The organism is Nostoc linckia z4, from assembly GCF_002608075.1.
In the GTDB taxonomy this organism is placed as follows: Bacteria; Cyanobacteriota; Cyanobacteriia; order Cyanobacteriales; family Nostocaceae; genus Nostoc; species Nostoc linckia.
Genome location: NZ_LAHA01000014.1, coordinates 1 through 115,343 on the forward strand (window position 1 = coordinate 1; position 115,343 = coordinate 115,343).

Genomic DNA, 115,343 nt, shown 5'->3' on the forward strand with positions numbered 1-115,343 from the left:
TTCCCCCTTCCCACCCTGTGTTGCTGAAATTAAAATAAAAATCTTTGTAGAGACGTTGCAATACAACGTCTCTACATCTGGATTCATAACCACCAATGCCCCAAGTCTTATTTATTTTTCCACAGCTTGGCGCAGAGCTAATTGCTGTTGTTTGACATAAGGTACGTAATTACTGCTATTTGATACTCCATTTGCCACAACCCCAATCAAATTTAACTTGCTGAGCATGGCTGTAGCTTGAGTTAATTGGCTGCGCGTAACAATACCGATGCTTGCCACCATAACGACACTACGAGAGGATGATGCAGTGAGCATGGCATCCACCATACCCAAGACGGGCGAAGCATCTATGAGTACTAAATCGTAGTTTTCCTCAAATGCTGCCATTAATTCCATCATCCGAGGAGAACTCAAGAGATTAGCGGGGTCAGCAGGTTTTGGCCCGGCGGTCAAAATATCGATGTAGGCTGAACCTGTGTACTGAATATTAATTTGATTGGGTAGAGTTGCATCGCTAGCCAATAAAGTTGAAAGCCCTTGTTCATTGGGAAGATTTAGCTGTTCGTGCAGGCTAGGATCGCGTAAATTGGCATCAATGAGGAGTACTCTTTTATGCAAACGTGCAGCACTCATAGCCAAACCCAAGGCTAAAGCTGATTTACCCTCATCCGGCAAAGCCGAGGTAACCATTAAAGATTTTAAATTGGAAACAGCATTTAAAAGTTCAATGTTTTTATAAATCAAATCCAGCGATTCCCAACGCGGTGGAGATTGCAATACTTGAATTGTCCAAGGTGCGAGAACTTCTGGCTTGCCAAAAGGCAATTTAATCATTGATTCTCTCGGTTTAGCTGGCGGTAATTTGGGAGTTGTTCCTAACAATGGCAAAGGTATTTGCTTCTCTAATTCAGCAGTAGTATGAACAGAATCATCAATGGATTCCCGAATAAAGACAGCAATTCCCCCTAACATTAACCCGACCACTCCACCTAACAACAAATTCTGTTGTAAATTGGGGCCTAATCGTAAACCTTCTTGGGGTTCTTCTACAACTTCCCAATTAAATCCACCCTTAGCCAATTCTTGCCGTAATTGTTGTTCTGCCCTTAAAAGTTGTTCTAATCTTTCACGGCTAAATTGTAGCTGCGGTAGCATTCGATTGTAATAAGCTAACAAAGGCGGAAAGCGTTTGATTTCAAAACGCAGTTCATTTTCTTTCTTAGCCAAAGTTTGGTCGCGGGCGCTTAAAGCAACTAAATTTGTTTGCGTTTCCACCAACTGACTAGCAAGGTTGAGATCGATTTCACCGAGTTGTCCTTTTTCCAGGAGAGAGTCTCCAGACATGAACGCACTAGCAGATTTTCCGCCTAAAGTTCTTCCTACTTCTTGTTGCAATAACTCCTTTTGACTTTGAAGCTGTTCTTTAAGCTTTTGTACGCTGGGAGTTGCATCTGTAAACCGTAAGCGTTCTTGTGCTAGGGCTAGTTCTGTTTTTTGGATTTCATTGAGTAAGCCTTGATAGCGAGTAGACTGACTTAGACGAGAAGCTACTAAAGCATTTTGTGGAGAACGATTAAGTTGTTCTTCTAAAGATTTTTGTCGTGCTAAAGCTTCGCCATATTGAGCGCGAGTTGTTTGGCGTTCTTGAGCAATATTGTTTAAAGCTGTTTCAATTGCTTTCGCCTGTGATTCTGGGTCAATTAAATTTTGGTTTCTGCGAAATCTTTGGAGATTTGTCTCAGCCGCTTTTACTTCTTCACTGGCTTTTGCTAACTGTTCCCTAATAATTTGCAGACCCTTTTGTAAACGCGAATCCTGTTGTTGTTTATTGTATTCAACATAAACTTGCCGAATTGCACCTAAAACTTTTTGAGTTTTTTGGGGATCTTTATCGGTGTATTCGACTTGAAAAATTTTAGTTGCAACATTATCTTCTTTGCTTCTTAATTGAGTTAAGACCAAAGAACCTTTAATTTCACCTGTACTGATATCTGGATATTCAGACTCCAGTTTATCAACTGCTTTTTGAATCAAGCCCGAACTTTGCATCAAGTTAAGCTGGGTTGCAGTGTCTATCACCACATTGGAGTCTGTAAACTCATTTTCTACTCCTCCTCCTTCTTTCTTACCTTGATAGTTCGGTTCTACTAGCAGCTGCATGGAACTTCTAAAAGTTGGTTTGGTTTTTAAAGTTACCATACCTGCAATGGTAATAGAACCAAACAATACTATTAAAAACCAAGGAAATCTCCGCACCAAGACAGTAAACATTTGTCCATAGCTTGGTTCAGTTTCCGAAACTGTAGTTATATGAGAATTTAGACTCGTTTGAACCACTTTTATTATCCTTCCCAGAATTTACGCTAGAGATAAGAAGAATTCAGAATTCAGAATCCAGAATTCAGAATTCAGAATCCAGAATTCAGAATGTAATCAGTAGATAAGTTAAATCTGTCAAGTTGGTAAAATTAGTAAATTTGGTATTTAGTCAAGAAATTCAAAACAGTATTTAGTGAAGCTGACAGAATTTATTCTGAGTCCTGACTCCTGAATTCTGACTCCTGAATTCTGACTCCTGAATTCTGACTCCTGAATTCTTGTTAAATTTACACCCTACAAGCTTGGTGAATAATTCCCTCGACTTTAGTAAAAAATGCGTTTTCAGAAAAATTTGTAACTGCATGATGGCGAATGCGATCGTAATTCCAAGAAATTCCCTTGGCTTCTTGTAATGCAATTTGCAAAGAATCGGGTGTTTGTCTTTTGAAAAAGACTCCGGTTTCACCAGGTATTTGAGTATCTAATACTCCACCAGCCCCATAAGCAATAACTGGTGTGCCGCTGGCATTGGCTTCTACTGGTACTAATCCGTAGTCTTCTAAAGCTGCCACAATAATAGATTTAGCTTTAGAAAATAAGTCTTTGCGGGTTTTATCGCTGACGTGTCCCAAAAATTGAATATTTTGTAATGCTTTGGATTTTAACCGTTCTAGTTCTGGGCCATCACCTGATATTAATAACCGCCAGCCTAACCAATTAAAAGCTTCTACTATCACATCAAGACGCTTATAGCTAATCATCCGAGCAGAGGCTAGATAATATTCATCTTTAATATCAGAAAAAACAAATTTACTAGTATCAATTGGATAGTTAACCATTATTGCCTGTTTGCCGTAAATATTTTCAATTCGGCGGGCAACAACACTAGAATTAGCAATATAAATGTCAGGTTCTTGTGCATATTTCAAGTCTACCTTTCTCATGGCTTGGAAGACTTGCTCGATTAAAGGAGCAAAATATTTATAGTCTCCATATTCCTTTAAATAAGTTGCTGTATCCCATAAAAAACGAGTCACATTATGGCAAAAACAAATGTGACGAGCGTTGGGATTTTTTCGCACTGCTTTAGCAAAGCTAGTGCTACTACTAATAATTAAATCGTAGTCTTGTAAATCTAAGGCACGAAAAGCAGGAAAGTATAAAGGAGCCATTGACCGAAAATACTTAGCTGCATAGGGAATCTTTTGTAAAAATGTTGTGTTAACTATGCGATCGCCAAGGTCGATAGTTTTTTGCGGATCGTACAGAGATGTGAAAATGTCTGCTTGTGGATAACGCTGACAAAGCAGTTCAAATACACGCTCTGCCCCACCCCGCTGAGTTAAATAATCGTGGACTAGAGCTATTTTCATGAATTTTACCTAAAAAAATAGGGAATCGGGCATGGGGCATGGGGCATGAGGCATGGGACATGGGGCATGAGGCATGGGGCATTAGTCATTAATTATTCTCCGCGTCCCCGCGTCCCCGCGTCTCCCCATCTCCCCATCTCCCCATCTCCTCATCCCACTGTTGCCAAGATTTTCTCTGGGGCGAAATACTTGTTTTGCTCGGCTCGTAATTGGTCGCAAAGTCTACCTTCGGGTAATTCTACGTCGTCGTATGTGAGGACTCGATCTCTGGAAATGTCTCGTTTGAGGCGACATCCTTCGGCTAAACCGATTGGTAGGAGATTTTGCTGTTGGACGATGTCGGAATTTTCGCATTGTCCGTAGGTCATGTAGTAACCGATGCCATCCAGAATTTCTCCGGCTTTGAGGTCGATTTTGGCAGTGGTGACTACATCTACTAAGGGGCCTGCTAGGGGAGACATGACCGCATCACCGAACAAAACTACACGCGCTACCGATAGGGGAACTTCAAAATGACAGAGGTGATAGGGAGTATAGAAGCTGTAAAGGGGGCCTTCGCCTAATTTGTATAAGTTCAGATAGTGGCGTTGTTTGGGGTCGTCGTGGGTGGCAAATACGTATACGCCAGGGCCGGGTTTGGCTCCAACTACATAATCGACGATACCACCAAGTTCTTTGAGTTGTTCCACATCATAGAGTTTGGTCATTTCATCGACGTAGCCGGTGAAGTCATATCCGAACATACCGCGTTTGGCTACTTTCATGCCTGTGGCGTTGGCGACGATGGCTTGCTCGAAGGAAATTTTGGTTCCATCTGCAAAGCTAGCTACCATGTGGGGCTTTTGACCCCAACGTTTGGCAAATCCTTCCTGGGTGGTGGGATTGCGATAGGGGTCTTGGAGTCCTTTGATGTTACCGCACAACAGGGGAGTTAAACCAATGCTTTTGACAAACCGGTAGAGGTTCATTTGTACCCCTGGCTGGTCGCCATCACAAGCACTGAGAATGACGCCTGCTTTGTCGGCATACACTTTCAGGATGGGGCCAATGGTGCCGTCGAGTTCGGCATTCATCATAATCACATGTTTGCGATGGGCGATCGCTTCCATGACGATTTGAGCGCCAAATTCAATTGCACCTGTAACTTCGATGAGTGCATCGATACTTTCGGCACGACACAGTAACTTAGCGTCTTCTGTGACTGCATATTTCCCGTTGGCGATCGCATCTTCTAATTCGCCGACAGTTGCAACAACTTGAATATCTTCAATTCCTGCTTCTGAATAAGCTTGTTTAGCTGCATCAATATGGCGATTAAAGATAGCAACTAACTCCATTCCTGGGACTGAATTGACAATTTGGTTGGCAATTCCTCTACCCATAAAACCAGCACCAATCATCCCGACTTTAATGGGATTACCTGCTGCTGCTCTGGCTTGTAAGGCGCGATCGATAATAATCATGGACTAAACTCCTTTTGAGAACTGTTTGTTGTGTTACAAATTTCTAATTATTTTGTACTTAATAATTAGTTACCAATAGTTATTAAGTACATTTTCAGATGCGATTTGTATTAGTGATACTTTGGTACTTGATAGCAATTTCCAGTTTAATGAGGTAGGAAAGCGCATTCGCCGTTAGGCGTTCCCGCAGGGTAGGTACGCAAAGGTTTATTAATCACAGTGCAAATAAGTAAAAAATTTAAAGATAAATACTTTTTATTTTTTACTTTGTTGTACGAGTTGTTTGTTAGATTCTATGGGATAACTCTGTTTTTGAGATTTTTGGCGATCGAGCATTTGCTCTACAGCATTTTTATATGCTTGAGCAAACTTTTCTCTGGTATGATTTGTTCTGGCGTATTCCCACGCTTTTTGAGACATAATTTTCAGGTCTGCTACGGGGGAATTGGCAATACTTCTGACTTTCGCTTTAATTTCTTCTAGAGAAAGGTTATCAAAAATCACACCAAAATCGTGGACATCCACACCAGATTCATAACTTAAAATCGGAATTAATCCAGCGTGTAAGCAACTGATGACTGCTCCTGACTGTCCCTCGGAAACGGAAGGATAAACAAGTCCAAGGCAATTATTTGTTACCTGGATAAACTCAGGACTACTAACATCAATCCAGCCATAAGTATGAATGTTTGGTGTTTCGTAGAGTTCTTTATAGAAAGCCTTCTCAAATTCTTTGTCATTACTAATGGGGCCGCAAACCGTTAAATGGTATTCTGGCATTTGAGCAAAGGCATCTAAAACTAAATCTAGTCCTTTGAGAACTAAAGCACTACCACCAAACCACAGAAAATTTTTCCTGACTGCGGCAAAATCTTTCTGTTCGGGATAGGGATAAACAATGGGGGTAGAAATGGGGATACGATACATTGGTTTGTTGGCATATTGGAATGTACCAACTGTAAAATCGTTGCCCAAAACAGTAGCACAATCGGCATATTCAATGCCCAAATTAGGCGTTTCAAATCGCTGTGGAGTTAAGGTAATTCCTCTGCGTTGTTGGAGTTCTAGCAGCCGATTGCATTCAGCTGCATTACGAAATACCATATTCGCAATGTCAACATGAAAAACTTTAATGCAATCTTTATTCAGTTTTGGTGCAAGCGCCTCCATTCGATGACGAATATCAATGAAAAATGCGTAATTTTTTTCGGGAACGAATTTGTCATTGTGGAACTGGATGACATCAACGTTGTAGCGCATGTCTAAAAAGGTTTGCGCTATTTGCCAAACTTCCCAATACCAAGTATGGTCGTTAGGCATTGGTTGACCTGGTTTTAATAAGAATGGTTCAATGCGATAAGAAAGGAGTACGTTTCCTTTAGAAGGTTGTTTGGGTTTGAGGGAAACAACTTGTAAAGTTTTGGCGTAATTGATGCGGGCTTGGATTTTTTTAGAGATTACAGAGGAGGCGTTGGTGAGCAGAGATAGAATATTAATTGGCATTTATTTCTACCTTGATTAATTTTTTGACTCACGCAGAGGCGCAAAGGCGCAGAGAAGCGGAGGAGAGATTATCTAGTAGCTGTACCGCCGACGGTCATCATTCTTAATAAGGGCCAATGTAAATCTTTTTCGGAGATTTCTGTGACATCTAAAGGCCAATCAATATTAAAAAATGGGTCGTCATAGCGTAAACCGCGCTCATATCCAGGAGTGTAAAATTCACCTACTTGATATACAACTTCGGTTTCATCTGTGAGTGTTTGATAACCGTGAGCAAACATTTCTGGAACATACAAAGCACGGCGATTTTCTGGAGTGAGTTCTACGCCGATGTGTGATAAAAAGGTGGGAGATTCGGGACGCATATCAATAATTACGTCATAGATAGCGCCTTTAGTGCAGCGAATTAATTTTGTTTCGGTTGCTGGTTGAATTTGATAGTGCATACCCCGAATTGTGCCTTTTTTGTAATTAAAAGACAAATTACATTGGGCCACTGTCGGCTTTAAATCACGTGCTGCAAATTCTTGAGCGCAGAAAGTCCGAGCGAAAAAACCGCGATGGTCTGGCTTTTCTTCTAAGTCAATAATGAATGCGTCTTTGAGTTCTGTTTCAGTAAAAATCATATTGATTCCTTTAAGATGAATGTTGAATAGAGGAAAGAGACGAACCACAGAGGCACAGAGGACACAGAGATATGAGAGTTTGAGAGGTATTTTGTGTCAGTAAATATGCAATTTTATTTCTTTTATTCTGTGTTCTCTGCGCCTCTGCGGTTAATTAAATTAGATATTCTTCCACCACAAGCAGAGAAATTTACATTTCTAAGTGGAAACTTTAAGTCCATCTGACATTGAACGTAATTCTGCTCTCGGATAAGTATCATCCCAATATTGCGTACAAAGCTCTGGTCTTTCCGGAGGATTAGCGGTATAACAAAAGAATAATGTTGACCGTTCTTCTGTGCGGACTGTACCGTGATGCAAAGCATTTTTTGTATCTACAATAATCACTGTACCTGCTGCACCCGTGCAAGATTTCCAAGCTGATTTAGGGATGATTGGTTTAACATCTTCGTCGTCAATACCCATATAATTTGACTTGAAAAGTTTATAGTAAAGCTGAATATATTTCCAACTGAATATAGGAGTTAAAGAACGAGGAATATATTCAAATGGGCCGGTTTTTTGTTCGACATCATTCAGATAAATAAAGATTTTGATGATGCGGCGGTCTTCAGCATCGCTATGCCATAACAGCGTTCCAAATTGGTGTTTGCTAGGAAAATCTTTGCGTAAATGTACGCCATGAAACGCAATAGGAAGACCAATATAATTTTCAATGATATTGAGCAGCCTTGTGTCGTTTCCCCAGTTAAAAATTTCTGGTATACCTGTGACTGTGTAAATTTGTGGTAGCTTTTCCTCTAAATGGGCATTATTTGGATCTGCCATCTGAGACAATTGTTCGTAAGCAGCTTTCAGGAATTCTGAGCTAGAATTTAATCCTAAATCTGCGAGTGTTGTGACATAAACACCGTCTTTTTTAAGAGCTTTGAGGATTTGGCGATCGCCTGCTGTTAATGCTGGCAATTTTTTGCTATGCTCCCAAAGGGCTAGGTAGTATTTTAAATCAAAATACAGCATAGATGTTTTGTGTTTAATTGCCCGGAAAATTCCATTCAACATAATGTAAAATCCTCCTATTTATTGATATGATTGCAAATTTTACTAGCGGAGAATTTCGCAGAAAAAAGCGTCATTGCAAATTACAAGGTACGAATTATTTAAGGCTCGTAACTCCGCATTTCCTGACTAGATATTTCACTTGATTCTGCTAACTCAAACTCTTTGTAAATCATCACGTCAAAAGCACACAAACTGACTAAAGCTAAGAATGGAACTACTGTCTTGATAGCAGACATCGGCCATCTTCTTAAAGCACCCAAGAAAACTTTCCAGTTGACTTGTTTACCGTTTTGCAATAGCATTCTTCTACAAAAATGCTTAGAATATCCATTTTCTTGCAATTTCAAAATCACTTCTGGTATGTGTTTGTATTGCATTAACAGTGCAGATTTTGGTTCTTTTTGCCAATAACTCACACCAACAACACATTCCAAATAAGTTTCTTTAGTGACAATTACACTACCATTTGCAGCACAATAACCGGCTAAATAAGCTAAAGATATCCAGTTATTTTCAGCGTCAGGCCAAATTTGCAAAGCGCGTTTTACTAAATCAGTACGGTAGATTGTAGCTGTTAAGAAAATAACTGCGCCGACGCTTTTGGAAAAGCAATGTTCAAATATACCTTTACCGTCACCATCACCATGTTCGCTATCTATATCAAACCAGCGATTCCCAACAATTGTGGGGGGATGAACTGGTTCGCCTGTAATTTGATTGCGTCCAGAAAAATTCAAAAACAATAATGATAGATTTTCGTGCAATCTGAGTTTATCGATGACATAAGCAATGGCTCTATCTTGAATTGGATCGTCATCACCAATTGTCCAAACGTATTTTGTTGTTGCAGAATTTAGGCAATACATAATATTCTTGACTACGCCTAAATTCTTGTAGTTTTTATTTGAATTGAATGTGATATTACTGAGTGTATTTTGCCATTTTTTGATGATTTCTTGAGTATTGTCTGTGGAACAATTATCAGAAACTAAAATTTCACATTCATCTTCAAAACCTTTGATAGCTTGAGCCAGCCATGCTAATTGTTTATCCAGTAATACAGCGCGATTATAAGTAGGAATGGCAATGGTCAGTAATTTAGGCATAGTGGAGTATTGAAATTTGCAAATAGCCTATGGTTCGATAGCAAATATTTTCATGGCAAATACGCCTTTTTAAAAAAGGTAATTCAGGAGTCAATCATTAAACATTACAATCATTGATGATGAATTCTAATTGATGACTCCTGAAAGACTTATATCTACTAATTACAATGCTATTAAAACCCTATCAGGAACAGGACATGGGTAAATTTGTACTTCAGGAATTGGCACTACAAATTGTCCGCCCCATTCGCTAATAAATGCCATTTGTTCCATAATTTCTTCCTTGAGATTCCAAGGTAAAATTAGTACGTAATTTGGCTGAGTTTCCCGAATTTTATCTGGATGAAAGATAGGGATATGAGTTCCAGGTAAAAATAAACCTTGCTTGTAGGGATTGCAATCTACAGTGTAATCAATAAAATCTTTACCAATACCACAATAATTGAGCAAGGTATTACCTTTAGCAGGTGCGCCATAACCAACAATTGATTTTCCTTCTGCTTTCGCTGCTAAGATAAAACTTAATAGCTTGTGTTTTGTTGCTTTAACTTTCTCTCCAAATGAAACGTAAGTTTCTATTCGATGTAGTCCAGCAGCAATTTCTTTTTCTTTTAAATACCGTACTCGTTCTCTAATGCTAGGATAATCAACATCATCGTGTTTGGCATATATTCTTAGTGAACCGCCATGAGTTGCTAATTCTTCCACATCAAAAATTCGCAAGTTGTGTGCTGCAAAGATTTTTTCAATGGTCAGGAAGGAGAAATAAGAAAAATGCTCGTGATAAATAGTATCAAATTGATTTTGCTCGATGAGTTGCAAAATATGAGGAAATTCCATCGTCAAGATGCCATTTGGTTTGAGAATGGCTTTCATCCCAGCGATGAAATCGTTTAAATCTGGCACATGAGCTAAAACATTATTACCTATTAAAAGGTCTGCTAACTTTCCTTGCATAACCAGTTCTTTGGCAGTTTCAACACCAAAAAACTTGTTAATAGTGGGAATACCTCTATCTTCTGCAACCTTGGCTATATTTGCGGCTGGTTCTATTCCTAAAACGGGGATGCCTTTCTCTAAAAAATATTGCAGTAAGTAACCGTCATTACTAGCGATTTCAATAACTTGGGTATGATGATTAAAGTGAAACTTTTCCACCATCATATCGGTGTAATTTTTGGCATGTTTGAGCCAACTTGTTGAATAGGAAGAAAAGTAAGCGTAGTCACTAAAAATTTGGTCTGGAGTTTCAAATTGTTCTAATTGAACTAAGAGGGTATCTTCCGAAATATAAGCGTGGAGAGGATAAATCTTTTCGGCTTTATTTAGTTGTTCTGGTCTTAGATAAGCATTGGCTAAGGGTGACATGCCTAAGTCAACAAAGGTTTTATGTAAAGGTTGACCACTAAAACGACATTTTGCGATCGCCATAATTTCCAGCCCTATTAATAGTGAACAAATTGCTGTGTAAATAAGAATATATATTTGTAGTTTGCACTTTAGCGCTAAAGCACAAACTACAAACACTTTCTACTTCTTCCAGAAGAAATCTTTGTCTATTTGCTCAGTACGAATTAAATACTCTAGCTGTTTTAAACGAGTAAATCCTCTAAACAAGAAAGTATCTTCAGCCATATCAATTTGACTGAATAATTTAAGTAACTGCTCGGCACCAAGGCGAGCATTCCAATCACATTTAAATCCAGGTAAAATACTGTTAATTTTCTCAAAGGATACCCGGTAACTGCGGTTATCTGCGCCGTTATTGCCAAACAACAATTTACAATCAGGGAAAACATCAGCAATAATTTCAGCGATTTCTTTCACCCGATAATTATTAGCTGTATCTCCAACATTGAAGATTTGGTTATGTACAATGTCTCGTGGTGCTTCCAAGGCGCAGACTATCGCTTTGCAAATATCCAATGCATGAACTAATGGACGCCAAGGTGTACCATCACTGGTCATTTTGATTTGTTTGCTAGTCCAAGCCAACCCTGCTAAGTTGTTTAAAACAATATCAAAGCGCATCCTGGGAGAAGCACCAAAAGCAGTTGCATTCCGCATAAAGGTAGGTGAGAAGTCATCGTCAGCTAATGGCGCAACATCTCTTTCTACAAGGGTTTTACACTCTGCGTAAGCTGTTTGGGGATTAACCGGAGATTCTTCTGTAACATCAGTGCCGGTAGCAACACCGTAGACACTGCACGAAGACATATACACAAAACGACGCACACCCATAGCCTTAGCCAAGCTAGCCAAACGAACTGAACCTACATGATTAATTTGGTAGGTAATGTTGGGTGCTAATTGTCCTGCGGGGTCGTTGGAAAGTTCCGCCATGTGAACAACTGCTTCCACACCTGACAAATCATCAGGGGTGATATTGCGGATATCTTTGTTAAGGGTTTTGGCTGTGATATCAGTACCGTTGTAGAGCCAACCGACTTTATAGTAACCAGTATCTATACCGATAACTTCATGTCCCCGTTCCATTAACAAAGATGGCAATAGTGAACCCAGATAGCCTTCTGTGCCAGTTACTAATATTTTCATTGTGGTTAATGCCTTTGTATTGAAGAGTTAAAGGAGTCAGAATTCAGGAGTCAGGAGTCAGAATTCAGAATTCAGGAGTCAGGAGTCAGAATTCAGAATGGGCTACGCCCTGCTGCGCTAACAGGAGTCAGAATTCAGATAGTTTCTATGTCTGTTTTTGAAACTTAGATGGTGTACTTCACCCTTGTGGGATGGGCGTCTCGCTCGTCCTTTGATGTTGTGGGCGGGCTTTTTGGCCCAACCCACAAGATTAATCTCTGAATTGGGAAACGTTAATATGTATGCTCAAAGCATAAGCAACTATAACTATCTATGCAGTTACTACGCTATCTAGATGCGAAATTTGGGGAATTTGCGCCACAATTGCTTTGCCAATTTCTAGAGAAGAAGTAGCAGCAGGAGAAGGGGCATTGCAAACATGGATGGAGTTTTCGCCGGAAACAATCAAAAAATCGTCTACAAGCTTGCCATCGTTCATTAAGGCTTGAGCGCGGACTCCTGCATGGGTGGGAACTAAATCTTCTGCTTGGACTTCGGGAATTAGTTTTTGCAAACTTTTTACGAAGGCTGCTTTACTAAAGGAACGAATAATTTCTTGGATGCCTTCAGGTGCATGTTTGGCTGCTAATTTCCAGAAACCGGGATAAGTGATGACTTCTAGAAAATCGCCCAAATCAAAATCGGTTTTTGTGTAACCTTCGCGTTTGAGAGATAGAACCGCGTTTGGCCCTGCATGAACGCTACCATCAATCATCCGGGTAAAGTGAACGCCCAAAAAAGGAAAATCTGGGTTGGGTACTGGATAAATTAAAGTTTTGACTAGATAGCGTTTCTCTGGAGTGAGTTCGTAGTATTCTCCCCGGAATGGAACAATTTTGGCTTGGGGTTCAACTTGATTTAATCTGGCAGTGCGATCGCTATGCAATCCACTACAATTAATTACGAACCGAGTTTCAAAGCTACCTTTGTTGGTTTCTAGTACCTGGCTTTTACCCCTTGGTAAGATTTTCAATACTTTTGTATTTAGGCGTAAATCTCCCCCTTGCTGTTGAATCAGCTCGGCATATTTCAAACAAACTTGCTTGTAGTTAACAATGCCGGTTGAAAATACCCGAATTCCCCCAACACAACTAACATGAGGTTCGATTTCCTTGACTTCTTCGGGGCTAATTCTTTGGACTTTTATGCCATTTTCTAAACCGCGTTGGTAAAGATTTTCGAGGCGTGGTAGCTCTTGTTCTTCAGTGGCAACAATTACTTTACCACAAACTTCATGGTCAATTCCATGTTCTTGACAGAAATCTACCATTGAGCGGGAACCATCGCGACAAAATTTAGCTTTGAAACTCCCTGGTTTATAGTAAATACCAGAATGAATTACCCCGCTATTATTGCCAGTTTGATGAAATGCCCATTGACTCTCTTTTTCTAATACTAAAATACGTGCATTGGCATAGCGTTTACCTAAAGCCAACGCTGTAGAGAGTCCAACTATTCCCCCACCTATAATTGCAAAATCATACATTAGAATTATCGTACTTCTACTTACATTAAATTTATAAAGTCATTTGTCATTTGTTATTCGTTATTTGTTATTTAACTCCTAACTCCTAACTCCTAACTCCTAACTCTTTTTTACCATACCTTCCAAGGAGCCTGATTGCTGTTCCATAGGCCCTCTAGATAATTTTTATCACGTAAGGTATCCATTGGTTGCCAAAAACCATAGTGTTTGAAAGCAGATAGCTGTTCCATATAAGCTAACTTTTCCAATGGCTCTTGTTCCCACACGGTGGAATCATCAGCAATCAAGTTTATCACTTCTGGTTCTAATATGAAATAGCCGCCATTAATCCAAGCACCATCGCCTTCAGGTTTTTCCCGAAAACTGGTGATTTTAGTTTGCTCATATCCTAAGGAAATGGCTCCAAAACGTCCTGCCGGTTGTACTGCTGTGAGGGTTGCTAGGGTATTTTGTTGTTGGTGAAATTGAATTAATTCGGTGATATTAATATCACTGACACCATCACCATAAGTAAAGCAAAAAGTTTCATTTCCCAGATGTTCGCTGATGCGTTTTAAGCGTCCACCAGTCATTGTACGATCGCCCGTATTTACTAAAGTGACACGCCAAGGTTCAGCATATCCAGAATGCACATTCATTTGGTTAAATCTCATGTCAAAGGTGACATCTGACATGTGTAAAAAGTAGTTAGCGAAATACTCTTTAATTATGTAACCTTTGTAACCACAACAAATAATAAAGTCATTAATGCCGTGGGTAGAGTAAGTCTTCATTATGTGCCACAGAATGGGCTTACCACCAATCTCAACCATCGGCTTGGGTCTGATACTAGTTTCTTCACTGAGGCGTGTACCAAGCCCTCCAGCCAAAATTACCGCTTTCATGCAATTACCTCGGAAATTTGCAGAGATATTATTTGTCTTTCCTGATATGAAGAGGATGCACTTATATGGAGAAAAATTGATTTCTGATTTATTTTTCTCAGTCAATAATCTAACTGTATTTTTTGACAAAATTATGAAGTAGATATAAATTAAAATCTTTTATATATAAAGAATATCTATAGAGTAGAATTCAGGAGTCAGGAGTCAGAATTTAGAATTCAGAATTCAGAATTCAGAATTCAGGAGTCAGGAGTCAGAATTAATTAGGCAAGTATAAAAGAATTCTTTAATTATTTTTTAATAAATTATGCATTAGTAATCCACTTGAATTTTTGAACTCCTACAGCATAGGTATTTAAATTATTGTAGGGGCACACAGCTAGCTGTGCGCCCCTAGAAATTGCTATGAAATTAACACTAGCAAATCATAATCAGATTTGATTTATTCAATCAAAACCAATAATATCCAACTAATACAGCATTCAATAATCCTGAAGTACACAATCTAAATCTGATAGCTAAGCACAGAGATGATTCTAATTGTGACTACTGAATTCTGAATTCTGATTCCTGAATTCTGAATTCTGATTCCTGAATTCTGAATTCTGACTCCTGAATTCTGACTCCTGAATTTAGTTGATTTTTTCTGCATTACTTGAGCCTGGGAATAAAGGGTCACATTTATTTTCAACAACTACACACATATTACTGAGTGCTTGCTGATAGTTATCCATATCATCTTGCTCAAGAAAGATTTTGGCAGCTGTCTGTAAATCTGCCATTGCCTTTGTTTGGTTTTGGTTGGATTCACTGCCACCATATTGTGCTAGTTCATAACGCACCATACCTCGTTTGAGGAAGGCTTTTGCTAGTTTGGGGCTGATGGTTAATGCTTGGCTAAAGTCAGCGATCGCTTGTTTATATTCTTGCTCGTAATTGCTGCTATATTGGGCAATTTGATAGTAAACAACACCACGCTGAAAATAAGCTTCTGCTTTGGATAAATTCAGTTTGATTGCTTGAGTAAAATCTGCGATCGCTCTTTTATAAATTTGTTGAGACTCACCGCTATATTTAGCCATTTGGGCGCGGACAATACCGCGTCTAATATAAGCTTCAACTTCTTGAGGATCGAGACCAATGGCGCGATTGTAATCCGTGAGGGCTAAATTATATTCTGTATCCGGATCGTTGCTATATTCAGCAAGCATAAACCGCGCATTTCCCCGATTCACCAAAGCTTTAATTTCTTTGGGTTTGATTTTCAAAGCTTGGGTATAATCTACTACTGCTCCTTCATAATCTTTGAGATTATAACGAGCATTGCCTCGATTAACTAGGGCTTTGGCGTGTTTGGGTTCTTGTTCAATGGCTTGACTATAGCTTGCAACTGCTTTTTCATAGTCTCGCTGTTTGTAAGCACTATGACCTTGCTGATAATAATCGGCAAAGCTAAGTTTATTAATTCCCTGACCAGATTTCAATGTTTGTTGAGTGTAAGCGTTTTGGGAAACTAACGGCTCAGTAAATTTAATCATTAAGTCCGCAGATCCCAATAAAACTAAACCCAATAAGCAAAAACCAATGGGGTACAACTTGGATTTTTTGGAGCGTCTATAATAGGAACCGCTTGGCGTCATGGGTTGCCAATAATTTGCCAGGTGCGATGGCATGGCTCGCTGTGGCAAACGCGGTGTTTGGGTGTGGCGCTTTTTCGGCTTGATGCGCGGTTGGAGATGTTCTCTGGCTTCTATTGCTCGATGTGATGGGAAAGGATCGCGTCCACCCAATCGCACGGTACGTTCGCACCAAGGACAAAGGTCTAGGTGGTTGTTGTAACGATGTTGGGGATTAGTTGTGCAAGTAATTAGGGAATCTTCGGCTTCTGCGATTGCACTGAGCCAAGTTTGGGCGCTAGGACGCAGCTGTGGGTTGTTGTGACCATCTTCAAAACAACGCACAAATAGTTCTTGTAACCCAGGATGAAGAATTTCCCAAGGGGGGGCGATGGGTGTAGGTAGGTAAGGTACGCGTCGCTTTTGGCTGTAAGTGAAATGACCTGCGGCGATGCGAGCTTCGTAAGGTGGAGGCTCGATGGCACCTTGAAAAATCCCAGAAAATGGGTGCGTACCTTCCATTAATAGTTGGAATACTAGTACTGCTAACCCGAATAAGTCGTGAGAAATTTCGCGATCGTGTTCTGCAAAAGTTTTATTTTGAAGTTCTGGTGGCGTAAACTCCGGTTTACCCACTGGACAACGGTAAACCAAGTTACCATCAGGGTTACGTACTTGGAATGAGTCTGTGTCAATTAAGGTCACCAGTGCTGTGTCACTGACGAGGATGTTTGACTCATTCACATCACCAATGCAATATCCGCTAGCGTGTAAAGCCGCAAAAGCCGCCGCCAAGTTACGAGCGGTGCGGAGCAGGTACTGATAATTGAATAAGGGGCAGTGTTGGCGACGAGTTCTGGGGTTATAAAAGTCAATGATTGGACGCATTCCTTGAATGCGTGGCATTAAAAACCCCAGAATGTTGTTGCTACCATCCGCTGCGTGCAAGAAAGCCTCAGGCCAAGCAATGGAAATATGCCCCAAACTAGCTGTGGGGTTTTCTGGCGGGTTAGCCAGCATCGCTTGGAGTTTTTCGGCATGGGCACTGGTTGGCTTATGGTATATCTTGGCCACCAAGTTGCCATCGGATGGCACTGCATAAACACAAGCTTCACCGCCACGCCCCAGACTCATACTCAAATTGAGGATTTCTTTTTTAGGAGAATAACGTAGTACCTGCATAGTCAATTACCGCTAACGGGAGTATTTAAAATCTCAAATTTTTAAAGTTAATGCTTATGAGTTGTTGAATGCAGCTATTATCAGTGTCAAATCATCATCAGTGCGTTGGGCAATCCGCTCTGAACGTAAAAATTTTACTAACTGCTCTTTTGCTGCTGTCTTGTCCTCGGCATTGGCTACAAATTCAAACAGCGGAAAAAAGAACGGTTTATGAGGTTCCCCAACAACCATATTTAAAGCCAGCATTTGTAACCCGTCAGTAATTATACCAACATTTACTATGTCTGTACGCCATAATCTCATCTGTGCTGTGTCTAAGGCAGTGGGCGAAGTTAAAAAAGTGGTTTCGTTGATGTATTCGCCACTATCAGGCATAGTTACTGCTAAAAGGTTGCCCATTCGGTCTTTGGCCACAGCCAGACCATCACCTATTTGGGCTACAGCCACAACCTCTGGTGTGGCAACCATAATAATTAAAGTAGTTGCTAAGTCAGCAAGTTGTTTTTCGCAAGCAACTGCTTCTTGTTCAACAGCTTTTTTGGCAGCTAGTATGGCATCATTTAAGAGCGATCGCACATTAGCATCATTAGTCAAACTGCTCCGGGTTAGTCCTTTACTAGATAGGTTTTCGATGGCTGTTTCCACAGCCAGCATCGCTCCTACTTTTCCCAGACTTGCAGAACCCGCGCCATCTGCTGCTGCTGCCACTAAAATGTTATCCGCCAATATCTGCCAGTGATGAGCATCCTGGCACAATTGCTTGTTTCTTAAGTGACTTGTACCACATACTGACGCAGCCACAATCCGCCATTGAGCAATCTGTTTCGATATGTTCATAAGGTTTTGTTCCAACAGCTAGCTGCCATTTTTGTAATTAAACAGTCCCCCAACCAATTGGCGGTAGTGCTACCTGTTCGTCCACCTGGGAATGCGAAACAGCCGACATACTAGCTGAAAGCCAAACAAACATCTCAATGAAGTTTAGCCCTTTGAGTTTCAGCGGAGTACGTACAGCTATTTGATTTAAGCGCGTCATATTCGCATTTTCTACACCTACTGTGAAAAATGCTACACGCTTACTAGCTTCATCACCTTGTAAGCGTTGGGCTGCTTGCTCTACTACATGATCTAACTCTCCTTGCGGTTCTCCATCGGTAATCATAAATACCCAAGGACGGTAGTAAGCAATTCCATTGGTACGATACTGAGACTTTCTTTCTTGAATAAGATCTAAAGCTTTATGAATTCCTGCACCCATCGTTGTCAATCCCTGAGCTGTTAAAATTGGCGGATTGAATTGATCGGCGGTTACAAAGTCTTGTACTACATTAATATTGCTGTCAAAGGTGACGATGGCCACTTCTACTCTTCTCGCAGCCAAGGGATTTTTGACTAATTCATCCTTTAAACTGAGTAAACCCTGATTCAAAGCCTCAATGGGGTCTCCCTGCATTGAGCCGGATGTATCTAGTAAGAGGACACACGGACAACGCGGTTCTGGGTTTTCTGCAAATTCTACAACTTCATCAAGTCTTAATGTATCATGCATAACTTTTTGTGTTATGTTAAAATCCAAAGTTTTAATTTCCTGTTTTCAATCTATATGTTTGCTAGTCACTAACGCGACTACAGATAATAGTATCTAGTTGTAGATGCTGTGGTTAGCATCAAACAAGTTCTTCTCACCCAGTTCTCTACATATTTCAGCAGAGGTTGAACGGCGTTTAGTTTTGCAAAAAAGAGTTTCTCAAAACTCAGCATTATCTGTTGTAGTGTATCTACCAAAAATTTATATCTATCAAACCTACAGTACAATAAATACGTAGAATTTCCTACATAAGTTTTTAAAGATTTTATGTAGGACAATGATTTCTTAATATAAAAGTAATTAAGCATAATTAAGTTCGTTTACTTTACAAGTGTGCCTGGGTAATTGTGAAAACCGAGAATCAAATTTAGTTCCTTAGGAAACTACTCTAGCGAAAGATGTAGATGATTGCAGTTTCAGATCGAGAGCGATCGGTAGTCAGTCAAGTTAAAAACAATCAAGATAATACTGACATTGTATTGATAATTCTTCTTTACATTTGTTTATTTTCACCTACATCAGTTAAGAGCAACTGGAAACACAACCAAAGACAAGTTTTTTCATAGATACTGTACACAATTAAACAAAAAGACTTATTTTACACACCTCCAAAAAACGTATAAAATACAACCAACAATTTAAAAATTTATGAATTTTAATATATATACATATTTCAAATAAATAATTTGTGCATAAAGAAATATTACAAAGAAGAAAATACTTCATCGCTGATATTTGTAATTTACAAATGTTAGGTTGTTGATTCCGCAAAAAAGTAGAAAAAGTATGAATAATTCAGGTGTGTTTGCCAAACTACGTCCTTTAAGTTTGTTAAGACAATTATCTAATTGCTCGGACACTACTTGTTTACAAGCATCTAGTAACTCAGTTTCGTGGTTGATTTACTTAGAACAAGGCAAAATAACTTACGCTACTCATTCAGTAGAACCCTTTGACCGACTAGAACGTCATTTGCGTCGCTTAAGCCATCAAATTCCATTACTTACCAACGAGGTTCGCGTTCAAGTTCGTTTGATGTTTGAACCTGACTTGCACAGTCAATTAACAGAACAAGATGCTCAATCAACAAGCCAGCCTCCTGAATATCAAGCTATATACTGGCTTGTTAGTCAACAACATCTACATTCTACGCAAGCAGCAGCATTGATTCAAGAATTAGTTAAAGAAGTGATTGAATCATTTTTGCTCATTAAAGAAGGCAGTTATGAATTAAGTGAACCTTTTAGTAGAATGCCAAAAATTTGCAGGTTCGATATAGAAAAAATTTTAGAACGCTGCCAAGCAAGATTAGAGAGTTGGCAGTCCTTTGGGCCACAAATTTCTTCTCCCTATCAGCGTCCATATCTGTTGGCTAACAACCAATTAGAGCAAAAAGATTTACCAAATCTCCAGCCGAATTTAACTAACTGGATGAAAGGTTTTAGCATTTGTCATTTGGCTGCAATTTTGAATCAGGATGAAATTAAACTAGCTCGGCAATTATATCCCTACATCGTTCAAGGGAGAATTATTTTGCACGAACCAGATCCACCATTTGATAAACTACCAAAATTATTTGAGGAAAAATCGTTTTTACCAAAATTGACCACAGATTTATTTGATACTCAAGAAGAAATCAATAGTTCTCTAGATATTCCTCAAGAGAATGATGTCGTTGAACAATTACCACAAAATTCCACTCCTCCAACAGCCAACTTTCAAGAACCAACAATATCAAATAACATAAATTCCCCTTCCGAAAGAGTAGCCGCCGCTACTGTAACTCCACCAAAAATCCACAAAATCGTTTCTGTAGATGATAGCCCCACAATTCTTAAAGAAATTAGTCATTTTTTAGAAAATGAAAATTTTTCTGTAGTCACCATCAACGATCCATTAAAAGCCGTTTTGTCAATTATCAGGCACAAACCAGACTTAATTTTGCTGGATCTAAACATGGCAGGAATTGACGGTTATGAATTGTGTAAGATTATACGTAATAATTCAATGTTTAAACAGACTCCTATTATCTTTGTTACTGGTAACAAAGGAATTGTAGACAAAGTAAAAGCCAGATTAGTCGGGGCATCTGGATATTTAACCAAACCATTTACGCAAGCAGATTTACTGAAAATAGTTTTCATGCATTTAACTTAAATTCATGAATATACCGAATTTTTACTAGTAGAGAGAGGTAACAGGGAACAGGTAAAAAGGAATAAAATTGACTTTTGAATGCCCCATACCCAATCCCCAATCCCCAGTTCCAGCCTATTGTCTGTCGGCTGCTATAAATTGAGATTTTGACATAGAGCGATAAACCAAAGGCGGGGATGAATTCAAGTTTTCCTGATTTGCTTGTTTTGTGAGTGTGGTAATTAGGTGATGGTGTGGTGAGAGATGACACACAGGATCGGTGGTAGCAGCATTGTTTGTCAGAAGTAAAGCTTGGCAACGGCAACCACCAAAATCAACCCCACGGCGATCGCAACTTTGGCAAGGCTCAGGCATCCATTCTGTACCCCGGAACCGATTAAAAGCAGGCGATTCAAACCAAATCCAATCTAGTGAATGGTTGCGGACATTGGCAAATTCTAATTCTGGAATGGAAGTGGCGGCTTGGCAAGGTAGGACATCACCATTGGGAGCAACAACTACAGCTCGATGACCCCAGCCACCCATACAAGCTTTGGGATAATCTTCATAATAGTCTGGAAGCACGTATAAGATACCCATTGGGCAGATGTTACGCTTTCTCGCGGCTGCCACTGCCGCATCTGCCCGTTTTAGCTGCTCGCGGGTAGGTAGTAAAACATCACGGTTGCGATATGCCCAACCATAATACTGAGTGTTCGCTAATTCCACTCTGTCTGCTTTTAAAACCTCACACAGTTCTAAAATCTCCTCAATCCTGTCTAGGTTTTGCCGATGCAGAACAAAATTGAGTGTCAACGGGAAACCCAAAGCCTTGACTAATCTTGCCGCCTCTAATTTTTGCTCAAAACAGTGACTTCCAGCAATATAATCCGACTCAGCAGCACGACTATCTTGGATGCTAATTTGTACGTGATCGAGTCCGGCATCACGCAGCTGTGTAGCTCGTTCTGGAGTTAATAAAGTAGCAGCAGTAATCAAAGTGGTGTATAGTTCAGCTTTAGCTGCCGCTGCCACAAGTAATTCTAGGTCTTTTCGTAGCAGTGGTTCGCCACCAGTCAAGCCAAGCTGTAACACACCCAAGTTCGATGCTTGGTGAATTACTCGCAACCAATCTTCAGTGGAAAGTTCTTGACGATATTGGTTATCGCCATAATTTAGTGGATTGGAGCAGTACGGACAACGCAGTGGGCAGCGATAGGTTAATTCTGCAATTAAGCTTAACGGTCTATAAATTGTCATATTAATTCGTAATTAAATATTGCTGATTTTATGTATAAAAACGATTGTGGGCCATTGCAAAATCGTTGTAGAAAGACGTTGTATTGCAACATCTCTACATTTCTATAATTAATAATCCTCGTTGACTAATTCGAGAGAGCAGATGGCGCACATCCTCTATGAGATTTTCGCCTTGGTAGTGTTTCTCCAACTCTGTTGCGATCGCACTCAGAGTCCGCTCACCATTACAAAGTGCTAGAATTGCCGCCGCTGTGGAATTTAATTGTAGTGCCCCCTCCGGAACTAGGAGCCAATGCTGTTTTCTCACATCATCCCAGCGTAAACGCACACCACGAACTAAACGCGGTCGGGCATGATTGTCTATAGTACTCATTTAATTCCTAATTAATGTTTTGGGCATTGGGGATGGGAAGAGGACAAGGTGGACAAGGTAGACAAGGTAGACAAGGTAGCAATCTTTCTCTCCGAAGTTCTGATGGTCGGAAACCTCCGCTCAGACTTCTCTCCTTGTCTCCCTTGTCTCCCTTGTCTCCCCCATCCCCCCCATCCCCCTACCTCTCTTGAGGCCTACTATCCCCCCGTTCAATGGCCTCTAACTGGCTCCACAATAAATTGCACTTGAATACTAAAGCTTGTATTGCTTTTTCCTGAGATTCACGAGTACGACAGTGTTTGAGGACTAGCTTGAGGGCATATTGGGCATCTCTGGGGGCTTGGTAAAGACGCGCCCGGAAGTAGTCAAATCCAGCAGGATCGATCCAGGGGTAATGCTGTTCTAATGCAGCTAAGCGGACTCGAATTGCATCCGGGCCAAAGAGTTCGGTTAGGGATGCAGCCACCGCCTCAATCCAAGGTCGAGTGCGACAAAAGTTAACGTAGGCATCCACAGCATACTGAACTCCTGGTAGTACGTGCTTGTCTTCTAAGAGTTCTTGACGAGATAAACCTACAGCTTTACCAAGTTTTAACCATGCTTCGATGCCACCTTCGTCTTCGCCTTGACCGTCATGGTCGATGATGCGTTGAATCCATTGCCGCCGCACTTCTAAATCGGGGCAATTTGATAAAATGGCAGCATCTTTTAAGGGAATACTTTTTTGATAGTAAAATCTATTTGCTACCCAGCGTCGGACTTCTGTTGGCGTTAAATCACCGCTGTTCATCCTTGCATGGAATGGATGCAGATGATGATAGCGGTGATGTTGCGATCGCAATACCGCCTCTAGTTCTGTCTGAGTCCAAGGGAGAGGTTCTTTAACTAATTCCAACACGCTTTTTATTGCACCTCAAAATTACAACTCGATGGTCAAGCCATCGTAACCAACTTCTACTCCTGCGGCTTCTACAATTTTGCGTTCTTCTGAATCAGGTAACAGGATTGGGTTTGTGTTGTTGATGTGAAGGAGAATTTTCCGAGGACGGCTCAAATTAGCAAGGCTTTTTAAACTAATGTTCAGGGGTAAGTGTCCCATATCGCGGGCTTGAAGTTTTGATATTCCTAAAGCCAATAACTCGTCATTTTGCCAGCAAGTGCCATCTACTAAAATGCAGTCACTTGATTCAAACCGTTCTAGGATTTTTTCGTCAAGTTCGGCTAAACCAGGAGCATAAGTAGCAACTTTGCCAGTGGTGCGATCGCGAAATGTTAAACCAATAACCCAAACTCCATCTAAATTTGCTTTGTGACGCATATATTTTGGTGGTTTGGCTCCTAGTGGAAATACCTCCACCTCCAAACCATCTGCACCACCCAGGTTGATAGGTACGTGAGGTTCGAGTACAGACCATTCCACACCACAATAGCTTGCTAAGGTAGACAGCAGGGGATAACCCTCTGTCAAAGCCATACGTACTGTTTCAGTACCGTAGACACGCAGTTTTTCCGTAGATTCTCTGAGGATAACCAGCCCAGTGGTATGGTCAATCTCTGCATCAGTTAATAGAACGCCAGCGATGGGACTTGACCGAATTGTAGACGGTTGTCCTTGCCGCAATCTCTCTAACTGCGGACGTATATCCGGAGAGGCATTGACTAAAAACCAAGGCTGATTATTTTTTCTCACTGCAATTGATGACTGGTTGAGCCAATTGACACCTGCACGACTTGTGCGGACTGCTTGGCAATTGGGACAGTTGCAATTCCATTGAGGAAAACCGCCACCTGCGGCAGTACCGAGAATTTTTATAAACATAAAAACAAAAAGCAGGTAGAGGTTTTTATCAAAGAAGGGAATAGGGAATAGTTTTTTGTTGACTGTTCCTTGCTTTGGGGGAGTAACAGACCAATACGGTTTGGGAAAAGGGGAAAGGGGAAAGGGGAAAGGGGAAAGGGGAAAGGGGAAAGGGGAAAGGTTTCAAATACATCCAAATCTCCTTACCCCGGTTGGTGAGCTTGTCGAACCATTAACCTTTTCCCAGACCACAAGGTAAGTTCATACTGCTTATCCGAACCGTATTGACCCCACAACCATCAAGTGGTAGGAAACTTTATGTTAAGAGTTCCCTTTTATTGCCCATTGAGGATATATGTCGTAATTTCCATACACAAGTCCAGTTCGTCAAAATCTGGTTTTTCCCAATCAATTGCTGACTTAATATTTGGAGGAAGAAATGAAGTTCTAGTGGAGACATCCTCACTTAATTGTGAGCCATTGTTGTCTTGCTCTTGCATAGAGCGATCGTTAATTTCGCGAATCATAAGGAACACCTATTGAAATCAACTTTTCATTTGGCCTGCAATTAATTGTAGTAATTTTACTTACTATTTGTCTTAATTTGCTGGCTCAAAATCTGTTTGCTATAGGCTAAACCGTGCTACATGAGAAGCACACAGTATTTTTACTGTTATTTTATTAATTTTTATCCTGGGATTGTTATGTCAGTGCAACATAGTACGATTGTTCAAGAGAAAGGCTATAACTTGCGGAGTGAATAGCGATCGCGAGCGAAAAGACACTCTAAAATGAGAGCAAAAGACGATTCCTAAAACCAGCACACTCCATGCGTATTTCTTTAAACTGGCTGCGCGAACTAGTAGAGATAAAACTTAGTCCAGAAGAATTAGCCGAAACTCTGACAATGGCGGGGTTTGAAGTAGAAGATATTGAAGACCGCCGCACTTGGGCAAATGGCGTAGTTGTGGGGAGAGTGCTTGAGCGTCAACCACACCCCAACGCTGATAAATTAAGTGTTTGTCAAGTGGATATTGGCGCAGATGAGACTTTAAATATTGTCTGTGGCGCTGCTAATGTCAAGGCAGATATCTATGTGCCTGTGGCAACTACGGGAACTTACTTACCCAATATTGATTTAAAAATTAAACCTGCAAAACTGCGTGGTGTCCCTTCTCAGGGCATGATTTGTTCTTTAAAAGAACTCGGTTTGCCCACCGATGTAGACGGAATTCATATTTTTCCCCAAGAAAAATTAACCTTGGGTAGCGATGTGCGTCCGTTGTTGGGTTTAGATGATGTTATTTTAGACCTCACGGCAACCGCTAATCGGGCTGATGCCTTGAGTATGGTGGGTGTAGCCAGAGAAGTAGCAGCTTTGACTGGTGGAAAATTGAGCATTCCCCTACCGAGTGAAGTACCAATTACTAAAAATACAGGAAATTTAGCTTTAAAAATTGCCGATACCCAAGCTTGCCCTGCTTACATTGGTACAGTCATTGAACAAATTAAAATTGCGCCATCTCCTGATTGGTTGCAACAGCGTTTGCGGGCTGCGGGAGTACGCCCGATAAATAATGTGGTGGACATTACTAACTACGTATTGTTGGAATGGGGACAACCACTGCACGCCTTTGATGGCGATCGCTTAAAATCAGTTGCCAGTAGCGAAAGTTTAACCATCGGTGTCCGCTTCGCCACTGCTGGAGAATCCCTGAAAACCCTGGACGGACAAACTCGCACTTTAGCATCCCAAAATTTATTAATTACCGCCAACGACAAACCCGTCGCCCTAGCCGGAGTTATGGGTGGAGAAGAAACCGAAGTCTATGAAGCTACCGAAAGCTTAGTTTTAGAAGCCGCTTTATTTGATTCCGTGGCCATTCGCCGTTCTTCTCGCAGTGTGGGCTTAAGAAGTGAAGCTTCTGGAAGATACGAACGAGGAGTTAACCGCGCTGAATTAGAAGTCGCAAATCGTCGCGCTTTGTCGTTAATTAGCGAATTAGCTAATGGAGTTATTACTCACCAAGAAATTGCCGACACCCGCCCCGACCCATCTACCTGGAGTCGTTCCATTACTCTGCGTTTAGAAAGAGTGAATCAGGTACTAGGGCCAATCGATTTGGGAGAAGAAACAGCAGAACTCCAAGAACAAGACGTTGAAAGGATTTTGACTGCTTTAGGCTGTAAGTTAACTGCTTTGGGTAATGTTTTAGGACAAGATAATACACTGCAACCTACATGGTCTGTTTCAGTTCCACCCTATCGTTACCGCGACTTAGAACGGGAAATTGATTTAATTGAAGAAATCGCCCGTTTGTATGGTTACAACAGATTTTGCGATACCCTACCAGAAAAAGCCGAAGCGGGTTATCTGCCTTTAGACCAAGAATTGATTCGCAAATTACGATCTTTCTTGAGGGCAGAAGGTTTAACAGAATTAATTCATTATTCTTTAGTTAAACCAGGAGAAGACAGACAAATAGTATTAACAAATCCATTGTTTGTTGAATATTCAGCTTTGCGAACCGATTTAATCTCTGGGTTAATTGACGCTTTTCAATATAATATCGAGCAGGGTAACGGGGCCCTCAACGGCTTTGAAATCGGGCAGATTTTCTGGCAAGAAGAAGACGGTTTGCAAGAAACAGAAGTCTTGGCTGGGATTATGGGAGGCGACATTTTCATTGGCAAATGGTCAAAAGGCGGTCGCGAACAACCCTTAACATGGTTTGAAGCCAAAGGAATTTTAGAAAGTGTATTTCGTCAAATCGGCTTGCAAGTAGAATATCAACCAGACTGCCGAGACGAACGCTTGCATCCGGGACGCACCGCTTCTTTATGGATTAGAGGTAATAGGCTGGGAATTTTTGGACAAATTCACCCGCAACTGCGGCGAGAAAAAGGCTTACCAGATTCAGTCTATGTCTTCCAATTAAATTTAGATGCACTTTTAAATTCCCTAGAGGAAGACGAAACCTTCATTCCCAAATTTCGCCCCTATTCCACCTACCCAGCAAGCGATCGCGACATTGCCTTTTTCGCACCCGTAAAAGTCTCAGTGGGGGAACTGCAAAAAGCAATTACCAAAGCTGGCAAAGATTTACTCGAATCAGTGGAATTGTTTGACGAATATCGTGGCGAAAACGTCCCCCAAGGCCAGCGGAGTCTAGCATTCCGCCTAATTTATCGGGCAAGCGATCGCACCCTCACCGAAGCCGAAGTGGAACCAGTACACAATAAAGTCCGCGAAGCCTTAGTGGAAAAATTCGGCGTTAACCTTAGGAGTTAAGAGTTAGGAGTTAGGAGTTAGGAGTTAATATAATTCCTCACTCCCCAAAACACTGACTCCAAAATTCAAAATCCAAAATCCAAAATCCAAAATCCAAAATCCAAAATCTAAAATTCAATATGCCTAAATACGTACTCTGGGGAACTTACTGCGAAGACGTTCTTGAAAAACGCGTTCCTTACCGCCAAGCTCATTTAGACGGATTAGCAAAACAGAAAGAATCCGGCATACTGATTACCATTGGCCCCACCAAAGATGTCACAAAAATTTTTGGAATTTACGAAGCCGAAGACGAAGCCACTGTCCGCGACTTGATTGAAAACGATCCTTATTGGAAAAACGGCATCTGGACAGAATATTCCGTCAAAGAGTGGATTCAGGTTGTTTGAATTGGGCATGGGGCATTGGAAACGAATATTGGAGGTTTGTCGATGAACCTCAGAACTTTGTTGATGAATATTAGAGCTTCGTCAATAAGCCTAAAACTCCAATTTTTTACCTCCTGTTTCCCAATGCCCAATCCCACATGCCCCATGCCCCATATCCCATACCTAAAATATGAAAACCTGGCAGGCTGATTTTTATCGTCGTCCATCACCAGATGCATCTGGAAAAGTTTTATGGGAATTGTTGATTTGTGATGCAACTCGTAGTTTTGAATATGAAGCTACTTGTCTCCAATCAGCAGTCAATTCTAATTGGGTTGCAACTCAATTTCAGCAAGCAGCTGGTGAAGAATTGCCGGATTTAATTGAGGTGTTTCGTCCTCAATCTCTCAATTTAATTGAGACGGCTGGACGCAGTTTAGGTATTAAAGTCGAACCTACTCGCCGCACTTTAGCACTCAAACAATGGTTACAGGAAAAGCAATATCCTTCAGTGTTAGATAAACCACCACCTGCACCACTACCAGAGAATCTCTGGGGAGAACAATGGCGTTTTGCGACACTTCCAGCCGGGGAACTAGTGGATGTGTTTGCACAACGCCCAATTCCGATTTTGCACATTCCAGAATATCTCAAACCAATTAATTTAGGTTTAGCATCAACCATCGCTGTTGCTGGTGTGGTAATTTATGGTGGAAGGCGATCGATACAGTTGGCGCGGTGGCTACAGCAAGCCCGTCCCGTAGCATTAAACTACATTTCTGGCCCACCAGATGGCTTAGTTTTAGAAGCAGGCTTAGTAGATAGATGGATTGTTGCCACTTTTGAAGATTCAGAAGTTACCACAGCAGCTCAAACATACGAACAACGAAAACAACAAAGCCAAGGATTACATTTTTTGTTAGTCCAACCCGATGATTCTGGAATGACTTATAGCGGCTTTTGGTTATTGCGAACAGAAGATTAGTTCTCTACCTTTTTTCTACTAGCTGTATCTAAAATAGATGTTGGTCTTAAAAGAGATAAGGAAGCTTTTTCTGCAATTTCTTGAGATAGGTGAATTTGTTTAATTTGAATCAGCCCTTCTTCAAGAAAAATATCTCTAACGCGAGCGTTTGCCCTACCAACAAAAGGTGTTTCATAATATACTTCTTTAATTCCTGCCGAAATAATCAGTTTCAAGCAAGAAAGACACGGTTCTAAAGTTACGTAAATGCTCGCTCCGTTGGTTGCTATGCCGTGCTTAGCAGCCTGAGCAATTGCGTTAGCTTCAGCATGAACCGCCCTAGATGGTAAATCCTTACTAGCATCACAACTAGCCAGTTCTGAATAACAAAAACCTTGGGATATACAATGGCTGGAGCCTGAAGGCGGGCCATTGTACCCAGTAGCTAAGACTTGCTTACTCTTAACAATAACAGCACCTACGGGAAAGGCTAAGCAAGTCGATCTAGTTGCTGCTAGTTTTGCCAGCATTAAGAAATATTCATCCCAAGATGGCCTGTTATAAGCCTGTTGAACCAAAACCCTTTCCTCCTCTAGTAGTCGTACTCAGTTCTTCGCTGGCCTCAACTTTTACTGTAATTACAGGTTGAATTACCATTTGAGCTATCTTCATTCCAACATCAACTTTAAAGGTAGTACGACCATGATTAATTAAAATTACACCGATCTCTCCTCGATAACCTTCATCAATAGTTCCGGGTGAATTAAGAACCGTTATCTGATGTTTTAGAGCCAAACCACTGCGGGGTCTAATCTGAGCTTCAGTGTTTGGAGGTAGCTGAATGCAAATGCCTGTTGGAACTAACGCACTTTCACCAGGCTGAATCTGAGTTTCAACACTGGAAAATAAATCTAGTCCAGCATCTCCTTCATGAGCATAAGCAGGTGTGTGGGAGTTCTTTGAGAGAAGTTTAACTTTCAATACGTAGTCCATACAAGATTAAATGAGCAAATTTATTAAGTATAAAATTAGTGATTTTTAGAAGGCGTGCCCTATGCTGTTTGCTATCTCAACTTATTCATCAAGGTGCTAACCTTGCTTTGCCTAAACGCTGCTTTTCATACCATTGAGCAATAGCAGGTGCCCAAGAAGCAAAGTGAGGCCACATCAGTTCGCACAATTTTTGAATTTCCAGTTGAGCGTCTTTCTTGTTTCTCAAATCACAAAAATGCAAGAAAGACCTTAAATTGAAACTAACCACAAAATGCTGACGATAGTCAAAAGGTACTTTACCTCTGGCGTGTTCTTCAGACATTCCACCTTCAAAATCAGCTTTATATCGTTTAGCCGCTTCTAAGCACCACTCTAAATCGGCAGCACGTTGTTCTGGTGTATAGTAATATTTCTTACCTTGTCTATCAGTGTAGTAACCAACGGGACGCAGATAAATAACATCTTCTATGTCCTTCTTGCCTTCTACTACGTCAATAAATTGGTTGCCTGTATATCTAAAAGACTGGACATCAAATGAAACTCCTACTCTGTGAGTACGCGCCTGTTGCATGACACTGTGGGGAAAGTAACCACAGTTGAAAATAATCTGGGGATGCTCTAGAGGGCCATAATGTCCTCTTTCTCCCGCCAAAAGTCGCTTGACAATAATTTCGCCGCTTTGTGACTCCGAAGGCCATGAATCGCGCTCGTCAAACACGAACCCATCGGTATAGTCTTGGTGCATCGCGGCATAGATTACCTGCTGCGGGTTTGGGGTTTTGGCAATAACCTCTACTCGAAATCGATGCATTAGTGGATTAGTGATTGAGAGAACATCAGAACAAAGAACAAAGCCTATGACGGTTAAACACACGGCTTTGAACTCAATCCATAATCATATCTCTGCCTTGGACAGATGAATATACTTTACAAATATTAATAAACTTGTTACACTTCTTTACATAAGAAATAACAGGGGATAATCACATGCGTACAAGTACTGCTATAGTTGACGATCAAGGCAAACTAAACAACTTTGCCCTAGAGCCAAAAGTTTATGTAGACGAGCAAGGCGATCGCACTGGCTTCACACCTTATGCAGAACTGCTCAACGGTCGTTTAGCAATGATTGGTTTTGTTTCTCTAATAGCATTAGAAGTATTTACAGGACATGGAATAGTGGGTTTTTTGACCAGCCTGTAATTACTCAGTTACATAAAATAATCTTCAATAAATCTGAGAAGCGGGAAATATCTCGTCTCTCAGATTTGTTCAATATTTAGTGATATCTTGAAAAGATACTGATAGCAAAAGCTTCCATCGGGGTAAAAATATCAGGTGAATTATGGCTTTAACAGCTTCAACAATGTTGCCACTAGGCACCAAAGCACCAGATTTTAATCTACCGGAAGTTGTATCTGGCAAGGCAACTTCACTTTCTACATTTGCAGACAAAAAAGCGCTCTTGGTAATTTTCCTTTGTCGGCATTGCCCATTTGTCAAGCACGTGCAGCAAGAATTAGCGCAGTTAGGCAAAGATTATTTTACGAGTGATTTAGCGATCGTTGCCATCAGCGCTAACGATGCCAAGAATTATCCAGATGATGCACCAGACTCATTAAAAGCATTTGCCACAGAACAAGGATTGACCTTTACCTTATGCTACGATGAGAGCCAAGAAACGGCAAAAGCTTACACAGCAGCTTGTACGCCAGACTTTTTTCTATTTGATGCCTCGCGCCGACTTGTTTATCGGGGACAATTAGATGATAGTCGTCCTAGTAATGGTAAACCCGTAACGGGTGCAGATTTACGTGCAGCCATTGAAGCAGTCTTAGCAGATAAACCTGTTACCACTGACCAAAAACCGAGTGTTGGTTGCAACATTAAATGGAAACCTGGAAATCAACCGAGTTATTTTGGTTGAAATGAGCATCGGCCAAGCAGGAAATTAGGAGTTAGGAGTTAGGAGTAGTGGGGTGAAATTCTATTACAATCTCCCCATCTCCCCATCTCCCGATCTCCCCAGATATCAATGTTTAATTTCCAAATTCAGAATGTAGCGTCCTAGTTGGATTTTGTCTGCCCACAATTCATATTCCAGTCGCAAATGTTCTGGTAAAGGATGTGCATTGAGAGCTAGGCTCGTAGTAAAGTTTCGTAAACGAATTGGATCTTTAGATTGCAAGGACTCAGTTGGCAACCAATAACGACTAATACCATAAACACCCTGTTCCCAAAAGTGACGATAACTCACTTGGGCGTTACCTTGCATAGTCATAATTACCCGATAAGGGGAAATTTCCAACCACAAAATTCTGGGACTGCTAGGAGCATAAGCTTTATTTTTACTTTGAGGAGAAGTGTCTTCTGAACTGAGGACACTTTCTACTTCGCAAGTAATTAGGGGCGGTGCAGTTAGTAGTAAATGAAACCGGTCAGTGTCTTTTTGATACAATGTCCCGGCAGTTTCAACAACAGACCAAATTGGTAGGTCAGTAGAAATAATTGATAAGCACACGGGCTTGCGGTGATGGGTCAGCATGGGAGCGATAAGGGCTAAAAGCTACTAAACAAAATGAAATGAACACTAGGAGTCTAATGGTCGGGGTAAGAAACTAAATAGTAAAACAGGTTTAATATTAACTGAATTCGCTGGTTGGTTAAGCTACACAAATTAGGATAGAAACAAGTACGATGCAAACCCAGACAGCAAAAACAGCAGTTTTTCTAGAAAGAGCTAATTTGTAATTAAAGCTTGTAAATATTCTAAAGCTATAGACCCAAAACAGTGGGAGTCTTTAAATAGATGCAAAAAAACCTTCTTGTGGGGACTGACCGTAAGTAGGTCGGTGTGAATATTTATCATTAAGATAAAGCAGAAGGCAGGAGGCAGGAGGCAGGAGAGAAGAGGGTCTTAGCTTTATAATTTTTCTTGACATAGTTTGGTTTTATTATGCCAACTTACATTAGATGTAAGTTTCATACAAGAAAAATCGTAGGACGCTAGGAAAGAATTCAGCAGCTGCAAATTAACTCGCTGATGAACTTCTGGTGTATTCAAAAGCTAGTTTATCCTAATTAATAGCCAAACGAACACATTGGCTCATCCAAATCCAAATTGATATAGAGCCACAAAGTTATTAATCTTCAAAAATTAGGTGACAAAAAGAAACACCTAATTGTTGATGAAAAATAATTTCATAACTCTATAAATTTATTTAGATATTTTTTGTATACCGTTACTTTCAGTATAAATACTGAATTACAGCGATTTTGGCAAAATCAACGTTTTTTTAGGACATCAACAGCCAGAAATCATCATAGCTTTGGACTATTCAGCATTGAGGATTTTTGGTACTTTGAAAAATTCGCCTTCTTGTTCGGGGGCAGCATTGAGGATGCTTTCACGGTCAGAATAGGGTTGTAACTCATCTTCTCGTGTGATATTACTTACATCTATTGCCCGCGTTGTTGGAGGTACATCACTAACATCAAGTTCGTTGAGTTGTTGAATATAGTCAAGAATATTTGCCAACTGGTTAGTAAATTGTTGTTCTTCTTCTGGTGTCAACTCTAAGCGAGCAAGATTAGCTACTTTGTGGACTTGTTCTTGGTCAATCATATTTTTTTAGTTAGGAGTTAGGAGTTAGGAGTTAGGAGTGAAGAATTAGGAGTTAGGAGTTAGGAGTTAGCCATAATTCGTAACTTTTAACTCTTAATTCCTCACTTTTTCTCAATTCTAGAAGAATACGTCAATTTGCGATCGCCCTGTGGTCTTCAACCAGTTTTGAGCTTCAATGTAGTTATTGGGAGCCATACGAATAGCTCGAATCCAATAGTCTGCGGCTTGGTCAAACAGTGCTTCGCCACCGTCGTTATCCCCAGCTTCTTTGGCTTTTTCGCCTTTGTAATGATAAATCACGGCGATGTTGTTCAAAGCTTGGGGCATACGTGGGTTTAACTCAATTGCTTGGTGGTACAGTTCTAAAGCTTTTTCGTGGTCGCCATTGCTGGCGTAGATTAAACCCATGTTGTAGAGAATGTAGCCGCGATCGTTGGGGTCTTCCTCTAGTGTTAACGCTTCTTCATAGTATTCCAGTGCTTCGGCATATTCTCCTTCTGCTTGGGCTGACATGCCATCTCGGTAATAAACAAAGGCTTCTTTAGCTTTTTTGTTGGCTGGCAGAATCTTGAGAATGATATCCGCCATCACTGTAAAAGATTTGTCAATGAAGTTATCGTTTTTTTGCGTTCTTGGCATATTTGTCTCTCGGTACTGGGTATTGGGGACTGGGCGTCAGGAAAACTCTTCTCTAGTCCATAGTATACAGTCCTAGTCCCCAGTCCCTAGCCTCCACTCATTGGCACGATGCATTCCGGACTGTTATGCCGAGAGTTGTTTACTAAGGTGCTGACTGGATAAGCAGTCATCGCTGCGGCTGGATAAGACCGCAATAACTGTTGTAGGGTTTGGGGCGTTTGTACTTGCGAATCTAGCCATAAATCGTAATCTTGTGGGTCTAGAATCACTGGCATTCGCTCGTGAATAGGTTGGAGTAATTCGTTGGCTGCTGTTGTCAAAATTGTACAAGAAGTTATTTCTTCGTTGCTAGGGGATTGCCATCTCTCCCATAAACCCGCAAAAGCAAAGGGTTGCCCATCTTGGAGACGAAAATAAAATGGCTGCTTCTTACCTTGTTGACGTTGCCATTCATAAAAGCCATCAGCTAGCACTAAACAGCGTCGATGCTTAAAAGCCGAACGAAAAGCCGGTTTTTCAGCAACTGTTTCCGCCCTGGCGTTGATGGTTTTTGCCCCTATTCCCGGATCTTTTGCCCATGAAGGAATTAACCCCCAATGCAACTGCTGAAATTCACGTTTTTTGCTTTCGGGATTTTGTAACAGTGTTGCTACTTTTTGCGTAGGTGCAATGTTATATTCAGCTGGTAAATCTGGAAGTTGCTGAACATCGAAAATTTTAGCTAAGGCTTCTACTGGCTGGTTTAGAGTAAATCTTCCACACATACTTTAATTCTCGATCGCTGCATAAATTAAACTTCTCAATGTAGAAATAAATAATACTTTTTTTATTTTTAAGGATGATTTTATCTCGTACTCAGAAGTTAAATATAAAAGAAATTATCCTGATTTTGTAAAATATTTTGGTAAGATAATGTATTTTGAACTCTTAGTTACCAACAAATTGCTTATTGTATTTTAACATGGAACTACTGCGTTTGTACGATTTTTTACCTTCTGGTAATGCTTACAAGATACGTCTTTTATTGACACAACTAGGTATGCCTTTTGAGAGGGTAGAGGTTAACATCTTAAAAGGCGAGACTCGAACGCCAGAATTTTTGAGCAAAAATCCCAACGGCAAGATTCCAGTGCTGGAAATTGAGCCAGGAAAATACTTGGCAGAGTCAAATGCTATATTGGTTTACCTGAGTGAAGGTACAGAATTTTTACCCTACGATCGCTTCTTGCGAGCGCAGGTCTTCCAATGGTTATTTTTTGAACAATACAGCCTTGAACCTTTTATTGCTACCTCAAGATTTTGGATTTCTATTTTAGGTAAAGCTGAAGAATATAGTGAAGCATTAAAGCAGAAACGCGAACCAGGTTATGCAGCACTTAACTTGATGGAAAAACACTTGAGTTATCATACTTTTTTAGTAGGAGAACGTTATACCATCGCTGATATTGCCTTGTTCGCTTACACTCATGTAGCTGATGAAGGTGGGTTTGATTTAACACAATTTCCTGCTATCCAAGCTTGGATAGAAAGAGTCAAAGCTCAGTCCAGATATATCAGTATCAAGGATGTACACAAAGAAATAGAATTTTAAAAATTCTATTTTCTCAGAAGCCTGTGCCTCTCGATTTTCGATGGCATCCAGTGATATATAACATTACATGAAGTTTTACCAAGCAGCGAACAATTAAAGATAGAATAGTTAATACTAAATAGCCGTGTGAATTTCAATTAGCTTTTGTCGAGAGGACAAGCCGGACTTAATTCTAATATCAGATTTAGCTACACCAAATTTCTCTGCTAGAAGTTTAATTAATTCTTCATTAGCCTTGCCATCAACTGGGGGCGATTTTAGATATACAATCAGGCTTTCATCTGGTTGTTCTAATATTTTTTGTTGTTTGGAGTTAGGTTTAACTTTGACTTTTTTTTGCATAACCGATTTTTTGTAATTGTTGTAGCCACAACCAACCTAAAATACAACCCACTAAGTAATGAGGAAAATCCCACCAAACAAAGGTAGTACCAAGTAACAATTTACCGATGAAGGTGGCGCGAATGTTGTCTAATAGTGGCAGATGCCAAAGTTGCAAAAATTCTATTATACAGGTGATAACAAAAACCCATATTGGAATTTGGATAACTGCGGCTCGACTTCTAAAAAACCAAAATCCAAACAGACACCAAAATATTTCGTAAAGTATATCTCCTCCGTAATCATTAAACCACTTATAGCCAGGGCCAGTGTAATACTTAAACAAAAAACCCATCGGTACAACGATGAGCATAGAAAGAAGAATATATCTTGTTTGGTTTTGGTTGCGATGCATTTTTTGAAACCTTAGAGACTAAGCAAAATTTTAGCCTCTGTGGGAGGGATTGGGGATTGGGAGTGGGGAGTTAGGAGTTAGGAGTTAGGAGTTAGGAGTTATTCTCCTTGTCCCCGTGTCTCCGTGTCCCCTTGTCTCCCCACTCCCCCACTCCCCCAGTCCCCATTTACGGATATCTCCGACTACCCGCACCGACTACACCGATTTTGTGGCGATAGGAAAGTTCAGCGCCGAACCAGCCGGAAGCGCTGGTTAATGTACCAACAATTAAGGATAGAAGCAATCCCCAAGGTAGGATTCGGGCTTCGGCGTCGCCCCAACGCAGGAGGAAGTTCAAGAGTGTCAAAACCAGGATAGAAACGTTAAGTATCAAGTGGGCCCAACCAGCGGTGCGTTTGCGGACTCGTTCGATTTTCAAAAAGTCACTCAGACCGATGGCGGCTGCAATTAAACCTCCAACTAATCCGAGTCCGATTAACCATAACGAAGCCCTGGCCCAGAAGAAATCACGAGTTAACCAGTAGCCAAAATCAGTTCCCAAGGCTAAGGCTAAAAAGGCGATGGGGAAAATTACACTCAAGGGATGTAACGGATGTCCGGCGATGGCCACAGTGCTAGGTACGCCAGTATCACGATATTCACTATCGTTACTTTCAATAACTGGTGGAATATTTGGAAAAGGTGTTGAATTTGTTTCGGTTCTTTCTGTAGTTTCCATTATATTAGTGTCCTCAGTTTATAGTGCTGTTTTGCGAAAATTCAAGAGTCAGGATTCAGAATGGGTTACGCTTTGCTGGATTAACAGAATGATTGGAAAAACAAAAATTTCAAAATTATTCTGAATTTTGAATTCTATTAGCAGTAGCGGGGCGTTTAGCCCATTCTGAATTCTGCTTCTATTTTTCACCAGTAGGAATTTGTTCTACATACGCTTGGGCTTGCAGGGTTAGTTTACCTAGTTGTACTTCTAGTTGGTTGACTTGTAGATTCATTCCTTCCAAATCAAAGTTACTCAAATTCAAAATTTCGCTGGTTTGATTTATCAAAGCTTTTGTCAAATCTGGTGAAATTTCTTTAGTTTCACCATACTCAACATTTTCCAGCGAAACACTTTTTCCATTACCACTAATGGTCGGTACTGCTGAAAAAGCAATTTGTTGATTTTCGCCTGTTTCTGCTAATTTAACCCTGGCATTTAGCGCTACTTTTCCATCTCCAGGTAGTCGAAAGTCTACATGTTGCGGTTCAATAGTCCTTTGTTCACCGTTAACCTGTATTTTTTGATTTTGTAGCTGCGAACGGACATATTCAGAGTTGAAAGCGCGGTTAATGTCAGCTTCAGTTAAAACAACTCGTGTATTAGCTTCAGTAGGTTTTGTGAGTTCGATTTTGCCAAAAGCCACACTTAAAGGATTGATGGCAACGCTATTCATTTGCATTTCTAGTTCCTCCATGCGGAGGTCTTTTTGCATTACTAAACCTTCACCTTCAATGGTGACTGCATCTACCTGTCCTTGAACTACTTTCAGTGGATCGGTTTTGATATTTACATCTAATTTTTCTACTTCATCTAACTGGCTAGATAATCCTATTTCTGCCGCTTTATTCAGCGCCTGTTCTCCTAATCCAGGACTGTCTGGCATTACTAAATTAACTCCTACTGGAAATATCATATCCTTGAGTCAATTTAATAAATTCACATCAGAATTTTATCTATCTGGCGATGTACTAAAGTTCTAAATTACGTCTATCTAAAAGTATAATCGGATAATTTTTTAATTTTTTTTTGTATTGGGAATTTTTGAACTCATATTACATTATTATCATAAATGTCAATAAATTATGACATTTGATTATTTCAGTTAGGAAATCAGCAGTGCTACCAAATAACCGTACTCCCACAAACCAAACTCAGCGCTGGAAGTTTTTACAACTTTTTGGACTGGTAAGACGTAATCCTCTTTTCATTTCTCGGTGGGTTTTACGCTGGGTAGTGGTGGGGACTGTTTGTGGTCTATTTGCTGGTTTGTACTGGAATATTCTGGAATTAATGACTCACCAACTAGAAAAATTTGAGGGTGTGAGTCTGCTAATAGTGATGCCAATAGCGGGATTAATTGTTGGCTTGGTAATTCATTTTTTGGGCAATCCTGGGGAAATTGCCGTCATTGTTGATAATATTCATTTTCGTGGCGGGCGTTTGGATGCACGAAAAAATCCGGCGATGATTCTTGCGTCTTTGATGAGTATTGCTGCTGGGGGTAGTGCAGGGCCGGAAGCCCCATTAGTACAGGTTACAGGATCTTTTGGGACATGGGTGAGCGATCGCCTTGGTCTTGAGGGCGAAGAACTCAGATCCACGAGTTTAGCAGCAATGGCAGCTGGCTTTACCGCCTTGTTTGGCGCACCATTAGGTGGGGCGATGTTTGCCTTAGAAATTCTGCACCATCAACATATCGTAGAATACTACGAAGCTTTAATGCCAGCGATCGTTTCTAGTTGCGCTAGTTATTTAGTATTTGCTTTCATCACCCATTTAGGAATTGCTCCGACTTGGTATTTTCCCCAATACCGTTTAGAGAACATCGATGATTTTGCTTTGGCTATCCTATTTGGAATTATCGGCGCTGTTGCAGGTTGGATTTTTATGGCCATTTTTCGCGGCTGTGGTAGACTTTTAACGATGGTTCCTGGGCCAGTTTATCTACGCACCACATTAGCCGGATTTTGCTTAGGTACTTTAGCAGCCTTCTTACCCCTAACCCGTTATTTCGGACATGAAGAATTAGAATCAGTCCTAAGAGCTAATTTTTCAGTTGTTTTTTTGTTAATTTTAGCTTTGGGTAAAATGGCATCCATCAGCATTACAGTCACTGGCGGGTGGCGTGGTGGTTTTATTATTCCGTTATTTTTTACTGGTGCTTGTATTGGTAAAGCGATCGCAATTTTAATTCCTGGTTTAAATCCTGCACTAGCTATGATTTGTACAATGGCGGCTATCAATGCAGCGGTGACACGCACACCCATAAGTACAACTTTGTTGTTATCAAAATTGACTAATTTTAGTCCTTTTACACCAATCCTATTTGCTAGTTTAATTGGGTTTTTTCTCGCACCAAAGGTTCCCTTAATAGCTTCTCAACTGAAATCACAAGAATCTGTTGAGGAAATACAAAGTTAAAAATTTAAAATACTAAAGATGGATGAGTTGCTCTGAGTGTCAATCGCTTCTACAATAATTTTTTTAAAGGCAACAAAAAACCAGGCACAACATCTTCTCCACTTAATATTGCTGTAGCTGGATATTGAGTAATTGAACCATCCCGACGATAAACTAAAGCTTGCTGACTTCTACTATCAATTAACCATCCTAATTGCACACCATTAGCAATATATTCTTCCATCTTGGCTTTAAGTTTTGTCAAGCTGTCATTTTTAGAACGAATTTCAATCACAAAATCGGGTGCTAAGTTAATAAATTTGTCTTCTTGCTCATCCCAACCTTCTGGTAAACGCCCTTTAGCGACAAAAGCCGCATCAGGAGAACGCACTGCCGTATTTGCTAATCTAAAACCTGTACTTGGGCCAAAAACTTCACCTAAATCTTGACTTTCTACCCAATTCAATAGATAGGCTCCCGCTTTGATTTGTCGATTACCCGAAATTCCACCAATTGGGGGCATAGTTTCTAAGGTTCCATTAGCATTGCGTTCAAACCGTAGTTCTGGGTTTTGAAAGCTCATCAACATTAATTCTTCGTCAGTGACAGTATACAAAGACTCTACTGTTACTTGTTCGCCGGTCATAATAATGTTATTGCAAGCTTAATGGACACTTCAATTTTAAACTCAGATTCCATTATCTTTTAAGAATCTGTAGCTTTACTTGATAAATAAAAAATTAAGCATAAAGAATAAAGTTTTTAGACTTCATTCTTCATGCCTTGAACGTCAATGAAAGTGTTTTATTGACTAGCGAAACATGCTACTTACTGAGGTATCTTCATGAATTCGCCAGATAGTTTCTCCTAAGAGATTAGCCACAGACAGCACCACTAGTTGGGGAAAACGATTGCTTTCTGGTATGGGAATCGTGTTTGTGATGATAACTTCTTCAAACAACCCACTAGATAACCGCTCCACAGCAGGTGGAGAGAACACTGCATGAGTGGCACAGGCGTATACCTGACGCGCTCCTTCTTCACGTAGTAGTCGCGCTCCTTCAGCAATTGTACCGCCGGTGTCGATCATATCATCCACCAAGACTGCGGTTTTGCCTTTAACATCGCCAATCACATTTAAGACTTCTGCAACATTGTGTGTCTGACGACGTTTGTCAATAATTGCTAGTGGGGCATCATTGAGCTTTTTGGCAAATGCTCTGGCTCGTGCAACACCGCCAACATCTGGAGAGACAACTACAAGGTCGGGTAGTTGTTTGCTTGCTAGATAATCTAACAATACTGGCGAACCATAAACATGGTCAAAGGGTATGTCGAAATAGCCCTGAATTTGAGCCGAGTGCAAATCCATTGCTAGAACGCGGTTAGCACCTGCTTCTGCGATCAAGTTAGCAACTAGCTTGGCGGTTATTGATTCTCGTCCTGCGGTTTTGCGATCGGCGCGGGCGTACCCATAGTAGGGAATTACAGCGGTTACTTGTCGTGCAGAAGCTCGACGACAAGCGTCAACCATAATCAATAATTCCATCAAGTGATCGTTTACGGGTTGACAGCATGGCTGGATTAAATAGACATCACAACCCCGAATCGATTCTTGAATTTGAACGTAAAGTTCTCCATCCGCAAATCTTTTGCGGATCATTGGCCCCAAGTCCATGCCCAGGTAACGAGAGACTTCTTGAGACAGTTGGAGATTGGCAGAACCAGAAAACAGCCGCAGGCGATGATTATCAGTCAGTCTTGTTGCGGATGCTTCCACTTTGAAAGTTGCAGAACTGAGCACAGCAGATCCTCGATGTGCATTCATAGCAATATTATCATTAGAGATTTTATAGATTTAACCAAGAAATAGCCTAAAAAAACATCTGTGAGTTTTATTGAAGCTTCAATACAAAATTTAAACATTTTTCCATAAAATTATCATTTGGTAATTCTCTAATTTTCTTGGCTTACAAACTATTGATACCTTTTGTGGTATTAAGTCAAGTCTGTCCACTAGACTAGTGGAATTTTTTTGGTGTTGAGGTAAATAACGCTAATCCCTCAAACATTGGTGTGATAGATAGATTGTTCTAACTACCTCATTTATAACTGAGAGCAAAGTAATTACAACTTAAGTGATATTGAAATTTTTCAAAGACAGAACAAGGCTTGTGACTCAAGATTCAGGTGGTATTGTATTATATCCTACGATTTTAACCGCAAATAAATAAACTGACAGATTTAATTCTACGTTCTAAATAACACAATGAAAACCGAAAATACCCGTATTTAACGAAATTCCGATGTTGATGGTTGACAGTTAACACTCATCAGTCATCAGTCAACATTCAACGTCAAATTCTTTTTCGTAAGGTAAAATATCGCTGCATGTAACTGTCGGTCACCACTGAGACTTAATCTTTGTCGGTGACTTACTCCTCGGTTGCCATTACACTCAATCATTCGATCATGCAATCACCCATTACAGTTGGTACTGTCTTGCAAAACCGTTACCGAATCATTCAAATTCTCGGACAGGGGGGATTTGGTAGAACCTATCTGGCAGAAGACCAGAGGCGTTTTAACGAGCTTTGCGCCATCAAGGAATTGATTTCAACAGCAATGGAGCCTGCGGCTTGGGAAAAGGCGCAAGAGCTTTTTCACCGAGAGGCTGCTATCTTATATCAAATCGAACACCCACAAGTGCCAAAATTTCGAGAAAGATTTGAACAAGACCAACGCTTATTTTTGGTGGAGGACTACGTTGCAGGTCAGACTTACCGGACTCTGTTGGCTGAGAAGCAAGCTGTGGGTCAAACTTTCACACAAGCAGAAGTATTTGGGTTAATTCAGTCTTTGTTGCCTGTTTTAGAGCATATTCATAGCCGAGGAATTATTCATCGGGATATCTCCCCAGAAAATATTATTTTGCGAGATCGCGATGGTAAGCCTGTATTAATTGACTTTGGGGTGGTAAAAGAACTGGCAACGCGTTTACAATCCCCTGAGAGTGTAATGCCAGTAACCAGTGTGGGAAAATTAGGCTACTCTCCGAGCGAACAAGTACAAACAGGAGGAGCGTATCCTAGTAGTGATTTGTATGCATTAGCGGTGAGTGCGATTGTTTTGTTGACTGGTAAAGAACCAAGAGATTTATTTGATGAAAATCAAGTAACTTGGAATTGGCAGCAGTGGGCACAAGTAAATCCAAGATTTGCCCAGGTTTTGAATCGGATGTTAAATCATATTCCCAGCGATCGCTACCAAACTGCTGCTGATGTATCGCAAGCATTACAATCTTTGCAGCAACCAAGCGCCCCTAATGCTGATTTTTCCAATTTGCAAACAATGGCTGTCGGTCGTCGCCCTGATTTAGTGACACCAGCAGCTTCACCAAAAAAACCTGCTCCCGTAATTCCACCAAGTCAGAGTAGCTCAGTGTTGGATAATCCCTTAGCGATCGCTGCAATTGGTGGTGTTGTAGTGATCTTAGCGGGATTTGGTTCTTGGGCATTAGTAAGTTCCATTCGCAGCCAATCAAAATCACAACCAGACCAAACGCTTCCCCAAAATTTTCCTTCACCAGTAATTTCTGGTGGTACTACATTCACCTCCACACCCACACCTACACCTACACCTACTCAAGAACAACCTGTTATATCTACTAAGCGTTTGAATTTGGGAGCATTTAACGCAACCGCAGTTGAAGGTACTATCAAAGCAAATCAAATCAACCGCTATACTTTTGTTGCCCAGGAAGGACTGAAGTTAAGTACATTTTTGGAGCCAGGAACCAGTGTTTTGCTAACAGTATTAAATCCCAATCAACAACCAATTGATAATAATGCAGTGCGAGTTATATCCTATGAAGGTACATTACTACTTCCTGGTGTATATACTGTTGAATTAATTCTGCCTCCAGGAGTTGCCGAAAGTAATTATAATCTGAATATTGGATTACAAAAACTCATTCCATCGACACCCACACTCAGTCCCACACCAACCCCAACTATAACTCCAACTGAAACTCCATTGCCAATTCCTACAGAAACTCCATTGCCAATTCCTACAGAAACTCCGTTACCATTTCCTACACCAACTCCTACGCTAATTCCCACTCCAGAACCAGAAAACAATACTCCATTGATTGATAGCACACCTACACTAACTCCCGATCCAACTATTTCACCCTAAAAGCTAGATAATTGGGGATTAGTTTCCAGAAAAATCTGCTTTTTTTGTAACATCAAAGCATCATTGTAACGATGAATTTAATTGTGCGAATTGTACTAAAATGATTTATTAGTGATGAGGCTTTATTTTCCCATCGCTAATAACTACAGCAGAATTCAGAAGTAAAACAAACTCTGTGTTTGACTTTTACCTAAACTGAAATTTGGTGTAATAATCAAAAAACGTTAATTATTTAGCAATCATTGTTGAACGCATTACTGATTACTGCAACTGATACCGAGGCTGGTAAAACTGTTTTAACCACAGCGTTAGCAGCCTATTGGCAAAAACATTACCCGCAGCGTAGCTGGGGAATCATGAAACCGATTCAATCAGGGATTGGCGATCGCGAATGGTATGAAAATCTATTCACCCTAGAACAATCCCCCGAAGAAATTACACCCTTGTATTTTCAAGCGCCCTTAGCCCCTCCCATCGCCGCAGCACGAGAAAATCGCCGAGTAGATTTAGCAATTGTGTGGCAAGCCTTATCTAAATTGCGATCGCAGCGTGATTTTGTGCTGGTGGAAGCCTTGGGTGGGTTGGGTTCCCCTGTCACAGAAGAATTAACAGTAGCCGATTTAGCCGCAGAATGGCGTTTACCAACAGTATTGGTAGTGCCAGTGAGATTAGGAGCGATCGCTAGTGCAGTGGCGAATGTGGCATTGGCTAGACAATCCCGCGTTCATCTCAAAGGCATTGTATTGAATTGCGTACAGCCCCGTTCAGATGCAGAAATAGCCGATTTGACGCCACCAGAATTGATTCAATCGTTAACTAACGTCCCAGTTTTAGGCTGTTTACCTTATGTAGACAACCCCACTGATTTAGAAAAACTTGCTCAAATAGCATCAGATTTAGATTTAGAAAGACTAGTGTAAATTGCAAAAAACTTTTCTAATCTTATGAGTGTAGAATTCCAAAGCGAAAAAGACAAAGGAAAGACAAGCACTAGCATAGAAATCAATCAACAAACAGAAAACGAAAAAATTCTATGTTCTCATTGTCAGCGCACCGCTACCAACGGTATTAAATGTAAAGGTATTTGTGTCGCTGATAGTGATTATTAGAGGATGTTTGAAAAGTCATGATTTGGGGAAAGGGAAAATACCAAACCTTTCCCCGGTTGGTGAGCTTGTCGAACCATTACCCTTACCCTTTTCCCAACTTCTGCAAAAAGTCTAATTACGAGTTGTCATAATTCCAAAAATTTCTGCGTTGCCAATATTCGGCGAGTCTTTTTTCCCACTCTTGCCAGTAATCTTTTATCGCTGTTGGTTCAAACCAAAATACTTCGGCTGGCATTTCTGGAATTGCTACTACTAACAAAGCATGATTTAGTTCAATGCCATAATCTCGATAATAGTTGTTAATTGCTCCAATGTATGCTGTAACTTGCAGTGGATGTTCGTATAAATGCTCGATTGAACCTTTTGGTTTATCTGCTGTTTTCCACTCGCAAATACAGGGAATGCCTTGATAACTGGCAATGCAATCTACTTTGCCAGAATAACTCAAATCGTAATGAAAAACCGAGCCTTCCACGAGTCTGATTGTGTCAATTTCTGCTAAAACTGGCTGAATACTTTCCCAATAAGGGCGACTGGCTTCGGGACAAACAGGATTTTGTCCAAGCAGGTAACGCTCAATTTGTTTGTGTGTTTGGGTTCCGCGACGACTGGCGTTTGTAGATATGCGGGTGGCTGCTTCTGTTCCTACACGCGCTTTCCAATTTAATAATCTGTCTCTATCTTCTTGGGGTTTGGTGACATTAAGTATTGTGGTGACGCTAGGAAAGCGGTTTCCCTTGGCATCTACATAATATTGTTTGCCATTTTCTCTGAGGGTTTTACTATTAATTCGGGGTAGTAGTTGGGTATTAAATTGCATTTGTAATTCGTAATATTTTGACTGCGCTCAATACAAGTTCGTAATTCGTAATTCGTAATTAAGAAAAATGTAATTTTCAGAACTTTTAAATCCTTGATAAAGTTGAGTATATATTGGGTAATCATTCTTGTTATAGTTGCGCTAATGCTTCATCTATATTCAGAGGTATTTCATGTTTTACTGCCTTCATTGCTAAGATAAATCCTTCATCTTCAATAGCTTCTAGCAATCGTAGATAGTCATCAAAATCTATGACTACTTTGCGGATATTACCTTCCATATCAGTAATCAGTTCTTGGGCAAAAGGGTATTTATCAGTTTGCATTTGGGTTGTGATTTTTGTAGTCATACTATGACTTTAGCGTTATTAGCTGCCCAGAACCCCGACTTCTTGAAGAAATAGGGGTTCTAAATGCAGTTTAAGTAAGTGACATTCCACTCTACATATTACTTTTACTTCAAATCATTCCCCTCTGTCTCCTCTGGTTCCAGCAATTCCCAAATTAAAAAGGCAATTTCAATGAAAATACCCGAACCTGGGATTAACAAGTCTGCAATTAAGGGAATTACAAATAGTAAAACTGTCACCAGCTTTTTAATATTGATAGATTTCGTTGCCTTTTGCATTTGTTTCACCTTGAATACTGAAGCAACGGTAGATTTGGGGTAGTTAGTGAAAGCAAATGCTGTTGTTTGTTGGCTGCAATGGGTGAATACCCGGAGATTTGAGTTTGGGGATGCTAGATTAAGTTTGGGGAATCCCGAAACTTTATCCAAATTTCAGCAAAAGTAACCGATGGCGCGTGTTAGCTATGGCGATGATGTCAAAGCGCGGGTAAGGCAGCTATTAGAAAGGTTGTTGGCTTATGCCAATGATGAGATAGAAAACGGTGAGCGTTTTAAAATTGACTTTAATTGGCAAACATCAAAGCAACTAGTTGTGAGGACACAGCTAAGAATTTTGGCGGAACTTGGTGGTTTAGATAAAGAACAAGTTCGAGAAGCATTAAAAGCACTTGATGAGTTTTTGGGTGTTCTGGAAGATTTGCGCGAACACAAACGAGGTTCGGAAAACTGGCATTTTAAGCTGACGCTTTGGTGTGACAAAGGCGATAAAGATGGAAATTTAAAGCAATTCGATGCAGAATGGCAACGCCTTAGAGAAGAAAAGCCAGGCGTGCAGCGTGGTGAAGCGAGAAAAGCTAAACCCAAGCCGACGTTTTACGAAAATATTCCCTTAAGTGGGGTGGTGGAGTTTGTTGGACGTGAAAAAGACCTCAAAAACCTCCACCAGCTTTTGCAGGAAAATGAACAGGTTGTAATAGCTGCTGTTGCTGGCATGGGTGGAGTTGGTAAAACAGAACTTGCCCTACAATATGCCAGGAATCACCGCAAAACTTACAAGGGTGGAATTTGCTGGTTGCTGGCAAAAGCTGGTGATGTGGGCATTCAAGTTGTGCAGTTTGCCAGAACTGTGCTTGATTTAAACATACCAGAAGGTTTGGATGTCTTCGCCCAAGTGCAATACTGCTGGCGGCATTGGCGTGAGGGCGATGTGCTGCTAGTGTTAGACGATGTTGGGGAATATCAGCAGGTTAAGCCTTATTTACCCTCGTCATCTTCCCGGTTTAAGGTGTTGATTACCACGCGCCAATACTTGGGAGCATCTATTAAGCAATTATCTCTGGATGTATTGCAACCAGAAGCGGCGCTGGAGTTATTAAAGTCATTTTTTAAAGAAACACCACAGCGAATTGAGCAAGAATTAGCTGTGGCAAATCAGTTGTGTGAGTGGTTGGGATATTTGCCTTTGGGTTTGGAATTAGTGGGGCGATATCTCAAGCGCAAAGTAGATGTTTCTTTAACAGAAATGTTGCGACGGTTGGAGAAAAAGCGACTAGAACAATCCGCACTTATTAAACCAGAAGGCGACATGACAGCACAACGAGGTGTGTTAGCAGCCTTTGAGTTGAGTTGGCAGGAATTAAACGACGATGATAAACAATTGGGCTGTTTATTGAGTTTATTTGCACCCGCGCCTATAGCTTGGGATTTGGTGGAACAGTGTTTACCGGAGGAAGATGAGGAAGAGTTAGAGGAAATTCGGGATGAGAAGTTGTTGAATTTGCATTTACTCCAGCGCAAAGATGAGGGAGTTTACCAACTACATCCACTGTTGCGCGAGTTTTTCCAATATAAGCTTACAGGTTTAGAACAGGCAGAGGAATTAAAGCGATCGCTTTGCCGGGTAATGGTAGCAGTTGCTAAAGGTATTTCTCAAACACTCACCCTTGAACAAATCAACAATGTCACCCCCGCCATACCTCATTTAGCTGAAGTAGCTAAGCATCTGATTCAATACCTCAGTAATGAAGATTTAATTTTTCCTTTCATGAGTAATGCGAGATTTTATCGTGGTCAAGGACTTTATGCTAAAGCGACACCTTGGTATGAACAATGTCTACGAATTATCAAAAAACGTTTGGGAGAAGAACATCCAGATTTTGCCCAAAGCCTCAACAATCTAGCATTACTTTATAAATCCCAAGGCAGATACAGCGAAGCCGAACCTCTGTACCTCCAAGCTTTGACACTCAGGCGTAAGCTGCTGGGAGAAGAACATCCAGATGTTGCCCAAAGCCTCAACAATCTAGCATTACTTTATAAATCCCAAGGCAGATACAGCGAAGCCGAACCTCTGTACCTCCAAGCTTTGACACTATGGCGCAAGCTCCTGGGAGAAGAACATCCAGATGTTGCCACTAACCTCAACAATCTAGCATTACTTTATAAATCCCAAGGCAGATACAGCGAAGCCGAACCTTTGTACCTCCAAGCTTTGACGCTCAGGCGCAAGCTACTAGGAGAAAAAAATCCAGATGTTGCCCAAAGCCTCAACAACCTAGCAGCACTCTACTACTTCCAAGCCAGACACAGCGAAGCTGAATCATTGTACATCCAAGCTTTGACATTCAGACGCAAGTTGCTGGGAGAAGAACATCCAGATGTTGCACTTAGCCTCAGTAACTTGGCATTACTTTACAAATCTCAAGGCAAATACAGCGAAGCTGAACCATTGTACATCCAAGCTTTGACACTCAGGCGCAAGCTGCTGGGAGAAGAACATCCAGATGTTGCACTTAGCCTCAACAATCTAGCGGCACTCTACGACTCCCAAGGCAGATACAGCGAAGCCGAACCCCTATACATCCAAGCTTTGACACTATGGCGCAACCTGTTAGGAGAAAAACATCCAGATGTTGCACTTAGTCTTAACAATCTAGCGTCACTCTACGAATCCCAAAGCAGATACAGCGAAGCTGAACCGTTGTACATCCAAGCTTTGACACTCAGGCGCAAGCTGCTGGGAGAAGAACATCCAGATGTTGCCCAAAGCCTCAATAACCTAGCGTATCTCTACAAATCCCAAGGCAGATACAGCGAAGCAGAACCTCTGTACCTTCAATCTTTGGCGCTCAAGCACAAGCTGTTGGGAGAAGAACATCCATCTATTGCCACTAGCCTCAAAAACCTAGCAGTACTCTACGAATCCCAAGGCAGATACAACGAAGCTAAAGCCCTGTACCTACAAGCTTTAAATATTTTCGAGCGACGCTTAGGGGTGGATCATCCTAACACTGTGACTGTGCGTGAAAATTTAACAGATTTGCGCGATCGCCTCTCCTCACAATAGCAAAATTCTTGTTCCCAAGTAAAATAATGGTGTTCTGAGGGCGTAGGCGTAGCCCGTCAGAGATATTACTCTGCTCCAGTTTAATTGGAGAAGGATCTGACCCACAATAAATTAGTACAAAATTACCGATGAATCAAGAACTGACTCAAGCGATCGCCTCTGAAATTCAGTTATTTCAGAATATCGAACAAAAAGAAAACTTTCTGTTTTTACTCGGTGCTTTAATTGCTAAAGTAATTAGCTTAAAAAAAGCTGCGGAAGTCATGCAGCTAGAACCAGCAGAATTACTCAAGATTCTAGACTTGATGGGAATTGAGTTTTCGTATCTCTGTGAAGAAGATGTTGCTTTAGAAAAAAGCTGGTGAATGAATGCAGATTATTCTTAATTCATCACCCCTGATTTTTTTGTCAAAATTAAACTATTTGAATCAGTTTGTTGAATCTCCTGATGATTTCTACATTCCTCAATTCGTTGCAGATGAAATCAAAGCTAAATCAGATCCATCTAGCCAAACTATTCAAGCTCTGATTGACTCTGGTAATCTTCAAATCAGAGCATCCAAGTTAATAACCCTTGTCAATAGTTTAAATCAACGCTTGGGTAAAGGAGAATCAGAAGCTATTGCCTTGGCAATCGAGTTAAACACAGATATTTTGTCTTTGAGGTACAAAATGAAAATTAAAGTAATTAATGAACAAGAAAATTTACAAGAAGTAATACAGGTTTTACTCACCCATTTAGAACCATCGAAAGTAATGAAATTTTGGGCAGCCTGTAAACTAAGTGAAGGCGACTATTTGCAATTTAAAGAAAAACTGTTTGCTGAAGAAACAGTTGCTAGTTTATATGCCAAAATTAAAGATTTTCAAGATAAGGGTAATAAACAATCTCCAGAATCAAACCCATAGCCATAAAATTAGAGATCTATCAGATGGCGTAGGCGTAGCCCGTGGAAGACATCGCTCTACCTAAATTGTAGAATGATATGGGGCTTTTATGTTTTTGTTGATAATGCAGAGCGATCGCTTATTCCAAAATAAGCATTATTCAAGTAAATCATATCCCTGTTCGCTTCTTAACTTTCCGTCAAAACTTACTGTTGAACTACAACCATTATGTTGAGCAATTGCGCCGATTAAATAGTCGGATAAATCTGCCTTTCCCTGCTTAAATCGCTGTAATGCTTGATAAACTAAAGAGCGATTTTCTAACTCAAACACGGAACATTGCAACATTAATTCTATAGTGTTGCTAATTTCTTCCCTGCTAAATTGATATGGCTTTCCCCGTAAAACCCAAACCAGTTCGCAAAGAACTATATTCGCTATAAAACATTGCTCTCCTGCTTCAATGATTTGGGCAGCCTGTTTCCACTGCTTTTCATCATCTTTTGTGAGGTATCGCACTAAAATATTTGTATCAACTCCAATCACTTGCGCCTTCTTGGATTGCTGCTTCCATTTCTTCTAAAGTCGCACTTTTCATTGCCGGACGATGTAAAATGCCAGACAAACTTTGAACAGGAACATTGAGTGGAATTAGTTTAACTGTCCCATTTTCATCAATGACAAAATCAACCTTACTACCTATATCAAGATTAAGATAATCCCGAATTTCTTTAGGAATAATTACTTCTCCTTTGGTGGTGATGGTGACGCTAGCCATTACGTTTCCTTACATAAATTATTTACTTAAATATAACGTTTCTTAACAAATGAACACAGCGATCGCTCGACTTAAATTGTAGAATAATTCAGCATATTTGTATTGCATCCAACTTTTAACGGCTATATTGCAACATTTAAGTATGCGTAGCCCGTCAAAGACATCGCTTTTATTTAGATTGTAAATCATCGCCTTTTAGGTAAAACCCTAACTGCATCAGTGTCATTGTGTAGAGTGCCATTGGTTTGCTTGGATGGAAGCGATCGCTTTAATTCAGTTAAAATAGCCTTAAATTTCCACACTTGAGGCGCTATAGAGATGGCAACCCTTAATCTCAATGTTGAGCAAGTCATAACACTGGTGAAGCAACTAGCAATTCCAGAGCAGCGTATGATATTGCAAGCCATCAAAGCAGAGCAAGATAGTTGGTGGCAAAATAGACTTGATTACGGAGAGCTACAAATCCGCTCTTTGAGTACAACACGCGGTCTTAATTGGGATATTATGACCGAACAAGAGCGAGAAGAATTCATAGACAATATTTTGTACGAGTAGTAATGACCTTTTAATCAGGAGAAGGCTTGATGCAATCAGCATTACGCATTGAAACTAAAGTGTTACCAGGCAACAAAATTGAAATCACCTTGCCTGATGATACACTCTCAACCTCTGTAGGACAAACTATTGAGGTAATTGTCCTGATACCACAAAAAACGACACTGGAAGGACAATCGATTATGCACCTGCTTGAAGAAATCCACAAACAGCGTCCTGTTGGCAGAAGTGTAGAAGAAATCAATCAAGATCTCCAAGCAGAACGAGATGCATGGGACAACTAATTCTGCCAAATGCGGCTCGTGTATACGTTGATACGGTAACAGTTATTTACGCTGTCGAACAGACCCCAACTTATGGGGTGTTGTTGAATCCCTTATGGAATAGTCTTCAGGCGAGAACTCTTGAAGTCTTAAGCAGCGAACTAACTCTGATGGAAACCTTAGTTGTGCCACTGAGAAACTCGGATACATTTCTGGTTGATGTCTATGAGCGATTACTGCGTTCACGAAGTGTCTCGGAACGAGAATCGCCTCAAATGCAGTTGATTTCCATTAGTTAGACCATTTTGCGTGAAGCAGCAAGGCTACGCGCAAGCACACCTTCTTTGAGAACACCTGATGCCATTCATATTGCGACAGCTACAACATCTGGCTGTACTCAGTTTCTCACCAACGATCGGCAACTGAGGACAGTCACAAACTTGCCCGTTGTGATTCTAGATGAGGTGCTGACATCATGAGCGATCGCTTTTATCTTCCAAACTCGACATTTCGAGTTACAAATACGTTGGCACGGGCGTACAGCTGTACGCCCCTACAAGCGATTTATTAGTTGCAAAGTATTGTACAAACGCGATTTATCGCGTCTGTTTTCACGCCATTACCATCCCACCATCAACATTAAAAACTTGTCCGGTGATGTAGGCGGCGGCGGGGTCGGCGGCGAGGAACCGCACCATCCCAGCGACTTCTTCTGGTTGACCAAAGCGACTGAGGGGGATGAATTTGAGAATATCTTCGGTGTTGTTAAGGTCGCTAGTCATGTCGGTGGCTATGAAACCAGGGGCGACGGCGTTAACGGTAATGCCACGAGATGCAAGTTCTTTGGCAACGGTTTTGGTAAAACCAATTACACCTGCTTTGGCGGCGCTGTAGTTTGCCTGACCTGGGTTGCCCATTTGTCCAGCAACGGAGGTAATGCTGACAATCCGCCCCGATCGCTGTTTGAGCATGATTTTACTGACTGCACGAGTACATAAGAACACACCAGTTAAATTGAGGTCGATGACGGCTTGCCAATCTTCTGGCTTCAAGCGCAAAAGCAGCGTATCGCGGGTAATACCTGCGTTGTTGACTAAGATATCCACACGCTTAAACTTTTCCATGACGGCGTTAACTAGCGCGTCTACTTCCTCGACTTTGGAAACGTCTGCTTGGAGAGCGATCGCCTGGCCTCCGGCTGTGGTAATTTCTGTAACAACTGCCTCCGCTGCTGCACTGGAACTGGCATAATTAACAACTACGATGGCTCCTTGTGTGGCTAATTCGATGGCGATCGCTCGTCCAATTCCCCGCGAAGCACCTGTGACAATTGCGACTTTATCTTTTAATAGTGTCATTTAATGTCCCTCAATCTTCAGAATACCGCGCTAATTATCTTATGGCGATTTAGGGAACATCTGAAATATTGTTTGGATAAAATCTTACTATTGGGCGGCGATAATCTTACTAGGATGATGCAATTTGGATAACTAATTAGCTAGATATAACTCGATTAACATGAATTAACTGTCCTTTGAAGCTTTCAAATTGAGTAATAACTTGGTGTATACGATTAGCAAAATTTTCCCAGTTACGATCGTCTCGGCAAATAATAATACCACTATGATCTGGATGATTATAATGTAATTTTAGGAAATCTGTACGATTAAGAGTTAAGATAGCACGTTCTTCCTGAGTAGCAAATTCTAACACTTGCAAATCAGGAATCTTATGATTCGCTTTTCCTGCTTCCTGTACTGTTAAAATATCATGTCCTAATGAGCGCAGAATTTCTACCACCGCACGAGGAAAATGTTCATCTGCGTAGAGACGTGCCATTTATTCTGCTTCCTCATTTTCTTTAATATCCTGTGCAATTTCCTCATTAAATGCCTCTGCATAGGCCCAAGCATTTGCTAAATCTGTTGCTGATAAACTTGGATAATTACTCAGTATATCTGTTTCACTATATCCTAAATTACGAGCATGGACTAATCCCCAAACGGGGATACGAGTGTTAATAATGCAGGCTTTTCCACTACATATTTCTGGTGTTTTCTCGATGCCCTCCCAATGATTAGCAAGGCTTTGGGAAAGAATGTTAATAATTTTAGCTTTTTCGGCTGGTGTTAATTTGAGTAATTTAGCTTCTAATTCTTTGAAGATCATAATTTTCGTAAAAATTAACTATCTATACTTATTTATTTGCTAATGAATTGATAACGTTGAACAATATATTTATTGTTGGTTCAATTATAGCTGCGTAGGTTAGCTTGTTGTAGAGTAGACATCACCAGATTGTATAAACTGCCAACTGTGTAGACATCAATCTCATTAAATTCTGTATAATTATTCAGTTAGTTAAAATCAGTTCAAATAGACATTGAACTGGTATGCACAAAATAATAAAATTCTTCTATTTTATTAGAATTATTTAATATTTTTCCTAACTAACTAGTCCATATTGATTAATGTAATCTTTTCGTGAGAAAAAATCATAAACATATACCGATTTTATATTCTAAGAATTACCATTGAAACAAACAATTGAAAAGCGGTGTGTATCACATGGCAACTAAAAAACAATTTAACAGCTTTGAAGAAATGCTGTCTGATTCTGATGTGCCCGTATTGGTAGATTTTTACGCTGAATGGTGCGGGCCATGCCAGATGATGGTGCCAATTTTAGAACAAGTGAATGCCCAACTCAAGGATCGTCTGCGAATTGTGAAAATTGACACGGAAAAATACACGCAATTGGCTACTCAGTATCAAATTTATGCCCTACCAACCCTAGTCTTATTCAAGAAGGGTCAGCCTGTGGAGCGAATTGAAGGTGTTAGACAAGCAGCGCAGTTAGTGGAACATCTAAAAACATTTGTTTAAATTAAATTGAGAATTTGATGTTAGTTCCCAAAGGCGCGAGATTTCGCGTCTTTTTTAGCTTTTCATCCTATTTTGGATTTGAGATTTTAGATTGTTATCTTATATCAAATAATTAGAGTTGTTAAGCCTCTTCCCGCTTTGGTAAGAGATTTCGAGGAGGTTTTTGGAATCTGTCGAATTCAGGTTATTTTACCGAATTAATAAGCGCTTAGTACCGTCGCCCTACTGGAAGAATCGCCATTTGATTGAACTACTAGCAAGTGAAATCTTAAGCAAACATTAAGCATATCTACTTATATGTCTTGAGAAAGTAGCCTAAACATTAAGAGAACTATATTGTGTAGAAATAATAATTTTTTTTGACAAGTGAGGCAAATTATGGATAACAAGCCACAAATGCCCAATAAATCTTATATTTGGGTGAATATTGATTTTGATAAGGTGAAAAATAGAATAAATATAGTGACTTCCAAGATTGAGCAAGTGATCCAAAAGTACCAATTTTCAACTAAAACTCGTGACTCTGGTAAAAGAAACAATTAGGTTGTTTGCTAATTGGACAATAGTTTCGATTGTTGACAGCAGTTTTGAGTGCTGTAATGTTTGCTGTTGAGTTTCTTTGCTTAAGAACGTCTGACATTCAAACAACACCATTCTTTGCGTTTCCAGAGAGTAGCGACTACCCAGTCATGTTTTTCTAAAGCATCGGCTACAGCTTTGGATTGTTCGAGTAAAATACCGCTGAAGATAGCCCAAGTGTTAGGCTTAGCGATCGCACTCATTTCTGGAACCAACTCAATAATCACATTAGCCAAAATATTGCAAACAATACCGTCTACTGGATTTTCCAGCAATTTTGTCAAAACGTCTATACTTCCCTGTGCAGGTATTAAACGTTCTGGGCTAATTTCATTCAAAGTACGATTGCTGATAGTTGACTGCACCGCCAAGGGGTCAGTATCCACTGCATAAACTTTCTCTGCTCCCAGTAGCAGCGCTCCGATGCCAAGGATACCAGAACCGCAACCAATATCAGCGATTACCGTATGTTCTTGTTTGCTATCAGTGCTGACAAAAGATTGTGGTACTTGACTCAGACGCATTTCTAACGATTCTAAACACAACTGAGTCGTGGCATGATTTCCTGTGCCAAATGCTACACCAGGATCGAGACGAATGACTAAGCGTTCGGTTGTTTCTGGTAATGGTAGCCAAGCGGGGTTAATCAAAAAGCGATCGCCAATTTCTTGGGGTTGCCAATATTGCTTCCAGCTAGTGGCCCAATCTTCTTCATCAATCAATTCCCAGCGCAGGCTGGGAGATGAAAGCCCTACACAAAGTGCATCTTGACGCAGCCGCAATGATAGTGCAGCCAAATCTAGTAATTGTGTTTGAATTGTCGGCAAATAACTCCTAATTAAAGAGGAATTTCCTTTGCTTTCACTAGCCATACCACGACAGCCAAAGTCTTCCAGCCGCCAAAAGATAGAATCTTCTAGGTCTGGTTCGCATAAAATTTGTAGTTCCCACCAAGTGTTTGCCATATAATTTTAGATTTTAGATTTTAGATTTTAGATTAGGGAATTGGTAACAGTTAATGGTCAATGGTAAAAACAATGAGCAATTATCCATTACCAATCCAAAATCCCTCTTGGAAAGTTCTGAGCGGCGGAAGCCGCCGCTCAGACTTTCCGCAAAATCTCAAAATCTAAAATTAAAGTGTTACTGTATAAGCGTCCCGAATGCCAGGGACTTTAATAATCTCATCTAAGATGCCCTCAGGTAAAGGGTCATCTATACTCAGAGCCATGACTGCATCGCCACGGACGATTTTTCGACCGACTTGCATACTGGCAATATTCACATTGAAACTGCCAAGCAGGGAACCGAGTTTACCGATAATCCCTGGCATATCGCGGTGTAGGGTAAACAGCATATATTTACTGGGTGGGACATTAATGGGGAAACCGTCAACATCGGTGAGATGGATTTCTTTCTCGCCCAACAATGCACCAGTGACAGAATGAGTACCCAAAGTACCAGTGGCTTCTAGATGTAGGGTACCGGCATAATCTCTAATGGAAGCATCGCGGGTTTCAATGACGCGAATACCTCGTTCTTTGGCTTCGATGCTGGCATTGACGTAATTTACCCGTTCCCGCAAAGCTTGATAAAGTAGTCCTTTGAGGGCAGCTACTACCAAAGGCTGACTTTTATTGGTTGCAAGTTCGCCTTGGAGGCGCACATTCAATACTTCTACTCGTCCACCGGCTAGCTGTCCCACCAGATTACCTAGAGTTTCTGCTAGTTGCATGTAGGGTTTGAGTTCTTCTAAAACATCGGGGCCGAGTCCGGGGATGTTGACGGCGGAACGTGCGGGTAGTCCTAAGAGTACATCCCGAATTTGTTCGGCGACATCAATGGCTACATTGACTTGGGCTTCTGTGGTGGATGCTCCCAAGTGGGGGGTGAGGATGACTTCCTTGCCTAGCGATCGCAATTCCGATTCACCCAATGGTTCTGACTCGAACACATCCAAGGCTGCACCTGCAATTTTACCAGCTTTGATGGCTGCTGCTAAAGCTGTTTCTTCAATGATTCCACCACGAGCGCAGTTGACGATCCTGACTGTGGGTTTCATCTTTGCCAAGGTTACGGCATTGATTAAGTGGGTAGTTTCTGGGGTTTTTGGGATGTGTAGGGTGATATAATCTGCTTGCTGGAAGAGTAAATCCAGTTCTACCAACTGACAGCCAATTTGTTCGGCTCTTTCTGTGGAGATAAAGGGGTCGTAGGCTAGTAATTTCATCCCCATTGCCTTAGCCACAGCGGCCACATGGGAACCAATTTTACCCAAACCGACAATACCAAGGGTTTTTTTGTAAACTTCTGCGCCGATAAAGCTATTGCGATCCCATGCACCCCGTTTCACCGAAGCATTAGCATCGGGGATATGGCGAGACAAAGCTAAAATCATTGCTACAGCGTGTTCAGCAGCAGCGATGGTGTTTCCTTCTGGAGAATTAACTACCACAATTCCTCGGCGTGTGGCGGCGGGAACATCCACATTATCCACACCCACACCGGCACGACCGATGATTTTTAGTTGCGTACCGGCTTCAATAATTTCTTGGGTGACGCGCGTACCAGAACGAATCATTAGCGCGTCGTACTCTCCAATAATTTCTATTAGTTCTGCTGGTTTTAGACCTGTTTTGACATCAACAGTAGCAACTTGGGAGAGAATGTCAATTCCAGCTGGGTCAATGGAATCAGAGACAAGAACCTTAGACATGATTAGTTTATTTAAAGCTACAGGTTTTGCTGCACAAGACTTTTTAGTTTAGTCTTTATCTGTCGCAATTCAGCAAAAATTATCCGTTTTAATATCAACTTAACCTTGAGTTACACTCTGTGGTGATACGGGAGCGCTAGTTGCTTGTGGTGATGGCTGCTGCCTCCTAGTGTTTGTACATGAGTGGGTGTTTGCACTACCCTGTCGCTAAATATAAAGCATCAATGGCATAGAACTCGATATATTTATCAATAGTTAAGAGTTACCAAAAATTTTGCCTGCTTCAGCAAGTTTGCGGAATGTTCATACTGCTTATCCGAACCATATTGCGATCGCTTCCAATACGGTTCGGGAAAAGGGAAAAGGGGAAAGGGGAAAGGTTTCAAATACATCCAAATCCCCTTACCCCTTAACCTTTTCTCAGACCACAAGGCAAGTTCATACTGCTTATCCTAACCGTATTGCGATCGCTCCTATTGATTTGTGAGAACATGTCTTGCACTGGAAATCGCTATAATTCTGGTGAGGCAAAAAACCAAGTATCATTTGAGTTTTGGGAAAACCAACTATGTTAGAGTACAACTTGCCAAGGTACTTGCCCTCAGCCGAGGAACTACCGGACTCTGATGAAACCCCTGTGGATAATGAACTACAAGAATTGATACCAGGTTTGCTTAAGGCGATACTGCTAATACTTTGGGCAGAACGCATGGACTGGTTCTTTGGCATAGATATGGGTATTTATTATCACCCCGATAAACCTGCGATCGTGCCAGATGGGTTTTTGAGCTTAGGAGTAGAAAGGTTTTATGATGAGGAACTACGCCCTAGTTATGTGCTGTGGGATGAAAACGTTCTACCGATTTTAGTATTAGAAGTTGTTTCCCAAAATTATCGCAAAGAATATAGTACAAAATTGGATGAATATGCAGCATTGGGTGTACTTTACTACGTCATTTATTCTTCTCGCCGCCGCCGCAAACCACGCCTGGAAGTACATAAGTTAGTTAATGGTAAGTATGAATTACAGCAGGGTAACCCTGTTTGGCTACCAGAAATTGGTTTAGGAATTGGTTGTGAAAGGGGCAATTATTCGGGAGTAACGCGGGAATGGATGTATTGGTATGATGAGGCTGGAAAACGCTATCCCACACCAGCAGAACAAATTAAACAAGAAGTAGAACGCGCTCAACAGGAAGCACAACGCGCTCAACAGGAAGCACAACGCGCTCAACAAGAAGCACAACGCGCTCAACAGGAAGCACAACGCGCTGAAATTGCAGAACAACGCGTTCAACAATTGGCAGAACAATTAAGAGTGCTGGGAATAGATCCGGATAATTTAGGTTAGCTAAATATTTGAAAATGTTTTCAACAAATTTACTACTAAAAGCTGCCAGTCAAGAAAAACTATTGCTTTTTAGGAATAACGCTTCTAATTCCACTTTTATGAGAAACAGTATCACCTTTGTAACGAGGGATGATATGAATACTAGCGTGCATAATATTTTGACCTGCTTCTCGATTAATATTCATTCCTACATTAAAGCCATCAGGCTGAAATTCTGTTTTGAGAATTTCTTGGACTTTATTTACCATCAACCAGCAAGCAGATTGTTCTTTAAATGATAGCTCAAAATAATTACTCGTATGACGTTTAGGAATAACTAAAACATGTCCTTTACTTATAGGATAGGCATCAAATATAGCATAAGCGGTGGCTGATTCAGTTAAGAATTTGAGATTTTTACGGGGATTACAAAATATACAACAATTAGATGAATGTTGCTGATGATTATAGTGAATATATTCATAAAGTTCTCGATGTTCATCTAAATAAAGTGAAGAAAAAGGAAGTTTGACAATACATTGATATGTAGGTTTTTGGTGAATATAATGTTCGCGGAAACCTTCTTTTTTGATTTCTCTTCTCACAGCGTAATAAGCTTTACCTCCGGATTGTAATAAGTGTGAAACTTGCATCAGAATATTAGCTTGTTCTTCCACAAACAAAACATTTAAAACATAAAAGCAAATTATGGTATCAAATTTATTCTGAGGATATTCTGGGAAATAATAGGGGTCATAACCTGTAATATCACAACCTTTTTGGCGTAATATTTTCACATCATTACCAAAGCCACAACCAAAGTCTAGTATTTTGCCTTGTAATAGGTTTTGATTTAATAAAAACTGTGCTGGGAATGATAGATAATTTCTTTCCATTGCAGTCAAATGACTGAATTGATTTTTTTGCTGTTTCATAATAATTTTGGTGCAGATGTCCCAAAATTATTATTCCCAGCATTTCTTGAAGTTATGCGATGTCTACGCATCAGGGTCAATACCTAATTCGCGTAACCTTGCTGCTAATATATCAGCACGTTGGCGTTCCTGTTCAGCACGTTGGCGTTCCTGTTCAGCACGTTGGCGTTCCTGTTCAGCACGTTGGCGTTCCTGTTCAGCACGTTGGCGTTCTTGTTCGGCTTGTTCGCTACTCCACAACAGCAAATTTCCTTCTGTATCCCACCAGCGCAGCCAATTTGTAGTTTGGCAAAGTCTTTCGCCATACCAAATTCCCAGGAATAAATCTAACTCAGGAACCCGAAAGCGTCCATTGCTGTCTCCTTGCTGCAAAGTATATCGCCCATTTTGCAAGCAGCGTACTTCTAAACTGGGTTCGTAAGGATCGTAGGTTACGTAAGTTGGAACCTTAAGAATGCGTTCGTAGAAATAAAGTTTACCATAAGGTGGAGTTGAGCGAATCGAAAGTTCTCCGCCTTCTGTGTCTGAGAGAAATTCCATCACCACAGCAACAGCACCACCTTCTAAATTCTGGGTATAGCTACGGCGAATTACATCAGCAGCTACAGGGTGTACTTGAGGTACATAAAACCAGTCTGGGGCTTTAACGACGATTTTTTTATTGACTGTGGCGACAAGTCCAAAATTAGAGCCAATTAACATTTGCGGTTGAATGCGTCCTGCGGTTCCCAAAGCATCGGTAAGCGCCGCAGCAAGAATTGGTTGTTGAATATTTTCCACAGGATCGTCAGGTAAAATAAAATCGGCTGGGAGTGCTTCCCAAGTCACAATTGGTTCTTTTTGGGCGGGCTGAATTTGTAGAACCATAAAACGACTCCTAATATTAATTTAAAAATTATCAGTTATTAGGTTTGTTTAACATACCACATCTAAAATAGTTCTAATATTTGTAGAAATATAAAGTATTAAATTATTTCATTAAACTAAAGTGTAACTATAGGAATCTGATTTGATATCTGAAATTATTTGCGTGGTGCGCGTTCGCGCAGCGCAAGCGCCATAGGGAGGGAACTCTTAACAGAGAATAGGGAATAGGTAAGAAGGAATCAAAGCGGATTCCCATATATTGGTAGGAAATACCTAAATTAGTTATAAATTATCACAGACAACAAAACTTGTCTTCATCATTGCACCGAATCAAACTTTTATTCTTGATGCAATATTGATAGTATTGATTTAAAGACTTGTGGAATCTGCTGTTTGTAAACAGACTGGACTTGCATAAATTACTATTAACAACTTTCCCCTGAGATTATGAGCCGCTTTGTCTCTATTTTTCTCGCAGGCTTGATAGCTTCTGCTTCAGCTTTGGCTATTTCTCCTAAAGCTGATGCCTCTTATATTGTTGAGTTGGATAACCATAGCTATCATCAAAATGATGATGCTAACTATGAGCTTCAGAGTCGTAACTACAGACGTGGTGATGATTACCGCGATCGCGATTTTCGCAACATTCGTGACGATGGCCGTCGTTATGACCGGGATAATCGCCGTTATGACCGGGATAATCGCCGTTACGACCGGGACAATCGCCGTTATGACCGAGATAATCGCCGTTATGACCGGGACAATCGCCGTTATGACCGGGACAATCGCCGTTATGACCGGGACAATCGCCGTTATGACCGAGATGGCGACTTTCGTAACATCCGTAACGATCGCCGTCGCTATGAACGCGATCGCTACTGGAATCGTTATTAATGGCTCAGCGTTGATTTATTAAGCTTGGTTCTACTTGATGGTAGGACAAATACAATCTCTTTTTCCATTCATTCTAAAAGCTGACTTTTCGCTCTTATTGGCAAAACCTCGCTTCTATTTCCTAGTTAGCAAGCTTTTTAGGGGTTAGGCTTAGCATTAGTTTTTGTACAGAGATGAAAAGTCAGATTTCATCTGTTGCAACTTTACATTCCCTGTTCCCTTGGTTGTGTTAATTCTTTTAAAAAAGCTAATGCAATCAGTTTATCAAACAGAATACATGCGTTATATCATGTCTGCCTAATCACTTATCAAAAAAATTCTCCGCGTAAGAGCGTCTCCACGTCTTTATGTCAGTCTTAATGATAAGTCTTCAACCGGACGTGATATCAGTCGTCAGAATACAGGAAAGGTATTTTGTGCGACTCGCTGATGCTACGCTATCAATGCCGGGTCTGAATCCCTCACTGAAAGATTGCTGAATTCTGAATTCTGAATTCTGTATTCTTCTTCAATAATATGCCTTATGCATACAACAAAAATTTTTCATTATACTTCAGAGGAAATTTTAATTTAATCCAAGGCAGTATATTTAGCTAATTTCTTTCTAACTTTAGGATAGTTTAATCTCGAAAAGATATATTTATAAATAAAAACATAGGTATTACAACTTATGTTTTTTAGACATATATTGTAAGACATTTATACCAAGTTGAGGTAAACAATTATGTCAGAGCAAGATCAATCTAATTTACTTGTGGAACTATCTCCTGAAGAGCAGGAAGTTCAAACAGGGGGTTTTTATGGCGGTTTTTACCCCTACGGTGGTTTTTCTGGTGGCTTGTATGGCCCTGGTTTGTATGGCCGTCCCTTGTATGGTCGTCCCTTTTACTTCTAGTAGTTCGCCAAGTCAACTTAGCTCTTTAAAGGGTAAAGGGGAAAGGGGAAAGGTTTTAAATCCCTTACCCTTTTCCCCTTACCCTTTCCCCAGCTCTCACAAATTTTTGGGTTGGCAGACCACTAGAATGGCTCCTCCTACTCCCTATTTTCAAGTTATATCAAGTTCGGATAATTACTGATAATTCAAAACTCTCCGCGTCTCCCCGTCTTTACGTCCCCGCGTCATATCATGTCCGTATAATTAGTTATGATTCTGTGGAACTGGTTCGGGGAGCGCATACTCTACAAAAAGGCGTTTCAGCTACGACGCAAACCGCCAAGACTGCGACCCACGAACCACAAATCTCTGGGAGAAATTAAGCTTTTTTGCCTAAATTTCCACTTCTACCAAGCTGTTCACAGTTTCTTCTACCAAACTGGGAACTTTAGCTTCTTGTTCAACTCCCAGGTCAAAGTCATACCACTCATCACGCCATTGCAGGCGAAACTTCAAACGCGTCCAGTGAGATGGAAGATTTGGACAAGCCACCGGGCCAAACTGAGTCATGCGGATACCGCCAAATCCAAATACCACTGCTTGCCAAACTCCTCCAGCACTGGCGGCGTGAATTCCTTCACCTGCGTTGAGTCGGACATCTTCTAAGTCTACCAAGGCCGATCGCATGAAATGTGTATAAGCTGCGGTTGGTTGATTCAAATCGCAAGCTAAAATGGCGTGAATGGCTGGGCCGAGTGATGAACCGTAGGTGTGGTCTGTACGTTGGTTGTAATAATCCCAATTAGCGGCAAGGGTGTTATAGTCATAACGCTCCCGCAGTAAAAACAAAAGCATTAACACATCTGGTTGTTTGAGAATCTGCTTTTGGCTTGTGGCTTCAATTCCCAATAGGCCTTGCAGAGATTTAGTACGCGGTTCGTAATCAGCAAAGTTAATGTCTTCTAGCTGGAAAAATCCTTCAAACTGCTCAATTAAGCCGGTTTTTACATCTTGATTCACGAATAAATTCTCTGAGATTTCTGCCCAATGGTGCAAACGTTCTGTGGTTAAGTTGAGTTTTTGCACTAATTGGGTTGAGGTTTCGGGGTATGCTTGCTTGAGCCAGTCCCACAGTGCCAAAGCTGATTGTAGATGCCACTGTACCATGAGATTGGTGAAGGCGTTGTTATCGACGCGATCGTGGTTTTCGTCAGGGCCAATTACATCGAGAATGTCATAGCTGTGGCGTTCTTGGTTCCACTGTACGCGACTTTCCCAGAAAACCGCCGTATCCAGGATAATTTCGGCCCCGTAATCCCGTATCCATTCATCATCGTTGGTGGTGTGCCAGTAGTGTAATGCTGCATAGGCGATATCTGCGTTGATATGCACTTCGATGTCACCACACCAAATACGGACTAATTCACCTGTGGGAGTCGGTACCCAGCGCGGGGTGACTTCATCGCCAGTAACAGCACTTTCCCAAGCAAACATCGCTCCTTGATAACCTGCTTCTTGGGCTTTGCGCCTAGCTCCTGGTAAAGTGTGATAGCGGTAGGTGAGCAAGTTCCGGGCTAAGGCGGGCTGAGTGTAGGTGAGGAAGGGAAGCATGAAAATTTCTGTATCCCAAAAGATGTGTCCGCTATAGGCAAAACCGGAAAGGCTTTTGGGAGGAATGCTCACTCGGTCATCGTTACGGGGTGTGACGGCTAGTAACTGGAATAGATTATAACGGACACTTAATTGAGCTTGGCGATCGCCTCCAATAATAATGTCACTGTCTTGCCACACTTGCTCCCATGCAGCAATGTGAGCCGCCAACAAAGTCGCGTACCTTGGTTCGCTACCAAGCCTTTCTATGGCTGCGGCAATGGGGAGTTCTGTCTCCCGTGAAGTAAATACAGTGACAATCTTTTCCACAGCCACCGTTTTTCCTGGGTAAAACTCAAAGGAGGTCGCCAAAGTGGGAGAACTGCAAACATTTTCGACACCCACAGCTGTAGTGTCATCATCTTCGACCACTAACTTAGCCACCATTCCCAATTGAATCGCTGAGTGCAAAGTTTGACTGTTGAGCCAGATAATTCGATCTACACCACCTTGATTTATCGTTCGCCAATGTCTAACACCTTGGGTGTGTGGTTCGCTATCAAACCCCGCTTCCACAGTCACTTCACCCTCGAAGTCTACGGATGTGATTTGAGTACGAATAGCTAAAACATGTCGATCTGCTAAACTAGCGAAGCGCTGAAAGTGAAAATCTAAAGTATGACCGCTAGGACTACGCCAGCGCACATCACGACTAACTAAACCCAAACGCAAATCAAGCCGACGTTCGTAGTTGAGAATTTCACCACTATCCATACTAAAGCGTTCACCTGCCACTTTGAGTGTCAATGGCAGCCAGTTAGGACAGTTCACAAGTTCAGTATGAGCAATTTTTACATCATCATAAACACCATGAATCAGCGTGGCACAAGAATCCTGAGGATACCCTTCCTCGAAACTACCTCGCACTCCTAAATAGCCGTTAGCAAGGGTAAAAACTGTTTCTTTATGATGCAACCGCGTTGGATCGAATTCCGTTTCAATAACGTTCCAATCACTAGTATCAATCAATTGCTGATTTTGTTGAGAATTTTGAGTGGACACGTTGAGCATGAGTAATAAAACCTATATCTTGGGACTGGCTGTGGACGGGATGAAATACACTCAGGACTAATAATCGGAACGGGATTTGATTTGGAGAATCACTTGTAGATAGGAAAATTTGATAAAAAGGATTAAAGGTGTACTTAGCTTGGCAAAAATTAAGTATGAGTCCCATATCAAATGATTCATTCCTTGTCTTTAGCATCTACACTTGCAATATAGGCTAAACACAAAAAAGCCACATTCTTAACAACAGTAACGTTTCATATTTCATCTGTCTACAGTTAGATTTCTTTGATAATAGAAGCTACAACTCATAAATCTTCATCAGAAACAAATTGCTACAGTTTTTCTCTAATTTCTGGTACACAGCAGAACTGAAGTTAAACGTGTATCGAATCTGGCTTGAAAATAGGGAGTAGAGAGTAGGGGTCAGATAAGCCTGTTTTTTCTTACTCCTGTTAATGAGTTACCCCAAATCTGTTGTTTTACCTTTGAACTGCGATGACCGACTTCTAAACTCGAAATGTCAAGCTTTTTTCTTGAAACTTCATAACTTTTTGTTCTTCTGCCAGAAGTGATATATTGGCACTTGAGCAGAAGAGGACAAGGGAAAGGGGAGAATTGACAGCCCACAGCAAGAAAAAACCCTTGTTCCAAATTGTACGATCCCCTGTCCTGTCTACGGCACGCTCCCGAAATATATATGAAATAATTTAAAAGGTTTGTGTCGAGATACCTAGTGGTCTGCCAATCCAAAAATGCGCTTGTGAGGGCTGGGGAAAGGGGTAAAGGGTAAGGGATTTAAAACCTTTCCCCTTTCCCCTTTACCCCGCCAAGTTTACTTGGCGAACTACTAGTGCTAAACATCAAGCGTTGGTATTAGGGACTTCCAAGTAAAAAAATATTCCATAGAAGATTGTTGACTGTTGACCGTTGACGGTTGACAGTTAACAGTCAACAGTCAACGACTTTAAGTGGAATAATTTATTTTTTGGAGTTCTCTTACAAGCCTTGTCTTGAGATATGGGATTGTCCCTTTCAACTCCATGCTGACCATCGCCAAAGCACCGCAAAATGAAGTATACGACTTTTTGAGCGAACAACAGTGCCAGTTTCTAAATAATCTCTAAGAAAGCGCTAAGAACCTCTTGGAATTAATCAACCATATCCTCGACTTAACTAATATTGAATCTAACAAAATGGAACTACAACTTGCTTCGACTTCAATTCAAGAACTATGCGACTCTTGTTTCAACTTTATTAAACCTCTAGCATTGCAAAAAAATATCCAGTTAAGCATACAAGTACCCGAAGAACTCCCACTCATCCAAGTTGATGAAGAACGCATTCGAGAAGCATTTATCAATTTGTTAAGCAACGCCGTTAAGTATACTCCAGAGGGAGGCAAAGTTTGGATTGAAATTCAACCACACCCCACAAACCAACATATCTTTTTCAGCATCGTAGATACTGGTATTGGTATTCCTTCGGATGACTTGTTCCAATTATTTCAACCTTTAGACTCTGATGAAAGTTCATACACTCGTCGTTCTGGAAACACAGGTTCAGGATTACTAACTGTGCAAAAAATTGTCGAGTCCCACGGCGGTAGTGTCCATGCTGAAAGTCAATTAGGCAAAGGTAGTAGATTCACAATCAAGCTTCCTTGGAAAAAGATGGGGGAATGAGGGATATGGCGAGGCGGTGAGACTCAGAAAATTTCGCAACTAAAAAATTTTCATAATCAAGCATAGTTGAGGACATAAGCTGAGGGTAAAACCTTGACACCAAGAGACTTTCAACCCTCTTCGCTATTCGCTACTATCAGTAATTATCCGTATTTCCTTTTAGCGAACAAGCTTTGGTGCAAAGATCCACAGACATTTTAATAAGTGATTATCCGGATTTGATATCAATTCCGTTTTAATACTTACAGTATTCTTAGATATTTACCTATTAATAGCAGGTTACTAAATTCCATATTTAAATATTTTCCAGTAGTGATACTTGGAAATATTCAAATAGAATGCAAAATATTTTTCCGTATTTGCACTGATTTTATTTTTCATAAAAAATTTCATACTTTCTAAGATAAAAAAATAGTAAAGAAATAGGGTTATATCAAGAATTTAGACTAAAACTTCCCTTGAATCAGAACTAAAGAAACACAGAGTATGTCAGACAGAGTTACTGAAGAGTTAGGAAATTTTTTCCAAACAATAGAAAAGCGATCGCACTTTCATGCAGGTTATCCATATAATTTAACTTGCGATTACAGTGAGATAGTTAAATCATTTAATTACATGCTCAATAATGCTGGAGATCCTTATGTAGAACCAGATTTTGGTCTCCATTCTCGTCAATTTGAGCAAGAGGTATTATCTTTTTTTGCCCAATTATATAAGATTCCCGAACATAAATTTTGGGGTTATGTTACCGCCGGGGGAACAGAAGGAAATTTATATGGAATGTTTTTAGCAAGAGAAATTTATCCCAATGGAATTCTTTATTCATCACAAGATTCTCATTACTCAATTCCCAAAGCAGCTAGGTTATTTCGCATCAAATATCAAGTTGTAGATTCTCAGATTAATGGTGAAATGGATTATGACCATTTTGCAGAACTAATTAGTCAAAATCGTGAGTATCCAGCAATAATAAATTTAAATATTGGTACTACTGTTAAGGGTGCCATCGATGATCTAGACAAAGTTCTAGAAATTTTAGAGCGTTATCAAATTAAAAATTATTACATTCATTGTGATGCTGCACTTTCAGGATTAATATTACCCTTTTTAGATGGCGCTCCCCAAATTAACTTTCAAAAAACCATAGATAGCGTGGCTATTTCTGCTAAATTCATGGGTTCTCCATTGCCTTGTGGCGTGGTTTTAACTAAGAAGAAATGGGTAGAAAGAGTGGAAACAATGATTGAATATATTGGTTCCAAAGACACAACTATTCTCGGTTCTAGAAACGGCCACGCTCCTTTAATTCTGTGGTATGCGCTGCAAAGCAGAGGTTATAACGGCTTAGCCAGAGAAGCAAAGACTTGTATTCGGAATGCTCAATATCTTTTTCAACAGCTTCAATTGAGAGAATATCCATGTATGCTCAATAAGTTTTCCACTACAGTCGTGTTTAAAAAACCTTCTCAAAGGTTAATTAAAAAATGGCAGTTAGCAAGTTTTGAAAATTGGGTACACATTGTAGTCATGCAAAACATCGATAGAGAGAAAATCGATACTTTTATTGATGAACTTGTATTAGAACAAAGATTGTTTGAGCAAGTAAAAGATTTACAGCTACAGACAGTAAGCTAAATTATGATGGGGCATGGGGCATGGGGTATGGGGCATGGGGTATGGGGAGATGGGGAGATGGGGAGATAGGGAGAATAATTCTTAATTTTTAATCTCAGTCAACAGTCAACAGTCACCAGCCAACACTCCCAATTACCAATGACAGTTTAGTTACTTAAAAAGTTTTTGTAACAAAAGTTAGCAGCAAGTAATGTTTCGACTTCTGCACCTTCCATAGGTGGTAAGAAGAAATATCCTTGTCCAAAATCACACTCTAATGCTTGAAGTTGTGCTAACTGTTCTACAGTTTCTATACCTTCTGCTGTGACAGACATATTTAAATTATGAGCTAAGGTTACAATTGCTCGCACAATTTCTAAATTCTCTCCTCGACTACCTATGTTATTAACAAAAGAACGGTCAATTTTAATAGTTTTTATTGGTAGCCGATGCAGATAATTCAAAGATGAATAACCAGTACCAAAATCATCCATATGTAACTCGATATTCAGCGCAGTTAATTCGGAAAGTACGGTATTCGCTAATTCAAAATTATCCATTAACAAACTTTCAGTAATTTCCAATTTTAAACTGCATGGTTCTAGTCCAGTTTGCTGTAAAGTCTGTTTAACTTGTTTAAAGATATCAGTTTGGGTAATCTGTTTACCAGAAAAATTGACGCTAATTGTCAAGTTTAATGAACTAGGAAATTGCTCATGCCATGTATGCATTTGTTGGCAGGCTTGATAAAGTACCCATTGCCCGATACTAACAATCATTCCAGTTTCTTCGGCCAAGGGGATAAAATCTTGAGGCGAAACAATTCCTCTTTCTGGATGATGCCAGCGTATCAATGCTTCAAAGCCAATAATTCTGCCAGTTATCAGCGAAACAATTGGCTGATAGTAAAGGCGAAATTCATCTTGCTTCAGCAGCAGTGCGTGTCGCAGAGCAGTTTCTAACTCTAAAAGCAAAGATGCACTCTCGTGCATTTTTTGGTCAAATACTTCATAACGTGCTTTACCAAGTGCTTTAGCAGAGTACATTGCCACATCTGCATCGCGGATTATTTGTGCTGCTTGCTGATAATCTGCTTTGCTGAGAGCGATGCCAATACTAGCATTAGTAAATACCCGATGTTCATTCAATTGAAATGGCAAAGATAATACCTTTTTAATGCGTTCAGCTATTTGTATGGCTGTATTAACATCATCAATTTTTTCAATTAAGATTGTAAATTCATCTCCACCAAAACGGGCAACTATATCTCCTATGCGGACAACTGATTTGAGACGATGGGAAATTGCAATCAAAAGTTGATTTCCTAGTAGATGTCCCAGGCTGTCATTCACTACTTTAAAGCGGTCTAAGTCTAAGAAAAGTACAGCAAATAAATAATTTTTATCCTGTTTGCTATGTTCTATTGACTGCTGCACTCGGTCGATAAATAAACGTTGATTGGGTAATCCAGTTAGCCCATCATGAAGGGTATTGTGTAGTAATTGTTCTTGTGCTTCTTGACGCTTAATAATGTCTTGTTGGAGTTGTTGATTAACTCGAATCAGTTCCACAGTGCGTTCTAAAACTAATTGCTCAAGCTGGCAACGATATTGGACTAATTCTTCCTCTGCTAGTTTACGTTGAGTAATATCGCGTACAATCACAACATACTCTCGTAGTTGGGGATTAAATGATCGTGAAACAGTAGATTCAACAATTCGTAGACCTTGGTTAATTTTTAAGGTTTGCTCGCTCCTAATAGACCATTGGTCGGGTTTGCCGTGATAGCAAATTAATAATTGATTTAAATTTTGTCCAAGCAATTGTTGAATACTCGATTCAAATAATTCCTCAGCCGCTGCATTTGTTTGGCAAATCATCCCGTTTTCATCTAAGACTAAAACAGTATCTGGAACTGTATCGAGAGTTGTGATAAATAAATTTTTTGCTTGTTTGCGTGCCTCATCAATAGCAACAATTTGTGGTAGAGTTGTCCAACAGGCGATCGCCACTCCTCCAAAGGAAAGCGTTACTAGTAAAATCGCTAATAAAGAGTTATGACTATCACCAGTAGTTTTGCCTAATAAATCCCGGATAAACCAACTGCTTGTAGCAGTAATGCAAATTAATGATACTAAGACAATCACCTGTAATACAACAAAGTCTGGACTGTTTTTAGTAGACTTTGTATCATAAAGGTCTGCCCAAAATTTTACAGATAAGGCCGCAAAATTTAGGCGACTTAGCAGTGCGTCTCCTAACATCAAAAAAATCGGTAATAACAATCCCACTACAAAATCTCTCCAATTCCAAGCTAAACCTCCCACTATCAGAACTATCGCTTCTACAAAGAAAAAACCAAGCGAACACCAAGGCCATAACACCTCAGCTTGACCTCGACACAACCATAATCCTAAATGTAGTCCCATAATTGACAACAAAAAACAAGTACCCGCCACCGTCACTAATTGAGATACATTTCCCAAATTTAAACACAGTAAACTCAGCACAAAACCAACTAAAATGGCAGGCCCAAGAACACCTTGACGAGAAACCACTGTAAATATTTGGGAAACCTGTCCGTCTAAACCAAGTTGATACAATATTCGAGGAGAATTAGAAACTGCCGTAGCAGAACTTAAAAGGCATGATACAGTAATTAAAAGTGTTACTAAAAAAGAAGCGTATTTACCCCAAAAAGGTAAAGAAGCTGCTAGCAAATTTAAAAAAACATCGTCGCCTATTGCTTGATTTGGAGCCGAACACATTAAAACCCAAGAACTGCCTAAAAATACTGGGGGAATTAAGCAAGCAGCCACCGTTAAAAACTTCAAAGTTTTATCTGGATTGTGGCTATCAGCAACAAAAGAAGAAGTAGTTTCACAAGCATAAATTGAATAGCTGGCCAGGAAAAACCACTTTGCCCATTCTTGAAAACTCAAGCTATGTATACTAACTGTCGGTAAATTAAAACTAGTACTTGAAAAGGTTAACCATACTACACCTTGAATGCAAAATAAAAACAGTAATAAAATCGCTGGAAACGCAAAAAATAAGTGCAGTAGCGCTAAAGCACGACTACCGCTGAATGCTACGATAAAGGGAATAGCTGTAAATACAAATTTTAAAAAAGTTTCTGGACAAACAATACCTAATGTTTGAAAATTGATTTTAATCAAATTTGTCAAAATAATTGCATACAGCGCTGGTGCTGCTGTCCAACTAAAAAAGTATCCTAAAGCTACGTAAAGACCTAAATAAGGAAAGTTTTTTAATAACCTTGTGGCATAGTTTGGTGTTCCTCCTGCGACTTCTGACCAATGTCTACCTAAACTTTGTACCTGCAAATTAAGTAAAAAAGATACAATAGTGCCAAACAACCAAATGAAGATAGCTTTAGACCCTAATGCTGCATGAATAATCGGGGCAGTACCAATCCATCCAACATGACCCGTTAACCCAAAACCCCAGGTTTCCAGATAACTCAGAGTACGCGGTAAACGCATTCGCAAAGTCTGATTTTTCTCTGCCTGTATAAAATCATTACTAGTCATTGTTTCTTAGCTAGATTTACTGGCCTTTTCACTCAATAACTGAATCTAGCTATTAAAGCTTCAGTATAAGTACTAGATTTAGTAAAAAATTAGCTTAATGATTACCAAGTTTTATAGACTTATAGCCCGTATTTTTCTCAAGACTAGTAGTCTGCCAACCCAAAAATGTTAGGTGGAGGTTGGGTAAAGGTTAAAGGGAAAAGGGTAATATCGTGTCCGCTTGATTACTTATTAAACCCGAAAAACCCCAAAGAGCCAAAGCTGTGCTTTGTCTCCCCTCAGAGCCTGCGGGGAGGGGATTAAGGGGTGGGGTGCAATGGCTGTGGGAATTATAACTAATTATGCGGACATGATATAAGGGATAAAAAATCTTTTCCCTTTCCCCTTTGTCCTCTAAAGAGCCAGGTTGCCTTGGCGTACTACTAGGGATGGAATGAATTGCTACTCGCCGTCTTAGTCATTAGTACTATCAAACACAAAAAATCGCGTATAACTACCAATGTTGCCCAAAAGTTAGGCAATTTTTATGATGCTCGTAAGGCTCAATTTGAGAATAACCCTGAGCTACGGAAACAGAAAGCTTTGTCCAAGCAGCAGTACACAGATTTTGCACTAGCATAAGAGCGATGCACTAAGCTTTTTGTACAGGGTAATATTAGGGGAGATGAGGGAGATGCACAGACACAAGAGCGGGGTGAAAGAGATAATTTTTCATTCTTCCCTATGCCCTATGCTCCATGCTCAATACCCAATTACTAACATATTTGTCAAATTAACTGTTAATTTTTTAGTTGTTGGGGTTTATAACAAGTGCAACAAAAAACCAAAATCTGGTATTCTAGGATTGTTAAACAAATTATTTGACTAAATTTACTAGATTAATACTAGATGTACTCAAAGCAACGTGATAGCAAGGCTTCCAAGAAATTAGCTGATGTAAACATAGGTGTAGACAAGGGTTCTCTACGCTTGCAGTTTAGTACACGTATAAGTCGTAAATTTTACGACAAAAAGCAATTCTATAAAGGGCTGGGTAGGAGCGATACACCAGAGAATCAACAGTGGGCTGAAGGAATAGCCAGACGGATACAGGCTGATATTGACCATCCAGATGGAGGACTGTTTGACCCTACCCTTGCTAAGTATCTGGATATAAAGCCGATGCTAGCTACAGTTACCCAGTTACCGACCGCAAAACCATTGCCGAAGTTAGGACTGTTTGACCCTACCCTTGCTAAGTATCTGGATATAAAGCCGATGCTAGCTACAGTTACCCAGTTACCGACCGCAAAACCATTGCCGAAGTTAGGTGAACTATGGGAAGAGTTTGCAGAATGGAAGTTGAATACAAAGCAGATAGAAGAGACAACTTATAGAAAAAAATATTGTGTTGATTTTACCAATCTTCTATCACCTTATTTAGACAAAACTTTCGATTCTCAAATTGCTAAAGAATTGATTAAGACTCTTTTAGCCAAGCAGAAAAATAAAGCAACTATCAAAACTTTGTTTGGTTTGTTAAGTGAAATGTGTCAACGCGCAATAGCCAAAAAATTATTAACTGAAGACTATCTCGCGGAAGTTAAAAAACACTACTCTTTACCCAAAAAATCAAAACAACTTTCAGAAGTCGAAGATTATCGCTCTTATACAGTTGAGGAACGGGATTTAATTATCAACTACATGAGAAATCATAATAGAGTAGCGATTAATCAAATGGCTAATATAGTTGAGTTTTTATTTCTCACCGGATGCAGACACGGGGAAGCCTTCGCTTTGCGGTGGAGAGATATTAAATTCGAGACTGGATGGATAATCTTTAAAGAGTCTTACGATTCACGAACGGGAATTACTAAAGGAACAAAAACAGATGTTGATAGACTTTTTAAAATGCAAGGAATGAGTAGACTAATTAATTTACTCAAAAGATTGTATGGCGATAGCAAAAATCCAGACGATTTAGTTTTTAAAACTAATGCTGGTAAACAATTCAAGGAACACACTTTACGAGGGGGGTGGCTGTATATTGAAGTATACAGAAAGGAAAAAAAACATAGATATTTAGGTGCAGTATCCGAACTAGCGGGACAAGGTAAAATCAAATATCTTAAACCATACTCAACACGGCATACATTTATTACCATTCAAGCAAATAACGGTGCTGATTTAAAACTACTAGCCGACAGTTGTGGTAATTCAGTAGATGTCATCATAGAACACTACTTAGATACAAACAGAAATGTCACTCTAAAAGACATATAAACCCTTCTGTCCTCTAGTTATCTAACAACTTGTCTAACAAATAATAAACTCTCTAGAGTGCTTATTTCTAGAGGGTATTTTTTGTGTACCATTTCCTTGGACTGGTTGTGTGTATTCTTATCTCTCCATCTTCCTGTAGTTATTGGATAACTTGTTAGATAACTTTCAACTACTAGGAAACATCCAACTTGATGTTTTCAAATACCTTGACAAATACTTCCTCAGTCAGTCACAAGTGGCTGAAGCGATTGGGGTAGATAAGTCTGTGATGTCAAGATTCCTTCGTGAACTACGAGAGAATGAGGGTTATACGGGTTGCATAAACGATGGGGTGAACGACCTCAAAGCCTTGTCCAGTAATGGTTATACGGGTTGCATGATACCCATAGAAAACAACGGCAATGGTAAGCGTGGTGGTAGCAGAATTGATGCTATCCCCATCCAAGTAGCTATGCTGTTCTGGGTCAATCAAACGAAAAAAGGGCGTATTAAAGCAGAATCCTTAGTGTACGCTTGTGCAATGGAACCACTAGAAACTAGATGCAATAAATTATTCGGTGATGAAATTAGTGAAGATAAGCGAAATCTGTTACTAGCTGAACGTGCTACATGGGGTGATGCTAGGGGCTATTGCAACAGTGAGGTGAAGCGAAATCTCAGTGAGTGCTTTATCTAGCTACCTACCTTCATAATCCTTGCTCTATAAGCCCGTCAAGCCTCTTGTAGAAAACAATTTTGATACAGGTTAACCCGTTACAAAAATGTTTTTAGCTCAACGCTACAAAAGGGGCGTTACGGAACTTAGGAAAAACCATAGAGTTTTCGCAAAAACAAATAGGGAACCGTGTAGTAGGCTCCCTAGAGTAAGGTATGTGTAATTTTAGACGATTATAGCAATCTACTGAGGTAAATGGAATGTACCTTACAATGGAACCCAAGGTACATTTTTAGGTATGTGTGTATGCAAGCTATTCATCAATCAATGCAATTGAATCAAATTTTTAATTATTTTAATAGGGAGCTATTTGACAATAAATTAGAGAAAAATCTAGTTTTAGGATTAAGTTATAAGCTTCGTACTGAAGGTTCATTTTTACATGATAAATGGGATGATTCTGGACAAAAAAGCTACCATGAAATATTGATTGATGAAAATTTATTAAATGAAGAGAAAGAATGCTGGTTAGCAGTACTTGTACATCAGATGGTTCATTTATGGCAGCACCAATATGGAAGTAATAAACCTACAAAGCATTATCATAATGAAGAATTTGCAAATAAAATGCAAAGTATTGGATTAATAATCCATACTGGTTATCCTAATGAACAATCAATTAATCCTGATAGTAAATTTATGCAAGTAGTACAAGGTTTGATTAACAGTCAGGAAGAGTTACTTTCATTGAAGCCTAGAAATGCCTCAGCACAATTAGGAAATAATCAAAGTAAGAATGGGAAAAAATTTAAATACTCTTGTCCTGAATGTAATATGAGTGTTTGGGGTAAGTTTGGTTTATCTATTAGATGTGATATTTGTAATAAATCATTGGAATTGCAAGAATAAAGCTTGTGAATATTTTTGGTAAAAATAATCCTCTAGAATTAAAATCTAGAGGTATTTTTATTTACTCAAATTAATGGTTAAGTGATTAGTTACTATTTCTGTTTATTTTTATCTAGCGCCTCTTGAATAGCACGACGGCAAAACTCAGGTGGGTCATCCTGTTGCTGCACTTCCTCTTTCATTGATTTAGTCATACGTATATTCATTTTCTCGGTTAGTGGCTCCTCACCTCTTCTCTTTCCTGGTTGCAAATTCTCAGGTGTTCCCTTGGGGTTAGGCATTGTTTAGAAATATAAATATAAGTTGAATCGATAGGAAGCCATCGATTAGAGTTTTAAATCGGTGAGTTACAAGTTTCTCAGGCTTACAGACTCACCGATACCACTTTTTTGGAATGGTAACTCTATGTTTACACGTTCAGAGCTTGAAATAAAGACTGTACCTGAATTACGCGATATGTGCCGTAGATACGGTGTTCGCCCTACTGGTAGTCCAGCACTCAAGGGAAGCTACATCACTTCTCTGATGTCTTTTGCGATTATCGCTATCAAACAGATGGAAGAGGGGCGCGGATTAAGGTTACCTTCACTCGCTTCTATCCAGGTGATAGAGTCAGCGATAGATGAAATGAATACGCCTACAGATGAGCAAGCAGGGTTGATTAAAATCTCAATGGAGGGGAGAAGGATGAATTACCCGGATAGGTATGAGCAAGAGAGGCTATTAGCCTGGTACATGGTGAAAATGAAGCTGGAGGAAATAATGTCACTAATCGCTAGGTAATAGTCAGTTCTCGACCGCATAACTTTACGGCACTCCTGAACGGGGTGCTTTTTTGTTTGTACTTGCTGCTAGTTGTTCAACAAGTTATTGGATAACTACCAGAAGATAGAGAGAGATGGATAAATGGGAATGGAAGGTACGTTACACCAGTTCCTTTCCTGTTACCTGCATAGCCTGTTTCAAATCAGCTAGCAGTTGAGCCAAATACTTGTACCTTTCGCTCGGCTGATTGCTTGCTGACTTTCCCCTACTCTCATCTACCCTTGATTCCCAAGTTTCAAGGATATGCCGTACCATCTCTAATTCCCCTACTATTTCCTCTGCATTTTCGCCAAGGGAAGGCGGTAAACGGTAAACCTGAGTCTTTACGCCCCATTTCGCTGTTCTACCAGCACCGCTACGCTTCCCGCCGTGGCTATGCTTCACTTTGAGGATGTCCCAGGTAGGGTATCTCACTTTTGCTTCCTTGGTAGCATCATCCAGTGAGTCAGCATCTAGCTGCAATAGTTCCCTCTCCCCAGTGGTAGGCTCTACCAGTTCAATCAGGTATTTAGTCATAACCTTTATTCTGTATAGCTTTCATTACTTTAATTTGATTGTGTAACAAAATCAAAGTGAATAAAAAAGGTTGATAGATGGCGATCGCAATACCCATATTTGATTATGTAACGAATTCAAGTATGGTGATAGAGAGATTATATTTGTGTCTATCCCTGTTGCTGAAAGTTGTTAAACAAGTTATTGGATTTAGTTAGAGTAATACTTGAAGTAATTGAGAATATAAGAGAGATAAACAAGGAGTGTAGAATATCTGTCAATTGATTTACAAAATCAAATTAGAAATTTACTATACGGTTAATTACCCTGAAATAGTAGTTTAAATGTACTAAAAAGGGTCAAATACTAGAAAATTAGTAGAAATGTGTAGATAGTAGGCTAAAAGTATTGATTTTGTATTGTTTTCTCACCTTTATAACAAGGACTACTAACAACTTTATTTAAGATGCTAGCTCTGTTAAAAACAATTCGAGATGCGATCGCTAGTTGGTGGTCTGAGTTCACTCTCCAGACCAAACTGTTGGCTGTGGCGACAATGGTAGTCTCCTTGGTGATGAGTGGTTTGACCTTTTGGGCTGTGAACACCATTCAGCAAGATGCAAGGATGAATGACACCCGCTTTGGACGTGATTTGGGACTGCTGCTTGCTGCCAACGTTGCCCCCCTAGTGGCTGATAATAATTTGACTGAGGTTGCCCAATTTTCTCAACGTTTCTACAGCAGCACCTCTAGTGTGCGTTATATGCTGTACGCTGATGAAACTGGGAAAATCTTTTTTGGCATTCCTTTTTGGGAACCGGAGGTAGAAAACTCCCTCACCATTGAACGGCGGATACAACTGCCAGAGGATTATCCTGGTGATGGCGAAAAGCCGATGGTGCGACAACACATGACCCCATCAGGGACGGTGACTGATGTCTTTATTCCCTTGATCGTTGATAAAAAATACTTGGGTGTATTGGCGATCGGTATTAATCCCAATCAAACTGCTGTCATCTCTACCAATTTTACCCGCGATGTTACCATTGCTGTTTTTATCACCATTTGGGTAATGGTAATTTTGGCAGGAGTGATTAACGCTTTAACCATTACCAAGCCGATTAAAGAATTGCTGGTGGGAGTCAAACAAATTGCTGCGGGGAATTTTAAGCAGCGCATTGATTTACCTTTGGGGGGTGAACTAGGGGAGTTAATTTTCAGCTTTAATGAAATGGCAGAGCGATTAGAACGCTATGAAGAACAAAACATCGAAGAACTCACCGCAGAAAAAGCCAAGCTAGAAACCTTAGTTTCCACCATCGCTGACGGTGCTGTGTTGATAGATAATAATATGCAGGTGATTTTGGTTAATCCCACAGCAGGGCGAATTTTTGGTTGGGAAGCTGCCCAAGTGGTAGGACGTAATGTGCTGCATCATTTACCGCCAGCAGTACAAATGGAAATCACCCGTCCTTTGTACGAAATGGCCACAGGTGAATGTGAAAGCGCCGAATTCCGGATTTTTCTCAATCAACCAATCAAGCGGACAATCCGCATTCTCTTGACTACAGTACTCAATCAGCAACGAGAAAGTATCAAAGGCATCGCCATTACCATCCAAGATATCACCCGCGAGGTGGAATTAAACGAAGCCAAAAGCCAATTTATCAGCAACGTTTCTCACGAACTGCGAACCCCTCTATTCAATATCAAAACCTATATTGAAACCTTGCATGACTACGGCGAAGATTTAGGGGTAAAAGAACGGCAAGAGTTTCTGCAAACAGTGAACCATGAAACCGATCGCCTGACTCGTTTAGTTAACGATGTTTTAGATTTATCAAAACTCGAATCTGGTCGTAATTATAGCTTTGATGGAGTGGATATTACCCAGGCGATCGAACAAACACTGCGTACTTACCAACTCAATGCTAAAGATAAATGTGTTGAAATGATTCAAGAAGTTGCGCCTAATTTGCCTTTAGTAGTTGGTAATTATGATTTGCTGGTACAAGTATTTGGTAATTTAATTGGTAATGCCCTAAAATTCACAAAAGCTGGTGGTAAAGTGGCAATTCGCGCTTACCAACTAGATTCCAAGCCTAATCAGACCCAATCTCCCCCAGTGCGAATTGAAATTTCCGATACAGGAATTGGCATCGCCACAGAAGACCAACACTCAATTTTTGAACGCTTCTTTCGCGTTGAAAACCGAGTTCACACCCTAGAAGGCACTGGTTTAGGTTTATCGATTGTCAGAAACATTATTGACAGACATCGTAGCAAAGTCCATTTGGTCAGTGAAGTTGGCGTTGGCACTACTTTTTGGTTCGACTTAACTGTATTTGAAGAAGAAGTATCATTGACAGCGGTTGAACCTGAAACCTCCACAATCACCACAGCGTGAATTTGGTATGGGGCATTGGGCATGGGAAGGGGGCAAGGGAGACGAGGGGGACAAGGTAGCAAGCTTTCTCTCCGAAGTTCTGATGGTCGGAAACCTCCGATCAGACTTCTCTCCTTGTCTACCCCCTCTCCCTCATCTCCCCAAAAAACACAAATTTAAGATGTTGATATAACGAACAGCAAACACAATAAAAATAAACCTAATACCAGCAGCAAAGCCTGATTACGTTTTAGCCAATTTTTCACAGTTACCGCGAAACTTTTGGAGTGATGCTGCTGTTCTAAATCTAATTTTGTCTCTTCAATATTTTGGTAGAGGGTACAATTTTTGGCGTAGGGACGCTGAGGAAAATTGCAACTATCATCAGCGTGATAGGTACAAGTGTCGCATAGATACCCATCCCCTGTAGCACGGTGGAGGGGAATACCAGGATGACCGTAAGCTTTGAGTGTTATCCGGCAATAAGGACAACTAATAGCTTGACTCTCAATCAGTTGATGGCAGCGGGGACAAGATACAGTAGCCAAAACCTTTAGGACAAATATGTTAAGTCAACACTTTGATTTTAGCCATTTACGGTGGTAATGGGGAAATACAAACTTATACCAATTCTGTATGAAGATGCGCCAAACTACATGAGGAATGAACCGCAAAGGGCGCATTCGCGCAGCGTCTCGTCAGAGAAGGACACAAAGAAAGAAAGAAAGAAAGAAAGAAAGAAAGAAAGAAAGAAAGAAAGAAAGAAAATTTGGCGCAGCCTCACAAAGAAATGGTATTAGCTAACCCCGCATCTGTCGCAATGCGTCAAAGGCCTTCCTTCGTAACCCAACTGGTAACAGCGATAACCCTAAACCAGTCCAAGCTTTAGCAGTGGCAAAAGATTTTCCTGCTAAAACTAGTTCTCTGCCTTTTTGCGTTTCCCCCGTTTCAATTAAACGCAAGCCTAATAATAACTGCGTTTCCATTAAACGCTCTTGTCGAACTTTTTCTAATTCTTCCGATGCAAATTGATAACTTTCTAAATATCGGATTTTATCAAAAAAATAAGGAATAGCTCGATTGATACCTTGTTGTTCTGAGTGTAAACGATATTCCATCAGTAATTCTGACAAGTAATAAGCTTTTTTACCAGCCAAAGCTAATCTTACGAATAAATCATTGTCTTCACAATTTTGGAGATTGGGCAACATAAATCCCAATTCTTGCAAGGTTTGACGGCGAAATAATGTTGCTCCAATTTGAAAACTTTGACGAACAAATACAACTTTCAGCAAATTATCTACAATACCTGTGGGTAAATCCTTTCTTCCCCAGCGATGAGAATTTTCCTCAGTTTTTAGCTCATCTCGGATATTGTTAATATCAATTATCCAATGGTCTGTACCAACAAAATCAATACTAGAGTCTTGGTCAAGAATAGCTGCTGTAGTTGCTAGAAAATCAGGCGTTAGTCGGTCATCATCATCAAATTTAATAAAATATTCACCACTAGCAGCATCAAAACCAGAGCGCATATTGTTGCTTTTACCAATATTTTGTGAATGACGAATGTATTTAATCCGGGGGTCTGTGTACTCGGACATTAATTCAGGTGTTCCATCACTGGAACCGTCATCACAAACAATTAGTTCAAAGTCTTGCTCTGACTGATTAAGTACACTGGCGATCGCATAACGTAAAAGACAGATACGATTAAAAGTAGGAATACAAACAGTAATTTTCGGCATACTACATAATAAATTGTTTATATTTAGTCAATAGTGCAAATAATTGCGATCGCTGTTTGATGAGCGATTATTTCCGAATCAATGTTTCATTGTATACATATAGGAATCCTATTTGATTTTTGAACAAAATTCCGTACACTTTACTCTTTTATAACCCTGTTGCCTATTGCCTATTGCCTCTTGCCTGCCTATACAGATTCAGCTCATTAATCAAATCGGACTGTTATATCTGTGGCATTTGGGCTTTTTGGTTTCTTGTCAGAGCATAACCCCTACTGTTGTCTAGGTTTTACATAGCAGCATTACCTAACGTTGGTTAAGAGCGTTATAAAATAGAAAGAAATAAAATTTATATACATTAGGCTCATTAAGCGTAATTTCCCATGACCACTTCTAAACGCCACTATCACATCACTACTTTCGGCTGTCAGATGAATAAAGCTGACTCAGAACGCATGGCTGGCGTGTTGGAAAACATGGGTTTTGAGTGGTCGGAAGATCCAAATAATGCAGATGTGATTCTCTACAATACCTGCACAATTCGAGATAATGCCGAGCAAAAAGTCTATTCTTACCTTGGTAGACAAGCAAAGCGCAAGCACGAGCAGCCAGATTTAACGTTGATTGTTGCTGGTTGCGTTGCCCAACAAGAAGGGGAAGCTTTGTTGCGGCGCGTGCCGGAATTAGACTTGGTAATGGGGCCGCAACACGCCAACCGCCTCAAAGATTTGTTGGAATCTGTGTTTGAGGGTAACCAAGTTGTAGCAACTGAACAAGTTCATATTATGGAAGATATCACCCAGCCGCGACGAGATAGTCAAGTCACTGCTTGGGTGAATGTCATTTACGGCTGTAACGAACGCTGCACCTACTGTGTGGTTCCCAACGTGCGCGGTGTGGAACAATCTCGCACACCAGAAGCTATTTGGAAAGAAATGGCAGAATTAGGAAAGCAAGGTTACAAGGAAGTTACTTTACTCGGTCAAAATATTGACGCTTACGGCAGAGATTTACCCGGAACTACACCAGAAGGTCGGCATTTATACAACTTCACAGATTTACTGTATTACGTCCATGATGTGCCGGGAATTGAAAGGATAAGATTTGCTACTAGCCATCCCCGTTATTTTACTGAAAGATTAATTAAAGCGTGTGCTGAATTGCCCAAAGTCTGCGAACACTTCCATATTCCCTTTCAATCTGGAGATAATGAAGTTTTAAAGGCCATGTCGCGTGGTTATACCCATGAAAAATACCGTCGAATTATTGATACCATTCGGCGCTACATGCCAGATGCCTCAATTAGTGCCGATGCAATTGTGGGATTTCCTGGAGAAACAGAAGAACAATTTGAAAATACCTTGAAACTTGTGGAAGATATCGGCTTTGATATGTTGAATACAGCCGCATATTCGCCACGTCCAGGAACACCCGCCGCTTTGTGGGACAATCAACTGAGTGAAGAAGTTAAAAGCGATCGCCTACAAAGATTAAATCATCTAGTAAATGTGAAAGCCAGCGAGCGATCGCAACGTTACTTCGGACGCATTGAAGAAGTTCTAGTAGAAGACCAAAACCCCAAAGATAAAACTCAAGTCATGGGACGCACAGGCGGTAATCGTTTAACCTTTTTCACTGGCGACATCAAAGAATTGAAAGGTCAATTAGTAAAGGTAAAAATTACCGAAGTTCGCGCTTTTAGTTTAACAGGGGAACCTGTAGAGACGTTGCATTGCAACGTCTCTACATTGGCGATATAAACATCACATCCATAAATTTGTAGAATTGTTTTTGTCTTCGTCCCATTTAGTCGGATTATTAATGATGTATTCTCGGATTCGGTCTAAAGAACCATCAGCACGAATAATGTGTTCGTAAAATCGCTCTTGCCAACCAAAATCTTCAAAACTGTTTTTCCGACACCAACGGGTCACAGCAGATTTGTACGATCGCACTATCGCCCCTAATGAACCTTTTTTAGGAGATATGGCAGACATGAATTCCCGTTGTGTAGAGACGTTGCATTGCAACGTCTCTACAGGTTGGCATTGCAACGTCTCTAAATTTTGGGGACGGTCGATCGCAATAATGCCATGTACGTGATTGGGCATAATGACATAGGCATCTGTGTAGGTGTAAGCAAAATGCTTCGGAATTTCTGCCCAGAATTGTTGGGCTATGTCCCCAATTATTGATAATTGGACATTTCTTGTAATTACATCTCCCAAAAAATGAATGCGATCGCTTGTGCAAATTGTGATGAAATACCACCCATTAGCAGCGTAATTGCGATTTGGTAACCGAGTCGATTCCACTCGGTATTTGCCCTGAAATTTAGGATCGTTTATAATTACAATCTCAAACTTGCCTCGTCTACAGATGTGCCTTGATGTGCCTCTGTTGTATTTGGCTTTTCTTGGGGACGTGGTACTGGCTTTTGCTGTCCAAAACCATCAAACAAGTCATCCAGCTTGACAGTTAAACCTAAATATGCGCCTCCAGCCGATCGCGTCCCAGAAAAATCTCTGTCGTCAACTTCCCCAAACACATATCCAGCGGAAAGTCGCAAATTAGGAGTCAGGTAGTAACCAGTTTCGATCACAAAACCGGTCTCACTATAATTAGATTGACCAATCCAGCGAGCCTCACCAACTAAATCCCAGCTATATCCCAAACGATAAGTAGCTCGCAATTGTGCCAAATTCACCGTACTCGTACCAACTAAATCGTTGGCTAAATAAGAAGTACTGTTACGCAAAGCATACTTTCCGTAGAACTCCCATTGCCAGTTAGGGGCGTAAATAGCTTCTAAAGCAAAAGTATGGTCTTGGGAACCAGTACCACTACCTAAAAAAATCGTTTCCGGAATCAGTGCTGGATTTTGGCGATATTCATAACGCAACAAAGCATTAAATTTATCACTATGGGGGTCGCGGTAAGCTAAACCCACCTTCAGATTAGCGGTATCTGCCAATCCTGAAAGTCTTTGATTGGAAGAATTTGCTTGTTGATAGCGTACTAAAGCCGTCAAAGATGGCGAAATTTTACCCACTGCACCTGCGGTAATTACGGTATTGGTACCACTAGAAGAGGAGCGATGCTCATAGCGGGCACTAGCTTGAAACTGGGGATTATCGCTGTATTCCAAGCCTACACTGTAACTATCGCCACCATCAAATCCGATGGACGATGCGGCTTGACCATAGGCGTAAGGTTGGGGATATTGTTGACCCGCCGCCGTCCGACCAAAGAAGTTACCGAATACGTGTTCGTAAGCTAAATTCAACCGCAATCCGCGAGCAATCGTCCAGCGATTATTTAAACCGATTGCACCTTGGGTAGTCACTTCATTAGCACCACCCAAAATTGAGTAACGACCAGTTATGGTGGTATCTTTTCCAAGTTTGTGTTCGCCGTTGACACTCAAGCTGGTGATGGAGTTACCAGAAAATTGACCACTGCTGTAAAACTGTTGGGCCAGACTAACATTTACACCAGGAATTACTGCCCAATTTAACCCGAAGATAGTACGGTCGGGATAAATACTATCTTTTTGAGAAGATAAACTCAGTTCGTTTTGGGCTTGGAAAGTCAGGTTTTTCACAATGGGAACCGTAAAACGCGATCGCAATTGATCGGAATTACTATTCAAAGCATTGGGTGAAATGCGGTCTTGGCGATCGCGATGAATCCAATCCAAATCAAAGATGGCGCTACCAAAGCGTTGTTGAATTCCTGCGGTAATTGTGGTCAGGGAATTATTAACTTGACTTCCTGGTATAGCATCATTACGGGGTGCAAATAATTCTTCAAAGGTGTCTAGGGGTTGGGGAGCAATCCCAAAATTGTCTTCGTGGTCGTATTGGACTCTAGCAGTGGTAGTTCGAGTTAGTTTAGCTGTAACCTGCGCTCCATAACGAGTTTGTCCCGGTACAAAGCTGATGGTGGCATTATTGGCAAAACCTGTATCGGCGAACCGATAATAAGCACGTCCTTGAATTCCATTAGCAATTTGTCCCTCAGCTTCCAAGCGATAAGCATCACCCCTAACCTTTCCCAGAACATCAGAATCATTACTGGAATGGGCGTATTCTGCAATTAGCTTACCCTTATCACCCAAAGATATCAGCGCATCTGCGCCATACAGTTGAAAATCACGCACTCCTTGATTTTCTTGGACGTAGGTTGCTCCAATCCAACTTTCTTGATTGAGCTTACGGGAAAGATTATATTGCAAACGACCGGCAAAGATATTGCTATCAGAGTCTTCAGTTTCATATTGATAGCTAACTACAATCCGACGTACCAAGACTTGTCCGGCTTCATCGATATCGGTGCGAAGAATTGGTTCGCGGAATAATAAAGTACCGCGATCGTAGTCGATTTCGTAGTCTGGGCCTCGATTTAGCTGTTTACGTTCCAATACAGTCCCAGGACGATTTAGTTCTTCTAACTCGATAAAAACATTTTCGCTCCCTGGTTGTAGGAGTCTGCGAGAAAGGAAATAATAACCGCTAGTACCATCGGGAGCAATGGTGTCTCGTTGGAATCCTTCTAAGTTATTACCGTAAAAACCCGTAATTTGTAAATTTCCTAAGTTGTAATTAGCTTTAAAGCCGTGGAGTTGACGAGTGATGGAAGTAAATTGCTGCGATCGCCGGGCAAATTCTTCTGTGTTATAGTCACCCCACATAGCAAAATCAGGGGAAGATCCAGGTACACCGATGGAGCGCTCAAAACGCAGAAACACGCTGTCAATGGAAGGAGCCACCACATCAACTTTCGAGCTATCGCCATAAACAGGATAGTTTTGCTCGCTAAATTGATAAGTTCTAAACAAGCGATTGTCACAGTTACAATCTTCATTCAAGTTACGAGAACTGTTATATGCACCTGTAAACAACCACTCTCCAATCGTACCGGTGGCAAATATCGCTGAATGGAAATCTAATTGCGTTCTGTTGTCTTTATCGGGAGGAATGAAATCGCGGAAACTACCGTAATAATTTGTACCTCTTGCGCCCAAACGTAAATCTATAACCCCGGTGAGCAAACTCGGACGCAGAGCCGTTTCAAATTGCAACTGCGTAAAGGCTTCTAAATTATTAACGATCGCTCTAATTGTCACAGTTTCTGCTTTTAGTTGCGATCGTAATCTTGCTGTAAATTGTCCCCCTTTGGCCTCCACTTGAAATCCAGGTTCATCGGGTTTGAAATCTTTTTCCACGAAATCCCCAGCAGTAGGTATCAAAGTAACCACAGCATCATAATTAGAACGATTCCCACTAGCATCAAGCAGTTGACCCCGAATTGTAGCTGTAGAACGTCCATCTGCTGGAATACGAGACTCAACAGTTTCTAAAGTTAATTGCTGCGGCGCTCCCCTGACTACAACCTGCACCGTGACAGGCGGTTCGGTTCTTCCCACCACCTGTGCAGAGATAGTATTTTGACCTTCTTGTAGAGAAACACCATACCATGTCTGCTTTACTAAATTAGTACTCGTATCAGTTTCCGTCCGCCCCACTAAGGAAGGATCTACCAACACCCCATTTACCCGTAATTCCACCTGACTACCAGTAGGAAACTCCACAACCACGGTAGTAGCTTGTAGATCTACAACACTGTTGGTTGTGGGAGTCAAGATTTTGATTCCTGTAGAAATTGTTGGAGGTGCAGACACAGGGATGTTTTCATTCACCCCTTGTTCATCCTTGACATCTTCCTGTCCCCCCATCTTGGCGTCAGGGCGTTCTTCTATCTTTGGGTCTTCCTGTTCCCCCATCTTTGCATCAGGGCGTTCTTCTATCTTTGGGTCTTCCTGTCCCCCCATCCCCACGTCCCTATTAGCAATTTTGCGTAAGCCTCTGGGTAAACCTACAGAAGTTGATGGTTGAAATGGTTGTATTTCTCTTTGAGATTGGTTTTTCTTGTTTTCTATTCCTGCAATTTTGCGTAATCCTCTGGGTAATTCCACAGAAGTTGGTGGTTGAAATGGTTGTATTTCCCTTTCACTTGGTTGGACATCTGAAATGGTAGTCACAGTAGTCGAGGCCAAAGAAGTTGAGGAAAATTCCACAACTCCAACCTCTTCGTTATAATTTCCCAATAAACCAGAAGAATTTAACCGTTGTCGAGTTATTTTTCTCACCTTTGCGTCTTTGGCTTGAAAACTTCTATTCGCCGCTAGCCAAGAAACTCCAAAAGTATTGTGTTTTTGCGTGACCTTTTTAGATCCTGAATCACCAACTCCAGAATTCACATCCATAGTTTTTTCAACCACTTTATTTTCAACGGCTCGATCTTCCACACCCTTGTCTGCTGGCAAAAACAGGTTTTCGTTGGTGACTTTTGCTTTGACTATGGCAGGATACAAAATGAGGCTGAGAGCTATCGGCATCGCCCCCATCAACCTCAAGTTGAAAATAGTTGCACAGTGCAATCTAGGTTTCATTTCTTGACTGGCTCCTGAAATGGGGTGACACCGAAGTTCATACGTACCAATCCACCTGGTTCTAAATGCACCAGGCGAGATTGGCTATTGCGTTCGCGGAATTTTTTATTGGGAGCTAAGGCATAACCGGGTACACTACTGAGGTCTAGAACACCTGTGTGGTATCCAGGTAAGACGTTAGCTAGAGAAAATAAACCATTGGGATCTGTGGTGATGCGGTTACCATCTTCTAGATAAACCACTGCATTGGGTATCCCAGGCTCGCCACGCTGTTGTTCGCCATCAAAGTTTTTATCAACAAACACTCGACCGATAATCGTGCCACAATCAGAAACAATTCCGGGACGAATTTTCAGTTGATGCGTTGCTGGGCCGTCCTTAGTGCTAAAACCGTTATCACTTCGTTGGGCATTAGCGATCGCACTATTGCGACCACTACCACGCAGAGAATCGGCTGTTAATTGAGCAGCGTAGGCAATATTCAAGACTTTCTCTGTGGGAATCGTCACATCTGTCCGGAATATCACCGTATTTCCATTTCTTTGAGAGGTGATATTGACTGCTGTACCATCCAGTTCTCCGCGCACAGATTTCTCCAAAAACTGGAATCCTAAAGGCAGGTTGTCGGTGATAACTACATTGTTCAAACCAGCATCAGCAAGATTTTTCAGCGAGAGCCGATAAATTACTGTATCTCCAGGTTCAGCAGTAGCGCGATCGCCTGTTTTAATAATCTGCAACTGATTGGCTTGGCACATATTTGTAGTAAATTCAAAGGCTAATAAATCCAATCCCACTGTTTCTGCATTGGGAACTAAAACAACTGTTTGCTCTACCCTGGTTTGACCTGTAAGACTAATTGGTTGCCCATCTAAAGAACTCGCTACATATCGCACTACACCATTACCTTGTGACCCAGTGCTATCAAGGATTTCAATCTTAATGCGCCGTTGTTTATAGATAGAATTCGGTGGTGGATTGACTACAAAAATATAGATTCTACCTGGATTGGTTTGCCCCTTGTTTGGATCTAGTAAAAAGTTGTAGACGCCCGCAGGATTATTCGTAATGAAATATGGGTTACTATTTTCAATATTTGGAGATTTTCCACCAGGCACATTGTTATTAGAAATATCCGGTAACTCTGTTCGAGTCAAATCAGCTAAACTCCCCAATTCTGTACCAGTCGGGTCGCTAGTATTGGGTTCGTACACTCCTACTGAAAAACCTGTATAGTCTGGTAACAACGTCCCTGCACAACCTAAAATTCGACCTAATGGGTCAACTAATGGGTTAGGAGTAGCATTAATCTGACCAGAAATTCCTTCATATTTACTATTAGTAGCTGCGTCTGTATAAGTATAATTAGCTTGATTTGTAATTGCTACAGAAGCTACTTCATTATTATTTTGTTGTGCTGTCGCTGAGCTAAGTAAAGTAGTATATAAAAAACTTACCATTAAAAAATTAGCAGTTAATTTTTGCCACAATTTACTGCTATAATTAATTTGTTTTTGTTTTTGAGGACGGCTCACTGAACACATCTCCTCGAAATGCAAATTTGATTGTTAATAAAACACTTATCAAAACATAATTAGGGAGTCAGAATTCCGCATTCTGAATCCTGAATTCTGAATCCTAAATTCTTCCTTCAATCAACGCACTTGGGCTTGATAAGTCGCCTTGACTGTGGTCTTTGCTGGAACTGACGAAATCTGTAAACGGATGTGGGTGTAAGCAATGGCTGGCGCTGGTTTAATTTCCACTTTGCCGTCAGGAAGAGTAACTTTAACGGTGGGATTTTCGACGAAGCTACGCCCACCATCAATGCTATAAGTAATTTTTCCATTATTAGTTACATTTGCAGATTTCAGTACGTAGACCATTCCACGCGGAATAGGTTGATTCAAAATTAAATTTTTCACTGGGCGATCGCTTTGATTTGCGCCGCTTAAGGTATATCTCAATACATTTCCCGGCCGCACCACAGCTTGACCTTTCAAAGGTTCCCATTTTTCGCTTTGTTTACCCTGCTCATTTTGAGCTACCACTAGCTTTTCGGCTTCTAAGCGCAAATTCAATTGCGCTTGAGTTTTGATATTTTGAGCGTAAGCACTTTCTAAATGCCAAATATTTGCAACTCCTGGAAATTGACCCGAAAATGAAACTGTAGTTATTAGTGCTAACCCACCCAAACCTGCAAAAGAAATACCTTTCATCATAAATAACTTCTAGAATCTTGATTGTTGACTTATCTTTCCCTGCTTGTACTCAAAAATAGTCACTCCCCACTTTGCCTAATCTTTAGGTATGGGGTATTGGAAGGTGTGGGAGGAAGGAAAAGAGGAAGAAGAGGGGGAAGCATAAATTCTCTTTCCCCCCACACTCCCCACCTCCCCATCTCCCAACGAATTAGTTAACCTTGCGCTGGAAAGTAAATGTTCTTTGCACAGTCGGTGCAACCTGTCCAGTTACAGTATTCACATACTTGCTGACATCAGTGTTTACCGTAGTTCCAGTTTGGTCATTCCCAGAGTTAGTTGCTGGATTACCACTGAAGAATTGAATAGTTGATGCTCCAGAATCCTTAGCTGAACCAACAATGTTGCTAGTATCAATTTGACTATCGTTATTATTGTCTAGCGCCCAGTTGCTACCACCTTGAGTGCCATCTTCAGTAATCACAATCTTGTCGGCACTCAGAATTATATTTCCGCTTCCTACTTGAGGACTAGAAATATTTTTGTAAGTAATCCGATACTCAATAATGTTTCCTGGGGCAGGTTTTTTGGATGTAGTACTAAATGTGCCATCAGTGCTACCTGCTGGCAGTGCTGGCCCAGTTCCTTGTAAAACTCTTGACTCTTTGAGCAATTGCAAGAAGCCAGTGTATACACGGTCAATAGTGATGTTAGTAGCTGCATCATCAGCTAAGCCATTACTGTTGCTATCAATAAAAGCTGTAACCGGTGCGGGAAAACCGCGTTCAATAGTCGTTGTGACAGTTGCACCTTGAGCAGTACTATCAGTTGAAAGTGGCGTACCAGGAGGCAAGTCAACGCTTACACCATAGTTAGCTGTACCACCATTGGCGGCAACTCCATCAATTCGCAGTGGATTAGTGGCACTAATTGGGTTACCCCCGACTACACCAGTACCAGTTGTGAAGGTAAACTGTGTACCATTGTAGGTGTAAGCAGCTGATAAACCTTGATAGGATATCGTCACCACTGTACCCACAGGTAAATCAGTTAGTGTTGCAGGTGGTGTAGGTATAAGAGAAATATTGGCAACAGATGTACCAGTATTTTGAACTGTGTTAGTAAAGGATACCCCAGCCGGATCGACTGTTGAACCAGGAGCAACATTAGGTGGAATTAGCGCTGATTTATTGGTGAAGTCATCATTGTTGCTGGTGGGCCCAACGGCATTAGGTACTCCATTTGGGCCATTCAACAGTGAGGTGGCATTGGGTACTGAGAGGGTAGTTACGTTTACATTCCCAGTCGGACTATTAGTACCAGTGTTATTATTCCCTGCGTCAGTTTGATTTGCCGGAACTACCGTACCATTGGGAACAAAGCCGGCGTCTGGTGTGGTAGGAAAGGTGCTATTAGTGGAGTTAAAGTTACCTGGGTTTTGGTCTCCTGAGTTGTCATAGATTTTAGTGGTCGGGTCTCCAGCAGTCGTACCAGTAACTTGAGCGATGTTGTAAATGTTTACCGGGCCATTTCCAGTTGCACCAGTGGTTTTAACTTGAATGGTAAAACCGTTAACTGTTGTCCCAGTAGCAACTGAAGTCACAAGGTTAGGATCGTTAATGAAACCGACCCGTGTTACTGAACTCAAGGAGCCTGGAGCAGTAGTTGACCACGCAGCTGCTTCAGCATTTGTAGTAGTAGGAGTGGTACTATAAACTACTCTCCAACCCGTTGGAGCAATTGGAGTGCTATTAAGCACTGTATTTGCTGGAATAGCATCAGATACTAAAATGCGGGTGACTGGTGTACCGTCAACATTGATATTTGTACCAGCTAAAGCTGCGGGGGTCACACCAGTATTAGTTACGTCATTAAGCTCAACCCGTAAGCTCAAACCATAAGTTAGCAGGTCATCAGTCAAGGGACTAGAAGTACCAGCATTGTCATAGGCTGTCTTAGTTTTGAGGATAGTCGCTAAGGCCCTGGTTGTAGCAATGTTTCCTACTTGAATCTGCTGGGTAGCACTGGCTTCTCTAACGCCATTGACCGGCGCTCCGGCCGGGTTGTTATTATCTACAGTGTAAACGTCGCCACCATCAGCAATCCGGGGTTGGTTTTGAGCATCACCAGGAGTTTGTCCTAGTCTGACAGTGATGGTATCACCTGTTTGAGCGCCGGGTTGCACGGTAACTGGTACACGCACCAACACAGTCCCATTAACTGGAATCGCACCTGTAGTTAATCCACCAGCAGGAATATTTGTCCAGGTTGCACCGCCATCAGTGCTGTATTGCAAGTTCCCATTGGACGGCGTAACACCATTCTTATCTGGAGGTAGTACCCCTGATACTGTAGCCGGCCCTGTTGTTGTTGCTAAATTAGGAATCTGGAATTTAGTGAGGTCGTTACCAACGTTGGTGACTGTGTAAGTGTAAACCAGCGTATCACCAGGCTTAGTACTACCCCCTGGGGTAGTCTGATTAGCAATCCCAGAACCTGTAACAGTAATACCAGCTACCTCTGCTACACTCACGGTAACAGTGTTAGAAGTGGAATTGATGGGACTCCCTGGCGCATTGGGATCTTCGTAGGTTGCGGTGGCTGTATTACTGATGGATGTACCAGCGGTAGTTCCCTCAGCTAATACAGGGGCAACAAATTGGAAAAAGCTACCAGTTAATAAGGCTGCTGCTACTAGGGATTGATAGCAATGATGTTGCTTGTTTACAAATTTGTTTTGCTTTAACATAGGAATAGTTTGTTTGTTTGCTGAACTTGTGCCCTGAGTTTTAATAGAGGATAAAGTTCGGCAATTTTTTAAAGAATTACCGATGATATTTACCTAAAACATTAATGTTTTGGGAATGCAGACTTGAGGAGTTAAAGCAGAGTTGGTGAATTCTTTGAATCAGAATTCACCAGAAAATTTTGAGTGCTTACTTCGATGCTGGTACACCCTACCGTAGCCATCGAAACTTCAAAGACTAAAGCACGCTTATGTTTAACACCTGGCTTTGAGACCTATTTTGTGTATTTCAAGCTTCTTAAAATCTGCTGTCAGTTATTAACACTCCTCACCAAGTATGTTGAAGCAATACCTTCAAATAATTCGCCGATGTGAATTTGCGATCGCCTTTAATAATCAAGGCTAGTAATCACAAGTATGGGGAACCTACTGTTACGTACTGCTGAATTGTTGATGCAAGTAGAAATGTAACTTTTGCTGCAAAAAAAATCCACCGTAGAAATAAGTAACTTGGCTAGGGGTGAATGAGTGTATCAAATATTAAAATTCAACTTGTTGCAACATCAATAACAAGTCGAATCTTCACTCCAAGATAAAAATACTAAACCCTATATCTGAAAATACTTCTGGCTCTTTGTTGTTATATATTTACTCTGACTCTAGAAAGTCATTTAAATAAATCCAGTCAGCATTTGACACCGCTAAAAAGTCACTTTTGTGGAAATAAATGCATATTAATCATATATAACATGCAATTTTATCATACTTTGCAACAGTATTAAGACTGAATAGCCGCAACTCAGATTTTAATTTGTAACTAGAAACAAGTAAGTGTAAATACTAAATGTACAAAATCATGGCGATGAAAATTTTACAAAAATTATTACTGTGACTACTAGATATACCCGACTATTTTTGTCGGGTATGTTTGACTGGTATTTTTACTCGTGTTACCATCAGGCGACAGTTGATGGACAGACAGGGAAAGCTAGTTTATGACTCAGGCAATCACAACCCAATCCCAAGTCGGTAATGCCACATTTTTTAAAGCCTTGAAGTGTAAGGAATGTGGTGCCGAATATGAACCTAAAGCCAGCAATGTTTGTGAGTTATGCTTTGGGCCTTTGGAGGTCAAGTATGACTACAGCCTTCTACGTCAGACTGTCACTCGCGAAACAATCAAAGCTGGCCCGAATTCAATTTGGCGCTACCGTCCGTTTTTACCTGTCGCAACTGATAACGTTATAGACGTGGGAACTGGTATGACTCCCTTAGTTCGTTCCCACCGTCTTGCCCGTCGCCTGGGTCTAAACAAGCTTTATATTAAAAATGATGCCGTGAATATGCCCACCCTGAGCTTTAAGGATCGGGTGGTATCGGTGGCTCTCTCTAGGGCACGAGAGTTGGGTTTTTCCACTGTTTCCTGCGCCAGCACTGGTAACTTGGCAAATTCTACAGCGGCGATCGCTGCTCATGCCGGTTTAGATTGCTGCGTGTTCATCCCCGCAGATTTGGAAGCTGGTAAAATTCTCGGTAGTCTGATTTACAGTCCCACCCTCATGGCTGTAAAAGGCAATTACGATCAAGTCAATCGTCTATGTTCGGAAGTTGCTAATACACATGGTTGGGGTTTTGTCAATATTAATTTGCGTCCTTACTACTCTGAAGGTTCCAAAACCCTGGGCTTTGAAGTTGCAGAACAACTAGGCTGGGAATTACCCGACCATGTTGTTGCTCCTTTAGCTTCTGGTTCTCTGTTTACCAAAATTTATAAAGGTTTCCAAGAATTTGTAGAAGTTGGTTTGGTAGAAGGTAAGAACGTGCGTTTCAGTGGCGCTCAAGCTGAAGGCTGTTCCCCCATCGCCCAAGCATTTAAAGAAGGGCGCGACTTTATTAAACCAGTGAAACCGAATACAATTGCCAAATCAATTGCCATCGGTAACCCAGCAGACGGTATTTATGCCGTAGATATAGCTCAAAAGACTGGTGGTAACATTGAATCAGTCAACGATGCAGAAATTATTGATGGCATCAAACTGCTGGCAGAAACCGAAGGCATCTTCACAGAAACAGCAGGTGGTACAACCGTCGCCGTGCTGAAAAAATTGGTAGAAGCTGGCAAGATCGATCCAGATGAAACTACCGTAGTTTACATCACTGGCAATGGTCTCAAAACCCAAGAAGCAGTACAAGGCTACATTGGCGAACCCTTGACTATTGATGCCAAACTCGATAGTTTTGAACGTGCCCTAGAGCGATCGCGTACTTTGGATCGCTTGGAATGGCAACAAGTCCTCGTTTAATTAGGAGTGAGGAGTGAGGAGTTAAGAGTTAGGAGTTAGGAGTTAGGAGTTAAGAGTTAGGAGTTAAGAGTTATGAGTTTTTTTATTCCTAACTCCTCACTGTTAGGAGTTAAGAGTTATAAGTTATGAGTTTTCTTATTCCTCACTCCTCACTTTTCACTCCTCACTTTTCACTCCTCACTTTTCATTCCTCACTTTTCACTCCTCACTTTTCACTTTTTACTTTTTACTTTCTACTTCTATGGCCGTAACAGTCTTAGTTCCTACAGCTCTTCAACAATTTACTAATAACCAAGCTACCGTAGAATCCAGTGGTAGCACTATTGCTGAACTTGTGGATTCATTAGAAAAAAGCTTTCCTGGATTTAAATCGCGATTATGTGATGAAGAAGGAAAGCTACGGCGGTTTGTGAATTTTTACCTCAATGACGAAGATATTCGTTTTTTAAAAGGTGCAGACACACGGCTCAATGATGGTGATGAAGTCAGTATTGTCCCCGCTGTTGCTGGTGGTTGATACTAAAAATACCTAGAAGATGTAGAGACGTTGCAATGCAACGTCTCTACAGCGATTTTGATATCTTGTTTGGTTAATTGCAAATTGTTTTAACTGAGCTTTGATGGTCTATCTGGTTACATCTTAACCGTGATTGCAAAGCGTCGATTTTTTCTAAAAGCGACATTCCCCATAAAATAGAAATCACCAACTTGATGGTCATACCCAGAAGCAAAAGTGCAACAATTCTAGAAGATCTTTTTTGTTGAGCAAGTCTTTTTTGTTCTTCTGCTAGTCTGGCTTCAACTTCTTTGGCACGTTCAGCTTCTAATGCTTTTTGCACTTCTCGCCGGTCTAATTCTTCACTCGCAGCTAAAAATTGATAATCTAAGTTGCTCAAGTTTTTGCCATTGGCCCAAGTTTGAGCGTCAATTAAAGCTTGACCGCGCAAGAGGCGAGATTCATCTTGTTGCTTTGAGGCTACCCATGCATTGAAACTTTCGTAGTAGGGGCGCAAGTTAGCTAATTTTTTTCCAACCCACTCTAGATTGAAAACTTCTTCATAAATGCGGTTTTTGATGTGGAGAAAACCTTGCTTTTTAATCACCAAACCAGACAGTAACAGTTCTACCTGTTCTCGGCTATCGTCAATAGGTACTTTAACTCCTTGGAGGGTTTGTTGATAAATTCCCAGCAATCTAGCGGCAAATTGTTCATTTCTGAGAATGCGATCGCGAATTGTCCTCAGATGTTCTGGTTCATCTTGGGATTCCCATTTTTCAATAATATGCGATCGCACTACATTTTCTATCCAAAATTCTTCTGTTCCTGGAGGAATTCTCAATTTTCTACCCAATTCGTCTTGAGATAAACTCACAAGCAGCCGACATAATTTTTGGGTCAAAAATGGTTGCCCTTGTGTCCAAGACAAGATTTCTTGTAAGACTTTTTGGGCATGATTACCTTGAATATTCAGCCCCAAAGCCAATGGTTGAGCTTCTTCAAATGTAAAACCATTTACTTCTATAGCTTTGCCAATATTAAATGGGGTTGTATGATTTCGATATAAAATTAAGTCTGAAGGTGTAGCAACGCCGAAAATTGCAAAGGTAATTCGATGATACTCTGGATTAATTGCTCGTTGGTTGTAGCAATACCTAATCAAGCTAAAAAAGTCATCAACTGGAAAATCTAAACTCAGAATACTATCAATTTCATCAATAAAAATAAATAATCTTTCGTTAGGAAACTTATCTAGGAGTACTTCTGAAATAAAATGACTGAGTTTTTGCACCAAAGAAATATCTTTTTTTTCTTGCCACCAGGTTTTTAAATTAACTTTTCCTAACAACTGAAAACCTAACCATAAATCCCCCGCTACTCCTTTGTACCATTGTTCCGGAGTGATATTCTCACAACCAATATTAGTCATATCAACGGTGGCACATCGAAAACCCTCTTGTTGTAAGCGATGTTTTGTTTTGACCATCAATGAGGATTTACCCATTTGTCTACAGCTGAGAATATAGCAAAAGTCACCTTGTTTTAAAGCATTGTACAGTTCTATATCTGCTTTGCGCTCAACATAGCTAGGAGAATCACTGGTGAGAGTACCACCAACTTGGTATCGATAATTGTTCATTTGATTTCAAATTTTAAATATATTTTTTTTTCATCAAATAAGTTAGGGAACTCCAAAAATAAATTATTCCAGTTAATGGGTTGAACGCCAATTGCTTCTCCTGTGGTCGCCGCTGTGCGTAGCTTGCTTAAGAGGAGGGGTAAAAGCCTGGGAAGCCGTCCAACGCACTGTGAACCGTTAACAGTCAACAGTCAATAGTTAACAATCTTCTATGGAATATTTTTTTACTTGGAAGTCCCTTATCTAAAAATCATAAATATTTTAATTATTTATCTATCAAGGTTTTACCAGAAGTATTGACATCCTGAGTGTTTTAATATCTTACATTAGCATTAAAATTTCATTATTTATGTAAATGTACTTAGCTTTTATTTGGTAATAATAGCATACTACTGAATAAATTACGCTTAATGTGAATTAAAGAAGTTGACATTGAACAACGAGAACATTCATGCCAAAACAAAACGTCAAAGAAAGTTGGAAAAGTGCGTTTTAGTGGTAAAAGTAAGAAGTGTTTGCAATAATCTTGCATTTGAGCAATATTAAACCACAGACACACAGAGAACACAGAGAAAGAAAAAAAGATTACGGCTATTTTAGTCTGGTGGCGCTACTACAGGTAACCTAACAGTTACAGTAGTTCCTGTTAATAGTTCAGAAAAGATTAATAACTCCCCATTATGAGCATTTACTATGCGTTTGGTGATGGCAAGTCCTAACCCAGTACCACCAGTTTTTGTAGAGAAAAATGGCGTAGCAAGCTTAGCGATAACTTCCGATGGAATTGGTTCGCCACTATTTTGGACATTAATACAGACTTTATCTGTTTGAGCAAAGTCTACTGTCCACTTAATCACATCTCCTGGGGCTACTGCCTCACAAGCATTACGCACGATATTAATAAATACTTGTTTAAGTTTGTCTTTATCGCCCAAAATTTTGATCGGAGACGATGCTGGAATAAATTCAATTTTTCGTTCTACAGTTTCTGGCATTTCACGGATGGATAAAAGTAACTCACCAATGAATTCATTTACGTCCAATGCAAAAAGTTGCAAAACTTGGGGTTTAGCGTAGAGTAAAATTTCACTCAATAAACGTTCTAAACGGCTAGCTTCGCTGAGGGCTAATGCTAATCGTTCTTGAGCCGATTCAGTTAGAATTGTTTTGCGGAAATACTTTAATCCCATCAGCATTGTAGTCAAGGGATTACGAATTTCATGGACAATAATAGCAGCAAATTCACCAATAGCTGCTAGTCGTTCTTGTTCTACTAATTTGGCTTGGGCTGCTTTTAATTCTGCCGTGCGTTTTTCTACTTCGGCCTCCAAGATATGATTAAATTGACACTGTTGCTGATAGAGATGATAGTGATCAATGGCGGTGGCTGCTCGTTCTGCAAATAATTCCACAATTTGGATTTCATCACCAGAAAACTCCCGTGGCTGGCGATGAAAAGAACAAATAGTACCAAATACTTCCCCTTGGGAAGTTTGCAACGGTATTCCTAAATATGCTCGATAACCAGGTGCAGGTTTGCCGTATTCTGAATTGGCCACAGCATCTTTAACCGCTAATGTACGTCCAGTTTGCAAAACTGTAGCAATTAGCCGACCATGCAAAGCATAAACACGGGGCGCATCTTCCGCCATTTCCAAACTACTTGCTAGAACAGTTTCAAATCCCTCTTGACAAAAAGTGACAACTGTCCAATCTACTCTAATTAATTCGCTGACTCCGCAGGCAATGTTATGCAAATAGCTTCCCAGTTCACCAGTTCGATAGTTTAAAGAAGACAAACGTGCTATGATTTGTCGCTCGCGCTGCCAAGTTTGGTTATGTAAAAACCCTTCGTCATCATTGCTTTTGCTCATGGATGCCTATTGCATGACTGAGAAAAATAATTTAAAAAATAAGAATTAAGAATTCAGAATTCAGAAATCAGAATCTGAGGTATTTATCTAAAAAATAACTGTAAGTAGCAACTCCCTAAATTAGACTAAGATAAAAAGATTTTACTAAAAATGTATGTTATTTGTATACAACTAAATTATGAAATTTTACTTAAGCTAAATGTAAATTTATACAACAATTCCAGAGCTAAAACTAAATGATGTTATTAGCACTCCAGTAGAACAATACCAAGGTTAGAATTAAAAACCACAGAACCCCAACTTTTCAAAAAAGTCGGGGTTATTGTTAATAAATAATTTAATTTTTCCAGGCGATCGCTTGTTAAGTTACTTCACTTCATTGGGATCGAACTTTGTCACTTTGCCTTTTTTAATGGCGACAATTACATCATAAGTTGAACAGTAAGAAAATGTGACATCATTAGCTTTGTTATAGAGATTAACTACATGACCTGCTCCACCTGGTTGGATACCAATTGGTTCTAAGTCACCGTAAAAGAAACGACGCAGTTGGTCGCCGCTACCAATTTGACCTTTACTCTTATTGAGCAAATCTAGTTTTTGGGAGACAGAAAATTGTTCGGCCGCTGATGCTTGAATTAATGAAGGATTAATCGCCTTGAGTGGCACATCCCAAACCGTGAAAAAACCAACTAAGGCTACGCTTGTAAGTAGTGGCGCAAGTTTCATTTGTGGCTCCTGAAGTTTTATTTGTCCCGCACAACCAAAGCATCGCAGTTGGGACTGAACAACAAATGAAACTGAGGCAGTAGTTTCCTGAATTTCTGACTCAATAAAATTTACTCAATTCTCAGCATTTTTTCAGGGAACAATGGTGGTCACAACTTAAAGGTGAATTTAAGTATTTTTTCAGCAAAACCTCATTTTTAAGTGGAATAAAGCAAATTAAGATAATGAAAAACGCCTTGATTGCGGTGATGTGATTGTGAGTAGAGCTAAAAAAATACCCCGCTTCATTCCTCGAAAAATTTCCGGACAAACATATCTCTGGCTAGCAATGCTAATTTTTGGAGCATCTAGCGCAGTCACCCGCAAGCTTACAGAAATTGGTGCCCAACATTTTATGGGCACTCGCAATCCCATTTCTTTGTGTAATGTTTTATTCGTAGGCAACCTCTGTGCCTTGATACTTCTAATTGTAATTTATGGGCGACAGTGGAACAAAACGACTTTAAAGCAGCTTTCCCAGAAAGATTGGATTAGTCTAACAGCAGTAGCTATCCTATCAGGAGCGCTTGCCCCTGGCTTAATTTTTCAAGCACTAGCACTGACGGGGGTAAACAACATTATCTTAGTTGGACGCTTGGAACCACCATTAACTTTGGTTTTATCCATTTGGTTATTGAGCGAACAAGTACATCTTTGGGAAATTGCAGGAGCGATCGCAGCCTTTGTTGGCGTTATCCTAACTATTATTCTCCAACCCCCACAACAAGCAATGATGAACATGGGGGGTTTGAGTTTAGGTTTAGGGGAACTTTTGGCAGTAGCTGGAGCGATAGCTGTATCCGCCTCTACAATTATTGGCAAGAAATACCTTTCGCAGATTCCTTTAGGAATCTATAGCATCTTTCGCACTGCACTAGGAACAATAATCTTTTTCTTTATTGCTTTAGTACTTTATGGTAGAGATCATTTTGCTGATGTACTCTCGCCATTTCTTTGGCAATGGATGTTTTTATATGGTGGATTGATTGTAGTAGTGGGTCAGTCATTTTGGATTAAAGGCCTAAAAACTTCCACTGTATCTATGGCTTCCTTAATCGGTTCATTTAGCCCAATAGCAGGCATTCTAGCAGCCTATTTGATATTAGGTGAAGTACCTACCTTAGCTCAATATATTGGCGGTAGCTTGATTTTATTAGGCATATCCCTCAGCCAGCTTGGCATTAGACGTAAAACCAATAACAGAATAGCCTCTGCCAAAGTCAATTCCATGCAAACACAACAACAGGTAGAAACTAATATGGGATTTAAAGGGATTTAAGGGGATGGGGCATGGGGCATGGGGCATTGGGGATGGGAAGAGGACAAGGTAGACAAGGTAGACAAGGGAGAAAGATTGCTACCTTGTCTCCCTTGTCTCCCTTGTCTCCCCCATCTCCCCCTCTTCCCCATCTCCCCATCTCCCCATCTCCCCATCTCCCCAACTCCCCAACTCCCCATCTCCCCAACGACACTAGTATGTCAAAATAAAAATACCCGATATCTCAAGGTGAGCGATCGCTCAATCAAGCAAGATTAAAGGATTGACCTGAGTAATGGCAGAAGAACCGAATCACAATGAAGCGGGAGAGGTAGCTCCCAGCACTGTTGACAAGCAGGCTCCCAGTGTCGCTGAAGAAAAGGCTCCCAGTACAGACTCATCCCAAGCGACAGACATCCCTACTGCCAACACGCCAGATCCTAAGGCCGCAAACCCGGAAGATAACCCCAATGCTGCTAAACCTGCTGCGGCTTCAGCCAAACGCGAAAAACCAGCCACCGCAGGAGAAGAAAAACCAGCCGCCGCAGCTAAAGCCCCTAAGAAAGAAAAAGCCCCATCTGTTGAAGATAAACCATTTGTAGAGTTTATTGAGCAAGACTATTTGCCAGCTTTACAAAAAGCCATCGCTCAGCAAGGCGTACAAGATTTAAAAGTGGCTTTTGCTAAGCAAAAGGTTCCAATCAAGGGCTTTGAATCAGCTGAAGAATCCTGGCAAATTATCGGCAGTTGGCAAAACGGTTTGTACAATTTTAATTTGTATTTTCCTGAAGAAGATATTCAAGGGAAAAAGGGTTTTTCTTGTAATGAAGGCAAACAACCCAGCACCCTTGAGTCATTCTTAATTGATGAGCGCAAAACTACACTAGACCTCTTGGTATTTGGCCTAGTGCAGCGTTTAAACGGTCAAAAGTGGCTAAGTACAAATTAGTCATAGGGCATAGGGCATAGGGCATTGGTTATTCTCCGTGTCCCGAATACGGTTTGGGGAAAGGGGAAAGGGGAAAGGGGAAAGGGGAAAGGGAAAAGGGGAAAGGGAAAAGGGGAAAGGGAAAAGGGGAAAGGGAAAAGGGGAAAGGGGAAAGGGAAAAGGGGAAAGGTTTCAAATACATCCTTTACCCCTTACCTATTAACCTTTTTCCAGACCACAAGGGAAGTTCATACTGCTTATCCGAACCCTATTTTCCGCGTCTTTGCGTCTTTGCGTCTCCGTGTCTCCGTGTCTCCGTGTCCCCGTGTCCCCGCGTCTCCGTGTCCCCGCGTCCCCACGTCCCCATGTCCCCATATCTCCCTACAACCTTTAAAGTTCATGGAAATGATAGGTAACGGCTCCAGTAATGGGGTCGTTATCGATTTTTACATAACCTGATTTATACATTTCTTTGAGAGCTTTTTCGACTTCAGCAAAGCTAGCTCCTGTTCCTTTCACACCTTGGGTAACAGTGAGACTACCACCCCTGTTTTCTGCCACTTCAATGAGTTTAATCATCAGCTGATTTCCAGTTGGGGAGTGAACTTGAGTAGCGATCGCTGTAGGCTCATTTAAAGGTACACCAAATGGGGATACACCTGCTTTTAGTCTGAGATTGGCCTCGTATTCGTCAACCATACTAGGGACGAGAAGCAAATCCACAGCTTGTCCAATGTAAAATAAACCAAAAGTACACAGCCATAACAATCCCGTGCCGATTTTGCCATTGTATAAGCGGTGTAGTCCTCCTAAGCCAAAAAATCCGACTCCACACAAGATGTAAGAGACAAGAAGTCGGTCTTGGTGCTGATTCTTTTCAGGATTCATCTTGTTGTCAACCCTTTGGATTTGCTCTTGTTGTTTAAAATAGGTGTTTCATACTGTTTTATTTGAGAGCAGTATGAATAGCTAAGTTCATATCTTGCGCCAGTTATTTGATGAGAATTTTTTTAATTTGGCACTGCTGAGTATCCCGCTTAAACCCTGATTTTTTTGTTATGTAAAGTGCCTTGTCTACATTTGTTAATAACGGTGCAAGCTCTGGAGTAAAGTAATTAGAAGTAGTTACTGATAGTGCCAGTCATAGATTATTAATTTAAAGATAAGCAACTTATTGATAAGGCCGCTTTATTTATTGTAGTCAGAACCACAGAAAATGACTGTAAAAGTGGGGACTGATGACTGATGACTGGGGACTGGTGAGTTATTATTATCGCCTGCCCCTTGCCCCCTGCTACTGTCCCTCATCTCCCGGTTGGTGAGCGTACTTCGACTCCGCTCAGTACAAGTTCGCGTAGCGTCTCGTAGAGAAGTCGAACTGCATCCCCCTCATCTTCCCGCCTCCCCACTTACTTTTTGTTGCAACTCTTAACGTTTTGCTTACTTATTTCTCGCCCGCGCCTTGGTAGACTGAACTTTATACAAATGAATTATTTGTCGGCTGTTGAGCGTTACCAGAACAGATAAAAAGGCGTCAGTAAAACCTGTTTCCTTTAGGGATGGGATAAAAGATGCCCCGACACCGTTAATTTTTGACTGATGAGAGCCAGCTGCTTTTACTCTAAAAACCAGAGCAACGCACTAGCTACTGTCAACAGTCAACAATCAACAGTCAACTGTTAACGTTGCCTTTCTGGTGTACTCAAGATAATAAAGACACTCATTGCAATCAAGACATGGTAGATTCCCTCAAAAAACCAGGCTTTGAAGAAATACGGCCAGGAATTAAAGTCCCCGCGAAAGAAACTCTGTTAACACCTCGGTTTTATACTACCGATTTTGATGAAATGTCGCGGATGGATATTTCCGTCAATGAAGACGAGTTAAGAGCCATTCTCGAAGAATTTCGCGCTGACTACAATCGCCATCACTTTGTTCGGGATGCCGAGTTTGAACAATCCTGGGATCATATTGATGGAGACACTCGTCGGTTGTTTGTTGAATTTCTAGAACGTTCCTGTACAGCAGAGTTTTCTGGGTTTTTGCTGTATAAAGAACTCGGCCGTCGTTTGAAAGACAAAAGCCCCGTCTTGGCAGAGTGCTTTAACCTGATGTCACGGGATGAAGCACGTCACGCTGGCTTTTTGAATAAAGCCATGTCTGACTTTAATCTGTCCCTAGATTTAGGGTTTTTGACTAAGAGCCGTAATTATACCTTCTTTAAGCCAAAATTTATCTTCTACGCTACTTATCTTTCTGAGAAGATTGGTTACTGGCGCTATATCACCATTTACCGTCATTTAGAAGCACATCCCGAAGACCGGATTTATCCGATTTTCCGGTTCTTTGAAAACTGGTGTCAAGATGAAAACCGTCACGGTGATTTCTTCGATGCGGTGATGAAATCCCAACCGCAAATGCTCAATGATTGGAAGGCGCGGCTATGGAGTCGGTTCTTCTTGTTGTCAGTGTTTGCAACAATGTATCTCAATGACATCCAACGCAAGGACTTTTATGCGACCTTGGGACTGGATGCGCGAGAATACGACATCCATGTAATTAAGAAGACCAATGAAACCGCAGGTAGAGTATTCCCGTTGATGCTGGATGTGGAAAATCCAGAGTTTTATGAACGGTTGGATGTTTGTGTAAACAATAACGAAAAGCTGAGTGCGATCGCTAACTCCAATACTCCCAAATTCCTGCAATTCTTCCAAAAACTGCCAATTCTCGTCTCCACTGGCTGGCAGTTATTACGGCTGTACTTGATGAAACCCATTGACGCTGCTTCTGCTCAAGGCGCAGTTCGTTAAGTCATCACAATTTTGCAAAAGCTCAGTGGTTCTGTTGATTGCAGAACCACTTTTTTGTCGATATTCATAAAAATCACTATTTGTCAATAGTTTTAGGCAATTAATTTTACCGTGTGAGAGGTGGTGGCGATCGTAAAAAATTACCTTTCAATTATCCGTCGAATAAAAGCCATTGCCTTGCTAACCCATCCCTGGTTAGAAGATACTTCATTAGCAATTACTGACTTTTGTTCATGAGTTTCAATTTCTAAAATTTTCTGTATAGCGGATCTTGTGTTTGGTTCAATCTCTAAAATGTTGTGATACTTTTCCTTTGCAAGAGCGTATTCTCCTTGAATTATTAAATAATGTCCATATTCGGAAAGTGCATTACAATATCCCTCCTTAAAAGATTGATAATCCGCTTGTAAAAGTTGTTCGTAAAGTTCTAGGGATTTTTCAAAATCTTTCGCTTGTAAATATTGCTCAGCCAAAGACACTGAAATATTAAAATCATTAGGCTTTAGCAATAAAGCCTGTTCGTAAAGCTGTAATGCTAACTGGTTTTGTCCCTGTTGACACCAATAATTTGCTGCTCCCATTAGGTTCTTAACAATATCTTCTTGTTCCTTTTGTGTTTGTAATTCTGCTTGTGATTCCTGTCTTTTTATGAAAGACAAAAAATTTTGTATTTGATATTGTAATGGATGATATTGTAGCAACCAAAAACGGATTAGTTCAACTGTAAGTTTGCCTCCATCATCAGATAAATAACTGTTTTCAATTAGTCTTTCCCATGCCTGATATAACTGTTCTGTCTGAACTATATTATTTCTAATCAGCAAATCTAATGGTTCTTCTGGAAATCTCCTTTGTGTCTCAATCGCTATCTTTTGAGCTTCGGCTACAGCTGACATAATGATTCTTTCTTCGTCAGTGAGTACCTGCCAAAAACTTTGCAAGAAGGAATCGGCTTTTTCAATTGCTCGGTATAAAATATACTCTACGTCACCACGTTCAATAGTCCATTTATTATTTTCTCTTGCTTGTTCAAAAAGAACAGAACAAATAACTTGAGTAAAACATGGGTGTCCCGCTGAAAGTTGTAAAATTTCCTTTATTGCTTCTGGTTGATATGTCAAAATCCCTTCAGCAGGATTAGTAATCATTCGTTCGGCGCTAATATCATCTAGCAAACCAATTGATTGGTGTGGCGCACTCATAAATAAACGTAGTAAGTTTGGGAAATCAGTAAGATAGCCTTCAATTACTGGAATGATAAATAATTTATCGTGTTCTTTCAATAATTTTTTTAAATATGGGTAAAAAGTCTGTTGTTCAACTATATTTATATCGCTTATATTTATATCACTCTTATTTACAACATCGAATTCATCAATGAGTAATACTATTTTTTTATCTTTGATTTCTTGATAAATATTTAGTAAAAATAATTCCGAAAATAAATTTATATCTTCTTCTAATTGTGTAATTGTTGGTATTTCTAAATTATCTGCTTCTATGCCAATTTCCTCTATAATTGCTATAGCTAGATTATGAATGATATTACTGAGACTTGACTGACTTTGATGTTGCAAGTCAAATTGAACAAAAATAAAGTCATTAGATTTAATAAAATTTGAAATTTGTCGCAATACAGAAGACTTTCCAATACCTCTTTGACCATGTAACAAAATAACTTTCACATCTTGGTTCAGATTATCTTCAATAAAATGGAATACATGTTCACGACCAAAAAATTTATCTCTTTCATGAATTGGACGACCAATAATGTAAGGATTGCGAACAAATCGATTACGTGAATTTCTCTCCAAATTCTGATCTTCATAAATTGGACGTTCGTAAGTTATGACAGTTTCTTCATTCTTAGTTACCACTTGAGTAACGCTAATTTGCCCAAGACTTAACACCCTAATTGGCACCCCCCAACTATTCGCTAAGGTTACCGTAATTTCTCCCTGCATTTCTTCTTGCGCTGCTGTCAGCAAAAACTCCGCTGCTCCATAACTCCCGCCAAAGCGGTGTAAAACCACAGCTGGCTCACCCAAAGGCTGACAAATAAACAATTGCGAAGTATCCAACATACAGTAAATTGGATACTCTTCTTCCTCATAAGGCCACTCATCCTCAGATGATTGCAAGTCAATTGTCATCAGGTAAGTTTTACCCACCTGTGCTTGACGCGGGTAGCTAATAATAGGCTGAATAGATAAGGCTAATTGTTGAGTATTAGACATTAGGCTATTCTCCTTGTCGAGTGAGCCGGAGTACAGTCATTGGATTGCCGTAGTAAACATACATGAATCTGTATATTAAAGATAAAAGCTGTTTTTCAGTTGGGTTATCGCCTAAATTTTCTACTGCCTTTAACCGTAGCTTTTTTAGTATTGCAGCAACGGAAAGCTGAGGGAAAGTTAAAGATTCTTTAATTAACTCACAAGCAAATTCCGCTGCATAAATGTCACCCACAGCAGCTAATGTACCAATTACACCCCGCGCCCCTTGAGCTAAAAAAAGTTCTATAAAACCCATGCGATAGCTGTGGCGAATAACAGGATCGACTTGCTCACGAGCAGAATGACAAGCATTAATAAAGACAATTCCTTGAGATTGTTGAACCAGATTTAGTGGAAATTTACTTAAAGTTTCTAAGTTTAACTGTTGGTTCTCTTTTGAACCCGATCCCAGAGCCATTTCCTTTGGGCTATTTTTAAAGGTTCCATGACAAGAGATATAAACAAAACTATGGTCAGCATAATCGTATTGTAAATGAGTATGGAATTTATATATACTATTATCTTCACTGCTTTTGTAGATTGTTCCTTGCAATTTTGTTAAAGTTTTAAGTTCATCTTTTGCTCCTTCTAATTCTGTATCGAGTACATAGGCAACTGTTTTACCGCAGGACATATCTGCTTTAAAGTTCAACTCAATATAATTATCATTAACAATGCTAATAACTTTTCGCCAACGAACTGTTGTAATTAAAGCACCTATGTATTGATGTGGCGATTGATAAGGCGATAATTCTAACATCTCCCAAGGAATTTCAAAATCTGTGTGATCGGCTATTACTAAACATAAATGTTCGCCAAATTCATCCCTTAGATCCTTTATCCACTTACGAAGCTCAAGATTTACATGGGAAAAATTCTTCATCCGCTTTTTAATTTCGTCGGGATAAACTTTCTCTGTTACTTGCTTTCCTAAAGAAAGCTCAGGTTTATTTTCTGGGTCAGTTCGGTCTAGTTTTTTGTATAAATGACCTCCCCAGACACTATATTTATTCTCTCCATATTCAGAAATATGTAAAATTGCCACATTTGCTGGTGGCTTGATTGTGATGTAAAGTTTCTTAGCCTCAGGTAATTCTGGTTCTGTTACAATTTCTGTACCTTTTGGTATCGACGGCGTAGTTGGTGTTAGCTTTACTGTCTCTGAAGCTTCAAAAGGTAATTCTTTGGTTCGACTCGAAACTTTTGGTGAAGCGATCGCTCTTTGAATCAAAGACTTTGGTTTATCAGCCATCATTCCTCCTCCACTATCCCCAGTGGTGGAATCGAAACCACAGATGCACCCATTTTTTCAGCTAGTTCTAAGGGCAAATCTCGATATTGTTTGGGCTGGGGATTCAGCAAAACTCTCTTGACTCTATCCAATTTCCCGATACTTTCAGCTACCAGCAAAGCATCTTCTACGCCTTTACGTCCCACAGGCTTTTTAATAGAACCGTCTAGTGGTACATTCCCCCGCCCGTCACTAATTACCACCAGTACCGCCTCCTGTACTGCACTACGTCCGTGTTGCAGTGCATGGCGTAGGGTCTGCAACCCTAATTGCAAACCATGAGCAAGGGGAGTTGCTTTACCGCGTCCGGCTTCTAGTCCCGCATTAATCCGAGGCACAAGTATATTGTGTGCCATGATGCGCTCAGCTTGTAACAAATTGCTAGCATTTGCCGCCCCCACCTGGATTAAACAAACACTAGCTCTCTCTACATACGCCCAACTGAGGTAGGGCAATAATTGTTCTTGCCAGTCGCAATCTTGTAAGCAGGTATGATCGAGTACCAGCATCAGCATTTGCTCTGCTACAGGCGATCGCCGATAAGAATAAAAATCTGTAGGAGACAATAAAAGTAACGATTTTTCGCTCGCCGTTTCATTTTTGCGACGAATTGGCTGATATTTTGCCGCTTCCAACAATGTCGGCACTAATGCTATGTCTTGCAGAGTTTTCGCCTTTTCCACGCCTATAATCGAACCTCTAGGCGCAGCCTTCGACCGGAAACGCCTTGTAGGCAACCTTAGTGAATCTACTTCTCGCTCAACAGTCGCGGTATCCTCTGGATAAGGATTTTCTAGCTTAGAAGTCAGGTTCAGGGGTATTGATGGTAAAAGCTTAGGTTTATCTGGCTGATACACAAGCTCAGATATCTTCTCTGTTGTACCTGGGAGTTGTGAATTTTGCTTTTCTGATGGTGGTTTTTTTTCTTTAGGCGTGGGTTCTGGGGGAAGTTCAGGAATCGGATTTGGTGTTTCTTTTATTGGTTCGCTGATAAGTTCCAAACCAATCATTTGAGCCGCAATATCTACATGATTTGCGCCCATTTCATCTGCACCCTCTAGCCGCACATTTGCCAAAGACAATCGCGCTAAAGCAATTTCTCTGCGTGGATAAATTTCCGGTTGTGAGGTGTAATTCAGTATCCTGGTTATGGCTTTGGGGCTAATTTGAGGATGATGTTGCAGACTTTTTTTAAGTTTGTCGCTAATTTCAATTGGTAAAGGTTCAGGTTTCTTGGCTTTTTCTAATCCTTCGTCATCAATCAATTCCAGAATTTCCTTTGCCCTATCCGTCGTCTTCCTTATCTGTCCTTTTAACCGCAGAGCAAATCTGTCTAACAAGTGCGGAGAAACCATTCCCACTTCACTTACAGCACAACCCGCCAACCAACAAATATTCGGTTGGAATTGGCTTTGCTGTCCGTGACGTTCCAGGTGTGCCACATCTGCTCCCATTAGCACCACACAAGCTCGTGCTGCTGCGAGACTCAGCTTAGTCAAGTCTGGAATTATCGCCAAGCAAAATTGGGAATCATTTGTCAGCAAACCCGGTTTCCATTCCAAGGCCTGTTTTTCTGATTGAGCGCTTAACTGCCAGCTACCCCAGAGGTTTTCTTCAGACTCAAAGCTGTTGAGATATACAGTTTTCACTGGATAGCCAACGACAACCTCCAGCATGTCGGCTGTGATTTGAGCAGCCAACTGCAACACTTCCAGAGAGCTATCAAACAGCAGGATACTTCGCAAGCCTGGAGTGATGGCAGCACAGGCAAGCGATCGCGTAAATGAGTCATCCAAACTGAGTCGAAATGATTCTGCCAACTCAGTCACCTTCCAGATCTAAAATATCTCTTACAATCTGCTGATATTTTTCATTCCACAGCATCTGACTGTTCTGGAGGCCTTCGGGGTGACGATGCTGGAGTGCCATCTGAACCACAGTTGCCACATGTTCGTTTGTTACTTCTTCCACACCCTGAAGTGCTGCATAGGCACGAGCAGCCAAAGCGATAGTATAGTCACCACGGTTACCTTCGGCTTTGACAGCTGCTGCTAACTTCACGCAGTTTCTCGCAATGTTTTCAGGAACTGTAACAGAGGAAAACTTTTCCCTAGCTTTTTCCAGTACATTTTTGCGTTTTTTATCTTCTTCTAAAGCGTCATTAATATAAGGCGGCAATTTCTTCTCAGTTTCAGGTACATCCTTGCGTTTTTTATCTTTTTCTAATTTGTTGAATTCAGTTACTGCTTCATCGAACTCTAAAACCGTTTGCAGAATTTTTACTCGTTCATCCTCATTAGCTTCTGCTGTAACGCTGACCATTAAACCAAAACGGTCTAGTAACTGTGGTCGCAGTCCCCCTTCTTCTGGGTTCATCGTTCCCACCAGTGTAAAGGAAACTGACAGTTGTTTATTCTGCCCATCTCGTTGCACCTCTAGGATTCCTGTTGAGGTGACATCGAGAATAATATTCACGATATGGTCATCAAGTAGATTCACCTCATCAATATAAAGTAAGCTGCCATCTGCATCTGTGAGCAATCCTGGTTGCGGTTCCAGCTGGCTTTGCATTAATTTATCAATTTGCCAACCCCCAACTACTCGGTCTTCTGTAGCATTAATTGGTAAAGTAACCGGGAGTCCAGCGTACATCATCTGAGTAAAAGCCCGTACAGCCGTAGATTTACCAGTTCCCCGTTGTCCACTCAGTAACACACCACCAATGCGTGGGGCGATATATGCCAACTCCAAAGCTAGTTTTAGCTGTTTTTGACCAACAATCAGCGAATAAGGCAATATTTTAGCTAATGGCGAAACTGATTCCACAGTCATAGCGATTTTGGATTTTAGATTTTGGATTAAAAGCCTTTAGTGCCAATTTGCTATTGCTACTCAGAATTCAGAATTCAGAATTCAGAAGACTTAGAGGTTGTTTGAAAAGTAATTGGCTGTGATTTTAATTACGTTGTTACCCCCTTAGCCCCACGCCACTTGCTACCCTACGGGTTCCGCTTTAGCGGTACAAGTCGGCAGAGCCGACGCCAGTCGCTCATGGGGAGCCAGTGCGTTGGGCGGCTCTGCCGACTTGAAGCAACTGGCGTGGAAACCCCCAAGACCGCGCTGGCTCCCCAACGCAGTGGCTCCCCTTATCAAGGGGGGAAACAAGAAAAATCCGGTTCCCTCCCCTTTATAACGCTACGGTGTACACACAAGTCTCTTGATCTGCACCTTTGTTGCATCGCCCTGCAACTTTGTTGTATCGCCCTGCACCTTTGTTGCATCGCTCTGCACCTTTGTTGCATCGACTCACACCTTTGTTGTATCGCTCTGCACGTTTGTTGTATCGACTCGCACCTTTGTTGCATCGACCTACAAAAATTAACCCACCCTATGTTACGAAGCAACTTTAAAAGACTTGTGTGTACACCGTAGCCTTTATAAGGGGAGGGTTAGGGTGGGGTAAAAATATTTGGCACATCACTCATAACTTTTCAAACATCCTCTCATACCATTTCCTTGTAAGGCTGCGCCAAATTTTTTTAGCTTCTTCTTCTTTCTTTGCGTGCTTTGCACGGCAGTTGCTTCAAGTCGGGGAACCCGCCCAACGCACTGCCTCGTCTTTGCGGTAGCCTGCGGCAAGCCGCTGACGCTCCTTCTCTGCGAGACGCTGCGCGAACGTCGCTACCGCTTCGCTAATGCGTCTACATTTTTTATCATATAGTTTGGCGTATATTCATACAAAATTGGTATTAGAAACAAAAGTAAAGCTCGTAGTAAGCGCTTCAGCGCTAAAGCGCTTACTACAAACCTTTAATTTCATTCAGGGGACTTAGTTAGGTGCTGAAGTGAGCGATTGTTGAGAAGTGTCCTGAGTGATTAATTGTTGCGGAGTTTCCTTGAGTTTCCATTTCATGGTGACTTGCATTTGTGCTTCCCCACTAGCTTTTGCTATTACTGGTATGACTGCACCCACCTCAGAACCAACCTTGATACCCAGTTGCAGCTCTAATTCATCGGGCTTGGCAGCCTCATGCATTTGTTGAAAACTTTGTATAGCTTTGGCAGCACATTCACGCGCTAGCCTTATGCCCTCTCCAAAAACATCACCCACATCCTGGACAGCTTGGGCAACCCTTTGCCGAGAATCGCCTCTTGTATTCCCATAGGGATCGTATCCATTATTTACATTTGCATCAGGTTGTTGATCTACTTCAATGAAAATCTCAACTAGCTGTCCTTCAACCTCGCTCGTACTTTTAATAATCGCCACAGGTATTACTCCACCTAAGATTTAACTTCCGTAGGGTAGATACATGTTATTTTCACACTATTACGGATGATTTTCTCAGTAGGTAGCAATGAGGCGCAATGTCTACGACGATCTTCTCTACGAGACGCTCCGCGAACGCTAACGCACTTTCACCGAATTTTAGATTTTAGATTTTAGATTTTAAATTTTGGATTGAAGATTCAAAATTCCGCGCGTCCCCGCGTCCCCGCCTCTCCGTGTCCCCGCGTCTCCGCGTCTCCGCGTCCCCGTGTCTCCGTGTCTCCGTGTCTCCGTGTCCCCGCGTCCCCGCGTCCCGCGTCCCCGCGTCCCCGCGTCCCCGCCTCTCCGCGTCCCCGCGTCTCCGTGTCCCCGCGTCCCCGTGTCCCCGTGTCCCCGCGTCCCCGTGTCCCCGCGTCCCCGTGTCCCCGCGTCCCCGCGTCCCCGCGTCCCCGCATCAGCCTTGACTACAAGTATTCAACCTCACATAACATTATTCCTGCACAGTCATCGGTAGACGAATAGTAAAAGTAGAACCAATTCCCGGCTGACTGTTGACAATAATTTCACCGCCCATCATTTGGCAAAAATGACGGCTAATTGCCAAACCCAGTCCTGTACCACCGTATCTTTTCGTAGTGGATGTATCTCCTTGTGTAAAAGGTTGAAATAACTGTTGCTGTTGACGGTGAGACATACCTATGCCTGTGTCGCTGACAGTAAAAGTAATGCTCCCTAAAGGAGCTTCTGGTGTAAAATCGTCTTTTTCTCTTCTGACTCTCAGAGTCACCTTGCCGTTTGTCGTGAATTTACCTGCATTACTCAGTAGATTTAATAACACTTGGCGCATCCTTGTTTGATCGGCGTACATAGTGCCAAGTTGGTCATCCAAATCGACTTCTAAGACATTAGCATTTTTTTCTATAGTTGGTTTGACTGTGAGGACGACGTTATGAATTAGGGTTGCAATCTCGAATGTCTCTGGATAGAGAGTCATTTTCCCGGCTTCAATTTTTGACAAGTCGAGAATGTCGTTAATGAGTTCTAATAAATGCCTACCAGCAGAGTTAATTGTTTCTAAGTCTGTGATAAAGTCAACTGATAAACCAAGATCGGTTGCGTCGTCTTCTAAAAGTTGGCTCAAGCCAATCACAGCATTTAATGGTGTGCGTAACTCGTGGCTGACATTTGCCAAAAATATGCTTTTTGCCTTGCTAGCAGCTTCAGCTAATTCTTTAGCTTGTTGTAATTCTCTAGTTCGCTCAGAAACTGCCTCAATCAAACGATTCAGAGATTTGGCGAGTAGACCAATTTCATCTTCAGTGGTGATGGGAGCTCGCAAATCAAAATTAGATTTTCTCGCTACTTGCTCAGCCACTTGGGTTACGGTGATGACTGGCTCAGCGATCGCTCGACTAGTCCGCCAAGCTACAATAGCTGCGATGGCAACGGAAACGAGCATACTCGCAATTATAATAAACCGCTCAACTATTTTTGCCTCTTCAACGGCTCTTTGCCTTTGTTGCTCTTGATCTTCGGCAGTTTGCAGGATATTGGACAAATTTTGCGAAAGTTGATCTAGCCGCACCGCTGTATCGCTACGCATAATTTCTAATAACTGCGATCGCGCCAAAGATATTTCCTGTTGCTGTACTGGCTGGTAATCAACTTTGCTTAAAACCGCTTCTATTTGGTCAACATAAGCTTTTAAATTAGTATTATAATCCTGCAACAAAGTCTGTAAAGTAGAACTTGTTGCGGCTAGTCTGTGAGGTTTGCTGTCGATAAATCCGTTAATTTCTGATTCTAGTTGCTTAGCTTTTTCAAAACTTTTGAGAAAATCAGCTTTTTTACTTTGTAACCGTTGTGAATTTTCCAACAAAGCAACTAAATTAGAACTATGCAATTGTGCCCCTACTACTGCATCCTTATAATTACTCAGTAGTTGTCCTTGTTCGTGGGCTTGATTGAACTGCCTGACTTCCCTTCCGCGGTAATAGTTGGCGATTACCAACCCAGTCAACGAACCAAAAAAGCCAATTCCAATAGCTACAAAATAGCCATAGCCAATTTTTTGATGAATGCGCCAAGAACTGGCTTTAAGTTTCCCTC

At 40.8% G+C, this 115,343-nt stretch carries 106 protein-coding genes (1 of these 106 running past the window's edge); 38 read left to right on the forward strand and 68 right to left on the reverse strand.

What is annotated here, in order from left to right:
• Nucleotides 1–111: 111 nt before the first annotated feature.
• The 14 genes from VF06_RS13690 to VF06_RS13755 form a co-directional block, all read right to left on the reverse strand.
• Nucleotides 112–2,337 (reverse strand): GumC family protein, encoded by a 2,226-nt coding sequence (locus VF06_RS13690; RefSeq protein WP_099072365.1) that lies wholly within the window; start codon nucleotides 2,335–2,337, stop codon nucleotides 112–114.
• 269 nt (nucleotides 2,338–2,606) lie between these two features.
• A complete protein-coding gene (locus tag VF06_RS13695) occupies nucleotides 2,607–3,692 on the reverse strand; it encodes a glycosyltransferase (protein ID WP_099072364.1) in 1,086 nt (361 codons plus the stop codon).
• Between the two features lie 149 nt (nucleotides 3,693–3,841).
• On the reverse strand, nucleotides 3,842–5,155 hold the full coding sequence (locus VF06_RS13700; protein WP_099072363.1) for an NAD(P)H-dependent oxidoreductase: 1,314 nt from the start codon (nucleotides 5,153–5,155) through the stop codon (nucleotides 3,842–3,844).
• A 255-nt stretch (nucleotides 5,156–5,410) separates the two neighbouring features.
• On the reverse strand, nucleotides 5,411–6,658 hold the full coding sequence (locus tag VF06_RS13705) for a glycosyltransferase (RefSeq protein ID WP_099072362.1): 1,248 nt from the start codon (nucleotides 6,656–6,658) through the stop codon (nucleotides 5,411–5,413).
• 68 nt (nucleotides 6,659–6,726) lie between these two features.
• A complete protein-coding gene (gene rfbC, locus VF06_RS13710) occupies nucleotides 6,727–7,284 on the reverse strand; it encodes a dTDP-4-dehydrorhamnose 3,5-epimerase (RefSeq protein ID WP_099072361.1) in 558 nt (185 codons plus the stop codon).
• 198 nt (nucleotides 7,285–7,482) lie between these two features.
• Entirely contained in the window at nucleotides 7,483–8,346 is an 864-nt protein-coding gene (locus VF06_RS13715; protein ID WP_371411458.1) for a phytanoyl-CoA dioxygenase family protein, read from the reverse strand.
• A 98-nt stretch (nucleotides 8,347–8,444) separates the two neighbouring features.
• Complete coding sequence (locus VF06_RS13720) at nucleotides 8,445–9,452, reverse strand: glycosyltransferase family 2 protein (protein ID WP_099072360.1); 1,008 nt, start codon at nucleotides 9,450–9,452, stop codon at nucleotides 8,445–8,447.
• Nucleotides 9,453–9,614: 162 nt separating this feature from the next.
• Entirely contained in the window at nucleotides 9,615–10,883 is a 1,269-nt protein-coding gene (locus VF06_RS13725; protein WP_099072366.1) for a class I SAM-dependent methyltransferase, read from the reverse strand.
• Between the two features lie 99 nt (nucleotides 10,884–10,982).
• The gene (locus VF06_RS13730; protein ID WP_099072359.1) at nucleotides 10,983–12,008 is read right to left on the reverse strand and encodes an NAD-dependent epimerase/dehydratase family protein; all 1,026 of its coding nucleotides are present in this window, start codon (nucleotides 12,006–12,008) and stop codon (nucleotides 10,983–10,985) included.
• Between the two features lie 310 nt (nucleotides 12,009–12,318).
• Entirely contained in the window at nucleotides 12,319–13,533 is a 1,215-nt protein-coding gene (gene lhgD, locus VF06_RS13735) for an L-2-hydroxyglutarate dehydrogenase (RefSeq protein ID WP_099072358.1), read from the reverse strand.
• Between the two features lie 110 nt (nucleotides 13,534–13,643).
• Nucleotides 13,644–14,417, reverse strand: a complete 774-nt coding sequence (gene rfbF, locus VF06_RS13740; protein ID WP_099072357.1) for a glucose-1-phosphate cytidylyltransferase — start codon at nucleotides 14,415–14,417, stop codon at nucleotides 13,644–13,646.
• Between the two features lie 632 nt (nucleotides 14,418–15,049).
• Nucleotides 15,050–17,215 carry a tetratricopeptide repeat protein gene (locus tag VF06_RS13745; protein WP_099072645.1) on the reverse strand — a complete coding sequence of 722 codons (2,166 nt, stop codon included), beginning with the start codon at nucleotides 17,213–17,215 and terminating at the stop codon, nucleotides 15,050–15,052.
• A gap of 54 nt (nucleotides 17,216–17,269) precedes the next feature.
• Nucleotides 17,270–18,052, reverse strand: coding sequence for a PP2C family serine/threonine-protein phosphatase (locus VF06_RS13750; protein WP_099072644.1), 783 nt, complete (start codon nucleotides 18,050–18,052; stop codon nucleotides 17,270–17,272).
• A 37-nt stretch (nucleotides 18,053–18,089) separates the two neighbouring features.
• The gene (locus VF06_RS13755) at nucleotides 18,090–18,764 is read right to left on the reverse strand and encodes a vWA domain-containing protein (protein WP_099072643.1); all 675 of its coding nucleotides are present in this window, start codon (nucleotides 18,762–18,764) and stop codon (nucleotides 18,090–18,092) included.
• 825 nt (nucleotides 18,765–19,589) lie between these two features.
• On the opposite strand from VF06_RS13755, the gene VF06_RS13760 reads away from it, so the two are divergent.
• A complete protein-coding gene (locus VF06_RS13760) occupies nucleotides 19,590–20,960 on the forward strand; it encodes a response regulator (RefSeq protein ID WP_099072642.1) in 1,371 nt (456 codons plus the stop codon).
• 114 nt (nucleotides 20,961–21,074) lie between these two features.
• On the opposite strand, the gene pqqE is transcribed toward VF06_RS13760, so the two are convergent.
• From pqqE to pqqA, 5 genes are all read right to left on the reverse strand, one after another.
• Nucleotides 21,075–22,199, reverse strand: a complete 1,125-nt coding sequence (pqqE, locus tag VF06_RS13765; RefSeq protein ID WP_180267386.1) for a pyrroloquinoline quinone biosynthesis protein PqqE — start codon at nucleotides 22,197–22,199, stop codon at nucleotides 21,075–21,077.
• A 94-nt stretch (nucleotides 22,200–22,293) separates the two neighbouring features.
• Nucleotides 22,294–22,572 (reverse strand): pyrroloquinoline quinone biosynthesis peptide chaperone PqqD, encoded by a 279-nt coding sequence (gene pqqD / locus VF06_RS13770; RefSeq protein ID WP_099072641.1) that lies wholly within the window; start codon nucleotides 22,570–22,572, stop codon nucleotides 22,294–22,296.
• Nucleotides 22,573–22,750: 178 nt separating this feature from the next.
• Nucleotides 22,751–23,470 carry a pyrroloquinoline-quinone synthase PqqC gene (gene pqqC / locus VF06_RS13775; protein ID WP_099072640.1) on the reverse strand — a complete coding sequence of 240 codons (720 nt, stop codon included), beginning with the start codon at nucleotides 23,468–23,470 and terminating at the stop codon, nucleotides 22,751–22,753.
• Between the two features lie 21 nt (nucleotides 23,471–23,491).
• Nucleotides 23,492–24,391, reverse strand: a complete 900-nt coding sequence (pqqB, locus tag VF06_RS13780; protein ID WP_099072639.1) for a pyrroloquinoline quinone biosynthesis protein PqqB — start codon at nucleotides 24,389–24,391, stop codon at nucleotides 23,492–23,494.
• A 314-nt stretch (nucleotides 24,392–24,705) separates the two neighbouring features.
• Nucleotides 24,706–24,897 carry a pyrroloquinoline quinone precursor peptide PqqA gene (pqqA, locus tag VF06_RS13790; RefSeq protein ID WP_099066798.1) on the reverse strand — a complete coding sequence of 64 codons (192 nt, stop codon included), beginning with the start codon at nucleotides 24,895–24,897 and terminating at the stop codon, nucleotides 24,706–24,708.
• Between the two features lie 302 nt (nucleotides 24,898–25,199).
• Here pqqA and pheT point away from each other — a divergent pair, with 302 nt between their 5' ends.
• Nucleotides 25,200–27,662, forward strand: coding sequence for a phenylalanine--tRNA ligase subunit beta (gene pheT / locus VF06_RS13795; protein ID WP_099066799.1), 2,463 nt, complete (start codon nucleotides 25,200–25,202; stop codon nucleotides 27,660–27,662).
• Nucleotides 27,663–27,781: 119 nt separating this feature from the next.
• Complete coding sequence (locus VF06_RS13800) at nucleotides 27,782–28,051, forward strand: YciI family protein (protein WP_099066800.1); 270 nt, start codon at nucleotides 27,782–27,784, stop codon at nucleotides 28,049–28,051.
• Here the strand turns inward: VF06_RS13800 and VF06_RS40705 are convergent.
• The gene (locus VF06_RS40705; protein WP_180267748.1) at nucleotides 28,039–28,197 is read right to left on the reverse strand and encodes a hypothetical protein; all 159 of its coding nucleotides are present in this window, start codon (nucleotides 28,195–28,197) and stop codon (nucleotides 28,039–28,041) included. The genes VF06_RS13800 and VF06_RS40705 overlap by 13 nt on opposite strands.
• A 23-nt stretch (nucleotides 28,198–28,220) precedes the next feature.
• On the opposite strand from VF06_RS40705, the gene VF06_RS13805 reads away from it, so the two are divergent.
• The gene (locus tag VF06_RS13805; RefSeq protein ID WP_099066801.1) at nucleotides 28,221–29,015 is read left to right on the forward strand and encodes a Tab2/Atab2 family RNA-binding protein; all 795 of its coding nucleotides are present in this window, start codon (nucleotides 28,221–28,223) and stop codon (nucleotides 29,013–29,015) included.
• On the opposite strand, the gene VF06_RS13810 is transcribed toward VF06_RS13805, so the two are convergent.
• From VF06_RS13810 to thyX, 3 genes are all read right to left on the reverse strand, one after another.
• On the reverse strand, nucleotides 29,012–29,572 hold the full coding sequence (locus VF06_RS13810) for a deoxycytidylate deaminase (RefSeq protein WP_099066802.1): 561 nt from the start codon (nucleotides 29,570–29,572) through the stop codon (nucleotides 29,012–29,014). The genes VF06_RS13805 and VF06_RS13810 overlap by 4 nt on opposite strands.
• Nucleotides 29,553–29,987 carry a dUTP diphosphatase gene (gene dut / locus VF06_RS13815; RefSeq protein WP_099066803.1) on the reverse strand — a complete coding sequence of 145 codons (435 nt, stop codon included), beginning with the start codon at nucleotides 29,985–29,987 and terminating at the stop codon, nucleotides 29,553–29,555. The genes VF06_RS13810 and dut overlap by 20 nt, the downstream gene beginning before the upstream one ends.
• 88 nt (nucleotides 29,988–30,075) lie before the next feature.
• Nucleotides 30,076–30,798, reverse strand: a complete 723-nt coding sequence (gene thyX, locus VF06_RS13820; RefSeq protein ID WP_099066804.1) for an FAD-dependent thymidylate synthase — start codon at nucleotides 30,796–30,798, stop codon at nucleotides 30,076–30,078.
• A 176-nt stretch (nucleotides 30,799–30,974) separates the two neighbouring features.
• On the opposite strand from thyX, the gene VF06_RS13825 reads away from it, so the two are divergent.
• The gene (locus VF06_RS13825) at nucleotides 30,975–31,190 is read left to right on the forward strand and encodes a CAB/ELIP/HLIP family chlorophyll-binding protein (RefSeq protein WP_099066805.1); all 216 of its coding nucleotides are present in this window, start codon (nucleotides 30,975–30,977) and stop codon (nucleotides 31,188–31,190) included.
• A 142-nt stretch (nucleotides 31,191–31,332) separates the two neighbouring features.
• Nucleotides 31,333–31,914, forward strand: coding sequence for a thioredoxin family protein (locus VF06_RS13830; protein ID WP_099066806.1), 582 nt, complete (start codon nucleotides 31,333–31,335; stop codon nucleotides 31,912–31,914).
• A 105-nt stretch (nucleotides 31,915–32,019) separates the two neighbouring features.
• Here VF06_RS13830 and VF06_RS13835 read toward each other — a convergent pair whose 3' ends face one another.
• The 4 genes from VF06_RS13835 to VF06_RS13850 all read right to left on the reverse strand — a co-directional run bounded on the left by VF06_RS13835 (nucleotide 32,020) and on the right by VF06_RS13850 (nucleotide 35,015).
• Nucleotides 32,020–32,532: a hypothetical protein gene (locus tag VF06_RS13835; protein ID WP_099066807.1), complete on the reverse strand. Its 513-nt coding sequence runs from the start codon at nucleotides 32,530–32,532 to the stop codon at nucleotides 32,020–32,022.
• Nucleotides 32,533–33,321: 789 nt separating this feature from the next.
• Nucleotides 33,322–33,612, reverse strand: coding sequence for an Asp-tRNA(Asn)/Glu-tRNA(Gln) amidotransferase subunit GatC (gene gatC, locus VF06_RS13840; RefSeq protein ID WP_099066808.1), 291 nt, complete (start codon nucleotides 33,610–33,612; stop codon nucleotides 33,322–33,324).
• 117 nt (nucleotides 33,613–33,729) lie between these two features.
• Nucleotides 33,730–34,251: a photosystem I assembly protein Ycf3 gene (locus VF06_RS13845; protein ID WP_099066809.1), complete on the reverse strand. Its 522-nt coding sequence runs from the start codon at nucleotides 34,249–34,251 to the stop codon at nucleotides 33,730–33,732.
• An 86-nt stretch (nucleotides 34,252–34,337) separates the two neighbouring features.
• On the reverse strand, nucleotides 34,338–35,015 hold the full coding sequence (locus VF06_RS13850) for an SOS response-associated peptidase (RefSeq protein ID WP_099066810.1): 678 nt from the start codon (nucleotides 35,013–35,015) through the stop codon (nucleotides 34,338–34,340).
• 197 nt (nucleotides 35,016–35,212) lie between these two features.
• Between VF06_RS13850 and VF06_RS13855 the strand changes: the two genes are divergently transcribed.
• On the forward strand, nucleotides 35,213–35,842 hold the full coding sequence (locus VF06_RS13855) for a glutathione S-transferase family protein (protein ID WP_099066811.1): 630 nt from the start codon (nucleotides 35,213–35,215) through the stop codon (nucleotides 35,840–35,842).
• A gap of 114 nt (nucleotides 35,843–35,956) precedes the next feature.
• Here VF06_RS13855 and VF06_RS13860 read toward each other — a convergent pair whose 3' ends face one another.
• The 4 genes from VF06_RS13860 to VF06_RS13875 all read right to left on the reverse strand — a co-directional run bounded on the left by VF06_RS13860 (nucleotide 35,957) and on the right by VF06_RS13875 (nucleotide 38,221).
• Nucleotides 35,957–36,184, reverse strand: a complete 228-nt coding sequence (locus VF06_RS13860; protein WP_099066812.1) for a DUF167 domain-containing protein — start codon at nucleotides 36,182–36,184, stop codon at nucleotides 35,957–35,959.
• Nucleotides 36,162–36,578, reverse strand: coding sequence for a ribosomal maturation YjgA family protein (locus tag VF06_RS13865; protein WP_099066813.1), 417 nt, complete (start codon nucleotides 36,576–36,578; stop codon nucleotides 36,162–36,164). Before VF06_RS13865 ends, VF06_RS13860 begins: the two co-directional genes overlap by 23 nt.
• A 166-nt stretch (nucleotides 36,579–36,744) precedes the next feature.
• Nucleotides 36,745–37,296: a DUF2231 domain-containing protein gene (locus tag VF06_RS13870; protein WP_099066814.1), complete on the reverse strand. Its 552-nt coding sequence runs from the start codon at nucleotides 37,294–37,296 to the stop codon at nucleotides 36,745–36,747.
• A 178-nt stretch (nucleotides 37,297–37,474) separates the two neighbouring features.
• A complete protein-coding gene (locus tag VF06_RS13875) occupies nucleotides 37,475–38,221 on the reverse strand; it encodes an LmeA family phospholipid-binding protein (protein WP_099066892.1) in 747 nt (248 codons plus the stop codon).
• A gap of 233 nt (nucleotides 38,222–38,454) precedes the next feature.
• Between VF06_RS13875 and VF06_RS13880 the strand changes: the two genes are divergently transcribed.
• Nucleotides 38,455–39,759, forward strand: a complete 1,305-nt coding sequence (locus VF06_RS13880; RefSeq protein WP_099066815.1) for a chloride channel protein — start codon at nucleotides 38,455–38,457, stop codon at nucleotides 39,757–39,759.
• A gap of 49 nt (nucleotides 39,760–39,808) precedes the next feature.
• Here the strand turns inward: VF06_RS13880 and VF06_RS13885 are convergent, their stop codons facing one another.
• Both VF06_RS13885 and VF06_RS13890 read right to left on the reverse strand, forming a co-directional pair.
• The gene (locus VF06_RS13885; protein WP_099066816.1) at nucleotides 39,809–40,384 is read right to left on the reverse strand and encodes a Uma2 family endonuclease; all 576 of its coding nucleotides are present in this window, start codon (nucleotides 40,382–40,384) and stop codon (nucleotides 39,809–39,811) included.
• Nucleotides 40,385–40,549: 165 nt separating this feature from the next.
• Nucleotides 40,550–41,566 (reverse strand): ribose-phosphate pyrophosphokinase, encoded by a 1,017-nt coding sequence (locus VF06_RS13890; protein ID WP_099066817.1) that lies wholly within the window; start codon nucleotides 41,564–41,566, stop codon nucleotides 40,550–40,552.
• A gap of 644 nt (nucleotides 41,567–42,210) precedes the next feature.
• Between VF06_RS13890 and VF06_RS13895 the strand changes: the two genes are divergently transcribed.
• From VF06_RS13895 to VF06_RS40710, 3 genes are all read left to right on the forward strand, one after another.
• Nucleotides 42,211–43,935, forward strand: a complete 1,725-nt coding sequence (locus VF06_RS13895; protein WP_099066818.1) for a serine/threonine-protein kinase — start codon at nucleotides 42,211–42,213, stop codon at nucleotides 43,933–43,935.
• A 245-nt stretch (nucleotides 43,936–44,180) separates the two neighbouring features.
• A complete protein-coding gene (bioD, locus tag VF06_RS13900) occupies nucleotides 44,181–44,855 on the forward strand; it encodes a dethiobiotin synthase (protein ID WP_099066819.1) in 675 nt (224 codons plus the stop codon).
• A gap of 24 nt (nucleotides 44,856–44,879) precedes the next feature.
• The gene (locus VF06_RS40710) at nucleotides 44,880–45,044 is read left to right on the forward strand and encodes a DUF8639 family protein (protein WP_180267387.1); all 165 of its coding nucleotides are present in this window, start codon (nucleotides 44,880–44,882) and stop codon (nucleotides 45,042–45,044) included.
• Between the two features lie 115 nt (nucleotides 45,045–45,159).
• Here VF06_RS40710 and VF06_RS13905 read toward each other — a convergent pair whose 3' ends face one another.
• The 3 genes from VF06_RS13905 to VF06_RS40715 all read right to left on the reverse strand — a co-directional run bounded on the left by VF06_RS13905 (nucleotide 45,160) and on the right by VF06_RS40715 (nucleotide 46,491).
• Complete coding sequence (locus VF06_RS13905) at nucleotides 45,160–45,864, reverse strand: PD-(D/E)XK nuclease family protein (protein WP_099066820.1); 705 nt, start codon at nucleotides 45,862–45,864, stop codon at nucleotides 45,160–45,162.
• A 130-nt stretch (nucleotides 45,865–45,994) separates the two neighbouring features.
• The gene (locus VF06_RS13910) at nucleotides 45,995–46,213 is read right to left on the reverse strand and encodes a RelB antitoxin-like protein (RefSeq protein ID WP_244917999.1); all 219 of its coding nucleotides are present in this window, start codon (nucleotides 46,211–46,213) and stop codon (nucleotides 45,995–45,997) included.
• 104 nt (nucleotides 46,214–46,317) lie between these two features.
• The gene (locus VF06_RS40715) at nucleotides 46,318–46,491 is read right to left on the reverse strand and encodes a hypothetical protein (RefSeq protein ID WP_180267388.1); all 174 of its coding nucleotides are present in this window, start codon (nucleotides 46,489–46,491) and stop codon (nucleotides 46,318–46,320) included.
• A 169-nt stretch (nucleotides 46,492–46,660) separates the two neighbouring features.
• Here VF06_RS40715 and VF06_RS13920 point away from each other — a divergent pair, with 169 nt between their 5' ends.
• From VF06_RS13920 to VF06_RS42630, 3 genes are all read left to right on the forward strand, one after another.
• Nucleotides 46,661–49,558, forward strand: a complete 2,898-nt coding sequence (locus VF06_RS13920; RefSeq protein ID WP_099066822.1) for a tetratricopeptide repeat protein — start codon at nucleotides 46,661–46,663, stop codon at nucleotides 49,556–49,558.
• A gap of 128 nt (nucleotides 49,559–49,686) precedes the next feature.
• Nucleotides 49,687–49,923, forward strand: a complete 237-nt coding sequence (locus VF06_RS13925) for a hypothetical protein (RefSeq protein WP_073641684.1) — start codon at nucleotides 49,687–49,689, stop codon at nucleotides 49,921–49,923.
• Between the two features lie 4 nt (nucleotides 49,924–49,927).
• Entirely contained in the window at nucleotides 49,928–50,467 is a 540-nt protein-coding gene (locus VF06_RS42630) for a PIN domain-containing protein (protein ID WP_479724679.1), read from the forward strand.
• 135 nt (nucleotides 50,468–50,602) lie between these two features.
• Here VF06_RS42630 and VF06_RS13935 read toward each other — a convergent pair whose 3' ends face one another.
• Both VF06_RS13935 and VF06_RS13940 read right to left on the reverse strand, forming a co-directional pair.
• Nucleotides 50,603–50,992 (reverse strand): type II toxin-antitoxin system VapC family toxin, encoded by a 390-nt coding sequence (locus VF06_RS13935; protein WP_099066823.1) that lies wholly within the window; start codon nucleotides 50,990–50,992, stop codon nucleotides 50,603–50,605.
• Nucleotides 50,979–51,224 (reverse strand): AbrB/MazE/SpoVT family DNA-binding domain-containing protein, encoded by a 246-nt coding sequence (locus tag VF06_RS13940; RefSeq protein ID WP_099066824.1) that lies wholly within the window; start codon nucleotides 51,222–51,224, stop codon nucleotides 50,979–50,981. The genes VF06_RS13935 and VF06_RS13940 overlap by 14 nt, the downstream gene beginning before the upstream one ends.
• Before the next feature lie 318 nt (nucleotides 51,225–51,542).
• Between VF06_RS13940 and VF06_RS13945 the strand changes: the two genes are divergently transcribed.
• Genes VF06_RS13945 through VF06_RS42640 form a run of 4 tightly spaced genes read left to right on the forward strand, consistent with a single transcriptional unit; the run spans nucleotide 51,543 to nucleotide 52,521 of the window.
• Nucleotides 51,543–51,779, forward strand: coding sequence for a hypothetical protein (locus tag VF06_RS13945; RefSeq protein ID WP_099066825.1), 237 nt, complete (start codon nucleotides 51,543–51,545; stop codon nucleotides 51,777–51,779).
• Between the two features lie 29 nt (nucleotides 51,780–51,808).
• Nucleotides 51,809–52,063: a hypothetical protein gene (locus VF06_RS13950; protein WP_099066826.1), complete on the forward strand. Its 255-nt coding sequence runs from the start codon at nucleotides 51,809–51,811 to the stop codon at nucleotides 52,061–52,063.
• Nucleotides 52,051–52,341 carry a hypothetical protein gene (locus tag VF06_RS42635; RefSeq protein WP_244917997.1) on the forward strand — a complete coding sequence of 97 codons (291 nt, stop codon included), beginning with the start codon at nucleotides 52,051–52,053 and terminating at the stop codon, nucleotides 52,339–52,341. The genes VF06_RS13950 and VF06_RS42635 overlap by 13 nt, the downstream gene beginning before the upstream one ends.
• A gap of 6 nt (nucleotides 52,342–52,347) precedes the next feature.
• On the forward strand, nucleotides 52,348–52,521 hold the full coding sequence (locus VF06_RS42640) for a type II toxin-antitoxin system VapC family toxin (protein ID WP_257207583.1): 174 nt from the start codon (nucleotides 52,348–52,350) through the stop codon (nucleotides 52,519–52,521).
• A gap of 132 nt (nucleotides 52,522–52,653) precedes the next feature.
• Here the strand turns inward: VF06_RS42640 and fabG are convergent, their stop codons facing one another.
• The 3 genes from fabG to VF06_RS13970 all read right to left on the reverse strand — a co-directional run bounded on the left by fabG (nucleotide 52,654) and on the right by VF06_RS13970 (nucleotide 54,211).
• Nucleotides 52,654–53,400: a 3-oxoacyl-[acyl-carrier-protein] reductase gene (gene fabG / locus VF06_RS13960; RefSeq protein ID WP_099066827.1), complete on the reverse strand. Its 747-nt coding sequence runs from the start codon at nucleotides 53,398–53,400 to the stop codon at nucleotides 52,654–52,656.
• Nucleotides 53,401–53,536: 136 nt separating this feature from the next.
• Complete coding sequence (locus tag VF06_RS13965; RefSeq protein WP_099066828.1) at nucleotides 53,537–53,881, reverse strand: DUF5615 family PIN-like protein; 345 nt, start codon at nucleotides 53,879–53,881, stop codon at nucleotides 53,537–53,539.
• Complete coding sequence (locus VF06_RS13970) at nucleotides 53,882–54,211, reverse strand: DUF433 domain-containing protein (RefSeq protein ID WP_099066829.1); 330 nt, start codon at nucleotides 54,209–54,211, stop codon at nucleotides 53,882–53,884.
• 399 nt (nucleotides 54,212–54,610) lie between these two features.
• Here VF06_RS13970 and trxA point away from each other — a divergent pair, with 399 nt between their 5' ends.
• A complete protein-coding gene (gene trxA / locus VF06_RS13975) occupies nucleotides 54,611–54,928 on the forward strand; it encodes a thioredoxin (protein ID WP_099066830.1) in 318 nt (105 codons plus the stop codon).
• A gap of 623 nt (nucleotides 54,929–55,551) precedes the next feature.
• Here the strand turns inward: trxA and prmA are convergent.
• A complete protein-coding gene (gene prmA, locus VF06_RS13980; protein WP_099066831.1) occupies nucleotides 55,552–56,472 on the reverse strand; it encodes a 50S ribosomal protein L11 methyltransferase in 921 nt (306 codons plus the stop codon).
• A 170-nt stretch (nucleotides 56,473–56,642) separates the two neighbouring features.
• Complete coding sequence (gene serA, locus VF06_RS13985; RefSeq protein ID WP_099066832.1) at nucleotides 56,643–58,223, reverse strand: phosphoglycerate dehydrogenase; 1,581 nt, start codon at nucleotides 58,221–58,223, stop codon at nucleotides 56,643–56,645.
• 568 nt (nucleotides 58,224–58,791) lie between these two features.
• On the opposite strand from serA, the gene VF06_RS13990 reads away from it, so the two are divergent.
• The gene (locus VF06_RS13990; protein ID WP_099066833.1) at nucleotides 58,792–59,574 is read left to right on the forward strand and encodes a Uma2 family endonuclease; all 783 of its coding nucleotides are present in this window, start codon (nucleotides 58,792–58,794) and stop codon (nucleotides 59,572–59,574) included.
• 59 nt (nucleotides 59,575–59,633) lie between these two features.
• Here VF06_RS13990 and VF06_RS13995 read toward each other — a convergent pair whose 3' ends face one another.
• Both VF06_RS13995 and VF06_RS14000 read right to left on the reverse strand, forming a co-directional pair.
• Nucleotides 59,634–60,488: an HIT family protein gene (locus tag VF06_RS13995; protein WP_099066834.1), complete on the reverse strand. Its 855-nt coding sequence runs from the start codon at nucleotides 60,486–60,488 to the stop codon at nucleotides 59,634–59,636.
• Nucleotides 60,489–60,551: 63 nt separating this feature from the next.
• Nucleotides 60,552–61,355 carry a Uma2 family endonuclease gene (locus VF06_RS14000; RefSeq protein ID WP_099066835.1) on the reverse strand — a complete coding sequence of 268 codons (804 nt, stop codon included), beginning with the start codon at nucleotides 61,353–61,355 and terminating at the stop codon, nucleotides 60,552–60,554.
• 447 nt (nucleotides 61,356–61,802) lie between these two features.
• Here VF06_RS14000 and VF06_RS14005 point away from each other — a divergent pair, with 447 nt between their 5' ends.
• Nucleotides 61,803–62,249 (forward strand): hypothetical protein, encoded by a 447-nt coding sequence (locus VF06_RS14005; RefSeq protein WP_244917995.1) that lies wholly within the window; start codon nucleotides 61,803–61,805, stop codon nucleotides 62,247–62,249.
• Between the two features lie 724 nt (nucleotides 62,250–62,973).
• Complete coding sequence (locus VF06_RS40725) at nucleotides 62,974–63,144, forward strand: hypothetical protein (protein WP_180267389.1); 171 nt, start codon at nucleotides 62,974–62,976, stop codon at nucleotides 63,142–63,144.
• A 372-nt stretch (nucleotides 63,145–63,516) separates the two neighbouring features.
• On the opposite strand, the gene VF06_RS14010 is transcribed toward VF06_RS40725, so the two are convergent.
• Entirely contained in the window at nucleotides 63,517–65,784 is a 2,268-nt protein-coding gene (locus VF06_RS14010) for a glycoside hydrolase family 65 protein (protein WP_099066837.1), read from the reverse strand.
• 1,193 nt (nucleotides 65,785–66,977) lie between these two features.
• Between VF06_RS14010 and VF06_RS14015 the strand changes: the two genes are divergently transcribed.
• Together VF06_RS14015 and VF06_RS14020 are read left to right on the forward strand one after the other, a co-directional pair.
• Nucleotides 66,978–67,466 carry a sensor histidine kinase gene (locus tag VF06_RS14015; RefSeq protein WP_099066838.1) on the forward strand — a complete coding sequence of 163 codons (489 nt, stop codon included), beginning with the start codon at nucleotides 66,978–66,980 and terminating at the stop codon, nucleotides 67,464–67,466.
• A 486-nt stretch (nucleotides 67,467–67,952) separates the two neighbouring features.
• Nucleotides 67,953–69,101: a histidine decarboxylase gene (locus VF06_RS14020; protein ID WP_099066839.1), complete on the forward strand. Its 1,149-nt coding sequence runs from the start codon at nucleotides 67,953–67,955 to the stop codon at nucleotides 69,099–69,101.
• Between the two features lie 146 nt (nucleotides 69,102–69,247).
• Here the strand turns inward: VF06_RS14020 and VF06_RS14025 are convergent, their stop codons facing one another.
• Nucleotides 69,248–72,634: an EAL domain-containing protein gene (locus VF06_RS14025; RefSeq protein WP_099066840.1), complete on the reverse strand. Its 3,387-nt coding sequence runs from the start codon at nucleotides 72,632–72,634 to the stop codon at nucleotides 69,248–69,250.
• Nucleotides 72,635–73,522: 888 nt separating this feature from the next.
• Between VF06_RS14025 and VF06_RS14030 the strand changes: the two genes are divergently transcribed.
• The 3 genes from VF06_RS14030 (at nucleotide 73,523) to VF06_RS14040 (ending at nucleotide 76,460) form a co-directional block, all read left to right on the forward strand.
• Entirely contained in the window at nucleotides 73,523–74,896 is a 1,374-nt protein-coding gene (locus tag VF06_RS14030; protein WP_099084274.1) for a tyrosine-type recombinase/integrase, read from the forward strand.
• A 268-nt stretch (nucleotides 74,897–75,164) separates the two neighbouring features.
• Entirely contained in the window at nucleotides 75,165–75,572 is a 408-nt protein-coding gene (locus VF06_RS14035) for a hypothetical protein (protein WP_143863095.1), read from the forward strand.
• Nucleotides 75,573–75,857: 285 nt separating this feature from the next.
• The gene (locus VF06_RS14040) at nucleotides 75,858–76,460 is read left to right on the forward strand and encodes a SprT-like domain-containing protein (RefSeq protein ID WP_180267492.1); all 603 of its coding nucleotides are present in this window, start codon (nucleotides 75,858–75,860) and stop codon (nucleotides 76,458–76,460) included.
• 92 nt (nucleotides 76,461–76,552) lie between these two features.
• On the opposite strand, the gene VF06_RS14045 is transcribed toward VF06_RS14040, so the two are convergent.
• A complete protein-coding gene (locus tag VF06_RS14045) occupies nucleotides 76,553–76,741 on the reverse strand; it encodes a hypothetical protein (protein WP_099066844.1) in 189 nt (62 codons plus the stop codon).
• 175 nt (nucleotides 76,742–76,916) lie between these two features.
• Between VF06_RS14045 and VF06_RS14050 the strand changes: the two genes are divergently transcribed.
• Nucleotides 76,917–77,243, forward strand: coding sequence for a hypothetical protein (locus VF06_RS14050; RefSeq protein WP_244917994.1), 327 nt, complete (start codon nucleotides 76,917–76,919; stop codon nucleotides 77,241–77,243).
• A gap of 141 nt (nucleotides 77,244–77,384) precedes the next feature.
• Here VF06_RS14050 and VF06_RS14055 read toward each other — a convergent pair whose 3' ends face one another.
• Nucleotides 77,385–77,801: a hypothetical protein gene (locus tag VF06_RS14055; protein WP_099066846.1), complete on the reverse strand. Its 417-nt coding sequence runs from the start codon at nucleotides 77,799–77,801 to the stop codon at nucleotides 77,385–77,387.
• 445 nt (nucleotides 77,802–78,246) lie between these two features.
• Here VF06_RS14055 and nblS point away from each other — a divergent pair, with 445 nt between their 5' ends.
• Nucleotides 78,247–80,187, forward strand: a complete 1,941-nt coding sequence (gene nblS, locus VF06_RS14060) for a two-component system sensor histidine kinase NblS (protein WP_099066847.1) — start codon at nucleotides 78,247–78,249, stop codon at nucleotides 80,185–80,187.
• Nucleotides 80,188–80,342: 155 nt separating this feature from the next.
• Here nblS and VF06_RS14065 read toward each other — a convergent pair whose 3' ends face one another.
• Nucleotides 80,343–80,714 (reverse strand): zinc ribbon domain-containing protein, encoded by a 372-nt coding sequence (locus VF06_RS14065; protein WP_099066848.1) that lies wholly within the window; start codon nucleotides 80,712–80,714, stop codon nucleotides 80,343–80,345.
• A 115-nt stretch (nucleotides 80,715–80,829) separates the two neighbouring features.
• Here VF06_RS14065 and VF06_RS40730 point away from each other — a divergent pair, with 115 nt between their 5' ends.
• Entirely contained in the window at nucleotides 80,830–80,970 is a 141-nt protein-coding gene (locus tag VF06_RS40730) for a hypothetical protein (protein WP_180267744.1), read from the forward strand.
• Here the strand turns inward: VF06_RS40730 and VF06_RS14075 are convergent.
• Nucleotides 80,967–81,914 (reverse strand): glycosyltransferase family 2 protein, encoded by a 948-nt coding sequence (locus tag VF06_RS14075; RefSeq protein ID WP_099066850.1) that lies wholly within the window; start codon nucleotides 81,912–81,914, stop codon nucleotides 80,967–80,969. The genes VF06_RS40730 and VF06_RS14075 overlap by 4 nt on opposite strands.
• 383 nt (nucleotides 81,915–82,297) lie before the next feature.
• On the opposite strand from VF06_RS14075, the gene miaB reads away from it, so the two are divergent.
• Nucleotides 82,298–83,674 (forward strand): tRNA (N6-isopentenyl adenosine(37)-C2)-methylthiotransferase MiaB, encoded by a 1,377-nt coding sequence (gene miaB, locus VF06_RS14080; RefSeq protein ID WP_099066851.1) that lies wholly within the window; start codon nucleotides 82,298–82,300, stop codon nucleotides 83,672–83,674.
• A 3-nt stretch (nucleotides 83,675–83,677) separates the two neighbouring features.
• Here the strand turns inward: miaB and VF06_RS14085 are convergent, their stop codons facing one another.
• The 5 genes from VF06_RS14085 to VF06_RS14105 all read right to left on the reverse strand — a co-directional run bounded on the left by VF06_RS14085 (nucleotide 83,678) and on the right by VF06_RS14105 (nucleotide 93,318).
• Nucleotides 83,678–84,229 carry a transposase gene (locus VF06_RS14085; RefSeq protein ID WP_244917993.1) on the reverse strand — a complete coding sequence of 184 codons (552 nt, stop codon included), beginning with the start codon at nucleotides 84,227–84,229 and terminating at the stop codon, nucleotides 83,678–83,680.
• A gap of 35 nt (nucleotides 84,230–84,264) precedes the next feature.
• Entirely contained in the window at nucleotides 84,265–88,368 is a 4,104-nt protein-coding gene (locus tag VF06_RS14090) for an Ig-like domain-containing protein (protein WP_099066853.1), read from the reverse strand.
• Nucleotides 88,365–89,912, reverse strand: coding sequence for a DUF11 domain-containing protein (locus tag VF06_RS14095; RefSeq protein ID WP_099066854.1), 1,548 nt, complete (start codon nucleotides 89,910–89,912; stop codon nucleotides 88,365–88,367). The genes VF06_RS14090 and VF06_RS14095 overlap by 4 nt, the downstream gene beginning before the upstream one ends.
• A 111-nt stretch (nucleotides 89,913–90,023) precedes the next feature.
• Nucleotides 90,024–90,587, reverse strand: coding sequence for a hypothetical protein (locus tag VF06_RS14100; protein WP_099066895.1), 564 nt, complete (start codon nucleotides 90,585–90,587; stop codon nucleotides 90,024–90,026).
• A 193-nt stretch (nucleotides 90,588–90,780) separates the two neighbouring features.
• Nucleotides 90,781–93,318, reverse strand: coding sequence for a beta strand repeat-containing protein (locus VF06_RS14105; protein WP_099066855.1), 2,538 nt, complete (start codon nucleotides 93,316–93,318; stop codon nucleotides 90,781–90,783).
• Nucleotides 93,319–94,310: 992 nt separating this feature from the next.
• Here VF06_RS14105 and thrC point away from each other — a divergent pair.
• On the forward strand, nucleotides 94,311–95,618 hold the full coding sequence (thrC, locus tag VF06_RS14110; protein ID WP_099066856.1) for a threonine synthase: 1,308 nt from the start codon (nucleotides 94,311–94,313) through the stop codon (nucleotides 95,616–95,618).
• A 241-nt stretch (nucleotides 95,619–95,859) separates the two neighbouring features.
• Nucleotides 95,860–96,135 carry a MoaD/ThiS family protein gene (locus VF06_RS14115; protein WP_099066857.1) on the forward strand — a complete coding sequence of 92 codons (276 nt, stop codon included), beginning with the start codon at nucleotides 95,860–95,862 and terminating at the stop codon, nucleotides 96,133–96,135.
• 73 nt (nucleotides 96,136–96,208) lie between these two features.
• Here VF06_RS14115 and VF06_RS14120 read toward each other — a convergent pair whose 3' ends face one another.
• The 3 genes from VF06_RS14120 to VF06_RS14135 form a co-directional block, all read right to left on the reverse strand.
• Nucleotides 96,209–97,756 carry an AAA-like domain-containing protein gene (locus tag VF06_RS14120; RefSeq protein WP_099066858.1) on the reverse strand — a complete coding sequence of 516 codons (1,548 nt, stop codon included), beginning with the start codon at nucleotides 97,754–97,756 and terminating at the stop codon, nucleotides 96,209–96,211.
• 596 nt (nucleotides 97,757–98,352) lie between these two features.
• Nucleotides 98,353–99,630, reverse strand: coding sequence for a GAF domain-containing sensor histidine kinase (locus VF06_RS14130; RefSeq protein WP_099066860.1), 1,278 nt, complete (start codon nucleotides 99,628–99,630; stop codon nucleotides 98,353–98,355).
• Between the two features lie 366 nt (nucleotides 99,631–99,996).
• Nucleotides 99,997–100,359, reverse strand: coding sequence for a hypothetical protein (locus VF06_RS14135; protein ID WP_099066861.1), 363 nt, complete (start codon nucleotides 100,357–100,359; stop codon nucleotides 99,997–99,999).
• Nucleotides 100,360–100,687: 328 nt separating this feature from the next.
• On the opposite strand from VF06_RS14135, the gene VF06_RS14140 reads away from it, so the two are divergent.
• Nucleotides 100,688–101,677 carry a DMT family transporter gene (locus VF06_RS14140; protein ID WP_371411476.1) on the forward strand — a complete coding sequence of 330 codons (990 nt, stop codon included), beginning with the start codon at nucleotides 100,688–100,690 and terminating at the stop codon, nucleotides 101,675–101,677.
• Here the strand turns inward: VF06_RS14140 and VF06_RS14145 are convergent.
• Nucleotides 101,674–101,856, reverse strand: a complete 183-nt coding sequence (locus VF06_RS14145) for a hypothetical protein (RefSeq protein WP_180267491.1) — start codon at nucleotides 101,854–101,856, stop codon at nucleotides 101,674–101,676. The two genes, VF06_RS14140 and VF06_RS14145, sit on opposite strands and share 4 nt — an antisense overlap.
• A 95-nt stretch (nucleotides 101,857–101,951) precedes the next feature.
• Between VF06_RS14145 and VF06_RS14150 the strand changes: the two genes are divergently transcribed.
• Nucleotides 101,952–102,605, forward strand: coding sequence for a DUF2996 domain-containing protein (locus VF06_RS14150; protein ID WP_099066864.1), 654 nt, complete (start codon nucleotides 101,952–101,954; stop codon nucleotides 102,603–102,605).
• Nucleotides 102,606–102,803: 198 nt separating this feature from the next.
• Here VF06_RS14150 and VF06_RS42030 read toward each other — a convergent pair whose 3' ends face one another.
• Nucleotides 102,804–102,959, reverse strand: coding sequence for a hypothetical protein (locus tag VF06_RS42030; protein WP_180267490.1), 156 nt, complete (start codon nucleotides 102,957–102,959; stop codon nucleotides 102,804–102,806).
• Between the two features lie 15 nt (nucleotides 102,960–102,974).
• Nucleotides 102,975–103,472 carry a TM2 domain-containing protein gene (locus VF06_RS14155; RefSeq protein ID WP_099066865.1) on the reverse strand — a complete coding sequence of 166 codons (498 nt, stop codon included), beginning with the start codon at nucleotides 103,470–103,472 and terminating at the stop codon, nucleotides 102,975–102,977.
• Nucleotides 103,473–104,320: 848 nt separating this feature from the next.
• Between VF06_RS14155 and acsF the strand changes: the two genes are divergently transcribed.
• Nucleotides 104,321–105,397 (forward strand): magnesium-protoporphyrin IX monomethyl ester (oxidative) cyclase, encoded by a 1,077-nt coding sequence (gene acsF / locus VF06_RS14160; RefSeq protein WP_099066866.1) that lies wholly within the window; start codon nucleotides 104,321–104,323, stop codon nucleotides 105,395–105,397.
• A 140-nt stretch (nucleotides 105,398–105,537) separates the two neighbouring features.
• Here acsF and VF06_RS14165 read toward each other — a convergent pair whose 3' ends face one another.
• The 4 genes from VF06_RS14165 to VF06_RS14180 are packed head-to-tail and all read right to left on the reverse strand — an operon-like array spanning nucleotide 105,538 to nucleotide 111,796.
• Complete coding sequence (locus VF06_RS14165) at nucleotides 105,538–107,634, reverse strand: tetratricopeptide repeat protein (protein WP_099066867.1); 2,097 nt, start codon at nucleotides 107,632–107,634, stop codon at nucleotides 105,538–105,540.
• Between the two features lie 4 nt (nucleotides 107,635–107,638).
• On the reverse strand, nucleotides 107,639–108,928 hold the full coding sequence (locus tag VF06_RS14170; RefSeq protein ID WP_099066868.1) for a CHAT domain-containing protein: 1,290 nt from the start codon (nucleotides 108,926–108,928) through the stop codon (nucleotides 107,639–107,641).
• Nucleotides 108,925–110,784, reverse strand: a complete 1,860-nt coding sequence (locus VF06_RS14175; protein ID WP_143861657.1) for a hypothetical protein — start codon at nucleotides 110,782–110,784, stop codon at nucleotides 108,925–108,927. Before VF06_RS14175 ends, VF06_RS14170 begins: the two co-directional genes overlap by 4 nt.
• Nucleotide 110,785: 1 nt before the next feature.
• The gene (locus VF06_RS14180; RefSeq protein WP_099066870.1) at nucleotides 110,786–111,796 is read right to left on the reverse strand and encodes an AAA family ATPase; all 1,011 of its coding nucleotides are present in this window, start codon (nucleotides 111,794–111,796) and stop codon (nucleotides 110,786–110,788) included.
• Between the two features lie 398 nt (nucleotides 111,797–112,194).
• Between VF06_RS14180 and VF06_RS39155 the strand changes: the two genes are divergently transcribed.
• Nucleotides 112,195–112,374, forward strand: coding sequence for a hypothetical protein (locus VF06_RS39155; protein ID WP_143861656.1), 180 nt, complete (start codon nucleotides 112,195–112,197; stop codon nucleotides 112,372–112,374).
• A 419-nt stretch (nucleotides 112,375–112,793) separates the two neighbouring features.
• Here VF06_RS39155 and VF06_RS14185 read toward each other — a convergent pair whose 3' ends face one another.
• A complete protein-coding gene (locus VF06_RS14185; RefSeq protein WP_099066871.1) occupies nucleotides 112,794–113,234 on the reverse strand; it encodes a CU044_2847 family protein in 441 nt (146 codons plus the stop codon).
• A 192-nt stretch (nucleotides 113,235–113,426) separates the two neighbouring features.
• Here VF06_RS14185 and VF06_RS40735 point away from each other — a divergent pair, with 192 nt between their 5' ends.
• Nucleotides 113,427–113,756 carry a hypothetical protein gene (locus VF06_RS40735; protein ID WP_180267919.1) on the forward strand — a complete coding sequence of 110 codons (330 nt, stop codon included), beginning with the start codon at nucleotides 113,427–113,429 and terminating at the stop codon, nucleotides 113,754–113,756.
• Here VF06_RS40735 and VF06_RS14195 read toward each other — a convergent pair.
• A protein-coding gene (locus VF06_RS14195; RefSeq protein ID WP_099066873.1) for a sensor histidine kinase crosses the window boundary here: on the reverse strand, nucleotides 113,725–115,343 show its 3' portion. It continues 106 nt past the right edge of the window; 1,619 of the gene's 1,725 nt are visible here — the last part of the coding sequence; its start codon lies beyond the right edge, outside the window — the gene reads right to left on this strand; it ends in the stop codon at nucleotides 113,725–113,727. The two genes, VF06_RS40735 and VF06_RS14195, sit on opposite strands and share 32 nt — an antisense overlap.

Excerpts from the sequence above, each read along its gene's own strand:
- VF06_RS13845 (WP_099066809.1), bottom strand. The coding sequence starts at position 34,251 with ATGCCAAGAACGCAAAAAAACGATAACTTCATTGACAAATCTTTTACA.
- thrC (WP_099066856.1), top strand. The coding sequence starts at position 94,311 with ATGACTCAGGCAATCACAACCCAATCCCAAGTCGGTAATGCCACATTT.
- VF06_RS14120 (WP_099066858.1), bottom strand. The coding sequence starts at position 97,756 with ATGAACAATTATCGATACCAAGTTGGTGGTACTCTCACCAGTGATTCT.
- VF06_RS14010 (WP_099066837.1), bottom strand. The coding sequence starts at position 65,784 with ATGCTCAACGTGTCCACTCAAAATTCTCAACAAAATCAGCAATTGATT.
- VF06_RS14050 (WP_244917994.1), top strand. The coding sequence starts at position 76,917 with ATGTGCCGTAGATACGGTGTTCGCCCTACTGGTAGTCCAGCACTCAAG.
- VF06_RS13965 (WP_099066828.1), bottom strand. The coding sequence starts at position 53,881 with ATGGCACGTCTCTACGCAGATGAACATTTTCCTCGTGCGGTGGTAGAA.
- VF06_RS13895 (WP_099066818.1), top strand. The coding sequence starts at position 42,211 with ATGCAATCACCCATTACAGTTGGTACTGTCTTGCAAAACCGTTACCGA.
- VF06_RS14075 (WP_099066850.1), bottom strand. The coding sequence starts at position 81,914 with ATGCCGAAAATTACTGTTTGTATTCCTACTTTTAATCGTATCTGTCTT.
- VF06_RS14090 (WP_099066853.1), bottom strand. The coding sequence starts at position 88,368 with ATGAAACCTAGATTGCACTGTGCAACTATTTTCAACTTGAGGTTGATG.
- miaB (WP_099066851.1), top strand. The coding sequence starts at position 82,298 with ATGACCACTTCTAAACGCCACTATCACATCACTACTTTCGGCTGTCAG.
- acsF (WP_099066866.1), top strand. The coding sequence starts at position 104,321 with ATGGTAGATTCCCTCAAAAAACCAGGCTTTGAAGAAATACGGCCAGGA.
- VF06_RS14155 (WP_099066865.1), bottom strand. The coding sequence starts at position 103,472 with ATGAATCCTGAAAAGAATCAGCACCAAGACCGACTTCTTGTCTCTTAC.
- VF06_RS14140 (WP_371411476.1), top strand. The coding sequence starts at position 100,688 with ATGCTAATTTTTGGAGCATCTAGCGCAGTCACCCGCAAGCTTACAGAA.
- VF06_RS13950 (WP_099066826.1), top strand. The coding sequence starts at position 51,809 with ATGCAATCAGCATTACGCATTGAAACTAAAGTGTTACCAGGCAACAAA.
- VF06_RS40705 (WP_180267748.1), bottom strand. The coding sequence starts at position 28,197 with ATGGGGCATGTGGGATTGGGCATTGGGAAACAGGAGGTAAAAAATTGG.
- VF06_RS14030 (WP_099084274.1), top strand. The coding sequence starts at position 73,523 with ATGTACTCAAAGCAACGTGATAGCAAGGCTTCCAAGAAATTAGCTGAT.
- VF06_RS13995 (WP_099066834.1), bottom strand. The coding sequence starts at position 60,488 with ATGAAACAGCAAAAAAATCAATTCAGTCATTTGACTGCAATGGAAAGA.
- VF06_RS14180 (WP_099066870.1), bottom strand. The coding sequence starts at position 111,796 with ATGACTGTGGAATCAGTTTCGCCATTAGCTAAAATATTGCCTTATTCG.
- VF06_RS14145 (WP_180267491.1), bottom strand. The coding sequence starts at position 101,856 with ATGGGGAGTTGGGGAGTTGGGGAGATGGGGAGATGGGGAGATGGGGAG.
- VF06_RS40715 (WP_180267388.1), bottom strand. The coding sequence starts at position 46,491 with ATGCAAAAGGCAACGAAATCTATCAATATTAAAAAGCTGGTGACAGTT.
- gatC (WP_099066808.1), bottom strand. The coding sequence starts at position 33,612 with ATGATTGACCAAGAACAAGTCCACAAAGTAGCTAATCTTGCTCGCTTA.
- VF06_RS42030 (WP_180267490.1), bottom strand. The coding sequence starts at position 102,959 with ATGGGGACATGGGGACGTGGGGACGCGGGGACACGGAGACGCGGGGAC.
- VF06_RS13890 (WP_099066817.1), bottom strand. The coding sequence starts at position 41,566 with ATGAATGCACATCGAGGATCTGCTGTGCTCAGTTCTGCAACTTTCAAA.
- VF06_RS13725 (WP_099072366.1), bottom strand. The coding sequence starts at position 10,883 with ATGGCGATCGCAAAATGTCGTTTTAGTGGTCAACCTTTACATAAAACC.
- VF06_RS13835 (WP_099066807.1), bottom strand. The coding sequence starts at position 32,532 with ATGCTGACCCATCACCGCAAGCCCGTGTGCTTATCAATTATTTCTACT.
- pqqE (WP_180267386.1), bottom strand. The coding sequence starts at position 22,199 with ATGACAATTTATAGACCGTTAAGCTTAATTGCAGAATTAACCTATCGC.
- VF06_RS13750 (WP_099072644.1), bottom strand. The coding sequence starts at position 18,052 with ATGAACATATCGAAACAGATTGCTCAATGGCGGATTGTGGCTGCGTCA.
- pqqA (WP_099066798.1), bottom strand. The coding sequence starts at position 24,897 with ATGATTCGCGAAATTAACGATCGCTCTATGCAAGAGCAAGACAACAAT.
- VF06_RS14170 (WP_099066868.1), bottom strand. The coding sequence starts at position 108,928 with ATGATGGCTGATAAACCAAAGTCTTTGATTCAAAGAGCGATCGCTTCA.
- VF06_RS14130 (WP_099066860.1), bottom strand. The coding sequence starts at position 99,630 with ATGAGCAAAAGCAATGATGACGAAGGGTTTTTACATAACCAAACTTGG.
- VF06_RS14045 (WP_099066844.1), bottom strand. The coding sequence starts at position 76,741 with ATGCCTAACCCCAAGGGAACACCTGAGAATTTGCAACCAGGAAAGAGA.
- serA (WP_099066832.1), bottom strand. The coding sequence starts at position 58,223 with ATGTCTAAGGTTCTTGTCTCTGATTCCATTGACCCAGCTGGAATTGAC.
- pheT (WP_099066799.1), top strand. The coding sequence starts at position 25,200 with ATGCGTATTTCTTTAAACTGGCTGCGCGAACTAGTAGAGATAAAACTT.
- VF06_RS13700 (WP_099072363.1), bottom strand. The coding sequence starts at position 5,155 with ATGATTATTATCGATCGCGCCTTACAAGCCAGAGCAGCAGCAGGTAAT.
- VF06_RS14100 (WP_099066895.1), bottom strand. The coding sequence starts at position 90,587 with ATGAAAGGTATTTCTTTTGCAGGTTTGGGTGGGTTAGCACTAATAACT.
- VF06_RS14055 (WP_099066846.1), bottom strand. The coding sequence starts at position 77,801 with ATGACTAAATACCTGATTGAACTGGTAGAGCCTACCACTGGGGAGAGG.
- VF06_RS40730 (WP_180267744.1), top strand. The coding sequence starts at position 80,830 with ATGAACCGCAAAGGGCGCATTCGCGCAGCGTCTCGTCAGAGAAGGACA.
- VF06_RS13885 (WP_099066816.1), bottom strand. The coding sequence starts at position 40,384 with ATGACCGGCGAACAAGTAACAGTAGAGTCTTTGTATACTGTCACTGAC.
- VF06_RS13805 (WP_099066801.1), top strand. The coding sequence starts at position 28,221 with ATGAAAACCTGGCAGGCTGATTTTTATCGTCGTCCATCACCAGATGCA.
- prmA (WP_099066831.1), bottom strand. The coding sequence starts at position 56,472 with ATGGCAAACACTTGGTGGGAACTACAAATTTTATGCGAACCAGACCTA.
- VF06_RS14040 (WP_180267492.1), top strand. The coding sequence starts at position 75,858 with ATGCAAGCTATTCATCAATCAATGCAATTGAATCAAATTTTTAATTAT.
- VF06_RS13705 (WP_099072362.1), bottom strand. The coding sequence starts at position 6,658 with ATGCCAATTAATATTCTATCTCTGCTCACCAACGCCTCCTCTGTAATC.
- VF06_RS13905 (WP_099066820.1), bottom strand. The coding sequence starts at position 45,864 with ATGCAATTTAATACCCAACTACTACCCCGAATTAATAGTAAAACCCTC.
- VF06_RS13865 (WP_099066813.1), bottom strand. The coding sequence starts at position 36,578 with ATGCATCGCAACCAAAACCAAACAAGATATATTCTTCTTTCTATGCTC.
- VF06_RS13730 (WP_099072359.1), bottom strand. The coding sequence starts at position 12,008 with ATGAAAATATTAGTAACTGGCACAGAAGGCTATCTGGGTTCACTATTG.
- rfbC (WP_099072361.1), bottom strand. The coding sequence starts at position 7,284 with ATGATTTTTACTGAAACAGAACTCAAAGACGCATTCATTATTGACTTA.
- thyX (WP_099066804.1), bottom strand. The coding sequence starts at position 30,798 with ATGCATCGATTTCGAGTAGAGGTTATTGCCAAAACCCCAAACCCGCAG.
- VF06_RS14025 (WP_099066840.1), bottom strand. The coding sequence starts at position 72,634 with ATGACTAGTAATGATTTTATACAGGCAGAGAAAAATCAGACTTTGCGA.
- fabG (WP_099066827.1), bottom strand. The coding sequence starts at position 53,400 with ATGACACTATTAAAAGATAAAGTCGCAATTGTCACAGGTGCTTCGCGG.
- VF06_RS13720 (WP_099072360.1), bottom strand. The coding sequence starts at position 9,452 with ATGCCTAAATTACTGACCATTGCCATTCCTACTTATAATCGCGCTGTA.
- VF06_RS40710 (WP_180267387.1), top strand. The coding sequence starts at position 44,880 with ATGAGTGTAGAATTCCAAAGCGAAAAAGACAAAGGAAAGACAAGCACT.
- VF06_RS42630 (WP_479724679.1), top strand. The coding sequence starts at position 49,928 with ATGCAGATTATTCTTAATTCATCACCCCTGATTTTTTTGTCAAAATTA.
- VF06_RS14015 (WP_099066838.1), top strand. The coding sequence starts at position 66,978 with ATGGAACTACAACTTGCTTCGACTTCAATTCAAGAACTATGCGACTCT.
- VF06_RS13695 (WP_099072364.1), bottom strand. The coding sequence starts at position 3,692 with ATGAAAATAGCTCTAGTCCACGATTATTTAACTCAGCGGGGTGGGGCA.
- VF06_RS40725 (WP_180267389.1), top strand. The coding sequence starts at position 62,974 with ATGTCAGAGCAAGATCAATCTAATTTACTTGTGGAACTATCTCCTGAA.
- VF06_RS13830 (WP_099066806.1), top strand. The coding sequence starts at position 31,333 with ATGGCTTTAACAGCTTCAACAATGTTGCCACTAGGCACCAAAGCACCA.
- VF06_RS13855 (WP_099066811.1), top strand. The coding sequence starts at position 35,213 with ATGGAACTACTGCGTTTGTACGATTTTTTACCTTCTGGTAATGCTTAC.
- VF06_RS13850 (WP_099066810.1), bottom strand. The coding sequence starts at position 35,015 with ATGTGTGGAAGATTTACTCTAAACCAGCCAGTAGAAGCCTTAGCTAAA.
- pqqB (WP_099072639.1), bottom strand. The coding sequence starts at position 24,391 with ATGTTTATAAAAATTCTCGGTACTGCCGCAGGTGGCGGTTTTCCTCAA.
- VF06_RS13875 (WP_099066892.1), bottom strand. The coding sequence starts at position 38,221 with ATGCCAGACAGTCCTGGATTAGGAGAACAGGCGCTGAATAAAGCGGCA.
- VF06_RS13940 (WP_099066824.1), bottom strand. The coding sequence starts at position 51,224 with ATGGCTAGCGTCACCATCACCACCAAAGGAGAAGTAATTATTCCTAAA.
- VF06_RS13745 (WP_099072645.1), bottom strand. The coding sequence starts at position 17,215 with ATGCAGGTACTACGTTATTCTCCTAAAAAAGAAATCCTCAATTTGAGT.
- VF06_RS14165 (WP_099066867.1), bottom strand. The coding sequence starts at position 107,634 with ATGTCTAATACTCAACAATTAGCCTTATCTATTCAGCCTATTATTAGC.
- VF06_RS13860 (WP_099066812.1), bottom strand. The coding sequence starts at position 36,184 with ATGCAAAAAAAAGTCAAAGTTAAACCTAACTCCAAACAACAAAAAATA.
- VF06_RS13970 (WP_099066829.1), bottom strand. The coding sequence starts at position 54,211 with ATGATCTTCAAAGAATTAGAAGCTAAATTACTCAAATTAACACCAGCC.
- pqqD (WP_099072641.1), bottom strand. The coding sequence starts at position 22,572 with ATGAGTACTATAGACAATCATGCCCGACCGCGTTTAGTTCGTGGTGTG.
- VF06_RS14150 (WP_099066864.1), top strand. The coding sequence starts at position 101,952 with ATGGCAGAAGAACCGAATCACAATGAAGCGGGAGAGGTAGCTCCCAGC.
- VF06_RS13870 (WP_099066814.1), bottom strand. The coding sequence starts at position 37,296 with ATGGAAACTACAGAAAGAACCGAAACAAATTCAACACCTTTTCCAAAT.
- nblS (WP_099066847.1), top strand. The coding sequence starts at position 78,247 with ATGCTAGCTCTGTTAAAAACAATTCGAGATGCGATCGCTAGTTGGTGG.
- VF06_RS14095 (WP_099066854.1), bottom strand. The coding sequence starts at position 89,912 with ATGTGTTCAGTGAGCCGTCCTCAAAAACAAAAACAAATTAATTATAGC.
- lhgD (WP_099072358.1), bottom strand. The coding sequence starts at position 13,533 with ATGTATGATTTTGCAATTATAGGTGGGGGAATAGTTGGACTCTCTACA.
- rfbF (WP_099072357.1), bottom strand. The coding sequence starts at position 14,417 with ATGAAAGCGGTAATTTTGGCTGGAGGGCTTGGTACACGCCTCAGTGAA.
- VF06_RS13990 (WP_099066833.1), top strand. The coding sequence starts at position 58,792 with ATGTTAGAGTACAACTTGCCAAGGTACTTGCCCTCAGCCGAGGAACTA.
- VF06_RS13945 (WP_099066825.1), top strand. The coding sequence starts at position 51,543 with ATGGCAACCCTTAATCTCAATGTTGAGCAAGTCATAACACTGGTGAAG.
- VF06_RS13825 (WP_099066805.1), top strand. The coding sequence starts at position 30,975 with ATGCGTACAAGTACTGCTATAGTTGACGATCAAGGCAAACTAAACAAC.
- VF06_RS14035 (WP_143863095.1), top strand. The coding sequence starts at position 75,165 with ATGTCAAGATTCCTTCGTGAACTACGAGAGAATGAGGGTTATACGGGT.
- VF06_RS42635 (WP_244917997.1), top strand. The coding sequence starts at position 52,051 with ATGGGACAACTAATTCTGCCAAATGCGGCTCGTGTATACGTTGATACG.
- trxA (WP_099066830.1), top strand. The coding sequence starts at position 54,611 with ATGGCAACTAAAAAACAATTTAACAGCTTTGAAGAAATGCTGTCTGAT.
- VF06_RS14000 (WP_099066835.1), bottom strand. The coding sequence starts at position 61,355 with ATGGTTCTACAAATTCAGCCCGCCCAAAAAGAACCAATTGTGACTTGG.
- VF06_RS13715 (WP_371411458.1), bottom strand. The coding sequence starts at position 8,346 with ATGTTGAATGGAATTTTCCGGGCAATTAAACACAAAACATCTATGCTG.
- VF06_RS13910 (WP_244917999.1), bottom strand. The coding sequence starts at position 46,213 with ATGACTACAAAAATCACAACCCAAATGCAAACTGATAAATACCCTTTT.
- VF06_RS14105 (WP_099066855.1), bottom strand. The coding sequence starts at position 93,318 with ATGTTAAAGCAAAACAAATTTGTAAACAAGCAACATCATTGCTATCAA.
- VF06_RS14115 (WP_099066857.1), top strand. The coding sequence starts at position 95,860 with ATGGCCGTAACAGTCTTAGTTCCTACAGCTCTTCAACAATTTACTAAT.
- VF06_RS14135 (WP_099066861.1), bottom strand. The coding sequence starts at position 100,359 with ATGAAACTTGCGCCACTACTTACAAGCGTAGCCTTAGTTGGTTTTTTC.
- VF06_RS13925 (WP_073641684.1), top strand. The coding sequence starts at position 49,687 with ATGAATCAAGAACTGACTCAAGCGATCGCCTCTGAAATTCAGTTATTT.
- dut (WP_099066803.1), bottom strand. The coding sequence starts at position 29,987 with ATGGACTACGTATTGAAAGTTAAACTTCTCTCAAAGAACTCCCACACA.
- VF06_RS13920 (WP_099066822.1), top strand. The coding sequence starts at position 46,661 with ATGGCGCGTGTTAGCTATGGCGATGATGTCAAAGCGCGGGTAAGGCAG.
- VF06_RS14005 (WP_244917995.1), top strand. The coding sequence starts at position 61,803 with ATGAGCCGCTTTGTCTCTATTTTTCTCGCAGGCTTGATAGCTTCTGCT.
- VF06_RS13755 (WP_099072643.1), bottom strand. The coding sequence starts at position 18,764 with ATGCATGATACATTAAGACTTGATGAAGTTGTAGAATTTGCAGAAAAC.
- VF06_RS14020 (WP_099066839.1), top strand. The coding sequence starts at position 67,953 with ATGTCAGACAGAGTTACTGAAGAGTTAGGAAATTTTTTCCAAACAATA.
- VF06_RS13760 (WP_099072642.1), top strand. The coding sequence starts at position 19,590 with ATGAATAATTCAGGTGTGTTTGCCAAACTACGTCCTTTAAGTTTGTTA.
- VF06_RS13800 (WP_099066800.1), top strand. The coding sequence starts at position 27,782 with ATGCCTAAATACGTACTCTGGGGAACTTACTGCGAAGACGTTCTTGAA.